Origin of the sequence: Exiguobacterium antarcticum DSM 14480, from assembly GCF_000685865.1 — a bacterium.
Taxonomy (GTDB): domain Bacteria; phylum Bacillota; class Bacilli; order Exiguobacteriales; family Exiguobacteriaceae; genus Exiguobacterium_A; species Exiguobacterium_A antarcticum.
In genome coordinates this window covers 1-115,343 of the sequence record NZ_JMKS01000003.1, presented here as the reverse complement: position 1 = coordinate 115,343, position 115,343 = coordinate 1, and the positions used below count along the sequence as shown (strand labels likewise).

At 45.7% G+C, this 115,343-nt stretch carries 134 protein-coding genes and 1 pseudogene (1 of these 135 running past the window's edge); 109 read left to right on the top strand and 26 right to left on the bottom strand.

Annotated elements, in window-relative coordinates:
• Nucleotides 1–580 carry the 3' portion of a YpdA family putative bacillithiol disulfide reductase gene (locus tag P404_RS0101685; protein ID WP_026829847.1) on the top strand. 410 nt of this gene lie to the left of the window's left edge, so the window shows 580 of its 990 coding nt (coding positions 411–990); its start codon lies beyond the left edge, outside the window; the stop codon is at nt 578–580.
• Between the two features lie 74 nt (nt 581–654).
• Here P404_RS0101685 and P404_RS0101680 read toward each other — a convergent pair whose 3' ends face one another.
• Nucleotides 655–1,620: an asparaginase gene (locus tag P404_RS0101680; protein WP_014970622.1), complete on the bottom strand. Its 966-nt coding sequence runs from the start codon at nt 1,618–1,620 to the stop codon at nt 655–657.
• Nucleotides 1,621–1,772: 152 nt separating this feature from the next.
• On the opposite strand from P404_RS0101680, the gene prsW reads away from it, so the two are divergent.
• The 26 genes from prsW (at nt 1,773) to P404_RS0101550 (ending at nt 22,786) form a co-directional block, all read left to right on the top strand.
• Nucleotides 1,773–2,432 (top strand): glutamic-type intramembrane protease PrsW, encoded by a 660-nt coding sequence (gene prsW, locus P404_RS0101675; RefSeq protein ID WP_026829846.1) that lies wholly within the window; start codon nt 1,773–1,775, stop codon nt 2,430–2,432.
• Between the two features lie 49 nt (nt 2,433–2,481).
• Nucleotides 2,482–3,114: a flagellar brake protein gene (locus P404_RS0101670; RefSeq protein ID WP_026829845.1), complete on the top strand. Its 633-nt coding sequence runs from the start codon at nt 2,482–2,484 to the stop codon at nt 3,112–3,114.
• Nucleotides 3,115–3,191: 77 nt separating this feature from the next.
• The gene (cmk, locus tag P404_RS0101665) at nt 3,192–3,863 is read left to right on the top strand and encodes a (d)CMP kinase (protein WP_014970619.1); all 672 of its coding nucleotides are present in this window, start codon (nt 3,192–3,194) and stop codon (nt 3,861–3,863) included.
• Nucleotides 3,860–4,459, top strand: coding sequence for a lysophospholipid acyltransferase family protein (locus P404_RS0101660; protein WP_014970618.1), 600 nt, complete (start codon nt 3,860–3,862; stop codon nt 4,457–4,459). Before cmk ends, P404_RS0101660 begins: the two co-directional genes overlap by 4 nt.
• 95 nt (nt 4,460–4,554) lie before the next feature.
• A complete protein-coding gene (rpsA, locus tag P404_RS0101655; protein WP_014970617.1) occupies nt 4,555–5,688 on the top strand; it encodes a 30S ribosomal protein S1 in 1,134 nt (377 codons plus the stop codon).
• A gap of 124 nt (nt 5,689–5,812) precedes the next feature.
• Nucleotides 5,813–7,123, top strand: a complete 1,311-nt coding sequence (der, locus tag P404_RS0101650; RefSeq protein ID WP_014970616.1) for a ribosome biogenesis GTPase Der — start codon at nt 5,813–5,815, stop codon at nt 7,121–7,123.
• Between the two features lie 17 nt (nt 7,124–7,140).
• Nucleotides 7,141–8,166, top strand: a complete 1,026-nt coding sequence (locus tag P404_RS0101645) for an NAD(P)H-dependent glycerol-3-phosphate dehydrogenase (RefSeq protein ID WP_026829844.1) — start codon at nt 7,141–7,143, stop codon at nt 8,164–8,166.
• Between the two features lie 18 nt (nt 8,167–8,184).
• Nucleotides 8,185–8,382 carry a DUF2768 domain-containing protein gene (locus P404_RS0101640; RefSeq protein WP_026829843.1) on the top strand — a complete coding sequence of 66 codons (198 nt, stop codon included), beginning with the start codon at nt 8,185–8,187 and terminating at the stop codon, nt 8,380–8,382.
• The gene (locus P404_RS0101635; RefSeq protein ID WP_026829842.1) at nt 8,379–9,113 is read left to right on the top strand and encodes a hypothetical protein; all 735 of its coding nucleotides are present in this window, start codon (nt 8,379–8,381) and stop codon (nt 9,111–9,113) included. Before P404_RS0101640 ends, P404_RS0101635 begins: the two co-directional genes overlap by 4 nt.
• Nucleotides 9,114–9,198: 85 nt before the next feature.
• Nucleotides 9,199–9,471 (top strand): HU family DNA-binding protein, encoded by a 273-nt coding sequence (locus P404_RS0101630; protein ID WP_012370671.1) that lies wholly within the window; start codon nt 9,199–9,201, stop codon nt 9,469–9,471.
• 142 nt (nt 9,472–9,613) lie between these two features.
• Complete coding sequence (locus P404_RS0101625) at nt 9,614–10,192, top strand: heptaprenyl diphosphate synthase component 1 (RefSeq protein ID WP_014970612.1); 579 nt, start codon at nt 9,614–9,616, stop codon at nt 10,190–10,192.
• A gap of 22 nt (nt 10,193–10,214) precedes the next feature.
• Nucleotides 10,215–10,922 (top strand): demethylmenaquinone methyltransferase, encoded by a 708-nt coding sequence (locus tag P404_RS0101620; protein ID WP_014970611.1) that lies wholly within the window; start codon nt 10,215–10,217, stop codon nt 10,920–10,922.
• Between the two features lies 1 nt (nt 10,923).
• Nucleotides 10,924–11,886: a polyprenyl synthetase family protein gene (locus tag P404_RS0101615; protein ID WP_034773934.1), complete on the top strand. Its 963-nt coding sequence runs from the start codon at nt 10,924–10,926 to the stop codon at nt 11,884–11,886.
• A gap of 93 nt (nt 11,887–11,979) precedes the next feature.
• Entirely contained in the window at nt 11,980–12,396 is a 417-nt protein-coding gene (ndk, locus tag P404_RS0101610; protein ID WP_026829840.1) for a nucleoside-diphosphate kinase, read from the top strand.
• 140 nt (nt 12,397–12,536) lie between these two features.
• The gene (locus P404_RS0101605; protein ID WP_014970608.1) at nt 12,537–13,310 is read left to right on the top strand and encodes a CheR family methyltransferase; all 774 of its coding nucleotides are present in this window, start codon (nt 12,537–12,539) and stop codon (nt 13,308–13,310) included.
• Between the two features lie 21 nt (nt 13,311–13,331).
• Nucleotides 13,332–14,486 (top strand): chorismate synthase, encoded by a 1,155-nt coding sequence (aroC, locus tag P404_RS0101600; RefSeq protein ID WP_026829839.1) that lies wholly within the window; start codon nt 13,332–13,334, stop codon nt 14,484–14,486.
• Nucleotides 14,483–15,538 carry a 3-dehydroquinate synthase gene (locus P404_RS0101595; RefSeq protein WP_026829838.1) on the top strand — a complete coding sequence of 352 codons (1,056 nt, stop codon included), beginning with the start codon at nt 14,483–14,485 and terminating at the stop codon, nt 15,536–15,538. Before aroC ends, P404_RS0101595 begins: the two co-directional genes overlap by 4 nt.
• Nucleotides 15,529–16,782, top strand: coding sequence for a 3-phosphoshikimate 1-carboxyvinyltransferase (gene aroA, locus P404_RS0101590; RefSeq protein WP_026829837.1), 1,254 nt, complete (start codon nt 15,529–15,531; stop codon nt 16,780–16,782). The genes P404_RS0101595 and aroA overlap by 10 nt, the downstream gene beginning before the upstream one ends.
• Before the next feature lie 43 nt (nt 16,783–16,825).
• Nucleotides 16,826–18,088: a tetratricopeptide repeat protein gene (locus P404_RS0101585; RefSeq protein WP_014970604.1), complete on the top strand. Its 1,263-nt coding sequence runs from the start codon at nt 16,826–16,828 to the stop codon at nt 18,086–18,088.
• A gap of 28 nt (nt 18,089–18,116) precedes the next feature.
• Nucleotides 18,117–18,644, top strand: a complete 528-nt coding sequence (locus P404_RS0101580) for a ReoY family proteolytic degradation factor (protein ID WP_014970603.1) — start codon at nt 18,117–18,119, stop codon at nt 18,642–18,644.
• A 202-nt stretch (nt 18,645–18,846) separates the two neighbouring features.
• On the top strand, nt 18,847–19,287 hold the full coding sequence (locus P404_RS0101575) for a DUF2487 family protein (RefSeq protein ID WP_026829836.1): 441 nt from the start codon (nt 18,847–18,849) through the stop codon (nt 19,285–19,287).
• Between the two features lie 104 nt (nt 19,288–19,391).
• On the top strand, nt 19,392–19,898 hold the full coding sequence (locus P404_RS0101570) for a ubiquinol-cytochrome c reductase iron-sulfur subunit (protein ID WP_012370659.1): 507 nt from the start codon (nt 19,392–19,394) through the stop codon (nt 19,896–19,898).
• 3 nt (nt 19,899–19,901) lie between these two features.
• Nucleotides 19,902–20,573: a menaquinol-cytochrome c reductase cytochrome b subunit gene (gene qcrB / locus P404_RS0101565; RefSeq protein WP_012370658.1), complete on the top strand. Its 672-nt coding sequence runs from the start codon at nt 19,902–19,904 to the stop codon at nt 20,571–20,573.
• A 40-nt stretch (nt 20,574–20,613) separates the two neighbouring features.
• Nucleotides 20,614–21,405 (top strand): menaquinol-cytochrome c reductase cytochrome b/c subunit, encoded by a 792-nt coding sequence (locus P404_RS0101560; RefSeq protein ID WP_014970601.1) that lies wholly within the window; start codon nt 20,614–20,616, stop codon nt 21,403–21,405.
• 55 nt (nt 21,406–21,460) lie between these two features.
• On the top strand, nt 21,461–22,060 hold the full coding sequence (locus P404_RS0101555) for a DUF1405 domain-containing protein (protein WP_014970600.1): 600 nt from the start codon (nt 21,461–21,463) through the stop codon (nt 22,058–22,060).
• A gap of 45 nt (nt 22,061–22,105) precedes the next feature.
• A complete protein-coding gene (locus P404_RS0101550) occupies nt 22,106–22,786 on the top strand; it encodes a zinc metallopeptidase (RefSeq protein WP_026829835.1) in 681 nt (226 codons plus the stop codon).
• 62 nt (nt 22,787–22,848) lie between these two features.
• On the opposite strand, the gene P404_RS0101545 is transcribed toward P404_RS0101550, so the two are convergent.
• Entirely contained in the window at nt 22,849–23,736 is an 888-nt protein-coding gene (locus tag P404_RS0101545; RefSeq protein ID WP_026829834.1) for a YitT family protein, read from the bottom strand.
• 172 nt (nt 23,737–23,908) lie between these two features.
• Between P404_RS0101545 and bshA the strand changes: the two genes are divergently transcribed.
• The 13 genes from bshA (at nt 23,909) to nth (ending at nt 36,859) form a co-directional block, all read left to right on the top strand.
• Complete coding sequence (bshA, locus tag P404_RS0101540; RefSeq protein ID WP_026829833.1) at nt 23,909–25,051, top strand: N-acetyl-alpha-D-glucosaminyl L-malate synthase BshA; 1,143 nt, start codon at nt 23,909–23,911, stop codon at nt 25,049–25,051.
• Nucleotides 25,038–26,183: a CCA tRNA nucleotidyltransferase gene (locus tag P404_RS0101535; RefSeq protein WP_034773929.1), complete on the top strand. Its 1,146-nt coding sequence runs from the start codon at nt 25,038–25,040 to the stop codon at nt 26,181–26,183. Before bshA ends, P404_RS0101535 begins: the two co-directional genes overlap by 14 nt.
• Nucleotides 26,144–27,115, top strand: a complete 972-nt coding sequence (locus P404_RS0101530; protein ID WP_026829831.1) for a biotin--[acetyl-CoA-carboxylase] ligase — start codon at nt 26,144–26,146, stop codon at nt 27,113–27,115. The genes P404_RS0101535 and P404_RS0101530 overlap by 40 nt, the downstream gene beginning before the upstream one ends.
• Nucleotides 27,116–27,354: 239 nt before the next feature.
• Nucleotides 27,355–28,194, top strand: coding sequence for a 3-methyl-2-oxobutanoate hydroxymethyltransferase (gene panB / locus P404_RS0101525; RefSeq protein ID WP_014970594.1), 840 nt, complete (start codon nt 27,355–27,357; stop codon nt 28,192–28,194).
• Nucleotides 28,191–29,021: a pantoate--beta-alanine ligase gene (gene panC, locus P404_RS0101520; RefSeq protein ID WP_026829830.1), complete on the top strand. Its 831-nt coding sequence runs from the start codon at nt 28,191–28,193 to the stop codon at nt 29,019–29,021. Before panB ends, panC begins: the two co-directional genes overlap by 4 nt.
• A 2-nt stretch (nt 29,022–29,023) precedes the next feature.
• Nucleotides 29,024–29,407, top strand: coding sequence for an aspartate 1-decarboxylase (gene panD, locus P404_RS0101515; RefSeq protein WP_026829829.1), 384 nt, complete (start codon nt 29,024–29,026; stop codon nt 29,405–29,407).
• A 100-nt stretch (nt 29,408–29,507) separates the two neighbouring features.
• Nucleotides 29,508–32,321, top strand: a complete 2,814-nt coding sequence (gene dinG, locus P404_RS0101510; protein WP_014970591.1) for an ATP-dependent DNA helicase DinG — start codon at nt 29,508–29,510, stop codon at nt 32,319–32,321.
• Between the two features lie 61 nt (nt 32,322–32,382).
• Nucleotides 32,383–32,553 carry a YpmA family protein gene (locus P404_RS18150; protein WP_014970590.1) on the top strand — a complete coding sequence of 57 codons (171 nt, stop codon included), beginning with the start codon at nt 32,383–32,385 and terminating at the stop codon, nt 32,551–32,553.
• Nucleotides 32,550–33,017: a hypothetical protein gene (locus P404_RS0101500; protein ID WP_014970589.1), complete on the top strand. Its 468-nt coding sequence runs from the start codon at nt 32,550–32,552 to the stop codon at nt 33,015–33,017. The genes P404_RS18150 and P404_RS0101500 overlap by 4 nt, the downstream gene beginning before the upstream one ends.
• A 17-nt stretch (nt 33,018–33,034) precedes the next feature.
• Entirely contained in the window at nt 33,035–34,216 is a 1,182-nt protein-coding gene (locus tag P404_RS0101495) for a pyridoxal phosphate-dependent aminotransferase (RefSeq protein WP_014970588.1), read from the top strand.
• 29 nt (nt 34,217–34,245) lie between these two features.
• A complete protein-coding gene (asnS, locus tag P404_RS0101490) occupies nt 34,246–35,535 on the top strand; it encodes an asparagine--tRNA ligase (RefSeq protein ID WP_110418135.1) in 1,290 nt (429 codons plus the stop codon).
• A 71-nt stretch (nt 35,536–35,606) separates the two neighbouring features.
• Entirely contained in the window at nt 35,607–36,185 is a 579-nt protein-coding gene (locus tag P404_RS0101485) for a DnaD domain-containing protein (protein WP_014970586.1), read from the top strand.
• Nucleotides 36,186–36,190: 5 nt separating this feature from the next.
• Nucleotides 36,191–36,859, top strand: a complete 669-nt coding sequence (gene nth / locus P404_RS0101480) for an endonuclease III (RefSeq protein WP_014970585.1) — start codon at nt 36,191–36,193, stop codon at nt 36,857–36,859.
• A 134-nt stretch (nt 36,860–36,993) separates the two neighbouring features.
• Here nth and P404_RS17270 read toward each other — a convergent pair.
• The 7 genes and pseudogenes from P404_RS17270 to P404_RS0101440 all read right to left on the bottom strand — a co-directional run.
• Nucleotides 36,994–38,334, bottom strand: a pseudogene (locus P404_RS17270) (IS1182 family transposase); the annotation flags it as partial.
• 300 nt (nt 38,335–38,634) lie between these two features.
• Nucleotides 38,635–39,525 carry a DUF3800 domain-containing protein gene (locus P404_RS0101470; protein WP_236624235.1) on the bottom strand — a complete coding sequence of 297 codons (891 nt, stop codon included), beginning with the start codon at nt 39,523–39,525 and terminating at the stop codon, nt 38,635–38,637.
• Nucleotides 39,526–39,572: 47 nt separating this feature from the next.
• The gene (locus tag P404_RS0101465) at nt 39,573–40,694 is read right to left on the bottom strand and encodes a site-specific integrase (protein ID WP_026829827.1); all 1,122 of its coding nucleotides are present in this window, start codon (nt 40,692–40,694) and stop codon (nt 39,573–39,575) included.
• A gap of 96 nt (nt 40,695–40,790) precedes the next feature.
• On the bottom strand, nt 40,791–41,504 hold the full coding sequence (locus P404_RS0101460) for a Panacea domain-containing protein (RefSeq protein WP_026829826.1): 714 nt from the start codon (nt 41,502–41,504) through the stop codon (nt 40,791–40,793).
• Nucleotides 41,505–41,567: 63 nt separating this feature from the next.
• Nucleotides 41,568–42,275, bottom strand: coding sequence for a hypothetical protein (locus tag P404_RS18000; RefSeq protein WP_150111966.1), 708 nt, complete (start codon nt 42,273–42,275; stop codon nt 41,568–41,570).
• Nucleotides 42,276–42,459: 184 nt separating this feature from the next.
• Nucleotides 42,460–43,359 carry an excalibur calcium-binding domain-containing protein gene (locus P404_RS17995; RefSeq protein ID WP_051590451.1) on the bottom strand — a complete coding sequence of 300 codons (900 nt, stop codon included), beginning with the start codon at nt 43,357–43,359 and terminating at the stop codon, nt 42,460–42,462.
• A gap of 510 nt (nt 43,360–43,869) precedes the next feature.
• Nucleotides 43,870–44,268 (bottom strand): helix-turn-helix domain-containing protein, encoded by a 399-nt coding sequence (locus tag P404_RS0101440; protein ID WP_026829825.1) that lies wholly within the window; start codon nt 44,266–44,268, stop codon nt 43,870–43,872.
• Between the two features lie 188 nt (nt 44,269–44,456).
• Between P404_RS0101440 and P404_RS17255 the strand changes: the two genes are divergently transcribed.
• From P404_RS17255 to P404_RS0101360, 16 genes are all read left to right on the top strand, one after another.
• Nucleotides 44,457–44,693, top strand: a complete 237-nt coding sequence (locus P404_RS17255; RefSeq protein ID WP_051590450.1) for a helix-turn-helix transcriptional regulator — start codon at nt 44,457–44,459, stop codon at nt 44,691–44,693.
• A gap of 48 nt (nt 44,694–44,741) precedes the next feature.
• Nucleotides 44,742–45,413, top strand: coding sequence for a BRO family protein (locus P404_RS17990; protein ID WP_051590449.1), 672 nt, complete (start codon nt 44,742–44,744; stop codon nt 45,411–45,413).
• 18 nt (nt 45,414–45,431) lie between these two features.
• Complete coding sequence (locus P404_RS17245) at nt 45,432–45,725, top strand: helix-turn-helix domain-containing protein (protein ID WP_034773926.1); 294 nt, start codon at nt 45,432–45,434, stop codon at nt 45,723–45,725.
• Nucleotides 45,712–46,011, top strand: a complete 300-nt coding sequence (locus P404_RS0101420; RefSeq protein WP_026829824.1) for a hypothetical protein — start codon at nt 45,712–45,714, stop codon at nt 46,009–46,011. Before P404_RS17245 ends, P404_RS0101420 begins: the two co-directional genes overlap by 14 nt.
• Before the next feature lie 100 nt (nt 46,012–46,111).
• Complete coding sequence (locus P404_RS18475) at nt 46,112–46,264, top strand: hypothetical protein (protein WP_160166511.1); 153 nt, start codon at nt 46,112–46,114, stop codon at nt 46,262–46,264.
• A gap of 52 nt (nt 46,265–46,316) precedes the next feature.
• A complete protein-coding gene (locus P404_RS0101410; RefSeq protein WP_026829823.1) occupies nt 46,317–46,565 on the top strand; it encodes a hypothetical protein in 249 nt (82 codons plus the stop codon).
• Entirely contained in the window at nt 46,562–46,771 is a 210-nt protein-coding gene (locus tag P404_RS0101405) for a hypothetical protein (RefSeq protein ID WP_026829822.1), read from the top strand. Before P404_RS0101410 ends, P404_RS0101405 begins: the two co-directional genes overlap by 4 nt.
• 12 nt (nt 46,772–46,783) lie before the next feature.
• Nucleotides 46,784–47,728 (top strand): YqaJ viral recombinase family nuclease, encoded by a 945-nt coding sequence (locus tag P404_RS0101400; protein WP_034773923.1) that lies wholly within the window; start codon nt 46,784–46,786, stop codon nt 47,726–47,728.
• Between the two features lie 15 nt (nt 47,729–47,743).
• A complete protein-coding gene (locus P404_RS0101395; RefSeq protein ID WP_026829820.1) occupies nt 47,744–48,655 on the top strand; it encodes a recombinase RecT in 912 nt (303 codons plus the stop codon).
• An 11-nt stretch (nt 48,656–48,666) separates the two neighbouring features.
• Complete coding sequence (locus P404_RS18975; RefSeq protein ID WP_026829819.1) at nt 48,667–49,569, top strand: DnaD domain protein; 903 nt, start codon at nt 48,667–48,669, stop codon at nt 49,567–49,569.
• A gap of 12 nt (nt 49,570–49,581) precedes the next feature.
• Entirely contained in the window at nt 49,582–49,812 is a 231-nt protein-coding gene (locus P404_RS0101385) for a hypothetical protein (protein ID WP_026829818.1), read from the top strand.
• The gene (locus P404_RS0101380; RefSeq protein ID WP_026829817.1) at nt 49,812–50,036 is read left to right on the top strand and encodes a hypothetical protein; all 225 of its coding nucleotides are present in this window, start codon (nt 49,812–49,814) and stop codon (nt 50,034–50,036) included. The genes P404_RS0101385 and P404_RS0101380 overlap by 1 nt, the downstream gene beginning before the upstream one ends.
• A complete protein-coding gene (locus P404_RS0101375; RefSeq protein WP_026829816.1) occupies nt 50,036–50,272 on the top strand; it encodes a hypothetical protein in 237 nt (78 codons plus the stop codon). Before P404_RS0101380 ends, P404_RS0101375 begins: the two co-directional genes overlap by 1 nt.
• A gap of 157 nt (nt 50,273–50,429) precedes the next feature.
• On the top strand, nt 50,430–50,894 hold the full coding sequence (locus P404_RS0101370; protein WP_026829815.1) for a hypothetical protein: 465 nt from the start codon (nt 50,430–50,432) through the stop codon (nt 50,892–50,894).
• A gap of 56 nt (nt 50,895–50,950) precedes the next feature.
• Nucleotides 50,951–51,376, top strand: coding sequence for a hypothetical protein (locus tag P404_RS0101365; RefSeq protein WP_026829814.1), 426 nt, complete (start codon nt 50,951–50,953; stop codon nt 51,374–51,376).
• A 41-nt stretch (nt 51,377–51,417) separates the two neighbouring features.
• Nucleotides 51,418–52,131 carry a hypothetical protein gene (locus P404_RS0101360; protein ID WP_026829813.1) on the top strand — a complete coding sequence of 238 codons (714 nt, stop codon included), beginning with the start codon at nt 51,418–51,420 and terminating at the stop codon, nt 52,129–52,131.
• Between the two features lie 95 nt (nt 52,132–52,226).
• Here P404_RS0101360 and P404_RS0101355 read toward each other — a convergent pair whose 3' ends face one another.
• Nucleotides 52,227–52,979, bottom strand: coding sequence for a hypothetical protein (locus tag P404_RS0101355; RefSeq protein WP_026829812.1), 753 nt, complete (start codon nt 52,977–52,979; stop codon nt 52,227–52,229).
• A 98-nt stretch (nt 52,980–53,077) separates the two neighbouring features.
• Here P404_RS0101355 and P404_RS0101350 point away from each other — a divergent pair, with 98 nt between their 5' ends.
• From P404_RS0101350 to P404_RS17980, 29 genes are all read left to right on the top strand, one after another.
• On the top strand, nt 53,078–53,326 hold the full coding sequence (locus tag P404_RS0101350) for a hypothetical protein (RefSeq protein ID WP_026829811.1): 249 nt from the start codon (nt 53,078–53,080) through the stop codon (nt 53,324–53,326).
• Nucleotides 53,327–53,449: 123 nt separating this feature from the next.
• A complete protein-coding gene (locus P404_RS0101345) occupies nt 53,450–53,959 on the top strand; it encodes a hypothetical protein (protein WP_026829810.1) in 510 nt (169 codons plus the stop codon).
• 452 nt (nt 53,960–54,411) lie between these two features.
• A complete protein-coding gene (locus tag P404_RS0101335) occupies nt 54,412–55,011 on the top strand; it encodes a hypothetical protein (protein ID WP_236624224.1) in 600 nt (199 codons plus the stop codon).
• Nucleotides 55,012–55,115: 104 nt separating this feature from the next.
• Complete coding sequence (locus P404_RS0101330; protein WP_026829808.1) at nt 55,116–55,376, top strand: hypothetical protein; 261 nt, start codon at nt 55,116–55,118, stop codon at nt 55,374–55,376.
• 49 nt (nt 55,377–55,425) lie between these two features.
• Nucleotides 55,426–56,205, top strand: a complete 780-nt coding sequence (gene terS, locus P404_RS0101325) for a phage terminase small subunit (protein ID WP_081809557.1) — start codon at nt 55,426–55,428, stop codon at nt 56,203–56,205.
• Nucleotides 56,192–57,493 carry a PBSX family phage terminase large subunit gene (locus P404_RS0101320; protein ID WP_026829806.1) on the top strand — a complete coding sequence of 434 codons (1,302 nt, stop codon included), beginning with the start codon at nt 56,192–56,194 and terminating at the stop codon, nt 57,491–57,493. The genes terS and P404_RS0101320 overlap by 14 nt, the downstream gene beginning before the upstream one ends.
• Before the next feature lie 12 nt (nt 57,494–57,505).
• Nucleotides 57,506–58,948, top strand: a complete 1,443-nt coding sequence (locus tag P404_RS17240; RefSeq protein WP_051590448.1) for a phage portal protein — start codon at nt 57,506–57,508, stop codon at nt 58,946–58,948.
• Nucleotides 58,929–59,843 carry a phage minor head protein gene (locus tag P404_RS17235; protein ID WP_051590447.1) on the top strand — a complete coding sequence of 305 codons (915 nt, stop codon included), beginning with the start codon at nt 58,929–58,931 and terminating at the stop codon, nt 59,841–59,843. The genes P404_RS17240 and P404_RS17235 overlap by 20 nt, the downstream gene beginning before the upstream one ends.
• A gap of 94 nt (nt 59,844–59,937) precedes the next feature.
• A complete protein-coding gene (locus P404_RS0101305; RefSeq protein WP_026829805.1) occupies nt 59,938–60,579 on the top strand; it encodes a capsid assembly scaffolding protein Gp46 family protein in 642 nt (213 codons plus the stop codon).
• A gap of 20 nt (nt 60,580–60,599) precedes the next feature.
• The gene (locus tag P404_RS0101300; protein WP_338083324.1) at nt 60,600–61,568 is read left to right on the top strand and encodes a phage major capsid protein; all 969 of its coding nucleotides are present in this window, start codon (nt 60,600–60,602) and stop codon (nt 61,566–61,568) included.
• Between the two features lie 25 nt (nt 61,569–61,593).
• Complete coding sequence (locus P404_RS17230; RefSeq protein ID WP_034773918.1) at nt 61,594–61,842, top strand: Rho termination factor N-terminal domain-containing protein; 249 nt, start codon at nt 61,594–61,596, stop codon at nt 61,840–61,842.
• Nucleotides 61,811–62,206 (top strand): head-tail connector protein, encoded by a 396-nt coding sequence (locus tag P404_RS0101290; RefSeq protein ID WP_150111965.1) that lies wholly within the window; start codon nt 61,811–61,813, stop codon nt 62,204–62,206. Before P404_RS17230 ends, P404_RS0101290 begins: the two co-directional genes overlap by 32 nt.
• The gene (locus tag P404_RS0101285; protein WP_026829802.1) at nt 62,206–62,715 is read left to right on the top strand and encodes a hypothetical protein; all 510 of its coding nucleotides are present in this window, start codon (nt 62,206–62,208) and stop codon (nt 62,713–62,715) included. Before P404_RS0101290 ends, P404_RS0101285 begins: the two co-directional genes overlap by 1 nt.
• 11 nt (nt 62,716–62,726) lie before the next feature.
• Nucleotides 62,727–63,080 (top strand): hypothetical protein, encoded by a 354-nt coding sequence (locus tag P404_RS0101280; protein ID WP_026829801.1) that lies wholly within the window; start codon nt 62,727–62,729, stop codon nt 63,078–63,080.
• The gene (locus tag P404_RS0101275; RefSeq protein WP_026829800.1) at nt 63,077–63,583 is read left to right on the top strand and encodes a phage neck terminator protein; all 507 of its coding nucleotides are present in this window, start codon (nt 63,077–63,079) and stop codon (nt 63,581–63,583) included. The genes P404_RS0101280 and P404_RS0101275 overlap by 4 nt, the downstream gene beginning before the upstream one ends.
• Before the next feature lie 14 nt (nt 63,584–63,597).
• Complete coding sequence (locus tag P404_RS0101270) at nt 63,598–64,602, top strand: DUF3383 family protein (RefSeq protein ID WP_026829799.1); 1,005 nt, start codon at nt 63,598–63,600, stop codon at nt 64,600–64,602.
• 12 nt (nt 64,603–64,614) lie between these two features.
• Nucleotides 64,615–65,022 carry a phage structural protein gene (locus P404_RS0101265; protein WP_026829798.1) on the top strand — a complete coding sequence of 136 codons (408 nt, stop codon included), beginning with the start codon at nt 64,615–64,617 and terminating at the stop codon, nt 65,020–65,022.
• Between the two features lie 80 nt (nt 65,023–65,102).
• Complete coding sequence (locus P404_RS0101260) at nt 65,103–65,369, top strand: hypothetical protein (protein WP_026829797.1); 267 nt, start codon at nt 65,103–65,105, stop codon at nt 65,367–65,369.
• Nucleotides 65,370–65,554: 185 nt separating this feature from the next.
• Entirely contained in the window at nt 65,555–68,242 is a 2,688-nt protein-coding gene (locus P404_RS0101255; RefSeq protein WP_026829796.1) for a phage tail protein, read from the top strand.
• Nucleotide 68,243: 1 nt separating this feature from the next.
• A complete protein-coding gene (locus tag P404_RS17225; protein WP_051590446.1) occupies nt 68,244–68,819 on the top strand; it encodes a LysM peptidoglycan-binding domain-containing protein in 576 nt (191 codons plus the stop codon).
• 12 nt (nt 68,820–68,831) lie between these two features.
• Nucleotides 68,832–69,191 carry a phage baseplate plug family protein gene (locus P404_RS0101240; protein ID WP_236624222.1) on the top strand — a complete coding sequence of 120 codons (360 nt, stop codon included), beginning with the start codon at nt 68,832–68,834 and terminating at the stop codon, nt 69,189–69,191.
• Complete coding sequence (locus P404_RS0101235) at nt 69,188–70,042, top strand: phage protein (RefSeq protein WP_026829794.1); 855 nt, start codon at nt 69,188–69,190, stop codon at nt 70,040–70,042. The genes P404_RS0101240 and P404_RS0101235 overlap by 4 nt, the downstream gene beginning before the upstream one ends.
• The gene (locus P404_RS17220) at nt 70,039–70,965 is read left to right on the top strand and encodes a hypothetical protein (protein WP_051590445.1); all 927 of its coding nucleotides are present in this window, start codon (nt 70,039–70,041) and stop codon (nt 70,963–70,965) included. Before P404_RS0101235 ends, P404_RS17220 begins: the two co-directional genes overlap by 4 nt.
• Nucleotides 70,962–71,564 (top strand): hypothetical protein, encoded by a 603-nt coding sequence (locus P404_RS17985; RefSeq protein WP_026829793.1) that lies wholly within the window; start codon nt 70,962–70,964, stop codon nt 71,562–71,564. Before P404_RS17220 ends, P404_RS17985 begins: the two co-directional genes overlap by 4 nt.
• Complete coding sequence (locus P404_RS0101220) at nt 71,561–71,869, top strand: hypothetical protein (RefSeq protein ID WP_026829792.1); 309 nt, start codon at nt 71,561–71,563, stop codon at nt 71,867–71,869. Before P404_RS17985 ends, P404_RS0101220 begins: the two co-directional genes overlap by 4 nt.
• Nucleotides 71,866–74,328, top strand: a complete 2,463-nt coding sequence (locus P404_RS0101215; RefSeq protein ID WP_026829791.1) for a hypothetical protein — start codon at nt 71,866–71,868, stop codon at nt 74,326–74,328. The genes P404_RS0101220 and P404_RS0101215 overlap by 4 nt, the downstream gene beginning before the upstream one ends.
• A 72-nt stretch (nt 74,329–74,400) precedes the next feature.
• Nucleotides 74,401–75,306, top strand: a complete 906-nt coding sequence (locus tag P404_RS0101210) for a pyocin knob domain-containing protein (RefSeq protein ID WP_236624220.1) — start codon at nt 74,401–74,403, stop codon at nt 75,304–75,306.
• Between the two features lie 20 nt (nt 75,307–75,326).
• Nucleotides 75,327–75,845 carry a phage holin family protein gene (locus P404_RS17210; protein WP_081809554.1) on the top strand — a complete coding sequence of 173 codons (519 nt, stop codon included), beginning with the start codon at nt 75,327–75,329 and terminating at the stop codon, nt 75,843–75,845.
• The gene (locus tag P404_RS17980; RefSeq protein ID WP_051590444.1) at nt 75,845–76,528 is read left to right on the top strand and encodes a peptidoglycan-binding protein; all 684 of its coding nucleotides are present in this window, start codon (nt 75,845–75,847) and stop codon (nt 76,526–76,528) included. Before P404_RS17210 ends, P404_RS17980 begins: the two co-directional genes overlap by 1 nt.
• Before the next feature lie 17 nt (nt 76,529–76,545).
• Here the strand turns inward: P404_RS17980 and P404_RS0101195 are convergent, their stop codons facing one another.
• The 4 genes from P404_RS0101195 to P404_RS0101180 form a co-directional block, all read right to left on the bottom strand.
• Nucleotides 76,546–77,346 (bottom strand): hypothetical protein, encoded by an 801-nt coding sequence (locus tag P404_RS0101195; RefSeq protein ID WP_026829789.1) that lies wholly within the window; start codon nt 77,344–77,346, stop codon nt 76,546–76,548.
• Between the two features lie 212 nt (nt 77,347–77,558).
• Nucleotides 77,559–77,765 (bottom strand): hypothetical protein, encoded by a 207-nt coding sequence (locus tag P404_RS0101190; protein ID WP_026829788.1) that lies wholly within the window; start codon nt 77,763–77,765, stop codon nt 77,559–77,561.
• A 231-nt stretch (nt 77,766–77,996) separates the two neighbouring features.
• Complete coding sequence (locus P404_RS18970) at nt 77,997–78,122, bottom strand: hypothetical protein (RefSeq protein WP_269077467.1); 126 nt, start codon at nt 78,120–78,122, stop codon at nt 77,997–77,999.
• A gap of 113 nt (nt 78,123–78,235) precedes the next feature.
• On the bottom strand, nt 78,236–78,529 hold the full coding sequence (locus tag P404_RS0101180; protein WP_014970582.1) for a DUF1798 family protein: 294 nt from the start codon (nt 78,527–78,529) through the stop codon (nt 78,236–78,238).
• A gap of 74 nt (nt 78,530–78,603) precedes the next feature.
• On the opposite strand from P404_RS0101180, the gene recU reads away from it, so the two are divergent.
• The 6 genes from recU to gpsB all read left to right on the top strand — a co-directional run bounded on the left by recU (nt 78,604) and on the right by gpsB (nt 86,377).
• Entirely contained in the window at nt 78,604–79,218 is a 615-nt protein-coding gene (gene recU, locus P404_RS0101175; protein WP_026829787.1) for a Holliday junction resolvase RecU, read from the top strand.
• 33 nt (nt 79,219–79,251) lie between these two features.
• Nucleotides 79,252–81,945, top strand: a complete 2,694-nt coding sequence (locus P404_RS17200) for a transglycosylase domain-containing protein (RefSeq protein WP_051590443.1) — start codon at nt 79,252–79,254, stop codon at nt 81,943–81,945.
• 106 nt (nt 81,946–82,051) lie between these two features.
• Entirely contained in the window at nt 82,052–84,313 is a 2,262-nt protein-coding gene (locus tag P404_RS0101165) for a DEAD/DEAH box helicase (RefSeq protein WP_026829786.1), read from the top strand.
• Complete coding sequence (locus tag P404_RS0101160; RefSeq protein WP_014970579.1) at nt 84,310–85,494, top strand: ribonuclease H-like domain-containing protein; 1,185 nt, start codon at nt 84,310–84,312, stop codon at nt 85,492–85,494. The genes P404_RS0101165 and P404_RS0101160 overlap by 4 nt, the downstream gene beginning before the upstream one ends.
• Nucleotides 85,491–86,051, top strand: a complete 561-nt coding sequence (locus P404_RS0101155; protein ID WP_014970578.1) for an SLOG family protein — start codon at nt 85,491–85,493, stop codon at nt 86,049–86,051. The genes P404_RS0101160 and P404_RS0101155 overlap by 4 nt, the downstream gene beginning before the upstream one ends.
• 5 nt (nt 86,052–86,056) lie before the next feature.
• Nucleotides 86,057–86,377: a cell division regulator GpsB gene (gene gpsB / locus P404_RS0101150; RefSeq protein WP_014970577.1), complete on the top strand. Its 321-nt coding sequence runs from the start codon at nt 86,057–86,059 to the stop codon at nt 86,375–86,377.
• 90 nt (nt 86,378–86,467) lie between these two features.
• Here gpsB and P404_RS0101145 read toward each other — a convergent pair whose 3' ends face one another.
• A complete protein-coding gene (locus P404_RS0101145; RefSeq protein WP_236624209.1) occupies nt 86,468–86,689 on the bottom strand; it encodes a hypothetical protein in 222 nt (73 codons plus the stop codon).
• Nucleotides 86,690–86,809: 120 nt separating this feature from the next.
• The gene (locus tag P404_RS0101140) at nt 86,810–88,384 is read right to left on the bottom strand and encodes an FAD-dependent monooxygenase (RefSeq protein ID WP_026829784.1); all 1,575 of its coding nucleotides are present in this window, start codon (nt 88,382–88,384) and stop codon (nt 86,810–86,812) included.
• Between the two features lie 80 nt (nt 88,385–88,464).
• Between P404_RS0101140 and yvfG the strand changes: the two genes are divergently transcribed.
• From yvfG to P404_RS0101105, 7 genes are all read left to right on the top strand, one after another.
• Nucleotides 88,465–88,695 (top strand): protein YvfG, encoded by a 231-nt coding sequence (gene yvfG, locus P404_RS0101135; RefSeq protein WP_236629935.1) that lies wholly within the window; start codon nt 88,465–88,467, stop codon nt 88,693–88,695.
• On the top strand, nt 88,692–89,303 hold the full coding sequence (locus P404_RS0101130; RefSeq protein ID WP_026829783.1) for an NUDIX hydrolase: 612 nt from the start codon (nt 88,692–88,694) through the stop codon (nt 89,301–89,303). The genes yvfG and P404_RS0101130 overlap by 4 nt, the downstream gene beginning before the upstream one ends.
• Before the next feature lie 60 nt (nt 89,304–89,363).
• Entirely contained in the window at nt 89,364–89,570 is a 207-nt protein-coding gene (locus P404_RS0101125; protein ID WP_014970572.1) for a hypothetical protein, read from the top strand.
• Nucleotides 89,571–89,711: 141 nt separating this feature from the next.
• Entirely contained in the window at nt 89,712–90,443 is a 732-nt protein-coding gene (locus tag P404_RS0101120) for an ABC transporter ATP-binding protein (protein ID WP_014970571.1), read from the top strand.
• On the top strand, nt 90,440–91,957 hold the full coding sequence (locus tag P404_RS0101115) for an ABC transporter permease/substrate-binding protein (RefSeq protein WP_014970570.1): 1,518 nt from the start codon (nt 90,440–90,442) through the stop codon (nt 91,955–91,957). The genes P404_RS0101120 and P404_RS0101115 overlap by 4 nt, the downstream gene beginning before the upstream one ends.
• Nucleotides 91,954–92,838: a diacylglycerol/lipid kinase family protein gene (locus P404_RS0101110; RefSeq protein WP_026829782.1), complete on the top strand. Its 885-nt coding sequence runs from the start codon at nt 91,954–91,956 to the stop codon at nt 92,836–92,838. The genes P404_RS0101115 and P404_RS0101110 overlap by 4 nt, the downstream gene beginning before the upstream one ends.
• Before the next feature lie 209 nt (nt 92,839–93,047).
• Nucleotides 93,048–94,394 (top strand): sodium-dependent transporter, encoded by a 1,347-nt coding sequence (locus tag P404_RS0101105; protein ID WP_026829781.1) that lies wholly within the window; start codon nt 93,048–93,050, stop codon nt 94,392–94,394.
• 193 nt (nt 94,395–94,587) lie between these two features.
• Here P404_RS0101105 and tnpB read toward each other — a convergent pair whose 3' ends face one another.
• On the bottom strand, nt 94,588–95,760 hold the full coding sequence (gene tnpB, locus P404_RS0101100) for an IS200/IS605 family element RNA-guided endonuclease TnpB (RefSeq protein WP_026829780.1): 1,173 nt from the start codon (nt 95,758–95,760) through the stop codon (nt 94,588–94,590).
• A gap of 230 nt (nt 95,761–95,990) precedes the next feature.
• Here tnpB and P404_RS0101095 point away from each other — a divergent pair, with 230 nt between their 5' ends.
• From P404_RS0101095 to P404_RS0101085, 3 genes are read left to right on the top strand one after another with little or no spacing between them, the layout of a single operon-like run.
• Nucleotides 95,991–96,737, top strand: a complete 747-nt coding sequence (locus P404_RS0101095; RefSeq protein WP_014970567.1) for a 5-bromo-4-chloroindolyl phosphate hydrolysis family protein — start codon at nt 95,991–95,993, stop codon at nt 96,735–96,737.
• The gene (locus tag P404_RS0101090; RefSeq protein WP_026829779.1) at nt 96,724–97,944 is read left to right on the top strand and encodes a toxic anion resistance protein; all 1,221 of its coding nucleotides are present in this window, start codon (nt 96,724–96,726) and stop codon (nt 97,942–97,944) included. The genes P404_RS0101095 and P404_RS0101090 overlap by 14 nt, the downstream gene beginning before the upstream one ends.
• Before the next feature lie 51 nt (nt 97,945–97,995).
• Entirely contained in the window at nt 97,996–98,568 is a 573-nt protein-coding gene (locus tag P404_RS0101085; RefSeq protein WP_014970565.1) for a deoxycytidylate deaminase, read from the top strand.
• A 257-nt stretch (nt 98,569–98,825) separates the two neighbouring features.
• On the opposite strand, the gene P404_RS0101080 is transcribed toward P404_RS0101085, so the two are convergent.
• Nucleotides 98,826–99,311 carry a hypothetical protein gene (locus tag P404_RS0101080; RefSeq protein ID WP_026829778.1) on the bottom strand — a complete coding sequence of 162 codons (486 nt, stop codon included), beginning with the start codon at nt 99,309–99,311 and terminating at the stop codon, nt 98,826–98,828.
• 147 nt (nt 99,312–99,458) lie between these two features.
• On the opposite strand from P404_RS0101080, the gene P404_RS17195 reads away from it, so the two are divergent.
• The 3 genes from P404_RS17195 to P404_RS0101065 are packed head-to-tail and all read left to right on the top strand — an operon-like array spanning nt 99,459 to nt 102,008.
• On the top strand, nt 99,459–100,649 hold the full coding sequence (locus P404_RS17195) for an HD domain-containing protein (protein ID WP_051590442.1): 1,191 nt from the start codon (nt 99,459–99,461) through the stop codon (nt 100,647–100,649).
• Nucleotides 100,650–100,660: 11 nt separating this feature from the next.
• A complete protein-coding gene (locus P404_RS0101070; RefSeq protein ID WP_026829777.1) occupies nt 100,661–101,620 on the top strand; it encodes a CobW family GTP-binding protein in 960 nt (319 codons plus the stop codon).
• Nucleotides 101,613–102,008, top strand: coding sequence for a ribonuclease HI family protein (locus P404_RS0101065; protein WP_026829776.1), 396 nt, complete (start codon nt 101,613–101,615; stop codon nt 102,006–102,008). Before P404_RS0101070 ends, P404_RS0101065 begins: the two co-directional genes overlap by 8 nt.
• A 116-nt stretch (nt 102,009–102,124) precedes the next feature.
• Here the strand turns inward: P404_RS0101065 and P404_RS0101060 are convergent, their stop codons facing one another.
• Complete coding sequence (locus P404_RS0101060) at nt 102,125–103,444, bottom strand: hemolysin family protein (protein ID WP_034773913.1); 1,320 nt, start codon at nt 103,442–103,444, stop codon at nt 102,125–102,127.
• A gap of 116 nt (nt 103,445–103,560) precedes the next feature.
• Here P404_RS0101060 and fumC point away from each other — a divergent pair, with 116 nt between their 5' ends.
• A complete protein-coding gene (gene fumC, locus P404_RS0101055; RefSeq protein WP_014970561.1) occupies nt 103,561–104,955 on the top strand; it encodes a class II fumarate hydratase in 1,395 nt (464 codons plus the stop codon).
• A 77-nt stretch (nt 104,956–105,032) separates the two neighbouring features.
• A complete protein-coding gene (locus tag P404_RS0101050) occupies nt 105,033–106,553 on the top strand; it encodes a GGDEF domain-containing protein (RefSeq protein ID WP_026829775.1) in 1,521 nt (506 codons plus the stop codon).
• A 99-nt stretch (nt 106,554–106,652) separates the two neighbouring features.
• On the opposite strand, the gene P404_RS0101045 is transcribed toward P404_RS0101050, so the two are convergent.
• The 4 genes from P404_RS0101045 to P404_RS0101030 all read right to left on the bottom strand — a co-directional run bounded on the left by P404_RS0101045 (nt 106,653) and on the right by P404_RS0101030 (nt 110,372).
• Entirely contained in the window at nt 106,653–108,236 is a 1,584-nt protein-coding gene (locus P404_RS0101045) for an IS1182 family transposase (protein WP_026829774.1), read from the bottom strand.
• Between the two features lie 177 nt (nt 108,237–108,413).
• Nucleotides 108,414–108,905 carry a dihydrofolate reductase gene (locus tag P404_RS0101040; RefSeq protein ID WP_026829773.1) on the bottom strand — a complete coding sequence of 164 codons (492 nt, stop codon included), beginning with the start codon at nt 108,903–108,905 and terminating at the stop codon, nt 108,414–108,416.
• Nucleotides 108,902–109,696: a thymidylate synthase gene (locus P404_RS0101035; protein ID WP_026829772.1), complete on the bottom strand. Its 795-nt coding sequence runs from the start codon at nt 109,694–109,696 to the stop codon at nt 108,902–108,904. Before P404_RS0101035 ends, P404_RS0101040 begins: the two co-directional genes overlap by 4 nt.
• Before the next feature lie 58 nt (nt 109,697–109,754).
• Entirely contained in the window at nt 109,755–110,372 is a 618-nt protein-coding gene (locus P404_RS0101030; protein ID WP_026829771.1) for a hypothetical protein, read from the bottom strand.
• Nucleotides 110,373–110,591: 219 nt separating this feature from the next.
• On the opposite strand from P404_RS0101030, the gene P404_RS0101025 reads away from it, so the two are divergent.
• Complete coding sequence (locus P404_RS0101025; protein ID WP_026829770.1) at nt 110,592–112,286, top strand: glycoside hydrolase family 13 protein; 1,695 nt, start codon at nt 110,592–110,594, stop codon at nt 112,284–112,286.
• Between the two features lie 116 nt (nt 112,287–112,402).
• Here P404_RS0101025 and P404_RS0101020 read toward each other — a convergent pair whose 3' ends face one another.
• The 3 genes from P404_RS0101020 to P404_RS0101010 all read right to left on the bottom strand — a co-directional run bounded on the left by P404_RS0101020 (nt 112,403) and on the right by P404_RS0101010 (nt 114,118).
• A complete protein-coding gene (locus P404_RS0101020) occupies nt 112,403–112,768 on the bottom strand; it encodes a PilZ domain-containing protein (RefSeq protein ID WP_371818615.1) in 366 nt (121 codons plus the stop codon).
• Nucleotides 112,769–112,842: 74 nt separating this feature from the next.
• Nucleotides 112,843–113,541 (bottom strand): queuosine precursor transporter, encoded by a 699-nt coding sequence (locus P404_RS0101015; RefSeq protein WP_014970556.1) that lies wholly within the window; start codon nt 113,539–113,541, stop codon nt 112,843–112,845.
• A 97-nt stretch (nt 113,542–113,638) separates the two neighbouring features.
• A complete protein-coding gene (locus P404_RS0101010; protein ID WP_026829769.1) occupies nt 113,639–114,118 on the bottom strand; it encodes a GNAT family N-acetyltransferase in 480 nt (159 codons plus the stop codon).
• A gap of 207 nt (nt 114,119–114,325) precedes the next feature.
• Here P404_RS0101010 and P404_RS0101005 point away from each other — a divergent pair, with 207 nt between their 5' ends.
• Nucleotides 114,326–114,640 carry a hypothetical protein gene (locus P404_RS0101005; protein ID WP_026829768.1) on the top strand — a complete coding sequence of 105 codons (315 nt, stop codon included), beginning with the start codon at nt 114,326–114,328 and terminating at the stop codon, nt 114,638–114,640.
• 109 nt (nt 114,641–114,749) lie between these two features.
• A partial coding sequence (locus tag P404_RS0101000; protein WP_236624205.1) for a class I SAM-dependent methyltransferase occupies nt 114,750–115,343 on the top strand: 594 nt, incomplete at its 3' end.

Below are 115,343 nucleotides of genomic sequence, written 5' to 3'. Positions count from 1 at the left end.
TGTCCCAGGGGAAGACTTGCCACACGTCTTCCATTACTTCAAAGAAGGACATCCATTTTATGGACAGGACGTCGTTGTGATCGGTGGGAAAAATTCCAGCGTCGATGCAGCGATCGAGCTAGAAAAAGCCGGTGCCCGTGTGACGATGCTTTATCGAGGCGCGAATTATAGTCCTTCGATTAAGCCATGGGTGCTTCCGAACTTCGAATCACTCGTGCGGGCAGAAAAAGTAAAGATGATTTTTGATGCGACGATCAAAGAGATTACACCGACAGATGTCGTTTATTCGGTCGATGGAAAATCTGTAGCTGTACCCGCAGATTTCGTATTTGCGATGACAGGCTATACACCAGATATCGGATTGTTTGCCGATGCAGGGGTCGCCCTTGATCCGGAGACCGGGATTCCGACCTATGACGAAGAGACGATGGAGTCGAATGTTACAGGTATCTATATTGCGGGAGTCGTTGCAGCAGGATACGATGCCAACAAAATCTTTATCGAAAATGGTCGGTTCCACGGAGAGCTGATCGCGACGAATTTAGTCGGTCGCCTTGAACGCATGACGGCACGTCCGTAACTACAAAAAAGGAGCAACATCCAGTCGATCCGGATGTTGCTCCTTTTTCATGTGGATAGGATAACGAACGAGATTTATTCTACTTGAAAAGAGTGTTCGAGATCTTGATGGGTGGCTTCGATTTCTAACTCGATCATTAACTTGAGGCGTGCTTTTTGTGAGTTTAGTCCGTTTGAGAAAATTAATCCAAGTTCTTTAAGTTGTTGTCCGCCCCCTACATAACCATAGACATCTTGGACGATTCCATTAAAGCAGCGGCTGACAATGACAATTGGCATTTGTTCGGTCAGTGTCCGAATCGCTTCGACTAACCCAGGTGGGACATTTCCTTGACCCAGTACTTCTAAGACAAGACCATCGTACCCGAGTTCACCAACAGCGAGCAGTAAATCAGGCTCCATTCCCGCATATACCTTTAAGACAGCGACTCGTTTGCTTAATTCTCTGACCATATGCGTTGGTTTTAGAAGTGGTGTATTAAATAAGTACACGTGGTCTTTTGTGACCATGCCTAAGTTTCCGAAGTGGACGGATTTAAAGGTGTCGACAGAAGACGTATGGGTTTTCGTGACGTTGAAAGCAGAGTGGATTTCTCCGTTGAAGACAACGAGTACACCTTTGCCCTTGGCGGCATCACTGACAGCAACGCGCAAAGCCGTAATCAAGTTGAATTCACCATCTGAGCCGACTTCGTTCGACGACCGCATCGCTCCGGTCAGAACAATCGGAATCGGTGCACCGATCGTCAGCTGAAGAAAATACGCCGTTTCCTCCAAGGTATCCGTTCCGTGTGTAATGACGACACCGTCATACCCGGACTGGAGTTCTTCCTTGATGAAGTGAGCAAGTCGTAACATGATATCCGGTGTGATGTGCGGAGACGGTAGATTGGCAAAGTGGCGTGTCGTGATGTCGGCGATATCCGTCGCACGTGGTAATGAGGCATCAAGTGGATTAATATCGTTTGGTAAAACATGGCCGGAGTGATTTTGAGCCATCGCAATGGTTCCTCCGGTATGAATCAAAAGTAGTTTTTTCATATACGTGTTGTCGTTGAGTAACAGACAACGTTCACCTTCTTTCCTGTCTTTTTCATTAACATTGTATCCTTTTTTTGAAGAGATACAACGGGTGCGGTTTTCTTTTTCTGCAGAAACCTTTATTCTAAAAGAATAGGAAGGGGGGAGGAGACGTGTTGCCAATCGTTTTCTCAGGAATTGCCCCAGGAATTGCGTTATTGACATACTTTTACTTACGACATGAACATGAATCAGAACCCGTTGGTTACATCCTACGTAGTTTTATTTTCGGGATACTGCTTGTATTTCCTTTAATGTTCGTCGATTACATCATTCAAAGTGAATTCGGAGGACCGGAGTCTATCCAATTGATTCGTTCGGCCGTGACTGAAGAGTTCGCGAAATGGTTTGTTGTTTTTTATACGGTTTATATCCATCAACGCTTTAATGATTATTATGATGGGATTATTTATGCGGTAGCCTGTTCGTTAGGATTTGCGACACTCGAAAATATTTTATATTTGATGGTCAATGGAACGGTGGAACATATGATTTTCCGTGCGTTATTGCCGGTCTCAGGACACGCTTTATTTGCTGTCATCATGGGTTTTTTTATGGGGAAGGCTAAATTTTCAACGCATCCATATCGCTGGTTGAGTTTATCGATCATCGTCCCGATAATTGCGCACACGATCTTTAATTTGTTAATATTGGAAAATGGTGGTATTTCGTTCGTGCCGATTTTGTTTATGATCATCTTGTGGATTGTCGGCCTGTATCAAATTCGAAGTGCTAACCGTTTGAATCAACGTTATAACAGAAAAAGTAATTGAATAGAACGGACTGGGAGAGAGTGACATGATACAAACTGGGGACTTAGTAATGTTAACGAATCAAGAAGATCGTCAAGGGCGGACGAAAGTGACGGCAGTGACAAATCGACTGATCTGGATCGAAGCACCAAGTGAAGTGGCGACGTTAAAAACGTTCATTCTATCAGATCACGAACAAGTTGGCTTTTACTTTTTTAAAGAAAAAGGAAAGCTCTATGGATTTGAGACGGAAGTCGTCGAACGTCAAAATGATCCTTTACGTGGTCAACGGTATGCGTTGAGGCGTCCAAAAGAAGAATTGGTTCAACGTGTTCAGCGGCGGCAGTTCGTCCGCGTACCACAATTGCTGGATGTAGCCGTACATCCACATAAAAACAACTTTGAACCGTTCACTTCTGTGACACTCGATTTATCAGCAGGGGGAATCTTAGTACTCGCGAGTCAGATTCCGATTAAGGTTAAAGAGGAACTGGAACTAACATTTTTATTGCCGACGGGTGATGGAACGACGCATACGGTGGATGTCTTAGCCGAGTTAGTGCGAGTCGACCCGAGAGAAACGCGTTATGAACTCGCGTTTCAATTCACACGGATTAATGATCGGAGTCGTGAACTTGTCTTACGGCATTGTTATCAAACCCAGATGAAAAATTCTCGACGGGGAACGAATCCATTCACGTGAGTACAAATTTTTGCTATGATAACGGTCGATACTATACACCATATGAGATGGTGAACACGGAAGGAACGAAATCATTCATGAATAACATTCAAATTGCCTTAGACGGACCTGCGGGTGCCGGGAAAAGCACGATCGCAAAACAATTGGCGGCACATCTTGATTATGTCTATATCGATACAGGGGCGATGTATCGTGCAGTCACGCTCGCTGCATTAGAACAAGGTCTTAATTTAGAAGATGGACAGGTGCTTGGGGAATTGATGCAATCACTTGATATCCGTCTGACGCCTGGCGATCAGGGACAACGTGTATTCATCGGCGACCGTGAAGTCACAGAAGCGATTCGAACAAATGAAGTGACGAATAATGTGTCGTTCGTTGCGCGTCAAGCAGAAGTGCGTTCTGCACTCGTCATTGCGCAACGTAAACTCGCAGAACATGGTGGTATCGTCATGGACGGTCGTGACATCGGAACAGTTGTCTTGCCGGATGCAGAATTAAAAGTCTTTTTGACAGCATCGGTTGAAGAACGGGCGAGTCGACGACATCGAGAAAACATGTCTCGCGGAATCGACAGCGATTTGAGTTCGCTTCAGGCGGAAATCGCCTTACGCGATAAACGGGATAGTGAACGAACGGTTTCTCCCCTTAAGCAAGCGGATGACGCGATTTATCTTGATACGACAGAATTGAACATCGATCAAGTCGTAGCGCGCCTGACGGAACTCGCAGAAGGTGTCCTCAAATGAAACGGAACGAGTTTGTTTATCGTTTAGCACGGTTTATCGTCTTGATCATCGCCAAAACTGTTTTTCGTTTAAAGGTTACGGGAAAAGAAAACATTCCGACAGAAGGATCGTTACTTGTCTGTGCCAATCACAGTTCGAACTGGGACCCGGTTTTTTTAGTCAGTGCGATTCCGACAAGTCGGTCGGTTCGTTACATGGCGAAAGAGGAGTTATTTCGTGTGCCCGTCCTTAAACAAATCATGATTTCCGCCGGGACGTATCCAGTCGGACGTGGACAAGGCGACCGACAAGCGTTAAAACGGACGATTGAATTGTTGAATACGGATGAGACGGTCGGAATCTTCCCGGAAGGAACACGTTCTGCGCCTGGTGAATTTACATCTGCACAACCAGGTGTTGGCTTTTTTGCTTTACGTTCACCGGCACAGATTTTACCGATTGCGATCATCGGAGATTATCGCCTGTTTCGGCAGATGCGAGTTGTTGTCGGAAAACCTGTCGATATTTCGGATTTAAGAGATCAGCGTGGCGCGGCGAAGGCGATTTCGGAGCGGATTTTGGACGAAATCAAAACCGTCTACTTCAATCATGCGTAATGCCTTGACAAATAGTCAGAATTGTAAGAAGTTAGAAGAAGGATAAACGTATATTAATACGTTTCTTGTACTCATCGTGAGGAGGTTGTGTTGGAATGGTCGAAGAAATGAAAGATATGCCTGATTTTGAAATTCATCGGGACCAGGTAGTAACCGGAATGGTCGTGAAGATTGAAGACAAGCAAGCACTCATTGATATCGGATATAAGACAGAAGCAATCCTGCCGATTAGCGAAGTTTCGAGTCTCCATTTGGATGACATTCGAGGGGTTTTAAAAGTCGGTGATGAACTACAAGTAAAAGTGAAGAAAATTACAGATGAGGAAGTCGTAGTCTCAAAACGTGAAGTCGATGCCTTACAGGCATGGGGGAAAGTCGAAGCGAAGTACGAATCGGGTGAAATCTTTGAAGTTGTCGTCAAAGACATCGTCAAAGGTGGACTCGTCGTCGATATCGGCGTTCGTGGATTCATTCCTGCATCACTGGTTGAACGGCATTACGTCGAAGATTTCTCTGATTATATCGGTCGTTCGATTGAGGTGAAAGTCGTCGAGTTGGACCAAGAAAAAAACCGTGTGATCCTTTCGCATAAAGCCGTAGTTGAAGGTGAACTGAATGCGAAGAAAAAAGAAACACTCGAACAGCTTGAAGTGGGTCAAATCTTAGAGGGAACAGTCCAGCGTTTAACTGATTTTGGTGCTTTCGTTGACATCGGCGGTGTCGATGGACTGGTTCATATTTCGGAAATGGCGCATCATCGGGTCGAACGTCCGTCTGACATCGTGACAGAAGGGCAAAAGATCGACGTGAAAGTATTAGGTGTCGATCGAGATACAGAAAAAGTCAAGTTATCGATCAAGGAAACACAACCCGGTCCGTGGAAACAAATGGAAGGGAAGATCGAAGCCGGTGATATCGTCAAAGGACGCGTCCGGCGAATCGTACAATTCGGAGCTTTTGTCGAATTAGCACCACAAGTTGAAGGGTTATTGCACATTTCTCAAATCGCGAATCGGCATATCGGCTCGCCGTCAGAAGTACTCGAAGAAGGTCAAGAAATTGAGGCGAAGGTTCTCGAAGTGCACTTAGCAGAACATAAGATTTCTCTTTCGACACGTGTTTTGGAGCAAGAAGAATCGGAAGAGGATGATTATTCGCAGTACACGGATCAAAATGAAGGATTTTCGGTAGCGGATCTGTCGGACAAAGAGTCGGATTCAAAAGAATAAGTGAATGGAAGTGGACACAAATTGTGTCCACTTTTTTTATGTTACGGATTGATATGGTATAAAACCGCTTGATTTGATACAATAGAACGGCTATGAAGCGAGAGAAGAGAAAGAAGGTGTTGGGATGGCAATTCCAGTAGTGGCGATCGTAGGTCGCCCAAATATCGGAAAGTCGACGATTTTTAACCGGGTGATTGGAGATCGGGTTTCGATCGTAGAAGACAAGCCAGGCGTTACCCGCGACCGTATATACGGAACTGGAGAATGGCTGAATCGTCATTTTCATTTGATTGATACAGGTGGAATCGAAGTCGGGGATGAGCCCCTACTTCAAATGATGCGTCATCAGGCGGAGCTCGCCATTGATGAAGCAGATGTGATTATTTTTATGGTGAATGGACGCGAAGGGATTACATCAGCTGATGAAGAAGTCGCTAACATGTTATTCCGTTCGAATAAACCAGTCGTCATCGCGGTCAACAAAGTCGATAACTTTGAGATGCGTGATTTAATGTATGAGTTCTACTCATTAGGATTCGGCGATTTATATCCGATTTCCGGGACACATGGTCTAGGACTCGGCGATATGCTCGATCGTGTACTTGAGCTTGCACCGGATAAAGAAGAAATCGAATACGATGAAAATACGATCAAGTTCGCGTTGGTCGGACGCCCGAACGTCGGGAAATCGAGTATGACGAATTCCATCCTCGGTGAAGAGCGCGTCATCGTCTCAAGTGTCGCAGGTACGACACGTGATGCGATTGATACACCGTTCTCACGTGATGAGCAAGAATACGTCATCATTGATACGGCAGGTATGCGTAAACGCGGAAAAGTCTATGAATCAACAGAACGATTCAGCGTGATGCGTGCGCAAAAAGCCATCGAACGGGCAGACGTCGTTTGTGTCGTCTTAGATGGTGAAGAAGGAATCATCGAGCAAGATAAGAAAGTTGCCGGTTATGCCCATGAAGCGGGTCGTGCCATCGTGATCGTCGTTAATAAATGGGATGCCGTCGAAAAAGATGACAAGACGATGAAAAAAATGGAAGAGGAAATTCGCGAAGAGTTTCGTTTCCTTGATTATGCACCAATCGTTTTTGTTTCAGCGAAAACAAAACGTCGCTTGCAAACATTACTTCCCGTCATCAAACAAGCAGCCAAAAGTCATGCGCAGCGCATTCAGACAAGCGTCTTAAACGATGTCATCGTCGATGCTGTCGCGATGAACCCAGCACCAACCGATAAAGGGGTTCGTCTTCGCATCAACTATGTGACGCAAGTAGCTTCACGTCCGCCGACGTTCGTCTTGTTCGTCAATGATCCTGAATTGTTACACTTCTCGTATAAACGGTATCTAGATAACCGAATTCGCGAAGCCTTTGATTTTACAGGAACACCGATTCGGATTCTGGCACGTCAAAAACAATAAGGACAAGGTGAATCATGATGAAAAAAATCGCAGTCATTGGAGCCGGGAGTTGGGGAACTGCTCTTTCGCTCGTTTTAGCAGATAACGGTCATGAGGTCGTCCTGTATGGCCGGGATCAAAAAAATGTTGATGCCATTAATCAAAATCATGAAAATACGCAGTTCTTACCGGGTGTGACATTGCCACAATCACTTCGGGCAACAACGGTTTTAAAAGAAGCAGTGACAGGTGTCTCGCATATTTTAGTTGTGACACCGTCTTCTGCGATCCGTTCTGTATCACGTCAGTTAAACGCCTTATTGACGGATCCCGTCGTACTGATCCATGCCTCAAAAGGAATTGAACCGAAAACCCATTTACGGTTGTCTGAGTTGATGGAACAAGAAATTGATCCATCAAAACGTTCGGCAATCTGTGTGTTGACCGGTCCTTCGCATGCGGAGGAAGTGGCATTACGAAAACCGACGACTGTCACTGTTGCTTCGACGGACATGGAAGAAGCCGGACGTGTACAGGAATTGTTCATGAATGAAAATTTCCGTGTGTATTTGAATGCGGATATCATCGGAGCAGAACTCGGTGGTGCCTTTAAAAACATCATTGCCTTAGCGGCAGGAATGGCAGATGGTCTTGGATACGGTGATAATGCGAAAGCCGCGTTGATTACACGTGGTATGGTGGAAATCGCCCGACTGGGCACATTATTTGGTGCCAATCCGATGACGTTCACCGGTCTGACTGGAATGGGTGACTTGATTGTCACGTGTACCTCTGTCCATAGTCGAAACTGGCGGGCGGGAAATGCGATTGGTCGTGGGGAAAAACTCGAAACCGTCCTTGAAAACATGGGGATGGTCGTTGAAGGTGTCCGTGCGACACAGGCAGCCTATGACTTAGCAGAAACGAAACAGTGTGAGCTACCGATTACGACAGCACTTTATCATGTCTTGTTTGACGGACATACTCCGGCAGAAGAAGTACAGAAATTGATGCGTCGTCCACAAAAAAATGAGATTGAACATCTGTTTACGATGAAAGATTAACGGAGTGGGGTGGAAACCTTGAGTCCAGGTTTATTAAAAATGTGGATTTCATTTGCCGGTATCGGTCTATTTGCGATCAGTGTCTTACTGGTCACGATCAGCCGGACGAAGTTGACTGGTTTTTGGCAGTTTCTGATGTCGACGGTCGCGGTCCTATGTTTTATCATCGCATCAATCATCATGGTCTTTATCGTTATGGCAGGACCAAGCGCATGAAAAAAATAGCGATTGTCTTGATGCTCATCCCGGTGATGTTACTGTCTGGTTGTTTATTTCCAGATAGCCAAAAACCGTCCAATCGTGTCCCGTATCCGGAACAAATCCGGACGGTCCAAGAAGTGGTGGAAGCGTACCAAAAAGATACAGGTGTGTTGCCGATCAAAACACGAGAGGCAAATACCCCTTTGATGGAACGATATCAGATCGAACTCGGTCGACTCATTCCTCGCTATATGAGTGATCCGCCACCAAACAGTTTTGAAGGAGGCGGAACGTTCATTTATTTATTAGTGGATGTCGATACAAAACCGACTGTCAAACTCATGGATTTGCTTGTAGCTGAAGAACTTCAAAAACTGCAGGTCCGGATTGACACGTACCGTAAGAAAAACGAAAAATATCCATTTAAAGGATCAATTGGAAAAAATCAGTTTACACTTGATTATAAAAAATTGTTCATCAAAGAAGAACCCAAAATACCAAGCCCGTATTCTGATGAGCAACTATCGATTTACGTCGATGGGCAAGGCCAACTGTTCATCAACTATTTGCCTGAATTAGAAAAAGCGGTTGAAACTGCGAAGAAAAAGCCGAAAGTAGGTCAAGATATTCGTCATTTACTTTATGATGAGCAACCTTTTGTTCCTGCATACTCTCAAAGTTATACCATTAACGAAAAAGGCGAACCTGTGTTTTCTGAAGAATCGATCGAAGAATCAGAAAATTGATGGGGATTCTTATGAAAATGTTGTAATATCAACGTTTATAAGGTATGATTAGCCTCGAAGAAGTGATTGGGAGGGGGTGAACGTAATGAACAAAACTGAACTCATTCAAGCAGTCGTCGAAAAATCAGGTCTAACTAAAAAAGACGTGACGAAAGTTGTCGAATCAACATTCGAATCGATTACTGAGACACTTCAGTCTGGAGAAAAAGTCCAATTGATTGGCTTTGGTAACTTCGAAGTCCGTGAACGCGCAGCTCGTAAAGGTCGCAACCCACGTACAAAAGAAGATATCGAAATTCCAGCAAGCAAAGTACCTGCTTTCAAACCAGGTAAAGCATTGAAAGATGCGGTGAAGTAATTCGGTTACATAGTCGTTCGGGGAATTCCTCGGACGGCTTTTTTTGTGGACATTGAGAGACGAGAAAACGCATTGATTATGGTATATTAAAAAAGAAGAACATCCATCAACGAGATGGCACTGGAGATCGGGGGGTAAAAGCATGAATCATCAAGAGCTGCTCGTGGAAGAAATGATCACTGCACTCACTACGAAACAAACAACACAACTGGCTCAACATGTGGATTTCCCTTCCATCAATCGTGAACAGATCAGTTGGTTGATCGATGTAGCCCAGAATGAGACGTTGGCCTGGCAAGCGCTTGTCAAAGGCGTCCACCATGCGCAAGTCGCCTTGTTGTTACATGAACGTGTAGGGGAAACGAAAAGAGGCTCCAAAGAACGACAATTGCTTGTCCTAGCAGGTGATCTGTTCTCGAGTTACTTTTTTGAGGAGTTAGCATCCCTTCCTCAAACTGCACTGGTTTCACTCGGACGGACGGTCCAGCGTGTCAATGAAGCGAAATGTGCCCTTCATGAGGAAAACTATGCCTCGACCGAAGAATATGTCTTGCTTTGGTTGACGGCAGAATTTGGACTTGTTCAAGGTTTGGCGACGATCAGCGGGAGAGACTGGTTAACGGAACACGGCCAACGATTGATTCGCCAGCGGGCATTAGCATTAAAACCAAGGGCTCAACAACTACTATTATCACATTTAGAACAGATGGCAGTAGCGTAATATCTTTGAAAGGGTGAACTGCGTGCAGACACAAGAAAAAGAGAAAAAAGTATACGAAGTATTTCAGTCGATTTCAACGAATTATGATCAAATGAACTCGATCATCAGTTTTCGCCTGCATAAAGTATGGAGAAAAGAGACGATGCGCCGGATGAATGTGTTCCCAGGTGCGAAGTGTCTTGATCTATGTTGCGGAACTGCCGATTGGACAATCCAACTCGCTAAAGCAGCAGGACCGACTGGTGTCATCAAAGGACTTGATTTCTCCGAGAATATGTTAAAGGTAGGCGTCGAAAAAGTAGAAGCGTTAGGCATGAAAAACGTCGAATTGTTACATGGGAATGCGATGGAGCTTCCTTTTGGAGATCATTCCTTTGATTACGTGACAATCGGGTTTGGTTTACGGAACGTGCCTGATTATCTTCAAGTCATTCAAGAAATGCACCGGGTGTTAAAACCAGGTGGAACCGTTGTTTGCTTGGAGACAAGTCAGCCGACGGCACCGTTGTTCAAAGAAGCCTATTCGCTTTATTTCGGTAAAATCATGCCGCAAGTCGGTCGTCTGTTTGCGAAGTCTTACGATCAATACAACTGGCTTCAAGAGTCGACGGAAGTTTTCTTAGACCGTGTCGAATTAAAACAGCTGTTTGAACAGGCCGGTTTTATGCAGGTTGAAGTCAAAGCATTTGCAGGTGGGGCGGCTGCGATGCACCTCGGAAAGAAGTGGTGACATGTCACTGCACTCAATTTACCGAGATGTAACAAAAGAAGTGAATCTAGTCGATCAATTTTTAGTCAGTCATATTGCGTCGGATGATCCGACGATCGATGCGGCAGGCCAGCAATTACTTCAAGCCGGTGGGAAACGGATTCGACCAGCATTCGTCTTATTGGCTTCGAAGTTCGGGCAGGCGGATCGAGATGAACTCGTTCGAGTCGCAGCAAGCCTAGAGTTGATTCATATGGCATCGCTCGTGCATGATGATGTGATCGATGATGCAGAACTTAGACGCGGCAAACCAACCGTCATGCAACACTTTGATGAAGAAGTAGCCCTTTATTCTGGAAACTTTTTGTTTGGTGAGGCTGTCAAATTGATTGGAGAAGTCGGGAAACCGGAACTCGTTCAAGTAATGGTCCATGCGATGCGTGAAATCTGTGAAGGCGAAATCGAACAGATTTATGATCAGTATGATTGGGAACAATCCATCAAACGATACATCAAACGAATTGAGCGGAAAACGGCGATTCTGATTGAAGCAAGCTGTCATCTTGGGGCGATTGTAGCCAACTGTTCTGCGGAAGATACAAAGGCGTTGCGGCAATTCGGGCGAGACATCGGTCTAGCTTTTCAAATTGCAGATGACTTACTGGATTTTACAGCCAAGCGGACCGAACTAGGAAAGCCGGTTGCAGAAGATTTACGGCACGGTCACAAAACGTTACCTGTTTTTTATGCATCAGAAGATCCGGCGTTTTTTCAAGAACTACAAAAAATTCGTTCGATGCCAACCCATCAAGAAGTTGCTCCATTACTGGAGCGGCTGCAACATTCAGATGCGCTGGAACGGACGCAACAAACCGTTGACTTGTATATCCGACGCGCGATTCAACGGTTGAATCACCTTCCGAAATCTTCAGCCAAACGGTCGCTAGAAGAGGTTGCCCGTTATGTCGGGAAACGAAAAGGCTGAAAATTGTAAAAAATTTCTTGCCGCCACTTCAATTACACAGTAAACTCATTATGTAAGCGCTTTTTTATTCGTATTTCATAGGGGGAACTAGTAATGGAGCAAACGTTTTTAATGGTAAAACCAGATGGCGTCGAACGGGGATTAATCGGGGAAATCATCGCTCGGATCGAACGAAAGGGATTTGTGATTCGTGAGATGAAAATGATGCAGGCGACAGAAGAATTAGCACAAGCGCATTATGCGGAACATGCAGAAAAACCATTTTTCGGAGAGTTGGTCACTTTCTTGACATCTGGTCCAGTCGTCGCCCTTCGTGTCGAAGGAACGGATGTTGTGACGGTTTCACGGATGATGATTGGCAAAACGAAACCAACGGAAGCGTTACCTGGAACCATTCGGGGTGATTTTGCAAACACGATGAGTGAAAACGTCATTCATGGTTCAGATAGCGTCGAAAGTGCGGAGCGCGAACTGAGCCTCTGGTTTCAAGGACAACCTTTAAACGTATGATACCGGCAAGACGATTGAGCAGTTGCTCAATCGTTTTTTTTGTTTTTTGGAAAGGAAATGGCTTTATGCTAAAATAGAAAATAAGATTGGGGTCTACTGTGAAGTCGCCCTAAACAGAGAGAGGATTTGTGAGGTGGATTATGCAGGACTATGAGCTTTTTATCCAACGTTTCTTAAAAAAATCGGGAATTGATTTAGGACAATATAAAGAAGCACAGATGAAACGACGATTAACAGCATTACGCGATAAAAAAGGACATAGTACATTTGCTTCTTACATGCAAGCGATGGAGAAAGATACGAACTTGTACGAAGAGTTTTTGGATCGGATGACCATCAACGTCAGTGAGTTTTTCCGGAATCCGATTCGTTGGCAACAGTTAGAGCAAGATATCTTACCTGTCCTGCAAGCACGCGCACACGGTCGGATTCGAACGTGGAGTGCCGCCTGCTCGACAGGTGAAGAACCGTATTCGCTCGCGATGATTTTAAATGAAAAGATGGATCCGGCGCAGTTTACGATCCAGGCGACGGACTTGGACGATCTTGTACTGGAAAAAGCGAAACAAGGACGGTACGGGGCATCTGCTTTAAACGAAGTCGAAGAAGCCAGAAAAAAACGCTACTTCATCGAACAAGAACAACAATTCGAAGTTGTTCCTGAGATCAAACGACTCGTGCGTTTTAGTAAACATAACTTGTTAGGTGATCGTTATGATAGTGGCTTTGATTTGATCATTTGCCGGAATGTCTTGATTTATTTTACGGAAGAAGCGAAAGCCCATGTATACCGCTCCTTTGTCCAAGCGTTGAAGCCGGGCGGGATTTTGTTTGTTGGTGGAACAGAACAAATCTTTCAACCGGAACGATTTGGTCTTAAAATGAAACAAAGCTTTTTCTACGAAAAAATTTAACAGGACGAAGGGATGGAACATATGCGTTATATGACTGCAGGAGAATCACATGGTAAAGGCTTATCCGTCATCATCGAAGGTGTCCCTTCTGGTTTAACAATCGATTTCGAACAAATACAACAAGAGATGAAACGGCGCCAAGGTGGATACGGGCGCGGACGACGGATGCAGATCGAACAAGATGCGGTCGATGTCCGCGGTGGAATTCGTCATGGCTATACGACAGGCGCACCGATCAGCCTGTTCATCGAAAACAAGGATCATACGCACTGGACGCAAGTCATGCAGGCTGAACCGTTGGAAGAAGAACTAGAACGCCCTCGTACACTGACCCGTCCACGACCGGGGCATGCCGATTTAGTTGGGGGGTTGAAGTATGGTCACCGGGACTTGCGTGACGTCCTGGAACGGTCGTCTGCTCGAGAGACGGCGGCCCGCGTTGCCGTGGGTGCGATCGCGAAACAATTGCTCGCGCAACTCGGTGTGGATATCTTCTCACATGTCCGCTCAATCGGTGGTGTAGATGCCGCTCGTGTGAATCCGATGGAACACCGCGAGACGATCGAAACCTCTCTTGTGCGTTGTGCAGATGAAGTGGCGTCAGAAAAAATGATGCGGGCCATCGATCAAGCGAAACAAGATGGGGATACACTGGGGGGGGAAATCGAAGCCGTCGTGACGGGGCTTGTTCCCGGGATTGGTTCCTTTACACAAAATGAGACGAAGTTAGATAGCCGGATTGCGCGTGCGGTCATCAGTGTCAACGCGATGAAGGCAGTTGGCTTTGGAGATGGATTTGATCTTGCGCGCCGGAAAGGCAGTACGGTACAAGACGAAATCTTACATGATGAGACCGGTTACTACCGTAAAACGAATCACCTCGGTGGGATCGAAGGGGGCATGTCGACCGGAATGCCGATCCGCGTTCAAGTGGCGATGAAACCGATTCCGACCTTGTATCGTCCGTTACAGTCCGTCGACATTGAAACAAAAGAACCGTTCGTCGCACAGATTGAACGAAGCGATGCCTGTGCGGTTCCAGCCGCTTCCGTCGTCATCGAGGCGGTCGTCGCCTTTGAAGTGGCGGCGTCGATTCTAGAGATGTTCGGGAGTTCGACGCTCGATCGTCTGAAAGATAGTGTTGCTGCGTACAAGGAGGAGGTGCGTCTCTTTTGACGCAACTCCAGATTCAGGCGAGTCGTCCCTATACCGTCTACATTGAACCGGACGCAGTGAAACGGCTTGTAGAAGTACCGGAAGCACAACAAGCGGACCAGTTTTGGATCATTACTGATCAGACGGTCGCTGCGCTCCATTTAGCGACGGTATGTGCACAACTCGATCACTGTTTCAACAAGAAGCAGCTGATCAGTCGAGTAGAACCAGGAGAAGCGAGTAAGTCACTCGCCGTCTATCAAAGGGTATTAGAAGACGGCATTGAGAAAGGCGCGACGCGGAAAACGGTGGTGCTTGCTGTCGGAGGAGGGATGATTGGTGATTTAGCCGGTTTTGTCGCCGCGACGTTTTTGCGAGGGGTACCGTTCATCCAAATCCCGACGACGTTGCTTGCCCACGATTCAAGTGTCGGCGGAAAGGTTGGATTAAACTTACGTTGGGGTAAGAACCTAGTAGGAGCGTTTTATCAACCATCTGCCGTCTTATATGATATAACTTTTTTACGTACCTTATCTGACCGCGAATGGAGAAGCGGTTTTTTTGAATTGCTAAAACACGGTCTACTCGCACGGCCGACGTTTGCTCACGATTTATTGGAACTTGATTTGGCAGGTGTAAAACAATTGCCGTTAGCTGACTCGATTGCAGCGGGGATTGCGGTTAAACAACGGATCGTCGAACAGGACGAATGGGAAAGTGGTGTCCGGGCTTTTTTGAATTATGGACATACGTTTGGTCACGCCGTCGAGTACGTGAGTCCTGGTTTATCACATGGGGAAGCCGTCGGGATCGGTTTGGTGTTCGTTTCTTTTGTAGAAGGAAATCTGGACCAAGCGAAGCGGGTTGTTAGCTTGATTAAACGATTAGGCGTGACATTGCCAGAACGCCAGGCCTTTCAGGTCTACTTGGATTTGATGAGACGGGATAAAAAAAACAATGCGTCGATCCGTTTTGTAGTACAACGACAAGGTGAATTCAAATTAGAAGAGGTTGATGAAGACCGTCTACGTAAGGCATATGATCAAACGGTGAGGTGTTTACAGTGGGATTAAGAGGAACAGTACGAGTACCCGGAGATAAATCGATGACCCATCGCGCTTTTTTGATGGGAGGAATTGCGGACGGCACGACAGTGATTTCCAATGCACTGCTTGGCGCCGATTGCCTAGCATCACTTGCTGCGGTCGAGGCGCTAGGTGCTCAGGTCGAGCGGACGAGTGATGGAATTCACATCACTGGAACGGACCATTTACATGCCGCGGCGATTGATTGCGGAAATTCAGGAACGACGATACGGTTATTAAGCGGCATCTTAGCTGGTGGACAGGAAAGTTATATCTTGACGGGGGATGACTCCCTGCAAAAACGACCGATGGACCGCGTCACCGTCCCGCTCACGACACTTGGAGCAAAGATTGACGGAACGTACGCCCCGTTAACGATAGAGGGACGTCGCCTTGTTGGGACGACGTACACTTTACCGGTCGCTAGTGCACAAGTGAAAAGTGCGGTGCTGCTCGCCGGTTTGTTTGCGACGGGCGAGACGACGGTCATTGAACCGGTTCTCTCGCGTGATCATACGGAGCGGATGTTGCCGAAGTTTGGTGCTGAGGTGACGATTCAAGAGCAGGAACGAGGACGACGGATTCGCTTGCAGGGACCGATTCGTCTGCAGGCAACGACGATTGACATTCCAGGCGACCCATCATCGGCAGCGTTCTGGTGGACAGCGGCAGTCCTTGGACAAGACAGTGCCATCACGACTGAACACGTGTTAATGAATCCGACCCGAATCGGTTTTTTACAAGTCTTACGTCAAATGGGGGCAAGTGTTGAAATCACGAATCGTCAAGAGTCGACGGGAGAAGAGACGGCAGACGTGACACTGACGACAACATCGCTACAAGCCATTTCAATTGAAGGGGAACAGATTCCGTCATTGATCGACGAAATTCCGTTGCTCGCCTTACTCGCGACACAAGCGGATGGAAAAACGATCATCCGGGATGCGGCGGAATTACGAGTCAAGGAAACGGATCGGATCGAGACGGTCGTGTCGGCCTTAAAAAAAATCGGGGCCCGAATCGAAGCGACGGCAGACGGGATGATCATTGATGGACCGACGCCTCTGATCGGTGCGACGGTCGACAGCGCCGGTGACCACCGGTTGGCGATGATGTTGACGATTGCCTCGACGTTACAACCGGAAATTCAAGTGCTCGGAAATGAAGTAGTTGAAGTCAGTTACCCAACGTTCTATGATGATTTAAAGACACTACAGCAGGCGAACCGATAAGTTCGACAGGAACAGTGAAATAGAAGAAAGTGAGGTGTTTGCCTTGAACGAAGACCTATTAAAACAGATAGTCGAAAGCCTTGAACATGGTCACACGTCAGAAGCGTTAGCGGCGCTCGAACAACTTGAAAAAACGGGTACGGATGAAGACCGTTTGGCAGTAGCCGATCTCTATATCGAGCTTGGTCTATCAGATCGTGCAGTTGATTTATTAGCACCACTCTATGTCGATTATTCGGGAAATGCAGGGGTTGCGTTACTGCTCGCTGAATGTTACATCGATCTCGACCGTGAGGAAGAGGCCATCACGGTCCTTGAGCAAGTGGATACGAGCGACATCGAAAACGGACCACGGACATTGGTCTTGTTAGCTGATTTGTACCAGTCGCAAGGGTTAGACGAAGTGGCACTTGCTAAACTTAAGGAAGCCCGGACGCTTGCGCCGGACGAACCATTGCTTGCCTATGGTTTAGCCGAATTGTATATGACACTCGGTGCGTTTGATCAGGCCGTGCCCTTATTTGCTGAGATTGCGGCAGATCCCGTCCTACGTGAAGAATTACCATTAGATGCATTATATGCGGAGTCACTGGCGATGATTGGTGAATTTGAAGAAGCGATCCCGTTATATGAACGGGCCGTCGCGGAGCGCTCGGACTTGCATACGTTATTTGGTCTTGCGATGACGGCCCACCGAGTCGGTCAACATCAAAAAGCAGTCGAAACGTTCCAACAGCTGATTGCCCAAGATCCGGATTATACATCTGCGTATGTCCCTTATGCAGAAAGCCAGTCGGAACTTGGTTTGACGAAAGAAGCCTTGAATGTCATCAAACAAGGCATCGAACGGGATGACTACAATGATGAATTACGGACGATGGAAGCACTATTCCTACTGAAACTCGGTGACCGGGAAGGGAGTGTCAAAGCCTTACGTGAAGCACTTGCCCTCAATCCAGAGTCGCTTGTGGCAGCAGAACGGCTACTTGCCCTGCTTGCTGAAGATGAAGATCACGAGGCGACGCTCGAGACGATCTCGGCGATCGAAGAACATGTCACAGCCCCGATCCTGACATGGTACCGTGCCCGTTCCTTGTATGCGTTAGAAGAGTATACACGAGCGATGGAAAAATATGCACAAGTCGAGTCTGCTTTTGCGGATGATGCTTTATTCTTAAAGGAGTATGGTTATGCATTAGTCGAGGAAGGCCGTCGTGAAGAGGGGAACTCCTTATTACGACGTGCGGCAAGTCTAACGCCGGAAGACGCAGACTTAGTCGACTATGTCGAACGAATGGATGGATGACTTCACTGGAGAAGGGAGTAGGATTAAGATGACAGAGAGAAAGCAGCGTTTCTTGCGCCGCATCTTGACCTATTATACGTTGAAACGTCGGGAATCAAAATGGATCATTGATTATTGGCTTCGTAATGAAGAGAAGCTTGATCAAGTTCATTTTGTTCAAAATGCCATGTTTGCCCCGAAGGCGATGATCATTACGACATATGGATTTGACGCGGACCCTTTTCTGTTTAAAAAAGGGGAAGTCAAAACAACGGACCCCGAAAAAGCGTATCATGATATCCGGTTAACGAATGAACCGCTTTATATCGAATTGAACTTTCAAGGCATGATGATGGATGATGAGTATCTTTCGTTGTTAGAAGAAAATCCATTTCGACCAGAAGTGGCCGTTGAACCCAAATTGGCAGACGCGGCGATGAATTTTATTGCTGCGACCGTCAATCGCCAAGAGGAAGAACGTCTTGTCCGACTGATTGATGAAGCACTGGATGCGCGGGATAAAAATCGTTTCCAATCTCTTTCGGACGAGTTGCGAGTGATTCGTAGCCAGTTGTAAGTCTAAAAGTGGAACCATGATGGCAGTGCCCCTCCTGTTCAACAGGAGGGGGCTTTTTTTCGGAAAGTGAAAGTAAGGGCAAAATATGAAGAAAAATCGTAGGTAATTTCATAAAACGTTCACATTAAGGAAGCAGTAACAAAAGCGGATATGATACATTAAATGTGACGAATTGTAAGTGAACAGGAAAGGGGGAAATGACTTGCGTTTCAAACCATCCGATGTTCAAAGGACGAGAAACGAACAAGCGTATATCGATACGTTGATTGTCCCATTGATACCTGTCGGATTTGACGAAGCGATGCATGCTTTTGCAGAATGTGCAGATATGACGATGACGGTGGCGACGGAAGTTGAACGACAATTGTCCGGTCGGGCGATGCTCGTACCACCGATGACCTATATCGGTGATCCATCCATTGAACAGCTCAGCAGTTGGGAGCAAGCAGCGTCTTCTGAACAATTTCGATTTGTGACGTTCATTACCGCCGATTTACGGTGGAAAGAGACATCGGTCGAGGACATGATTTATGTCCCGCGTTTATCGCTTGAGACGATGAGTCGCGATCAACAAGGTCAGATGGTCGGGAATTTTGTCAGGCAAGTCCTCGAGCAGCTAGGAAACCGTTGGACCGCGCTATGAAGCGGTTGACGCAATGATTTTATTAAGATACTATTACCATGTGAGAAATTTGTGTGAAGTACCGTGGTCTTGGGGCACAGTGTACATCACGAGGGGGGATCGAGATGGCTCAAAACGGGTCTAACGTAACACGTCGTCAGTTCTTGACGTATACATTGACGGGAGTCGGCGGCTTTATGGCGGCGACGATGGTCATGCCGATGGTCAACTTCGCAGTTGATCCAGTCCTGAAAAAATCAGGAGCAGGCGATAAAGTAAAAGTAATGAAGTTGTCGGACATCACGACAGAACCAAAACGGGTCGACTTTAAGAAACAAACACAGGATGCGTGGTATGAGTTTGAAGAAACGTTGTCTGCTTGGGTGTTTAAAAACGATAAAGGTGAGATTTTAGCATTATCACCGATTTGTAAACACTTGGGTTGTCAAGTAAGTTTTGGATCTGATCCAACGCACCCAGAACAATTCTATTGCCCATGTCACTTCGGTCGGTATACGAAAGATGGCGTTAACGTTCCAGGAACGCCTCCGACGAAACCGCTTGACGGATATGAAATGCAAGAGAAAGATGGTTTCCTCTATCTAGGTAAACCAGTCGAAAGAGGTGCGTAAGCGATGATGCAAAAAATCTATGATTGGATCGATGAGCGGGTAGATATTACTCCGCTGTGGCGAGATATCGCCGATCATGAAGTACCAGAACACGTTAACCCGGCGCATAACTTTTCAGCATTCGTTTATTGTTTTGGCGGGCTGACATTCTTTACGATTGTCATTCAGATTCTTTCGGGAATGTTTTTGACGATGTATTATGTACCAGATATCATCAACGCACACGCGTCTGTTTATTATCTTCAAAATGAAGTCGCCCACGGTCAAATCGTTCGTGGTATGCACCACTGGGGCGCATCCGTTGTTATCGTAATGTTGTTCTTACATACATTACGCGTCTTCTTCACAGGTTCTTACAAAAAACCACGTGAATTGAACTGGGTCGTCGGCGTTCTGTTGTTCTTCGTTGTCTTAGCGCTTGGTCTGACAGGATATCTGTTGCCATGGGACATGAAAGCCTTATTCGCGACGAAAGTTACCATTCAGATTGCTGAGAGTATTCCAGTCATCGGTGGTATCGCGAAAACACTCCTTGCGGGTGGAGAAATCGTCGGAGCGAGTACAATTGCTCGATTCTTTGCGATTCACGTCTTCTTCCTTCCTGCAGCATTGTTCGTCTTGCTCGGGGCCCACTTCATGATGATCCGCAAACAAGGGATCTCTGGACCACTTTAAACCGACAATTACTTTAGACAACTAAAAGGGGGAGAACACGATGCATCGTGGTAAAGGAATGAAATTCGTCACCGATTCACGGGTGTCGATCAACAACCGGATGCCGAATAAGTCAAAAGATTATTCAGAGTATCCAGGTCGGACGGAAGCGTTCTGGCCAAACTTCTTACTTCGCGAATGGATGGTTGGAGCGGTCTTCTTGATTGGCTTCATGACATTGACAATCGTTGAAGCGGCACCACTTCAAAACATTGCTGACCCGACGAATACGTCGTACATTCCACTTCCGGACTGGTACTTCCTATTCCTCTATCAGCTCTTGAAATATCAATTTGCTGCCGGTCCATACATCTTGATGGGGACTGTCATCCTTCCGGGTCTTGCCTTTACGGCATTACTCGTAGCACCATGGTTAGATCAAGGCATTGAGCGTCGCCCAGCGAAACGTCCGGTTGCAGTCAGCATGATGTTACTCGGAATTGTCTCAATCATTTTCTTGACTTGGGAATCTGTTCAAACAACGCACTGGGATACAATCCATAAACAAGGTGAGTTGACGATGAACGAAGGGCCTGAAATCGATACAGCAGCAAAAGGGTTTGAGATTTACTCGAACCAATCATGTGTCAACTGTCACGGGAAAAACCTTGAAGGTGGAGCAGCAGCTCCGGCCCTCGTCGGTACGAAAAAGACAGAAGAAGAAATTTATGAGATTGCAGACAAAGGGGTCGGATCGATGCCTGCTGGACAGTACAAAGGTTCAGATGCAGACCGTAAAGAACTCGCCAAATTCATCGCTTCATACGGTGAAGGCGGAGAAAACAATAAATAAGATGACAACCGGGGGAATTTTCCTCCGGTTTTTGTCTATCATGAGGTGAAGTCAGATGCCCTTTTTACACATTTTGACGCATAAAGCTGTTTTGTGGCCACTCGCGTTAATCAATCTCGCGGGTACCCTGTATGGTTATTATTGGTATCAACCGCAACTGGCGCAGTCGAAATGGTATTACTATCCGTTTATTCCCGACAGCCCGACAGCATCATTCTTTTTTACAATCATCGTTTTCCTTTGGATTTTCAATCGACGTTCGCGGTTATTTGAAGCCCTCGCTTTTGTGACGCTCATCAAATATGGTGTCTGGGCGGTCATCATGAACGCCTTGATGTTACGCGAACTGGGAACGGGTGATTCCTACTTAACGGCGATGGCCTTGATGTTGATGGTTTCACATGGGGCGATGGCGTTCCAAGCTATTTTATATGCCCCCGTGATGACGTTTCGGACAAGAGAACTTGTGTTAGTCGCCATTTGGGTCCTTCATAACGATGTCGTCGATTATGTACTAGGACAATGGCCACGTTATCCGGCACTTGCTGAGCACATCCAGTGGATTGGGTACGGATCGTTTTGGCTGACTGGATTATGTCTTTTGATGGGATATTGGTTTGTCGTACGCGATTCGATTGACAATAAGTTCGCTTGAACATAAAATAAGGATATAATCTTTTTATGAAGGAGCAGATGCCACATGGCGAACTATCTGATTTATTTGGCCATCATCATCATCGTGCCGATCTGGGCTCAGATGCGTGTCAGAAAAACGTATAAAAAATATCAACAAGTGCCGATTCATAGTGGGGTGACAGGGGCGCAAGTCGCTGATTTCATCATGAAACAAAATGGAATTACAAATGTCCGCCTTGAGCCGATTGGCGGAACGATGTCCGATCACTACGATCCGACGAATAAAGTCGTTCGTCTTTCGGAAGATGTCTATTACGGTTCAACGGTATCAGCTGTTTCGATTGCCGCACACGAAATCGGTCACGTCATTCAAGATGCAACGGATTATGGGATGATGCGTGTCCGTCACCGGATTGCACCAGTCGCTTCGATCACGTCGAACCTATCGTTTCCGTTATTGCTGATTGGTTTGTTTGCCGGTATCACCGGTTTTGCGATTCTTGGTGTCATCTTGATGCTTGGAGCGGTCATCTTCCAACTCGTGACGTTACCCGTCGAGTTTGATGCCTCGAACCGGGCGATGGCCCAGTTGACGGAACACGGGATCATTGATGCGGAAGAAGAACGGGGTTCACGTCGCGTATTGAACGCAGCTGCTTGGACTTATGTTGCAGCGACACTCGTTGCCGTAGCTGAATTCGTCCGACTCGCATTGCTCGTCTTTGCACCGTCTAGTGATGACTAAATAGAAAAAAACGAGGAGTCCTTTTGGATTCCTCGTTTTTTTGTTGTGGACACAACAACGTGTCACGTTTCTTTGATTGGGATTCGGTTTTCGTCAAACGTAAATCCTTCTCCCGTGACCTCATAAACGTCATGTAAGGTGATGAAGGCGTGTTGATCGACGGACTTGACGAGTGTTTTCAGTCGCGTGATTTCATTACGGGCAACGACGACGTAGAGCACTTCCAAGTCTCGTCCCGAGTAACCACCTTTTGCGACCAGGCGGGTCGTTCCCCGGTTCATCGTTGCGTGAATCCCGTCCGCAATCTCCGTTCGTTGATCGCTGATGATCATCGCCGCTTTTCCGGCATACGTACCTTCTTGCATCCAATCGATGACACGCGCCCCAACGTAAACGGCGAGTAACGTGTACATCGCCTGTTTGTAGTCGAGATACGTTAAAGAGGCAATGATGACAAAAAAGTCGAAGACCATAAACGTTCTTCCGATCGACCAACCAAAATAGCGTTTCGTCAGGCGGGCGATGATATCGACGCCACCGGTCGTGCCACCGTTGTTGAAGATGATACCGAGACCAACACCGATGAAAACGCCGGCAAATAAGGCAGCAAGTACCATGTCATCCTTCAATAAAATCTCAAGCGGTGAATACTTCGCGATCAAGCCATACCAAATCGAAAAGCTGAACGTGCCGATCAACGTGTAGATGAACGTCGTCCGACCAAGCAGCTTATAGCTGACGAAGAAAAGCGGAATGTTCAAGACCAGATTGGTGATGGAAGGAGAAAATCCGAACAACCCTTTTAAAATCAAGGTGATTCCGGTAAAGCCTCCTTCAGCTAACTCGTTTTGAACGTTAAAATGATAAATACCAAAGGCAAAAATAAATGATCCGATTAAAATCCAAATGATATTTTGAATTCGAATCGGAAACTGGAATGGGGGTGCCATCTGTTTGCTCCTCTCTGACATGACTCTTTCTCTAGGGTAACGGCAGAATTCAAAAAAGACTAGTCTTTCTCACGAAAATCGTTCGAAAAGTGGTCGATGTAGTTTTTAGTCGCTAATTTGATTACAATGAGCAGGATAGAGGACATTATCAGTGGAGAGTGAGTGAGTGAATATGAAAAAAGCGATTGGGATTCTTTGTTACCCATCAGTCGGCGGCAGTGGCGTCGTTGCGACGGAACTCGGTATGAAATTAGCGGATCGGGGACATGATGTTCATTTCATTACATCAAGCATTCCCTTCCGCCTGACGGAGTATCGACCGAACATCACTGTCCATCTCGTCGAAGTGAATCAATATTCGGTCTTTAAGTATCCACCGTACGATATTACATTGGCTTCGAAAGTGGCGGAAGTGATCGACCTGTTTGATCTCGACATCATCCATGCCCATTACGCAGTCCCCCATGCGGTGTGTGCCGAACTGGGCCGAAACATGGCGAAGAAAAAAGGGGTGGGTGTCGTAACGACCTTACACGGTACGGACATCACGGTCATCGGTCAAGACTTAGAGATGCAGCCTGCCATCCGTTACGGGATTGAAAGTTCGGATGCCGTCACAGCCGTCTCGGAAAGTCTTGCCCTGGAGACGAATATGACGTTAAACGGGCAGTATTCGATCGATGTGATTCCGAACTCGATTGATGAAAGTGTTTATTATCCGATGCGAGATGATCGTTTGAAACGTCATTACGGGATTGAGCCGGATGAGACCGTCGTCATTCATATTTCGAACTTCCGTCCGGTCAAGCGGATTGATGACACGTTAGCCGCTTTTGCGATTGCGTCAAATGGTCGGGCGATGCGCCTGCTGCTTGTTGGTGACGGTCCAGAGATGGGGCAGACAAGACGACGAGCGAAAGAACTGGGGATCTACGACAAGATTATTTTTGCTGGGAAACAAGAACATGTCGCTCAATTATTAGCGATCAGTGACATCCATTTATTATTATCGGAAAAGGAAGCATTTGGTCTTGTTGTTCTGGAGGCGATGGCGGTGGGGGTTCCAAGCGTCGTCTCGAGTGCCGGTGGATTACCGGAAGTGATTCAAGACGGGAAAACCGGATTTATCGTTCCGACCTATGATGTCAAAGCGGCAGCCGACCGGATTGGTCGTTTGGCAGACGACCCGTCACTACGAGAAGAGTTGGCAGAGGAAGGGATTCGGGATACGCGGCGACGGTTTGACTCCAATCAAGTCGTTCGGGCATATGAACTTCTTTATGAACGGGTGTGTGCACGATATGAAAATGCTTGAGCGGGCGAATCAAATCATTCAGACGATTGAACAGGCGGGCGGGGAAGCGTATATCGTCGGTGGAGCCGTCCGTGATATGTTACTGAAACGGCAACCGGGTGACTATGATTTGGCGACATCCTTGTTCCCTCACGAAGTGATCCCCTTGTTTCCTGTCGTCATTCCGACAGGTCTCGATCATGGGACCGTCACGGTTGTCCTAGACCATGACCCGTTCGAAGTGACGACATTTCGTTCAGAAAGTACGTACAGTGACCGTCGTCGACCGGACGAAGTGACACTCGGGGTCAGCTTAGAGGAAGATTTGACTCGACGCGATTTTACAATCAATGCGATGGCACTCAAGCCGACAGGGCTTGTGGACTTGTTCGGGGGTCAAGATGACTTGGCAGCAAAAATCGTTCGTACGGTCGGACGAGCAGAAGACCGGTTCGATGAAGATGCGCTCCGCATGATTCGAGCATTTCGATTCATGAGTCAGTTGGAGTTTTCACTTGATCCTCAGACGGAACAAGCGATCAAAGACAAACAAGAACATCTTCAGGCGGTTGCGGTTGAGCGGATTGCAAATGAGGTTGAAAAATTATTGTTAGGACCAGGTCGGACGGCAGCGTTAGAAGCGATGCTTCGGACAGGAGTCTATGCGTATCTCCCTCACCTCGACCGGTCGATCATCGAACAGTTGATCAGACTTCCCTTCAACGGTGTGTCGACAGAGGACGTCTGGACACTCGTATTGGTGGCAGGTCTACGTCCGGAAGCGTTGCGGGCCTGGAAACGCTCGAAGAAACAAGAAACGCGTGCGAAGACATTAGCGGTGCTCGTTAACGAGGAAACGTTATCGGACTGGCAACGTTATCGTTTATCAGATGAAGAATTGTTGCACTTAAATGAAATGACGGGTCGTCATCATGACGAACGGACCACGTTACCGATTCGCCAGTTAAAAGACTTGACCGTCAATGGACGTGACATGATCGCACTCGGCTTACACAAAAAAGAGATTAAAGAGGCGCTTCATCACTTGGAAAAACAAGTGGTCTACCGTCATCTTGAGAATCAACGTGACAGTTTATTAAGGGAAGTGATGACTTGGAAAAAACAACACGGGACCGGATCCTCCAAACCTTGATGCAGACCGACTGGATATCCGGTCAGGAGTTGGCTGATCAGCTGAATATTTCACGTACCGCTATTTGGAAACAAATTGTATCATTAAAAGAAGCGGGCTATCAAATCGAATCAAACAAAAAAACAGGCTATCATCTCATTGATCAAGGAGACCGGCTGACAGCACTCGCCATTGAACAGCATCTCCAAACAAAACAGTTAGGACAACAGATTGTTCATTTAGAAGAGACGGAAACGACACAGCGGATCGCTCATGAACAAGCGCAACAAGAAGCAACCGAAGGAACGCTCATCGTCTGTGATTTTCAAACGAGTGGCCGTGGTCAACTCGGGCGGGTCTGGCATGAGACGCGAGGAGCCGGTATTGCGATGAGTCTGATTTTGCGTCCGGAGGCACCGCTGCATCAAGCGGGTCAGTTGACGTTGCTTGCGGGAATCGCCTTGTCAAAAGTATTACGGACGCTTGAGGTACCGGTCACGATCAAATGGCCAAACGATTTATTGATTGCCGATCGAAAAGTGGCTGGAATCCTAACGGAAATGCAGACAGAAGCCGATCGGATCAATTCCGTGATCATTGGGATTGGGATAAACGTCCGGCACGAAAACTTTCCGGACGTGTTGACGAACCGGGCGACGTCATTAAAACTCGCGACGGGAAAATCATTTTCCCGCGCAAAAATCGTCGCGTTGTTTTTAAATGAATTTGAACAGATGTATCAGCGCTGGTTAGTCGATGGCTTTGCGTCATTTGTGTCAGAATGGGAAACGTATGCTGATCGACTAAACGAATTGGTGACACTACGTACGCGGCAAATGACGGTAACAGGTTATCTGCGCGGCATCCAGTCTGATGGGACACTTCAAATCGAAACGGAAGAAGGAATCAAAACGTTTCATTCCGCTGAATTGATTTACTGGACAGAAATGTAAGTTCGGACGTTTGCAGTCTGCTTTTTGAATCATGTATACTAAGTGCAAGGATGATAGCCATTTGGAGTCATACCGGTTAAAGGCTTTGATTGATAGGTTTTATTTTACTGCCTTGATCCTACTCGGACAGGGACAGAAGGACGATATTGCACTTATCCACGCCTTCTTTCCTAATGATTTATTTAGGAAGGAAAGGCGTTTCCTTTTGTCCTCTCTAAACTACGAAGGAGAGAACACACATGCATACGATGACACCTTTATTAAAAAAACAACAAACCGGAGAGAAGCTCGTCATGCTGACAGCTTATGATTATCCTTCGGCGAAACTAGCAGAAGCCGGGCAAGTTGATTTATTGTTAGTCGGCGATTCATTGGGGAATGTGATTCTTGGATATGATTCAACGATTGCCGTGACTGTTGATGACATGGTCCATCATGCCCGTGCTGTACGTCGAGGAGCTCCCAACACGTTTATGGTCGTTGATATGCCGTTTGCCAGTTACCACGGTTCGTTCGACCGGACGCTTGACGCAGCGGCGCGTATCTTCCAGGAAAGTAACGCGGACGCTTTGAAGCTTGAAGGAGCAGGCGACATCTTAACGACGATTCGTCGTTTGACAGATGCCGGTATGCCTTGTGTCGCCCATTTAGGACTGACGCCACAATCTGTTGGGGTTTTAGAAGGATTTAAGGTCCAGGGGAAATCACTTGAGGCAGCTGAACAGTTGATTGCCGACAGCTTAGCGGCCGAGCAAGCCGGAGCGAAGATGCTTGTGTTAGAATGTGTCCCTCATCCGTTAGCCAAACGGGTCCAAGAGTTGTTGACGATTCCGGTGATCGGGATTGGGGCTGGTTCGGATGTTGCCGGACAAGTGCTGGTCTATCATGATATTCTGACTTACGGAGTTGGACGTCTTCCGAAATTCGTCAAGGCGTATGCCGACTGGAATACGTCGGGGACAGAAGCAATCGCTAATTATGTCAAAGAAGTAAAAAATGGTACGTTTCCAGAACTCGCGCACTCGTTCATGATGGATGAAGAATTGATTGGTGCCTTATACGGAGGAACAACAGAATGAAGATCATGCGGAGCGTCGAACAATTGCGGGAAGAATTAAGCGGACAACAATCAATCGGATTTGTTCCGACGATGGGATTCCTGCATGAAGGGCATGCCTCGTTACTCGAGCAGGCCCGTGCAGAAAATGACATCGTAGTCTTAAGTATTTTTGTGAATCCGACACAATTCGGACCGAATGAAGATTTGGACCGGTACCCGCGTGACGAAATACGTGATCAGCAACTGGCGCAATCTGCCGGAGTGGACTATCTGTTTTATCCGACAAACGAGGTGATGTATCCGCTCGATATGGCCCGAGTGACCGTTCGTTCTGGGGATGACGTCTTATGTGGCGCTTCACGTCCGGGACATTTTGATGGTGTCCTGACCGTCGTCAGTAAATTGTTTAATATCGTCCAGCCGACGCGTGCCTATTTCGGATTAAAAGATGCGCAACAACTCGCTTTGATTGAAGGATATGTCGCGGATTATTTTGTCCCGGTCGAAATCAAACGGTGTCCAATCATTCGAGAAGCAGATGGGCTGGCGAAATCGTCGCGGAATGTCTATCTGTCTGATCGAGAACGGGAACAGGCACCGGGGATTCAACAAGCATTAGTCGAAGCAAAACAGGCGCTCGATCAAGGGCAGCCGCTTGACACGGTTCTCGAAAAAACACGTACACTTTTGCAATTTGAAGGAACGACGATCGATTATGTCGAAGCCGTCGCTTATCCGACACTTGGACCGATCGATGCAACGACAGAAACGATTTTATTAGCGGTTGCGGTTCAATTCGAATCAGCCCGCTTGATCGATAACTTATTATATACGAGAGGAGCATGACCATGTTACGAACATTCATGCACGCAAAATTACACAAAGCCCGCGTCACGGAGGCCAACCTCCATTATGTCGGGTCGATTACGATTGATGAGGACTTACTGGATGCTGTCGGAATTCTTGAAAACGAGAAAGTTCAAGTGACGAATAATCAGAACGGTGCCCGGATTGAGACGTATGCCATCAAAGGGGCACGTGGTTCAGGGGTCATCTGTTTAAACGGAGCAGCGGCACGTCATTTCCAAATTGGTGATGAGGTCATCATCATGGCGTATGCACAACTCACGAACGAAGAAATCGCTGAGCATGTTCCTAAAGTAGCGGTACTCGATCAAGAGAACAGCATTAAACAAATGTTGTCACAAGAAATCGCACATACGATCTTATGAATTTGAGAGACCCGGGATACATGCCGGGTCTTTTTTTGTTAAGATGGAACTTGAGATGCCATGTGGTGAACATGTGGATGGTTAAAGGTGGAGAGAAGCCGTGGAAAAAAAGTTTGTTGTAGTGGACCTAGAAACGACCGGACATTCGATTAAATCCGGCGATGAAATGATTGAAATCGGTATGGCAGTGATCGAAGACGGTCAGATGACGGAACGTCTATCGGCATTTGTCCGTCCGCAAAAACCGATTCCGCCGTTTATTTCGCAGCTGACGGGAATTACGGACAAGGATGTTGCCGATGCGGAAACGTTTGATCAGATTGCACCACGTGTTTTGCAATTGTTAGACGGTGGTGTATTCGTAGCACACAACGTCCAGTTTGATCTGACGTTCTTAAATGAAGCGTTAGAAGAAGAAGGTTATTTACCGTATACAGGGCCTGTCATTGATACCGTCGAATTGGCGCGGATTTTATTGCCGACAGCAGAAAGTCATTCGTTATCACATCTGACCGACGCCTTACACTTGACGCATCACGAAGCACATCGAGCAGGCAGTGACGCGGAAGCGACGGCAGAGCTGTTACTCTATCTACTTAGTGAGTTGCGGAATTTACCGCTTGATACATTACGCCATTTACGTCGCTTAGCCGGGAAATTGTTTAGTGCGATTGAGGAAGAGATCGATCAGGCGATTCGACTGGTGGGTCTCGAGCCGGATGAACGGTTCGACAGTTTCCGAAAGATTGCCCTGAAAAAGCGGGTCGACTCGGAAGAACTGACGATACGGACGGACCTTGAACCGTTTAGTCCGTTTGTTGATCGCCTGAATGAAACGGTCTTTCCTCAATTGTTCCCAGGATACGAACCACGAATGGGCCAACTCGAGATGATGCGTCATGTCTATCAATCGCTTGATCAAGAAACACCTTTGTTGGTCGAGGCGGGGACAGGGACAGGGAAGTCGCTCGGATATCTTGTACCTGCCGCGCATTATGCGATTGAACATGAGACCCCGATCATCGTCAGCACGCATACGATTCAATTGCAGGAACAACTGTTTGCACGTGATTTACCACTCTTGCGCCAGCTGTTCAACGAACCCGTCGACATCACCCTGCTGAAGGGTCGGAATAATTACATGGATTTACGAAAATTCGAATTTTTCCTCAGTGAGACGGAAGAGCCGTATAATTTTACGCTCGCAAAAGCGATTTTGCTTGTCTGGTTGACGCAGACAGATACGGGGGATTTAGAGGAAGTCAGCTTACCGGGCGGGGCAGCCCAAGGCAATATTGCGATCAAACAATTGATTCAGTCCGATAGCCAATCACAACTAGGACGATTTGACCCTTGGTATAGCCGTGATTTCTTTCATCATGCGGTTCGTCGAGCAAAACAGGCAACAATCATCGTCACGAACCATGCGCTGTTGTTTAGTGACATTCAATATGAAGCAGGTGTCTTGCCGAAAGGCTGTCCGTTGATTTTAGATGAGGCGCATCAAATCGAAGAAGTAGCCAGTCATCATTTTGGTTTAGTATTTGATGGGCATTCGTTTGATCGGATTTTCAGACAGCTTGGTTTTTCATCGGATAAAAAATTATTAACAAAATTGATTAGTCTGTCCGATCAATTTGATTTGACGGAATTGGTTGAGGCACATAGTGAAACGATTGATGAGACATTAACGGAACTACTCGAAGAGGCAGATGGTCTGTTGACGATCATCCAGGCCTACGGACTAGAGCTTGCCTCACGTAAAGAACGACGGGAAGGACGGGTCACGGTCCGCTTTAAACGACTCGATCACTCGATGCGTGCCGTCCAAGAAAGTGCAAAACGGGTCGAACTGGTCTTAAGACGGTTACGTCAGGCGATTCGGGCGATTCATAAATTGTTCCATGATCAACGTGAACATATGAGTTATCGGGAACGGTCGGTCGTCGCAGATTTGAAGACGGTCATCGGTCAACTCGAAGAGGCCGAACAAGCCATTTTCGAAACGATGCTTGCTCCACACGATGAGACCGTATCCTGGATTGAAACGACTGCTAAAAATCGGAAGCTGACACGGATTTATACGCAACCCATTGATATTTCTGGACGCCTGCATCGGGATGTCTTTTCGAAACGGACGTGTGTGTTGACTTCTGCAACCTTAACCGTGTCGAACAAATTTCAATTCATCGAACAGCGCCTGGGATTATCAGAACTTGAGACACGACGGTTCATCGTCCCCTCGCCGTTTGGATATGCGGAAAAAGTCCGATTGATGGTCCCGACGGATTTGCCGTTATTACAAGATGTACCACAAGCGACCTATTCCGAAGTCATCGCGGATGCGATCATTCGGATTGCGGAAGTGACAGAAGGACGGATGCTTGTCTTGTTCACCTCAAACGAGATGTTGCGACAAACGCATGATGCAACGAAGGTGGCATTACCTGAACGCTTTACGTTACTTTCTCAAGGGATTACCCAAGGTTCACGTCAACGTCTGATGAAACAGTTTAAACAACTTGACGCCTGTATCCTGTTCGGGACGGCAAGCTTTTGGGAAGGGGTCGATGTACCAGGGGACGATTTAAGTTGTCTTGTGATCGTCCGCTTGCCTTTTGCGCCACCGGATCAACCGATTGTCCAAGCCCGCTCGGAACAGATTGAACAGCAAGGGAAATCCTCGTTCTTCGAATACAGTTTACCGCAAGCGATCATTCGTTTTAAACAAGGATTTGGTCGATTGATCCGGACGACAAATGACCGTGGCGTCGTCTTTGTCTTTGACCGGCGAATTGAGACGACACGTTACGGAAAACGGTTTGTTTCGAGTCTACCGCAAGTGCCGGTTCTGGCAAAGCCACTTGACGAACTGACGGCAGAACTGGAATTGTTCTTAAATGATATCGATTGAGTCTGTTAAAATAAGCATTATCGCATTATAATAGATGTAGAAAAATGAGGGAGGATATAAGATGGATTCGAAAATCGAGACGCTCGCAACCGTCAAGGTCAATCGGCATGACGATACGTACAAGATTGTAGACTTATTGAATCGCACGTTGAAAACAGAGGATTTGATGTTTGGTCTGGCATTAGACGAAAAAGATAAGGAGAAGATGGTCTTTACCATCTACCGCACATGAAGTGGAAGGTCGTCATCGGTCTTGTCTGCTTCATCCTTCTGATTACGCTCATCGGTACGGGAATTTATCAATTCACCGTGGCGGAAGCTAAAGGGCGCGAAGAAAAAGTAGTGCTTCAGGCAGAAGCACGCCTGAAAAAAGAATTGGCACCGGAACAGATTCGGTTTGATCATGTCTTTAATGGCAAAACCCAGTATAGTGTGTTTACGATTCAACAAGATGGAGAAGCGGTCCGGACGTTTGTGCCAAAGACGGGTCGCATCGAGACGAGACGGGTCTCCGACGGGATGGAGATTGCCGAAGTCATTCGACAAGCCGGTAGTCCTGCTGAAATCGTTTCCGCCAAATATGGTTTTGAGGATCGGGCGTTGATTGAGATCGTCTCCAAAACCAAAACCGGCTATGATTATTCGTATTACACCTATCAAGAAGGAACGTTCATCAAACGTCTACGGATCAATTAAAAAAAGGAGTGTGCAAGATGTTATCTAAACGTGTACAACAGTTGGCACCGTCAACGACATTAGCGATTACCGCAAAAGCAAAAGCATTACGTGAAGAAGGACAAGATATCATCGGACTCGGTGCGGGCGAGCCGGACTTCAACACTCCAGAATTTATTATCCAGGCTGCATTTGCGGCGGCAGAAGCAGGCGATACGAAATACACGCCATCCGGTGGGACAGTGGCCTTAAAAGATGCCATCATCGAAAAAACGCGTCGCGATTTATGGCTTTCGTATGAACGGTCGGAAGTCATGGTCGCTTCAGGTGCAAAACATGCCTTGTCGACATTGTTTCAAGCGATTTTAGATCCGGGCGATGAAGTCATCGTTCCTGCTCCATATTGGGTCAGCTATCCGGAACAAATCAAGTTAAGTGACGGCGTTCCCGTCATCTTAGAAACGACGGAACAATCACGATTCAAGGTGACACGTGACTTACTCGAACAACATATCACTCCGAAAACGAAGGCGCTTGTCTTGAACTCGCCGTCGAATCCGACGGGAATGGTCTATACGAAGGAAGAGCTCGAGATGGTAGCGGATGTAGCGATTCGTCATAATCTTTTGGTCATCAGTGACGAGATTTATGAAAAGTTGTTATACAATGGTGTCACGCATTTATCGATCGCGACGTTACCAGATATGCGAGAACGGACTGTCATCATCAATGGCGTCTCAAAATCCCACGCGATGACAGGATGGCGGATTGGTTATGCAATCGGGCCAAAAGAAATCATCGCTGCGATGACGAACCTTGCGAGCCATTCGACGTCTAACCCGACATCGATTGCGCAAGCAGCATCTGTCGCCGCTTATGCAGAAGGCGATGCACCGGTTGAAGCGATGCGGGTCGTATTTGAAGAACGTTTGGAACAAATTTATGACCGGTTGATTCAGATTCCAGGCTTCACGTGCCTGAAACCGGAAGGCGCCTTTTATCTGTTCCCTCATGCGTTACGGGCAGCAGAGATGTGTGGGTTCTCAAACGTCGATGACTGGTGTACGGCCGTCTTATCAGAAGCAAAAGTCGCCTTGATTCCAGGATCTGGCTTTGGCGCACCGGAGTACGTCCGTTTATCGTACGCAACGGATCCAAAACGTGTCCTTGAGGCACTGGACCGAATCGAAGGATTTATCACGGCGCATACAGCCGTTTAATAGAGAGAGGATGTTGACTTTTGAAAGCAATGATTCGTGATGTAGAAAAACACGTAGGCGAAGAAATCACGATCGGATGTTGGTTGGCCAATAAACGATCAAGTGGAAAAATTGCGTTTCTTCAATTACGTGATGGTTCAGGCTTCATGCAAGGTGTCGTCGTCAAAGAAACTGTTGGTGAAGAATTATTTAAGACGGCAAAAGGCTTAACACAAGAATCATCGATGTGGGTGACGGGCGTCATCAAATCGGATGGGGGACGGACCGCGATTGGTCACGAAATGGAAATCACAGCGATTGATGTGATTCATGAAGCCGTGGATTATCCAATCACTCCAAAAGCCCATGGAACCGACTTCCTGATGGATAACCGCCATCTGTGGTTACGCTCAAAACGTCAACATGCCGTTATGGTCGTTCGAAACGAATTAATTCGCGCCACTTACGAATTCTTTAACCAAGAAGGGTTCATCAAGGTCGATCCGCCAATCCTGACGGGCAGTGCCCCAGAAGGGACGACAGAATTGTTCCATACGAAATATTTTGATGAAGATGCTTACTTGTCGCAATCCGGACAACTTTATATGGAAGCGGCAGCGATGGCACTTGGAAAAGTCTTTTCGTTTGGTCCGACATTCCGGGCTGAAAAATCGAAAACACGCCGTCACTTGATCGAGTTTTGGATGATGGAGCCGGAGATGGCGTTTTATGATCACGAGATGAACTTAGAAGTGCAAGAAAACTACGTGACGCATCTTGTACAATCGGCACTGAACAACTGCCGTGCCGAACTCGATTTATTAGGTCGCGATTTGACGGTGCTCGAGAGCATTCAAGCACCATTCCCACGCGTCACATATACAGAAGCAATCGAGATGTTGAAGGAACAGGGATTCGATGATATCGAATTCGGAGACGATTTTGGAGCGCCACACGAGACGGCGATTGCCAATACGTTTGCGCGTCCCGTCTTCATCACACATTGGCCAAAAGACATCAAACCATTCTACATGAAGGAAGATCCAGAAAATCCTGGTTTTGTTCTATGCGATGATTTGATTGCTCCGGAAGGGTACGGGGAGATCGTTGGTGGTTCACAGCGGGAAGAAGATTATGAAAAGTTACGTGCCGGCATGAAAGAACATGATCTAGATGAAACTGGTGCCTACAAGTGGTATCTGGAAACCCGTCAATATGGATCAGTCCCGCACAGTGGTTTTGGTCTTGGACTCGAGCGAACAGTCGCCTGGATCACAGGTGTTGAACACGTCCGTGAGACGATTCCGTTCCCACGTTTGTTGAACCGATTGTATCCGTAATATCGACCGAAATCGACCCATCCCTCGGACGGGTCGATTTCTTGCTTATCTTACAGAATCGAGGAAGTGTCATGGATCATAATTTAATTCAACTTTTTGAGGAAGGAACGGTTGTGCTCCCCAAACGATTGTTTACGGAAGCAAAACGTCTTGGCATCAGTTTTGTCGAGTTTACGTTGATTGGACAACTGTTTGCTTGTCGCGCAGAAGGGATGGAGATGCCTTCACCGGAAGAACTGAGTAATCGACTGGGATTATCGGAAACAGAGACAATCGAGACGACACTAGGTCTACTACAAAAAGGGCTACTGGCGATGGAGAACGTTAGTGGGGCGGAACGGTATTCGTTAGTTCCACTCTATGAAAAACTAATGGCTCCACCCGAACAAGAAGCGCCGAATTTCGAGACAATCAATCCGTCCGTCTTCCAACATTTTGAGCGGGAACTTGGCATGATGTCACCCTTCCAGATGGAACAGATCATCCAGTGGCTGACGATTGAGAACATTGCGGAAGAACTCGTCTTAGCGGCCTTGCGTGAAGCCGTCTATCATAACGTCCGGAAGATGACGTACATCAACCAAATATTACGGACGTGGGAACGAGAAGGGATCAAGACGCTTGAAGATCTGGCGACGAGAGGAGGCTGACGTCAATGTTACGAAATGCTGAAATGGACCGGATCGAGCGAACGCTCGAAGAGATGTTTCCGGACGCTTTTTGTGAATTGATTCATCAAAATCCGTTCGAACTGGTGGTTGCCGTCGCACTGAGTGCTCAAGCAACCGACGTGTTAGTCAATAAGGTGACGCCCGATTTATTTGCCGCATATCCAACACCGGAACGATTGGCGGCGGCACCCGTCGAACAAATCGAGGAGAAAATCAAACGCCTTGGTTTGTACCGCAATAAAGCAAAAAACATCAAGGCGCTAGCGGAACGACTCGTAACGTTACATGATGGGGAAGTGCCGACTGATCGTGCGGGGTTAGAAGCCTTACCGGGCGTCGGACGAAAAACAGCGAATGTCGTTCTGTCTGTTGCGTTTGACGTACCCGCATTTGCCGTTGATACACACGTCGAGCGGGTATCGAAACGTCTTGGAATTTGTCGCTGGAAAGATAATGTCACGCAAGTAGAAGTGACGTTAATGAGACGGTTTAAACGGGAACGGTGGTCGAAATTACACCACCAGTTCATCTTTTTTGGACGGTATCACTGTAAAGCTCAACGTCCCAACTGTCTCGAATGCCCGTTACTCGACATGTGTCGGGAAGGAAAAAAACGGACAAAAGGATTAACAAATCCAATCGACAGCGAGTGAATCAAAAGAAGCAGTGGACGCGGTGTCCACTGCTTCTCAGATCGTAGACAAACCCTCATTTCAACGTTGAAATGAGGGTTTGTCTTATGTAGTCGTAAAAAGTGATGTTGAAAACAAGGATTCCCACCGGAATCCCATGACCAGTTCGCCAATTTTTTGAGGTTCAGGGCACTAAAAGTAAGCATCGCTTGTAGCGTTGTTTTTTTCAGACCACGATATCGGGCCCAACGCATGCCATGCTTTTCTTTTGCATCTGCGAAGACACGTTCGATGGTCTCCTGTCGTTTTCGATACAATGCCCGGTTCACAGAAGTATGCCGCAAATGCTCCACCTCATCCATTGCTTCCTGCCAGATATGGCGTAGGATCATTTTTTTATTCTCTTGGCTCTTCGTGCACTGTGAAAGAAAAGAGCACGACGCACAGATCGTTGGGTCAGAGACGTATTCCCGATGCCCCTCTCGATTGGTCGTCCGATAACGAAGAACTTGATTGTCGGGACACAAATAACAGTCATAGTATTCGTCGTAATAGAAGTCTTTCGTTTTGAACATTCCCTTCACCCCTCTGGGGCGTGTATAAGGAAAAACCGGTAAGATGTTTCGTTGAAGGAGATGATGTGCGAGCTGGACTGTCTTGTAAGCAGAATCGGCTACGACGGCGAAGGGCTGATTGAAATGATGAGTGACGGATTCAAGAAGAGGTTCAAGCATTTTACTATCATGTACATTTCCAGGTGTGAGGATCAATCCAAGTACGAATCCGTTTCGATCACAAGCTGTATGACAAGAATAAGCGAATAGTCGTTCACGTTCCCCCTTCACGTAGTAACCACTCTCGGGATCTGTTGTACTTTCCTTGATTTCGCGTGTTTCAAGACGGCTCTCCTTGGGGGCGAAGGGCTTTTTTCCATGCAGTACCCGATCCTCGTTGACTTCCAGGTCGAGTTCTTCTTTATACTGTTGGATAGCGCGACGGACAATCTTTTTCTTCTTGAACTTCCGTTTATTTGCGTTCGCCTTGATGTGTGTGGAATCCATGAATAGGACCGAAGGGTCCACGAACCCAGCTTCGACACTTTGTGAGAGGATACGATAAAAGATGGTTTCGAACACATCCGTGTCCTGAAACCGCCGGACGTAATTTTTTCCGAAAGTAGAGAAATGAGGCACTTTCTCATCCAGTCCGATTCCGAGAAACCACCGATATGCGACGTTCGTCTCAATCTCCTTGATGGTCCGACGCATCGATGGAATACCAAACAAGTATTGGAGAAGCGCCATCTTAATCAATAAAACAGGATCGATACTGGGTCTTCCGTTATTTTCACAATACAGTTTCTCTACTAAAGGATAGATGAATTCAAAGTCCATGACCTGATCTACTTTTCGAACGAGATGGTCCTGCGGGACCAATTGTTCCAATGTGATGGTGATGTTCTCAGAACGATGATGTTGGCCTCTTTTTCCCATCATAAGAATTCCTCCTCTTTCGAATATCTATGCTAGTTGTATACCCGGAAGCGTGAAAGAAAAAGCGTTTGTTCGCTCGAAATCGCTTCCTAGGGAAAAACAAGCAGGAGCGACCCAGCAGCGAAGTGATGCGGCGCGATGCTTGTCCCAGGAAAACGATTCGAAGCGAACAAAAAAAGCGGTTCTTCCCGATTAAGAGAAAAACCACTACTTTGTCTTCAGTCTGAGAAGCAGTGGACGCGGTGTCCACTGCTTCTTTTTGTATAAAAACGAACTATTGAGTCAGCTTCTTTTCTGATGGCCTTAACCGTTCCATGGCGTGTCAGACCATTCACGACGTTTTTTAGTAATCGGAACCTTTTTGAAGCCCCAGTTTCGAAAATCTTGATCGGGGCTATCCCGGCGAATGTAAATTTTGTTTTTAATGGCCTTAAAAATTCGGTTTTCGTCCCCGTAATGGACAAACCGCGGCTTCACCTCGATCACCCCACGACGGACACGGGAGAGGGGGAGGCAGACAAGATCGGCAATCTCAAGACCGGATTGGTAGAGATCACTGTCTTTTTCAGCAAAAATGAACCCTTTGATTTTTTGACGGCTTTTCTCGACATCGAGGTGGACCGTTCCTGAATTGAAGATATCGAAAAAGGCTTTTTGAATCAACAAGTTTTGATAATCATCCCGACTTTCCAGGACAACCCGTGCACTCGTCGCCTCTGTTTCCTCAAGAAACGCATAAAACGATTTCATCAAGTGGGCAAACGCCACGACATATGGATCTTTTGGTGTAGAATAGAATTCCTGCAGTTTTTGTTTATCGACTTCGACACTGACGATCGTACAGTCGATGTCAACGAGAAAATCTGGTAAAGCGACCCAAAAGTGACGTAACATATCGATTGTGATCCCGTCTTCTTTCCCATACGGGTGCTCAGCTTTTAAGATTTCTTTCAGGTGGAGTGGAATATGTGGATCTTCGAAAACCGCTGATTTGAATTGCATCAAGCGTTTTCGTAACGGACTTGGTTCGCCGGTTTCATCTGAGTCGATGGCATATTTGTATTCCATTAAGACTCCGGTCAAGTTAAATTGTGTATTTCCTTTGGGTGTACCGGTTTCGTCGACGAACATGACGTACTTTTTTGCTGTTGGATTTGTGGTCTTAGGAAATCCTTTGACATCAACGTTTTTCACGTTTTTTAGTTCTCTTTTGTTCAACAGAATCTCCTCCAATTGCACATTTATTGCACACTTTTATTGAAAACGAGGACATCAGTAGCCTCTTTATGCAACTTTACACTGACATGGCTATATAAATCCATGGTTATCGCATAACTTGCATGACCTAATCTTTCCTGGACGACTTTCGGATGCACGCCTTGTTCGAGCAATAGGGTGGCGTGCGTATGACGTAGATCGTGAATCCGAATCCGTGGTACGCCGGCGAGCTCCGACAGCCAATTGAATGCCCGATGCGTGATGCTGGTTCCTAACGGTCTTCCCATCGTATTCAAGCAGACGTAGTCACTGTCATTCCGGTACCCATGGCTTAGCTGATGAGCGGATTGTAGCCGTTTCATGCTCTTGAGGTAATCGATGGCGGTCTCGTTCAACACGATGAGGCGAGAACGGCCGTTTTTAGGGGCTTTCTCATTTTCGAAGGCTGAGCGGTTATGGTCCGCAATGGAGCGCTTGACGAGGATCGTCTGTTGCTCAAAATCGATGTCAGACCAACGCAAGGTGATGACTTCACCGATGCGCATCCCGGTATGCAGGATCAAGATGATGGGGAGGGCACGCAGTTCTTTCTCATGCGTCTGGATGAACAGTTCACATTCTTGTTTCGACCAGACCGTGTGGTTCTTGACGGCGCGCCGGCGGTCCTGAGCGAGTCCGTTACTTGGATCTTCCCGAAGATACTCCATCTCGACTGCATAACGGAAGAAGGCGCGGACTTGTTGCATCATCGTATTATAGCTATTCGCATTCCATTCCCGTAGCTCGGCATATTTCGTCAAGACATCGGATAGATGATGCGTCCGGACGTTCTCAAGTTTCATCTTCCCCAGTTCGATTTCTAACAGGGATGACACCTTTCGGCGGTTGTAGAGTGTCGCTTTTGCAAGTTGCGGAGCACGACGTTCGTAATAGACCGCAATCAGATCTGTTACTGTCATCTGAGACTTTTGCCGTTTGATGGACCCGTCCTCACGTTCCTTGAGTAAGTTGGCCATCCAATACTCCAGTTCCCGTTTCGTATCCGCTCGTTTATACTTCTGGATCCTTTTGCCTCGTTCATCGAATCCAAGACTGATCCTGGCTTCCCATTTACCGGTAGTGGGGTTCTTTTTTATGTTCGCCATTGTTTAAGAAGCCTCCTTTGAAAAAAGCAAATTTAACCAGAAAAAAATCTTTGTTCTCTTAACTAATGATAGCAAAAGAACAAAGATAGAACCTACTTATACATTTAAATTAAAATCTAACGATTCTTTTATACACTCTACACTCATAACGTTTGACTTTAGTGGTATAAATACAGAAACCCATGCACGTCCTGGCTCATGTGTAAAAGTTACTAGATTGTTAGCAGAATAATCACCGTACTGTTCGATAGTTTCATCAACTACTTTTAATATTTTGCGTCCGATGGAAGTGGATAAATACCTTTTTTCGTTTGCAGTAGGTACATCGATAATTATTTGTTCTGATCTGAGTGATTTAAATTGATGATAAACTGAAGGAATCACTGGACCGTAGTCCCACGCTTGAAATTCTTCACCGAATAAAGGAGAATCGGTTTCTTTTAGGAATTTGCAGTATGCAATATAAAGTAATTTTTGAAGTTTTAATGGTGTACAACGGACTTTCATCGCGATGAGCTGCGCAATATCAAGGGGTGTAATTTCTTCTGAAGCACGGATTACTTCTAAAAATTCTTGCTCGCATTCAATTAACTCAACATCTTTAAAATAAGAATCCATTTGTGCTACTTCTTCCCACTTACTGGTCATAGTTTGACCGAAATGAGTGCTTAATCCAATATCGTCAAATTCTGACTCGATTTTGGAATGTAATGAACTTACTTGTTCTGAGTAGTTTGTTGATGTCGGCCTAAAAGCATAACGCTTCCCATCCTTGAAAGAAGTGTATAACAAAATGATAAATTGAAACATAAAATCCCTCCTCTGACTTGATAAAGATATCATGTTTATAGGTGTATGTATACTTGGTATACCTTAATTCCAGTCACTGTCAAACCTTTGATTGGTTGCTAAATCAAGTAGATAACCTTGTTTATACTGCGCATGAGAAAGATCATTACTTGAAGCATGTATTGGATCCCAAATTTGTAATTCCCAAGGGAAGTGAAAATTTTGAGTACCTTTGATATAAATATGTGTGGCTTTATAATCTCCTTTTGATGAATCTACACATTTAGTACGTGGATTTTGAGAGCATAATTCGATCAACTGATCATGGGAACTTGCTCTATTTGAAAGAAACATTCTGAATCCTAAAAGATCGTTAAGACATTTATTAATAGCGATTTTACCCTTATGATGATCGTTTAGAGCATACTTTCTAATCTTATCGGCTAAAGACACAGAATACTTAACGCGACTTTTTAATCGTTGAGTTATGCTAAACCCTTCAAAATTCCCATGAAAAGAAGGATTTGATAAAACGTGAGACAGGTGAAAGTGTGTTAATGACTGTCTGTATTTGTAGCAATATTCGTTTAGATCGTCATGAATCACACGTGATTCGATGGGACAAAAAATCTGATCAATCCGCTTTTTATTCAAGTTGTAAGTGCTAGCCTGTGGGTTAGTAAAATAGAGTTCATTAAAATCATCTTGAAGAGAGATGATTAACCTAATAATCTCTTCTACACCCGATAAAGGCATAGGAACCAACGAAATATTATCGTTAATTAAAATCATCTCCAGTCTTAACGTAATAAAGTAAAACCAAATCTATTTTAAATATGAGTTAATTGAAAGTTCTTTTGCAACAAAATTCAAGTTTTTATCTACGTAAATAAAAACTATATTGATAAGTTTAGTTATTTCGTCGGAATCTCAACCGTGTACCGGTCAGCATAAAGTTTATGTTGTCCGCAACAATTTAGTTCTGTTCGCACGCAAAAGCATCGTTGTCCCGATCCATCTTATCTTGATAAGCGGGGTGAGTACTCGGAACACCATCGGGATAAACGGTTCTGAGATCTGTACAGTTCGCAAAATCTGTCTCGACAGCTTCGGCAGCAGCGGCTTCTTCCTCTTGTGCAATACGTTCTTCTTCCGCTTTCTTCTCCGCCTCTTTTTGTGCAGCAAGTTCAGCGGCTTTTTTCTCTTCTGCTTTTTTGGCAGCCTCTTCTTCCTCTGCTTTCTTCTGTGCAGCTAATTCCGCTTTGCGTTCACGTTCTTTTTCGGCTTTTGCTTTTTCAGCAGCTTCTTTTTTAGCCTTGTCGTCATCGTCTGTGTCGTCATCTTTAGTATCATCGGACTGATCTTCAGCCTTTAATGTATTGATTTGTTCCGTTTTTACGGGCTCAGCTTTATCCTTTTCATCATCACCATTGACCAGTCCAGTTAATAATGAGAAGTAGACGAGGGAGGCAATAAGCATTTTCCAGCCGGTGCCACTTCGATAGCCAAGAATCTTTCTATACCACGGACGAGCAAGTAATGAGATCTTCTTTCGTTGTTCAATCAATTTTGCGACTTCTTTTCCTTCTTCATCGCCAACAAAGATAGTCAGGACAACGTTTTTTTTATGCCGGTAGGTACGATCATTTTTACGATCACTTTTAAATAACTCATCGGGAATCTGATTCCAATGATAGTAAACTAAAAGTTCAACGGATTGTTGATGACGAACGTAAAAATAAAGCCCTTCTTTTTCAGTGGCAACAACGTAGAAGGGTTCACTGTATGTAGTAGATTTTGCTTTACCTAACGTTACGAATCCATTTGGATGAAGTCGATCAAGTTCATTTAGTGGGAACGGACGACTCGTAGACATAATTTTTCCTCCCTTAATGTTCATTTCCCTTCATTTTACCAATTTTAAGATGTGTAAAAGTCTTTCCTTTTAAGAAAAAGGGAAGGTTTGGCAACAACCGTCCGACAGGTTTCGACAATTCTAATCTAAGTAAATAAAAAAGTGTTCGACAAATATCTGTATCAGTCACGTTTCACTATTTTGAAAAACAGTTTTGTAAATAAATAGAGAATGTCATAAATTGTCGAATCGTTGGGATTGTAAAGAACAGGATGATACTTGAAAATAAGGTTTGCATAAGGCATACTAAAAAAACATCATATAGAACGTTAGTTCGCATTTGGAGGGGTTCATTTTGTATGTGAAGTCAACGCTCAGTTTAAAATCCAAAGAATCAATGTTATTAAAAGAGCGACAAGTGACTGTAAGGAAAGATGGACTAACTATTCGAATGACCTTCACGCTGGATGAAGTATTCGATCGAAATAAATGGGAGACAATAAAAATTGAGTATCAAAAAGGCGACTGAGATCATTCAGCCGCCTTTTTGCTTCTTTCAACTTGAAATTCGATAAACGCATAAATTTCTTCGATCTGTTTTCGAGAAAGACTTTCCAGCTCTTCATCGGTCAGCTTTAGAAGTTTTCTGATACTTTCATCCGCTTCGTAATGAACATCTGATTCTTTCATGATAGGATCAGCGGAAGAATTACGCTTTGACGTCAAACCTAGTAAATAGTCTGCGCTACAACCAAATAGCAAGGAAAGTTTAGCTATCGAGGATGCATTAGGTCCCATTGACCCATCTGCATATCTTGTGATCGTAGATTTACTAACTCCAATTTTATCGGCAATCGTAGCTTTGGATAGGCCGCTTCTCTTCATCTCTTCTTCAAATCTATCTGTAAATGTTGTCGAAGAATTTTTCATTTATACATCACCACCATTTAGTAAATTAAATAATACGACTTTACAAGTAGTATAACCGACATGGCAACACTCGTTGCATATATGCAATGAAAAGAAGAAAGTTTTTAAAAATAACCGTTGCGTTTAAGCAACTAAGGGTGTATATTTGGTTTAAGGGTAGCAAATACGCAACAGAAAGGAGGGATAGTATGAACGATGCCTTTCTTGCTCTTATTGAGTTTAGAAGAAAGAAAAGCAAACTTACTCGTAGAGAAGTAGCGAAAGAATTAGAAGTCAATACCTCGACTTACTATAGAAAAGAGTCAGGTAAAACAGAATTTACAGCTACAGAAATTTTTAGAGTAATTAGTCTTTTGGGAATGGAAAAGGATGTTGAGCAACAAATTTTTTTGAATAAAGGTTGCGTAAAAGCAACTAACGAATAATATTTTTTTCTTTATTCTTTTTTATACCCGAAATTAGGAGGAAGAATTATGAATCAACTTACAAAAGTTTTTAAAGGCAGCGAAATTCGAATGATCGGCAACAACACTGCACCGTTATTCGTTGCTTCAGATGTTGCGAAAGCGCTTGGATACAAAGAACCGCATAAGGCAGTCAGTCGTCACTGCAAGGGTGGGACGAAACATCCCGTCCTTACAAATGGTGGTACACAGGACATGATCGTTATCCGCGAACCGGATGTCTACCGTCTTGTCACCAACTCGAAGTTGCCGGCAGCACAAGCATTCGAAAATTGGGTCATGGAAGAAGTACTCCCATCAATCCGCAACACCGGATCCTATGAAGTACCCAAGGGCATCCCGTTCGCTGAATTGTTCACCGCAACAGCCCAACTGCTTGAGAAACAAGGTGAGACGGAAGCAGCCATCACGACACTCACGGAAAAGATTGATTTACGGATGACCCTCGATTATGGGCAACAGCTAGCAATCGAACGAGCAAAGAAACGTCGTGCTGAGGATCTATGGAAAGAACTAAGTGAACGGCCATCTGATTTATATGATTCGAAAGCGAAACTGTACGGACGTTTCGGGAGCGACATCAAACGTGCTTTCGCAGTCGCATCTTATCGTGATATCCGACAGAACCAATTCGACGAAGCACTCTCATACGTCACACATTGGCGTCCAGCGCTCGTCTAAATCGTGAGGAGGTAAACCATGTTGTTCAATGAGCAGGAATTCAAACGCATGATTGCAGACGGAATTGCAGAATCACTCGCAACGATTGCACGGAAGCGTGAGTATCTCACGGTACCGGAAGTATGTGAGGAGCTACGGTGCAGCCGTAGCACGATTGACAAACAGATCCGCGAGAACGGATTACCGATTACACGTGTCGATGGGAAAATCATTGTCCGCCGCGAGCATTTATATGAATGGCTCGACAAACGAGTTGAAAGCAACGACTGGAATCAAACAATCGAAGGAGTGAAACAACATGCCACTTTATAAAAATCTTGATGTCTTAGCCAATGCTCTGGTAGATCGGTTTCACGAAAACCCAACGCTTCAACCCTTGATCAACGTTGAGGACGTCGTGTCAAGCATCCTCGCTGATGTGACGCGAGAGATGGTGGAAGAATCGGAGCCGGATGCCTTGGTCCACTTCAAACAGATGGTCAAAAATGATCCGATTATCGTGATTGACGCCATCAACAAAAAACACGTTCTGCATCTTATGGAAGACACGTTCGATATGCATCTAGTCCGAATGGATCCTCCAATCAAGCTGAAATGAACGCATATGTCATCTACGGTTTCGCATTGATTGCTTTCGCCATAGCATTCGGCGGCTGGTGGTGGGATGAACGAGGTTGACCTGGAAAGGAGGTGAGTACATGTCAGCGGAAGCATTCGTCATGATGGCGACCGTCTGGGTCGTGTCACTGATTGCTGTCGTTCCCGTCTTCATCATCGAAGGACGTGAAGAGCGGAAGTTGGAGCAAGAACAGGCGGACAAGAAAAAAAGCCACCACTCAAGAGAGCGATGACCACTTTTGCCTAGGAACTTAAGTGTATCACGCTCCGGACAGGAGGAAAACCATGAACACGATTAATCGAGCGCAACGAATCGGGCGCCTGCTGTTCATTAAAAAGCAGAAAGCAGCCATCGAAGTCGATCGCGCTACCGAATCTGTGGATCACACCATCGCAGAGTTAGAAAAGACGCTGTCACGTTTAGGATTCGTACTCGGCACATACGCACCGGCTTATTCATTCGTCCAGGTGCTTCAAAGCCAAATCGAGACGTTAAAAATTGCTTTAGCCAAGGTGAAGGAGGAGTCGAAATGACTATCTACCGCTGTAATGGATGCAAATACGAAACAGAAGACGTCACGGAGCTTCCATATATCCCCGAAGCGGACGCCTATCTCTGTATCGATTGCGCTGACGATTATGAGTCAAATGAAATCACCACTGAATCGGACTTCGATACGTTCGAGCTGGATCCAGAACTTAAGGAACAGCTCACCGACTATCGAAATGCCGTTCTATAAGGAGGAACGAAGATGAACATTTTAGTCAACACGAAGGACATGGATAAGAATGAATGGCTCGAGTGGCGTAAAAAAGGGCTCGGCGGAAGTGATATCGCAGCCATCGCCGGTCTGAACAAATACAAGTCAGCAATGAGCGTTTATCTCGAAAAAACAGGAGAGGTAGACATCGAGGATACAGCAGGTGAGGCTGCCTACTGGGGTACCGTGATGGAGGATGTTGTAGCGAAGGAATTCGAAGCACGCAGCCGACACAAAGTTCGTCGTAAGAATCACATGATTCATCACCCAGAGCATCCATACTTGCTCGGAAATCTTGATCGCGTCCTGATTGGCAAGAAGGAACTACTCGAATGTAAGACGGCATCCGCTTATCTCAAAGAAGAGTGGAAAGACGACGAGATTCCGGCAGCCTATCTGATTCAGGTCATGCATTATTTGAATATCACTGGATACGAGGCTGCATGGATTGCTGTACTGATTGGTGGCAATCACTTCATCTATAAACGGATCGAGCGTGACGATGAACTGATTCAGTACATCACGGATATCGCCTCAGATTTTTGGAATAATCACATCCTCAAGCGTATTCCACCTGCATACGACGGTACTGGCGCATCGAGTGACCTGCTGAAGCAGTTATTCCCAATGGCAGAAAGTGATTCAGAAATTGAATTGCCAGATGATGCGGATGATCTGATCGATGCATATCGCTTTGCCAAAGAGCGTGAAGCAGAGGTGAAAAAATCAGTGCTCGATGCGGAAAATCGTCTCAAAGGAATGATTGGTGAGGCAGAAGTTGGTATCGCACGTAACCATCTTGTTCAGTGGAAGAATACGAAGCCTCGCGAAACATTCGATACAAAGTCGTTCGCGAAAGACCAACCGGATCTATATGAAAAGTACGTCAAAATCGGAAAACCGACACGCCGCTTTACGATAAAAGAAACGAAATAAGGGAGGGCATTCATCATGGCCAAAACAGCAGATATCAAAAATCAACTCGCAAACCGGGCTTCTCAAGCTCCGGCACAACAAGGTACGACACCTGAGCAAGGACTTCAAAACATGCTTGCCTCAAACTTCAAGGCGATTCAATCTCTCGTACCAAAGCATGTCACGCCAGAGCGTTTGGCGCGCCTCGGTTTGAATGCAGCGACACGTAACCCAAAGTTGTTCGATTGTGATCCAGCGACGCTCGTCGGCGCCATTGTCAATTGCGCTGCACTCGGCGTCGAGCCGAATCTAATCGGTCATGCCTACATCCTCCCATTTTGGAATGGTAAGACGAAGCAAATGGAAGCCCAATTTCAACTAGGGTTTAAGGGGACGATCGATCTTGCACGCCGCTCCGGAGAGCTCAAGCAACTGTACACACATGAGGTCTATGAAGGAGACAATTTCCACTATTCTTACGGTCTGAACAAGGACTTGCACCACGTCCCTTGTGGTGAAGATGATCCGAGTAAGGTCACACACTTTTATGCTGTGTATCACCTTAAGGACGGCGGATCAGACTTCGTCGTTATGACACGGAACCAGGTTGAGAAGCACCGTGATCGTTTTACGAAATCGAAAGATAAAAGTGGGAACGTCTTCGGACCATGGAAAGATCACTTCGTCGAGATGGCGAAAAAGACGGTCATCATTAAATTACTGAAGACCGCACCACTTTCGATTGAGCGAGAGGACGGACAGGTTCGCCAAATCGGTGAGCTCATCAGTGCCGACAATTCAATCAGTGTGGTCAAAGAATCGACTGTTGCGCAGACGGGATTCATCGAAAATCAATATGTCGACACGGTGGCAGAACAGACAGAACCCGAAACACTGAACAAAGAAGAGGATCCATTCGATGGGCAGCAGTTCCCATTCGACGTGTGAGGTGACGGAATATGAGCCAAGATCGAATTCACGACAGTAACACGATTCCCTTCACCATGATTCCCCACGAGGTCGTACGCGATAATGCGACCTTCGGGGACATCTACGAAAAGATGGTCTACTTCGTTCTCAAAAGTCATGCGGTCAACGGGACTGGAGCCTTCCCTTCGTACGCGACGATTGCAAAAGAAGCGCAATGTTCAAGGTACAAAGCAATCAATTGCGTGAAATCTCTTGTTTGTAAAGGACTCGTCCGAAAAAACGCTAGAAAGAACGATGATGGGAATCAAACAAGCAATATTTACACCATAGAAAATTTCGTTACTGGTAATTCACAACGACTAGGGGTGGTCACTGACATTGACCAGGGTAGTCAACCACAGAGACTAGGGGTAGTCACTGACGTTGACCCTAAGAATAACCCTATTAAGAATAACCCTTTAAGTAATTCATCATCATCAGAGCGCGTAATCAATAATAACGATGATCTTTCAAAATTAGTCAGCTTCTTTCAAAAAGAAATTGGCATGGCATCCGGTTACGTCATTGATGATATTCAGCATACGCTCGCTGAAAGTTCCTATGAATTGATTCAGTACGCGCTCGAACAATCGGTACTCAATGATGTGCGGAACTGGAAGTACGCAAAAGCAATTATCCGGAAGCTCGCGGATAAGAAACTGTTCACGCTCGAAGCCATCCAGCTGCATGAATCCAAGCGGTCAACGTCTCGATCTACGAAAGGATTTGGTCGTAATCGTCGAAATGTTCCGGACATGGAAGAACCGGCATGGGTCGCAAAAGAGAAAGAGGAACAGCAAGCCTTCGAACAACGGAAAAAGCAGGAGCTTGAAAGTAATGTTCCGGATGACTCGGAAGTCCAGGAACTACTTCGCTCGCTCCATCAGGACTAGGGGGAATGATGGATGCAGTTCAGATTGACGGATATCAGTGAGACAGGACTTGACCGGCGTATCGCGGACCATGTGAACCGTGGCGCCCGGCTCGTCCGGCGTGATCAGTTCGTAAAAGGCAGCAAACAGTTCTCGAAAGAAGAATTCTCCGGTCGTGTCAGGTTCGTTTCTCGAAATGAATATGTGCGGTATATCGCATTGATGGAGCTTCCAGAGCGGAAGCCAAGGAAGGAGACGGGATGATGAATATTTTCGATGCTATGAAAGGAATCGCAACGGGCACGATTCGTTTTGCAGAGTTTGAGCTTCAACACGGCATCATTCGGATGCAACTTGATGCGAATGGATATATGACGAAGATGGTTCGGAACCATACGGATGAAGCGTTCCATCGTGCAGCCTTTCAACGATTATCACCGTCCGAATATCAAGCAGATTGGACAGTAGTAGAAGGGAGCGATGACTGATGAAAACACTCGTTTTTCGCAAGAAGCACGATCACCGTGAAGAAATCCTGTTCATTTCGAACCAGATCCGTCGTCATACATTGATTGCGGGTCGCTTGGTCCAGGTGGAGGACGGACTTCGACCAATCAGCATCGCGGTCATGCTGTCGAGAGAACGAAAGGATTGGACGCTCGAAGGTCGCTCACTTGATGAACACGAGGTGTCACGGCGATGGCCCGACCGAATCAGCGAATAAAGTACAGCGGAACGAAACCGCAATTGTTCGAGCGTTACGAAAAGAAACAGTACATAGTGCTGTACATCCCAGATGCCACACAACATGAAACGCAAAAAATGATCAAGAGCGGCTGGCGACCGCTCCGATTCTAAAACGAAAGGAAAGACGGCACTGCATGGAATATATCGCACATAAGCTGACGAAAGCACAACGCGTTCTCGTTGAGAACAAACTGAAAAGCCTGTATACGTTACCTGCACGGATTGAATCGTTAAAGGCACGCTCATCTCCCTCAATCACGGCCGGCTATCAAGCCAGTGAGGTGCAGCGGAATAGTCGACCGTCGAGCAGTGTCGAGAAAGCAGTCATGCTGCTTGAGCAACTTCGGCAAGCAGAAGCCGAGCAACGTCTCTTGCTCCGAATTCGTGAAGAACTTGACGAGACCGACCCGGACCTGAACGAGATCTGGAATCTCCGGTACCGACCGAAATTCAAGTACACGGATAACGTCGTCATCGAAATGATGCGCTACGGCAACCGGAACACTTATTACGAGGCAAAGGACAAACTACTCGGCATCGTCGCCGATCGCTTCGGTGTTTGGGAAGACTACGAACAACATAAGGAAGGGGGACCGTAACATTTCGACTACCGTATGAAAAAACTAAAACTAATCAACCAATCGGAGGGAATCCCATGCCACAACCTAAAATCAATCTAAACGAATTTGCGAACGGTGCATTTGCTGAACGCGTCAATATCGCTTTAAACGAAGTTTATGCTAATATCGCTGATAAAAATACGGACCCAACGAAGAAACGTAAAGTGACGATTACGATGTCATTGTCTGCAGACGAAGAACGCGACCTGGCACTGGTCGATATCGGTGTCAAAACAGTTCTGACACCAGCGCGGACGATTGGTTCAAAAATCATCATCGATGTTGATTCAGACGGAAAAGCGGTCGGTCAGGAATTGAAGTCAGGTTCTCCTGGACAGATGATGATTTCTGATGGCGGCGAGATCGTCAATGACGTCGGAATGCCAATTGAAGAAGAAAGTGCGGTACCGAACGAAGATAACGTCATCGATTTACGCAGCAACCGTTCCGCAAAAGCCTAAAACTCGGTAATCCAACCTCAAAAATCAAAGGAGATGTTCATATGTCATTACTCAAAGATGCGTTCAACTGGATCAAAGATCACGGTCAATTCCAAACAACAGAGGTTCATGGTCGCACGGTTTCAGACCGTGACCTCCATGCGATTACAGCACCGACCGCAAGTGCCTTGAAAGTACACACGCTGACGGCACTCGTCGAGTACATCAAGAGCGAGTTCGACACAAATGAATCGTTGCTCGTTCATGTGAAGGACCCCGAGACGGTCACGGTCATGAGCAAACTCAACGGGGATCAGAATCGCAACCACTACATCCAAGCTCACGCGTATATCCCGTCTTTCCGTTTCGATTCGTACTACGATCCGGAAGACATCAACATCAAACTCCAGTCCGTCTTCGTCCCGAATGAGGATCAACAACTAATCTTGAAAATCGTCGGCACGATGAAGGAAGACAATGTCCGGACGGTCGGGGATGACGGTATCTCGCAAGCGGTCACGGTCAAGACGGGTGTCGCAACAGTCGGTGACGTCAAAGTCATCAATCCGGTCACACTTGCTCCTTATCGGACATTCATTGAAGTCGATCAACCAGAAAGCAAGTTCGTCCTTCGGATGCAGAGCGGACCACGAGTTGCCTTGTTCGAAGCAGATGGTGGTGCTTGGAAGAATGAAGCTATCAAGAATATCAAAAATTATCTAATTGAAGAGCTATTGGGTGCCATCGATGCGGACAAACTGACGATCATCGCATAATTGCAACAATCCGAATATATAAAAATACATACTTGTAGTTACAAGTAAAAGTAACTTCAAGTATGTATTTTTATATATTCGGTTTAGTAGTTTTATTAATATTTTTTCGAGCAAAATTTATTTCTCTCAGCAGAAGACATTTTTCTGTCTTGAGAAACATGTACTCCGTCTAGTTCTCCTCGTAACATCTTAGGAGATAATAATTTCAAATATTGGGAAGACATAACCATACCATCCATACGGTTGTAAAATGTTCCTGTTGTTTTATATTTTAGTGGTCTAAAATCTATCCATCCTATAGAGCCAGGAGCAACGTTAATACCCACAGTGCTCGAAATCGTTGAAGATTTGGTAAGTGTGAAGCCGATAGTAGTCTTTACTTTCTTTATATCAGGCAAACCTAAATTAAAGTTTGCACTCCAAGTTTCTGTTCTACTGAAGCCAATGCCTTGATTGGCGTCTCTTGTACCACAGTTAGCTAAAAGTTTACTTGCTCGTTTGCGCTTTCCCCAGTATTTATCCTCTGATTTTTCAGACCAAGTTCTAGAATAACCAAACCCTTGAGCAGAGTAATCATTACCAGAATCATTTAGTTCGAATGGTTTATCGAATGGAAAATCTGGTGTTTCAATTGTTACTGAATTATCAGCGGTAGAGTTGTTTACAGTATAAACTTCTGATAGATCTACTTCAGAAAAATCAATCTCGTCAGTAGTTTCATCAACGCTTTCTTCACTTGCTGACATAACATTTACAGAATCTTCAGCAAAAACTGAAAGTCCATTAGAAAAAGGACTGAGAATGACTAAACTGGAAAGGACGGCAAACGGGTACTTATTTAATTTCATTGTTTCGAACTCCTCTATAGTGTATTATTAACATAGTTACCAATACATCTTATCACATTAATGGTAAATTAAATACTTTTTTTGGAAGGGGTAGGAATTTGTCTAAAAGAAAAACAGGGGTTTCATTTTTAGGTATTGCTGCATTTATTTATGTATTTAGATATGTAAACGTTGCTTTATTTGCTATTGCTTTTAATTCTAGAGGGGCTATGAATGATTCGGCTCAAGAATATATGCCTAACTCAGGTATGCTTGTTATCATTTCTTTAATTATAGGAATAGCCTATATTCTTTGGGGTGAGTGGGATTCTTGGAAAGAAAAAAGACTTGATAAAACACAAAAGTAAATTAGGATTAAATGTAAATTTACATATTTAGACTATTGGAAGTAGGAGGCAGATGGAACAAAACTTATGTTTTGTTACTCTGTCTCTTTTTATTAGATTAGATTTATGAAAGGAATTTTTAATATGAATAATAGAAAAGAAAGAATTAAATCAATACTATTGGGTTCTTCTCAAAAGGAATTGGCTACTAAAGATATCGTTCTTGAATATAAAATCGAAGGAAAAGGTCTATCAAATAGTATATATGAAAAAGTATTTACTGAGATTCGAGAGGTAGAATTCTCCCCTAAAAAATACTTTTCTTTTCATCAAAAAACGCAAACAATCAAAAAAATGTATTTCAGATTAGGAATCCTAATTTTCTTAGTATCTATGCTTTTCTTTTTAAAAGATGATTTTAATTTTGGATTTGTGTTTTTTGGTACAATGTTATCATTTTTCGCCATTGTAATTTCATATGAAGTCGGACTTACAGATTATCAAAAAAACGAATATGATTTTTACTACGACCACATGAAAACAAGAATTTCAGAATTGGAATCTGAAGAAGAGCAGGGAAGGATCAAAAAACAAGAAGAAATAAAAGAAATAGAATCAATCGTTAATGAGAAAAAAAACGTAATACAATTTTGATACAATCTTGATACAAAAACTTGCTTTATACGTGATATTCTTTCCATGTAGACGAAGCGGGTGCGGCGAAAGTCGTGCTGTTCTACTGAATAACGATTACTCACATAGCGGGGCGCCTTGTAACGGACAGGGCGTCCTTTTTGTATGCAGAAGTATCCGGATGGGCTGATGACATCCCCGATCATTGTGATGATGGCTTCATGTCATTCCCCAGATGCATTGCAGCTGTCGTTCTCATCCGGATATTTGTTCATATAAAGGAGAGTGATTCTATGGAAAGCAAGCCATTCGTGATCTGCTGGAAAGTAGACAAGAATCGTAAGGACAAACGAACGGGAGCCGTCAGGAAGATTCCGCAAAGTGATTGGTTGAAGTATCTCTGGAAGAAAGAACTCGAGCGAATGAGATGATTCGCTTCTTGCCAACAACGTATGACGCAGCCAAGAGAGAACGTGAATCAAACACGAGGGCGGAGTGGTCGTGCGTTGTTGGAAGGAATAAGTAATTTTTCATCGAATAAGTGTAAAGTAATACCAAATTTATTTGATGGGAGTTTTATTTGTATGGAAAAATTGATTCATGGTTTGAAGCAACATTTTGATTTAAAGTTAGAAGAACGAGAATATGCTTCAGTTAATGGAATAACGGATACTGTAAAATCTGTTTTTAACAATCTTGAAGCAGCATTTGAAGGTTATTCAATTGGTGGAGAGCCGCTCGTTTGGTCGACTAATTATCCCGATGATTCAAATTTATCTTTATATGTAAGAACATTAAAAGAAGGTGATGTGATAAGAGAAGTTCATTGTTCTCAAACTTCATCTACATCTCGAGGACTTTTTACACTCGAATGTGTTTTACCTGATAGTTCCCTCGGTGGTAACAAAACAAAAATAGGAAGCATTGAGATTTTAGATGGTTATTCAGTTTTAAAGGAATTTGGAAGTGAACCTAATCTTGTGCAATCGTTTGGACTAGATGGTGGTGAGTCAAGATTTACGCGAACCAAATTTGAAGAATTTCTTGAAAGAGTATTAATGTATGAAATTTAAGAGTGTATAGCATCCTTCGGGGTGCTTTTTTTGTGCCTTGCAACGAGCTGATGGGGATCGACCTAGTCGGTTCGTTGGAAAGCATAAGAGAGAGGAGAATAGTGATGACCTCAGAACAATCAATGTTTCAGGCAGCATTAGCAACAGCGATAAAAAAACTATGGGAAGCGGTCAAAGCCTTCTTCCGAAATGTGAAAGAGAGAATGAGTAAAGTCGTTGCGGTATCGAAGCAAAAAGGCATCGTTAGAATCCCATATGAAGCACGCTACGAGCGGGACACATCTTGGTATGTAAATCGAGTCATTGCATCAGGGACGAAGCGTCAGGCACATCGAACGTTAACCGTACGCCGCAGGACCAGTTGATTGCGGAACAACACATAATTAAATCGAGGACAGACAGTACTCATGAAGGGTGGTGGTAAGAGTGGCTAGACCTCGAGACCCCCGGCGGGACGAGGCGAAGCGGATATGGATTTTGAGTGTGAAAGAGGGAAGAAACTTAAAACTCGTCGATCTCGCAAAACAACTCGAAGTCACTTCGAATACCGTTCGAAAGTGGAAAGCCACCGACCGCTGGGATGAAGAAATCAATCAAGATACGAATGAGAGCGCTCCTAATTCGAATGGGAGCGCTCTTAAACGTGTCCGCGGTGCGAGAAAAGGAAATACTCATGCGCAAGGCAATGCCGGCGGTGCTCCTGCCGGTAATCAGAATGCTCGTCTGCATGGGTTGTATGCGGAGTATCTACCTCAGAAGATTCGGGACATCATGGACGTCGTACACGACCGGAATCCCGCTGACATGCTGTGGGATCAGATTCAATTGATGTATGCGAATATCCTTCATTCGCTTGAAGTGATGTATGTAGAGGACAAAGATGATCTGTCGAAAGAACAGACTGAAGAAGGTGATAAGAAGGATGGCTGGAAAGTCATGTTTGCTTATGAGAAACAAGCTTCTTTCATGGCAGCACTGGCCCGCTCGCAAGGACGTCTCGACAGTATGATCCGCTCGTATGAACATCTGACGAATGGCGATGAAGAAAAACAGCTGCGGCTCGAGAAGCTGAAAGTGGAGCTCGAACGCCTCAGAAAAGAAGATGAACCGGACGAGATTGACGATGACGGCTTCATTCAGGCGTTGGAAGGAAAAGTGGATGAAGTGTGGAGTGAAGACCATGAAGACATCTAAGAAAGCAAAAGGGAATGTGTTCAAGTTCACACCGTTCTCGAACAAACAGATGAAGGTACTGACCTGGTGGAAGAATCGAACCGCTAAAAAACACGATGCCATCATCTGTGACGGATCGGTACGAGCGGGGAAGACACTCATCATGTCCTTGTCGTATGTCATGTGGGCGATGAGCTCTTTCAATGACGAACAGTTCGGCATGGCAGGGAAAACCATTGGCTCCTTTAGACGAAACGTCCTCAACCCGCTCAAGAAGATGCTCAGAGGTCGCGGCTACAAGGTCAAGGAACATCGTGCTGACAATTACATCGAAATCAGTAAGAACGGTGTCACCAACCGGTTCTATATTTTCGGCGGTAAGGATGAAGGTTCGCAGGATCTCATTCAAGGAATCACGCTTGCCGGTTTCTTCTTTGATGAAGCGGCACTCATGCCACGTTCGTTCGTCAACCAAGCGACCGCTCGTTGTTCGGTGACGGGATCTAAGCTCTGGTTCAACATGAACCCTGCTGGTCCATATCACTGGTTCAAGATGGAATGGCTTAATCAAACGAAAGAGAAAAATGCGCTGCATATCCACTTCACGATGGATGATAACCCGTCGCTCTCAGATGAAGTGAGGGCACGATATAAGCGGTTATACAGCGGCGTCTTCTATCAACGTTACATTCTCGGTCTGTGGGTCATGTCAGAAGGACTCATCTTCGACAATTTTGATGAAGAAACAGAAATCAAACGATTTGGTAGCAAGGAAGAAGAAACCAACTTCGTGGCCAGTATGACGAACCACTACATTAGCATTGACTACGGGACCCAGAATCCGACGGTCTTCATTCTATGGGGATTGCTCGGAAAGACATGGTACGCCATCAAAGAGTACTACCATTCCGGAAGAACAGCGGGCAGACAGAAGACGGACAAACAGTATTGTGATGACTTGGTGGAGTTCATTGGTGAGACAAAGGTTCAAGCAATCATTGTGGATCCATCTGCTGCATCCTTCATCACACAACTACGTCAAGCAGGATTACTGGTCCGCCCTGCACACAACGAGGTACTTGATGGCATCCGGAATACGAAGACGGCCATGATGAATGGCACGATCAAGTTCTTTGCAGGATTGACTAATCTGTTCCGTGAGTTCCATTCCTATGTGTGGGATGAGAAAGCAGGGCAACGAGGCGAAGACGCTCCCATCAAAGAACACGATCACTGCACAGATGCATGCCGCTATTTTGTACAGACAGTCGCCATGAGACCAATGGCTAAAGCTCTATCAGTTAGATAAGGAGGTGTTACCGTGAGTGGATTTGAAACAGGTGGAGGCATTACCACAGGCGCAACTTTACGAGTCTTTGATGTACCGGATTATACGAATGAAATCATCCGGCTCAAAACAGAAGGACCGACGCAGGAAACAATCCTCAAAATCATCGAAAAGCATTCCGGGCACCGAGCAAGGATGCTTAAGAACTATGACCGCTACAAAACGAACAGCCGAGGTATTCCTATCTTTTCTCGTCAACTTGAGCGGGATGTCACGACGGATCGTAAGTTGAATTTTGATTACGTGTCTGAAATCGTCGACATGAAGACCGGTTACTTTGCCGGAAGTGCTGCTTCATACAGCTATGACAAGGAAACACCGGAATTCAAAACGGCCAAGCAACAACTGGCTGACTTCTTCGAACGTAATCGTATCGCGGACATCAACATGGAGACGACGAAGTATTGTGCTATTGCCGGATACTCAGCGCGGCTCATCTACACCGATAAAATGGGTGATGATCGGCTGATGTACATCCCTGGCCATCAAGCTATTTTGCTGAATGAAGATGGAAACATCATCGAAACCGAGTTCGCTATCCGCTATTATGGCGACGAGAGCGGATATATCATCCATTTCTATGACGACACGACCCGGTATAAGTACCAACAGGACGGAACGGAACTCCGATTAATTGAACAAGCGTCACATAACTTCGCGAAGTGTCCGCTATTTGGATACCCGAACAATGATGAACTGATGGGAGATCCCGACAAGGTACTCGAAATCATCGATGCCGTTGACCGGACGCTCTCCGACGTGAACAGCGAGATTGAATCTTTTCGCCTGGCATACATGATTTTCTATGGAATCGACATCAACCAAGAAATCCTCGACCAGATGATGAAGACCGGAGCGCTCGGTATTCCAGCCATGCCAGGAGAACGACCGCTTGTTGATTATTTGACCAAGAACTTGAATGACAACGTGATTGAGAATCATCTTAATCGTTTGCATAGTGCCATTTATCGGTTTAGCGGAACACCTGACTTGTCGGATGAAGCGTTCAGCGGAAACAGCAGCGGCGTGGCTCTCAAATTCAAATTGTTCGGACTGGAAACGAAATGTGCCCGCTTCGAGCAAAAGTTTCGTGCTGCCGATACGCGGATGTGCGAGATTCTCGCCACCAAGTGGAAGGTTGCCGGCATTACGTTTAATCCGTTCAAGGTGATCAGTGAATTCAAACGCAATTTCCCACTCGATCTACTGTATGAGATTGACGTACTCAGTAAGTCGATGGGTGTCTTGTCTGAACAAACTCGCCTAGGACTTGCTTCCTTCATCGATGATGTTGATTACGAGATGAAACAGATGGAAGCGGAGCGGGATGCCATCGAACCGCTGGACTTGAATCAAAACAAAACCATTCCGAGTGTAGGTTCGGGGGCGACGACAGATGGAATCGTTTCAAGATAAGCAAGCAGCGTTAGCAAAAACAAACGCCAACCGACTCAGTCGGCAACAAACCGCTATCAAAAAGCAATACGAGGAAATGTTACAAGGTATCTTGCAAGATGTTTCCGGCTATTACACCAAGCTTGAACAGGGCGGCAAACTCACCTTAGAAGAAATGGCAAAATACAAGCGGATGGATGCACTGGTTAAACAGATTGAGTCGCAGTCTCGTCAGCTCACCAAACAGCGGCAGAACGCACTGGTCGCCTATTTGAAAGAATCCATGAAATATTCTTATGAATACATGGCGTATGGCATCGAGACCGAGACACTCGCTCGTTTAGGATTTTCTCAAATTAAGGGTGAGCAGATTTTAGCGTCGATCAATAATCCGATTCGTGGATTGACGCTCAACGAAACCTTAGAAAAGAATCGGAAGGAAGTTGTGTATCAATTACGGACACGATTGACGCAACAGCTGGTCAAAGGATCATCCTACCGTACGATGGCCACCGCTCTGAAAGATGTCGTCGAGAATGACTACCGGAAGGCAATCACGATTGCGCGGACAGAAACACATCGTGTCACGGAAGCAGGGAAACAAGAAGCCGTCACACGGGCCACTAATCAAGGCATTGTCATGAAAAAGAAATGGAACACGTCCCGCGACTCAAGAGTCCGCAAAACGACCAAATCAAATCATGTAGCGCTTGATGGTCAGACAGTCTCGAGTGATCAACCTTTCAATCTGGGCAAGGGCATTACTGCCATGACACCAGGACAATCCGGAAAAGCGGAACATGATATTAACTGCAGGTGCTTCGTAACCTATTCAGTCGAACGTGTCGAAAAGAAAACACATCAAGAGCTTGCAGATATGACGTTCGAACAATGGAAGAAAGATCGACTCAAATAAATTCATATGCGGCTCGATGCATGCGATACGGGAAAGATACGACATTCGGCTCGGAACCGGCTCGGTAATCGATACGCAAAAAGGAGAATGACACATGTATTTTAAGAAAATTTTACCGCTTCAACTCAATCTACAATTCTTTGCTGCTGATACAGGCGGGGATGGAGGCGGGGACGCTGGTTCTCAAGGCAGTGGAACTGACGGGTCCGATGATCAAACAGGTGACGATAAAGGCGACCAAGGCGCAGTCTTCACACCGGAGCAACAGGCTCAAATCGATGCCCTCATCAAAGCAGGTCAGGATCAAGTTCGCAATGACCTCGGCAAAAAGAACAAATCGCTTCAGGCGACAATCAATCAGCTCAGTAAACAAGGCAAGTCAGCTGAAGAGATTGCCGCTGACGCTCAACGTGAACTCGATGAGGGGAAGCAGGCTCTTGTAGCGGAAAAGAATCGTTTCCATGCTGTCCGACAGCTCTCAAAGGCAGGACTCGATGATTCGCTACTCGATTTTGTCGTCACGGCCGATGGAGAAGACGAAACGGTCCGGAATCAAACGACAGACAACCGCATCAAAACGCTTCAAGGCCTCATTGATAAGCAAGTCAAAGCACAAGTGGACGCTAAGTTCAAAGAGAACGGATACAATCCGGGCAAAGGCGCTGACAAAGGCGCGGGTTCATTCGAAGACTTTACGGCGATCATTGCCAAGAACCAAATTAAAAAACCACAATAATCGAAAGAAGGTACACATATATGAATAAAGTAGTACGAGCAAAATATCCGATGAAGTTGAACATCCAGTACTTCGCATCTGCAGCAGACACAGTACTCATGTCTGATTCTAAAACTGGATCAGTCCCAACTGAGCAAGCGAACTTGATCATGGCCGACATGGTCCAAGGCTCCGCTGTCATGGCGCTTGCGAAGAACGAACCGATGACGAAACCTAAGAAAGAATTCACGTACCTGGCTGAAGGCGTGGGCGCTTACTGGGTGGATGAGGGGAACAAGATTCCAGTCTCAAAACCAACATGGTTGAAAGCGACAATGGAAGCGAAGAAGCTCGGTGTCATCGTCGTTGCTACGAAAGAAGCACTCAAGTGGTCAGTTCCGACGTTCTTCAGCGAAATGCGTTCAGAAATTGCTAAGGCATTCTTGACGACATTTGATTTGGCTGCTCTTTTTGGTGTCAATTCACCATACGCAACAGGCCAAAACGTTTTGGCAGCGGCTACTGCAGCAGGAAACAATGTCCAATTCGATTCTGCCGGGGATGTATACCAACAAGTCAACGCCGTTATCGAAATGGTAGAAGATAATGACATCGATCCAGATGGAATCGCAACACGTCGGAAGTTCAAAGCGAAATTGCGTGGATTCGTCGATGGAAACGGTCGTCCGCTCTTTAACGAGCCACGTGACGGCGCAACGAACGACATCCTCGGTCTCCCGATTGCTTACATCAACAAAGCCGCTTTCCCAACGAATGCCGCTGCTGAATTGTTCGTTGGAAACTGGGATTATGCTCGTTACGGTGTTCTTCAAGGTATCGAATACAGCATCTCAGAAGAAGCGACACTTGAAGGTGTACTTGGGGAAGATGGTAAGCCAATCAACCTCTGGGAGCGGGACATGTTCGCAATGCGTGCTACGATGCACGTCGGATTCATGGTTCTGAAAGATGAGGCATTCGCTGTTCTCACACCGGACGTGACTCCTTAACCGAAAATTGAAAGGGTGAATTTCCATGAGTAATGAACTCATTAAGATTGAACGTAATGGAGTTGAGCGGGAGACGGACACGCGCCGTTTCCTTGCGTTCTTCCAAAAACTCGGTTGGTCAAAAGTCGTTGAAAAAGAGGAAGATGATTCACTCGATAAGCTTAAGGTCGATGAACTGAAAGAGTTGGCCAAAGAGAAAGGCGTTGAAGGTTACGAGTCGATGAAGAAAGCAGAACTGCTTGATGCATTGGCTGGTGATCAACATGACGCTTGATGAGCTGAAAGTATTGCTCGGTATTCCGCTCGATGATGACTCGCAAGATGTGAAGTTGGCACTTTTCCTTGAATCCGGATTACTAGCGGCACAGAAGTATTGTGACAAACTCGACTTCATGCAGCTGATTGATCCTATTAGCGGAAAACTCGAACTACCAGGACCGGTCAAACTAGGTATCTCGGAATGGGTTAAGTCTCAGCAAGAAATTGCGGAGCGCGGAACCGGAGTGACGTCTGAATCGGTTCCTGGCATGTCGCAGTCATTTGGTTCAGCAAGTGATCAGTTCACTGTATTCGCGACCGCTCATGCACATTGGGCACCATTTCACAGTCAGATTAAGTTTTATAAGGCAGGACGTTAATGGGCGTCAAGGTTAAGCGGGGAGATGGTCACGAACGTCTCAAAGAGATGGCGAGTGTCTCACGGCAACTGCAAGGACGGAATATCCGAGTCGGTGTCTTGGAAGAGGGAGAAATCGGGATGATCGCGTATGTCCATGAGTACGGCTGGGAGATCACCGTGACCGATAAGATGCGTGCCTATCTCCATTTCATCGGCATCCACTTGAAGAAAGAAACGACTGTCATCCGAATTCCGGAGCGGTCTTTCATTCGTGCCGGTTTCGACGCAAGAGAAGCGGACTGGCGAAGTAAGGTTGATGATATTATCCAAGGTTGTTACGACGGAGGAATTCCGGTCGATACGGCGCTAGATATGCTCGGACTGGATCTTGCCGGTCAGATTCAAGAGTTTGCCCGTGATCTTTCTTCTCCACCTAACAGTGCAGCCACGGTCAAACTGAAAGGCAGCAGTAATCCTTTGGTAGACACGGGCCGCATGATTGGTGCCATTAAGCACGAAGTCGATTAAGGAGTGACGCGATGCTCACGCAACAATATTACGCATTCAAGCGTCTGATCAACAAATACAGTAAGGACGTGCCGTACACACGAACATCGGAAGGGCAGCGGGATCCGGAGACGGGCGAGTGGTTGGAAGGTACCGCTCAAACGAAAACAATTTCCGCTGCCGTTTTTCCGGTCGACAAGAACACGATCTATGAATCAGGTGGACGTATTACATCCGCTGATTTGTTGTTATACAGTTTGAAGCCACTTGACGTACGCGGGACAATCCTGCACAAAGGAGCGAACTGGCGTATCGAACAGATGGGCGACCATACAGACTTTGCTGATTTTCACCGGTACCGCTTGACCAGGGAGGCGAAAGCATGAAGACATACGCTGATATGGTCAAAGGATTTTACGCGCCGCTACGTGCCGCTCTCGGTGTAGAAATCACGGAAACAGACACGGTCGGAGATCGTCCTGCTTTACCGTTTGCCTCATACAAGGTGCTTGCTCCTCGAATCGTTCAAAACGGAGCGATGAGCGGGTATCTGGAGCAGTTTGAAGAGGATGGACAAGCAAAGGAGCGAAAGGTCACGGATGTTGAAGCGACCTTCTCGCTCCATTTTTATGCCAAGTCGTCAACAGCGGCGTGGGCATTAGCCGGCAACGCGTTTGAATATCTTGATTTCACCGGACAGACGGAGTTATTACGCAAAGGATTGATCGTCGTCGAGTGTACCAATCCGCAAGACCGGACGCTGTACCTCGGGGACGCTTACGAATATCGTGTCGGGTTCGACGTTCGGTTCCGGGTGAAGGAAGAAATGGTTCGCATCATTGAGACGATTGAAGAAGTGGAAACGGAACAACTTGAATTTAGAGAATGAAGGAGGCTTTACACATGGCTAATGACGTGAATGTAACGATTGACGTACTGAAACCAAGCGGATTTACAACAGAAACATTCCCGCTGATCATCGGTGCGAAGACAGGCGGTTTCGCCTACAAGGTTTATGAGGGCGATGATGCACTCGATCTCATCAAAGTAGATTTTGCAGAGACGACAGAAACGTATAAACTTGCACGGTCCATCCTACAACAAAACAATCGTCCGGAAAAAGTGGCGATTGCTGGGTATGACGACACAGCGGGCACACCAGACGTCGTGTTCGAGGAAGTAAAAGGAGAGGCGTTCTATTACGTCCTCACCACTTCAGCGGACGTGGCAGAGCAAGAAGCGCTCGTCGAAGCGATTGATTTACAAGGAGCAAAAGTCGCCATCCTACGCGTCAATGACATCTCGGACCTCGAAACACTTGAGGCATCCGGTGTCAAACGGGCATACGTCCTCTATACGGATGACATCACACGTTATATCGATGGTGAATTTATCGGCGAATACGCTGCGGATCCGGCCGGTAGTGCGACGGCGAAGTTTAAACAATTCTTCGATGTTCGTCCGGTCAATGTCACACCGCCGGAAGTCGCTCGGATTCATGCTGCCAATGGTTCGACGTACATCGAAAAGTTTGGAGAAGCTCAGACGTCGGAAAGTAAGACAATTGGTGGCGAACATCTTGATGTTATCGTCGGGAATGACTGGGTCATCGCAAATATCGAACAACGTGTACAAGGTTTGTTCCTAAAAAACCGTAAAATTCCATATGAGCAGAGCGGTGCGAACCTCGTCGGGACGGCCGTCGAAACGGTTTTGCTCCAAGGTGCGAAGCAAGACATCGTTGCGGAAGACGTTGTTGGTAAGCCAATTTATACCGTCACAATCCCGAACGTCGATGAACTAACGGAAGCACAACGCGCATCACGCAAATTGACAGGTGTTAAGTTCACCTTCCGACTTGCCGGTGCAATTCAATCGGCAGACATCAAAGGACAAGTCAACTATTAAGGGGGTTAGAGCATGGGTAAAGTAGCATCTTTTAACGCAAAGAACTCAACGATTACCGCGGACGAAATATTCTTGACGGGATTCGGAGAAGACATGATCGAATTCGAACCAAACGAGGATGACTTCGAATATGAATCCGGGGCACAAGGTGACGTCATTATCTCTGAGACAAACGACGACACAGCGACATGTACTGTAACGTTGCAAGCAACGTCACCATCAAACAAACACATGATGAAGCTTGCAAATAGCAAAAAGATTTTTTCGTTTTGGGCGGTCTCTAAGCGGAACGGCATGACGGAAAAAGCAGGCGGCACACAGGCTCGTATTCTCAAGAAACCAACTGGAACGCTCGGCAAGACAGCGGAAGATCGTGAGTACGAGATCATCGTTTTCGACTACGTCAACGACATCGATTGATCAGAGGGTGGCTTCGGCTACCCTTTTTATTTTTCATCTATCCATAACACATATCCCACCATTCACAGGAGGAATTCAACATGTCATTTGAACAACGCAAAGAAGAAATCAACGGTACCGAGTATACATTCCAGTTCCCGGGCGTCCGTGCCGCAAATGAGATTGCAGACCGCGCGAAGAACGCAGACGGCGTCCTCATGCAGACGAAACTTCAAGAAGAACTATGGAAACACGTCGTCGTGGATCCGAAGGTCGATTTCGACTACTTCGATGAAAAACCAAAGGATTACCCGAAAGTGTTAGAGGTCGCACAGGAAGTGTTCAACGGACCCTTCGCGGGAAAGTGATGGCCATTATAAGAGGAAAGCGGAACGGGACTGGCTCATCTACCGCCCGCTCCTCGCGGAAAACTGCTCGGCGACGTACAAAGAACTCACGGAAATGAGCGTCGACGAGTTGTGGACTCTTAATGCCGCACTGGACATCTACAACGAGAGCATGAAGAAATCCACCGAAGGAAAGGGGTGATGGGATGGCTCGCGATACGGAGATTAATGTTGACGTCACGGTACAAGGCGAAGAGGGTCTGATACGAGCGGATCGTGCGTTGAACGATGTCGAACAATCGGCACAGGATGCCGGCAAAGCGATTGACACTACACAACGTGGCTTTGCGACAATCGGACAGGAAGCGCAACAAGCCGGTCGGTCGTTCACAAACTTTGGAAGTGATGCAGTTGACTCGACGATGACCGTAACACGTGGTTTTGATTCGATGGGACGTCGTATCCGTGAGGTCTATCGTGGTACATCCCCCGAAGCACAGCGCATGAGTTCAGAAATTCGTTCAGCGTTTGCCCAGCAACGGACAGCGATGAGCGGATTTAGGGACGATGCAATCAAGTCACAATATGCCTATTTCAAACTGGCTCAATCCAGTAAAGCCTATACGGGCACGACCGACGACTTCATCAGTCAAATTGAGAAGATGGGGAAAGCGGATAAGAAAGTAAAGGACAACATGATGGCATCGAACGAAATGGCAAAGATGTCCTTCTATCAATCGGTCGGTGCGATGATGGCACGATCTTCACAGGCATCTAAGATTGGCGATAACTTCACACGGATGGCAAACCCGATGTACAGCGTCAACAAGCCGCTACTTGGGATTGCCGATGGTTTGAATAAGATTGCCATGCGAGGTCAACCAGCAGCGTTAGCGCTAAAAATGCTAGGACCAACCGCCAACATGAAACAGCTGCAGGACATGACGATGATGATCAGCCAAGGAATGATGCGCTTTACGGCTGTTGCCTTGATTGCTGCTGTTGCGGCGGGTGTCTTTTATGGTGCTCTGCATAAAGGGGCAATGGAGACGAGCGCAACGTACGCAGCGGCATTTAAAACCATGACCTCCACGATCAGGCAAACATTCCAACCGCTCGTCGAAGTGTTCGCCGCTGTTATGACTCCTGTTTACAATTTCATCACCATGATTGGACAGATGATATTGAAGTTTCAAGAAGCACATCCGACCATCACGAAACTGATTTCTGCTTTCATGCTCCTGGTACCAGCGTTGACATTGATTCTTTCGCCATTAGCGGTCGGGATTGGTTTGTTTGGAGGGTTAGGCGCCGCATTGGCTGCCGCCGCTCCGCTCATGATGCCGGTCGTGACCGGATTTGCCGCCATACTCGGTACCGTGGCTTTAGTTGCCGTCGGAATCGTCGCACTCGGAGCCGCATTCTATTTACTGTGGACAAGATCCGAAACGTTTAAGACAGGCGTGATTACTGCCTGGAATGCCATCAAGGCCGCGGCACTCGCGGTATGGGGTTTCATTGCCCCGTACATTCAGCAAGCCATTACAGCTGTGACAACCTTTGTTCAAGCGAAACTTGTGCAATTACAAGCCTTCTGGACGGCAAATGGTGCGTCGATCATGGCAGCTGTCTCAAATGTTTGGAATGTCGTCCTCACAGTGATTCGTGCGGCAATGGTTGTCATTGTACCAATTATCCAAGTTGCCTTTATGTTGGTTAAATCCATCATCGTTAGTACGTGGAATGCAATCAAGAACGTCATCAACGGAACGATACAGGTCATCATGGGCATCATTCAAGTATTCTCCGGGTTATTGACCGGTAACTTCACACAAGTATGGACTGGCTTAAAAGCAATCGTGACTGGTGCACTCCAAACGTTATGGGGCGTCATCAATCTGTACTTCATCGGTAAGTTCCTTGGACCACTGCGGTCGTTCGGAACAATGGCGATGGGGATTGTCAGAAGCGCCTGGGCATTTATCAAAGGTGTCTTTACGAGCGGCGCATCGGGTATTGCTAACGTGATCCGGATGTACTTCAATATGTACCGCTCCATTATTACGGGTGTGATGAATGCGATTCGTTCCATCGTGACTGCTGTCTGGAATGCATTACGAAGCTCAGTTTCTGCCGCGGTTGGTTCCATTCGGGCATCGATACAAAGTGCATTCTCAAGTGCCCGAAGTATTGTCACGAATGCCATGCAAGCAATCAAGAGTGTCGTGACGTCGGTATGGAATGCAGTCAGGTCATCTGTTACATCCGTTCTATCCGGAATACTCAGTTCGGTACGTTCGACGTTCTCGAATATCATTTCAGCAATCACCAGTGCCATGAGTAAAGTCGGCAGTACCATCAAATCTGGATTCAATTCGGCTTTAAGTGCCGTAAAAGCAATCGGTAGTTCGTTCTACAATGCCGGTCGCGGATTAATCGAACAGATGATCGGCGGGATTTCGTCAATGGCCGGTGAAATTTCTAAGACGGTTTCTGACGTCGTTGGTAAGGTACGGGATTTCCTTCCGTTCTCGCCTGCGAAGGTTGGTCCGCTATCGGATCTCGACAAACTTGATTTCGGTGGTCCAATCAGTGACTCGATTGATAGAGCCTTCCCGAAAGTTAGCGCTCAAATGAACATGCTGATGGGGAGCAAGTCACCACAGCCGGTTTCACCGGTCAACGTGCGGCCGAGCACCTACCGTCCATCGATGGAAGCGTCACCCGCTGCCATTGCACGCAGTTCTTCAGCCAGCACGACGAACAAGAATAACATCACGATTCAAATCATAGAGTCAAGCAATCCGCAGGAGACAGCAAACTCCGTTCGCGATGCTCTCGATGAGTATTTCGCATCGATGGGACGCGTCAGTCCGCGGACGACGGAGGTGTAACATGGGTAAACTCGGAAGCTACACGATTGGCGTGATTGAAGAAGGCGCGAACTTCTCGGTTAAGGCGACACAATACCCGGTCGAGAAAGGTGTCAGTATTACCGATCACGTTGAGCGAGAACTGGAGACCTTCGCTCTCACCGGGAAGGTCACAGGGAAGAATGCTGCCAAAGCAGAGGAATACTTTAAGAAAATGCAATATGCCGGCAAGCCCGTCACTTATGTCGGACGGATGCGGCTCAAAAGCGTGTTGATCACGAACTTCACGAAAAAGCAGAACAATAAAATTGCAAATGGTTTCATCTTTTCGATGGATTTACAAGAAGTCCGGGTGGCAAAATCGAGCGTCGTCCGGAAGAAGAAAAAAGGGACGGGAACGAATCAGAAGAAGCCAAAGGGCAAGCCGTCCTCGAAAAGCCGCTATTACGTCGTCAAAAAAGGCGACACGTTGTGGGATATTGCGACAAAGTATTATGGCAAGCCGGATTACCGGACCATCTACAACTCAAACAAAGACAAGGTGCGTGATCCGGACCTCATCTATCCTGGACAAAAGTTTTTGATACCGTACAAGTAAGGGGTGGAACCATTGATCGTAGAAGATAACCTGTATTACATCGATATCGACAAGGACGCCATCCCGTATCGGTTTGACATCACGCTCGGGAATAGCGTTTATCTGATGGATGTTCGCTACAACCGTATGGCCGATCTGTTCACGATTGATCTCTATACGCAGGACGAGGACGTCATCACCTACGGAGAGCCGGTCATCTACGGCAAACCGCTTTTTTCAGACATGGCCGACAGTCGATTGCCGATTTCGGAGTTGATTGCGTTGGACGTGTCAGGTGTCGAGACGCAGGTATCCTGGGACAATCTCGGTAAGACCGTGTTTCTGTATGATTTCGCAGAGACGGACACGCCACCGGAGGAGGATGACGCATGAGTACAACCTTCGGACGCATTGCCAAGTTGAACGTCGCGGACGACATCTTGATTTCGATGAGCGATCTGCACATGGAGTATGAGATTACGTTTGATGACGACGTCAATCCGAACGAGTCTCTCATCAACGTATGGAATCTATCCGCCTCAACAATCAGTCGCATCCAATATAATGACAAACTGACGCTCACCGCCGGCTACAAGACCGATGGATCGGGCGTCATTTTAAGTTCTCGTGTTTCGACGGTCAATACGCGTCGGGAAAGCGTCGACAAGATTACGGCCATTAAGGTCATCGATGGACCGAACCTTGGTGGTATCCTGCTGCCGGAACGAAAAACGACGACTGGCGTCGGAAAAAAAGCAAAGGTCAAACTGACGCGAAAGAAAACCTACGGCAAGAACGTCACTGCTTCCCAAATCATTCGGGACTTGGTGCCACTGCTTGGCGTTGCCATAGGTAAGATTAAATTGCCAAAGGACATCACGTACTCCAAAGGCTACACCGTCAGCGGGAAAGTCGTCGTCGAGATCGAGAAGCTCGCTCGTGCATGTGGTGCAGCCTTTTTCATCAATAAACAGCGTTTGTATATTTGTCGACTTGCAGAAGCAGCATCCAGTACGACGTTCGAGCTATCGAGTGCAACTGGATTGATCGGTAGTCCGGAGCCTTATGAGAACGATAAAGAACGCGGGTACAAGGTTAAGATGTTGCTGCAGTATCGCATCACGACCGCATCGCTCATCACGATTAAAAGTCGAACGGCAAATGGGAAGTTCCGGGTCCGGCGAGGGAAACATGTGTTAAGCGGATCTGATCACTATTCGGAAGTCGAGGTGGTACGAGTATGAGTAGAGGTCTGAACCTCGTCGAAAACTACATTGAAGAAAAATTACTACATTTGCACACGCAAACTGTCGGTATGATCAAAAAAGTGAATGGTGACGATACGTGGGATGTACAGCCACTTATCCAAACAAAAGAGCTGGATGACGACGGTGGGGAAGACTTGCCGCTCTTACTCGACGTACCTGGCTTATTTCAACGTGTGAAGATTGATGGAGCGAAAGTCATTATTAAACCGGACCTCGATATTTACTCGGTAACGAATCCAGAAGCCATCATCAACGGTGAGAATGTCGAAACAGACGCGGAACTCCGGGAACGTTATGCAGCATCTCTTTCGACGGGTGGTGCCTCGACACTTGAAGCGTTACGGGCCTCGATTTTACGCGTCGCACAGGTCAAGACAGTATTGATTGAAGAAAACGATACGCTTAGTGAATTGAACGGCGTTCCTGGCAAGTCATTTTCGGCACTCGTCTATGGCGGGAATGATATAGACATTGCCCAGGCGATCTATAAAACGAAGCCGGCCGGTATCCAGTCCTATGGATCCGTGCAGGTGACGATTGCGGACAGTCTTGGTAACGATCATCTAATTGGCTTTGAACGGGCGGAAGAAGTGCCAGTCTATGCGAATATTACCTTGACGACGAACGAGTTTTTCCCGATTGAGGGGCTCGATAAGGTGCGGACGAACATCATCAAGTATATTGGTGGTCTCGACGAGGATGAGACGGTCTACAATGGACTGGCTCTCGGAGAAGATGTCATCTATACGAAATTAATTTCAGCGGTCCATGCGGTCGGTGGGATTGAAGATGTGACGGTCCAACTCGGAACGGTAGCGGATCCAACCGGTACGACGAACATTGCCGTATCGAATCGTCAAGTCGCTGTCACCGATTTTGGGAAGGTGATCGTGCAATGACATTAAAAGAAAAAATGGTTGCAATCCTTGCCGACTACTTCGATAAGTCGGAGAACTCGAACATTAGTAAATTATTCGGCATCGTCGCTGAGCAAATCGAGAAGCTTAATGAGGCATTCAAAGAGATTCAAGACTCGCGGGACATTGACTTGGCATTCGGGCAGACGCTCGACAACATCGGGACGAACTTAGGTGAACCACGAAACGGTATGGATGATCCAACCTACCGGGATTTCTTGAAGACATCAATTACGGCTGCCTTATCGCGTGGTGACATGGAAACAGTCCTCAGTATGGGCCGCGTCCTCTACGGGCAAGACGTACTCGGCATCATCGAGACGTGGGCGCTGGAGCGATATGATCATGAACCTGCAGGGCTCGTTATGAAAATCGAGAACACGCGGAATGATGGCATTGATCTAGACTACCAACTGCTGAAACGTGTCATGGCAGCGGGTGTCCGGCTTTACATTGAAGTCTACCAGCCACGTTCGGTCATCGCGATTCATTCGAGAGATGTCCTGAACGTTACACGCAGTGTCATGCTCGGGCAATACATGTCGGGCAACATGAACACGACAGGAGTGATTAACGGATGATCCTGATTACACCGAGTACAATGGAAGACTTGCGTGATTATTTCGCCGAACTTCCGGACTTCGGGCGGCTGTTCATCGAGGGTGAAGGCACGATGGATGTGTCAGTCTATAAGATAGAAAAGGAAGAGAATCGAGTCTCAATTTGGGTACGAATTCCATCAGGCGTGCGGACGGTCACGAAGATTCAAATTATTAAAAAAGACGGTGAAGTGATGCTTGAACGTAACGCGCCAATCACGAAACCAGAACCACGAAACGTTTATACACGCTTCGAGTTCGAGCTTGAGGAGGTACCTGCTACATGAGTGTAGATAATAACATTGATTTTAAGGACCATATCGTCGAGTATCCTAACCGATTTAAACAAACAGCGGTCGCACCTGGAATCGTCGAACTTGTTCCAACATGGATTGAGACACCTGAACAAATCATTCAACCCGGAACACCTGTCGACTCAGAATTATTCAAAAAACTGAAAGATAACGTTACCTGTTACTCGCAAACTTACACGGCAACGGAAGGACAAACGGTTTTTCCGGTGACGCATCCGTATAATGTAGGTCAATCACGAATCTCGGTATACATTGGCGGAGTAAAACAACGGGCAATTTTAGATTTCACAGAAGCGAGTTCGACTTCGTTTATTTTAAACGTCGGTCTTCCTGCTAGAACGAAGGTTGAAGCCGTGACAATCAGTTTTGTTCAGCCGCTCGCAAATGATGTCCAACAACAAATTGATTCGATTTTAGAACAATACGGGTTCAATGCAGAACGTATTGATTGGTTATCTAACACATTATCTGATAAAGCGGATAAGGAGTATGTTGATAACGTCACTCAGATTTTAGTCAGCGGATCTCCAAAGGGTGTGTATTCTTCACTTTCCGCTTTGGCAGCGGCATTTCCGAGTGGTAATAGCAACACTTATGTAACTTCCAATAACGGAAAATGGAACTTTTGGAATGGTGTCTCTTGGATTGCAGGTGGGGATTATCAAACTTCAGTAGTGCAAAACGCGACAAATGCAACGAACATCATTCAAAATGGAAATTTTGCAAATGTAAGTGGATGGGACGCAGTTTCTTCTTCAAATGGAACATTAGCAGTGTCGAACAATGAATTGATTTATACTGTCGTCGGACTTGTATCATCCTCAAGAATACAACAATCAGGAATTTACACACCTATTATTGGTCATAAATATTATGTTCGTGGTGATATTTATCCTAAAGTAGCAAATACCTCTTATATTTCCTTTGGAGGGGTAGATAGTAGCATCGCACCTCTTCCGAATGCTTGGAACAAAATTTCTAGGGTGGTAACTCCTATTAATACAACTGACTTCCGCTATTATCACCCAACGAATAGCGGGTATTCTGCTGGAGACACAGTTAAATTTCGTCGAATGTTAGTAGTAGACTTAACAGCAGCATACGGAGCGGGAAATGAGCCAGATATAAGTGAATTTGAAAATGTTTTAGGCAATCTAGCTAACAGTTGGTTTGAGGGTACGACCCAGATCAAGCCTGCTGTTTATCTGACACAGGCGCTACTAAATTCGAAGGTTGATAAAGTTTTCGGAAAAGGATTATCGACCAACGATTTTACTGATGCTGATAAAGAAATCTTACGGACGATAGCGAACAAAAAAATTATTAATGTTTCGGAGTTTGCAAACCTCCGTTTGGCAATGGCGGCAGCAGTTTATCCATCAGCCGATAATCGATACGAATTACGGATTGATGAAGGAATGTATGACTTGATGACTATGTATTCACAAGCAGAAATTGAAAGTACTTCATTTGTTGGGTTTACAATCCCCAATTACGTTAGCTTAGTAGGAACGGGGCGTAAAGAGGCAACCATCATCAAGATGGAGATTCCCGAAACATGGAAATTATCGACTATCCAACGTGTAGCTCCAGTCGCTTATCAAGGTAATGGTGGGATGCAGAATGTTACGGTCATTGGACGAAACTGTCGGTATACTGTCCATGATGATTACGGTTATCCTGATGCAGAGAAATCTATTAAAAACTGCACTTTTAAAAAACTAGCTGGATTAGGGAACAGCCAAGCATGGGGAGAAGGGTCGTTCAGCGGCATGAAGTTCTATTTTGAAGATGTCGAGTTCATCACTGAATACGGTCAAGCCCCTTATAGTACCCACAACAACCTGAATTTCGAAAGACCTTCTTATCATCGTTTCAAAAATTGCAAGTTCATCAACAGCGGTGGTTACTTTGGTATTCGCTTTATCACGCTTGCGAGTGGAGTGGTAGACAAAGTCGATATGGAAGGTTGCTATATTGATGGAATTATCAAGTGTGAAGAATATCAACCGGGAGACGGGTGTCTATTTGACATCAATATGCACAGTTGTTCGGAAGTTCCAATTTTGATTGATGCGACAAACGGCAGTCAACCTGTATATATGATTAATGAAGAAACCAAGATTGTAAAAAACTTTGAGTCAACAACTATTACTAAAGGAACACCTGTTATGTTCAATAATGATGGTAGCGTTGTGTTGCGACTCGGAACCAACGATCCTTCATTGATGATCGGAATTGCCTTGCAAGATATCCCTTCACAGGGAAAAGGTACTATTAAGACTAAAGGATATTTTTCTGTTATTGATACCGGTTTAACACTCGTCAAAGGGGATAAAGTTGGCATCGTTGGTGGATCTTTGTCAAAGGTGACAAACGGAGAATATATTGGGGTTGTTACCCGAAACGGTTTTATCAAATTAAAACTATAAAAGGAGACTAACATGCAAAAAGTACCCTATCACATGGTCGAAGGATTGCCTGAAAATCCCGACCTGTTCCAAATGTACAAACTCACGCAAGATGGTGGGAAGCGCTGGCAGTCTACTGACCTAAACAATTCGACCAACGAAGGCTTCTACTATGCGTCCGGTTCTGCGCTCAACATCCCAATCTCAGGACGCAGTTACATGGTCGACGTCAAGAATAACGTAGGTGAATTTATTACTGACATCCTACAAGTCGCTTACGAAAGTTCGACCTCAGTCACCAATATGTACTTCCGACGCTATTCGACTGCTGGTGGAACGTGGAACTCATGGGTTAAAATCCCGCTCCCATCAGAAGTCCAACTCGGTAAAGTCTTCACCGACTCCGGAAAAACCTTATCACTCACAAGCCCAGACCTCGATGCCTTGACGCAGTCGGGGTTTTTCTATGTCACGCAATCCACCAACGGCCCATCAGTCGAATTCGGAGTGACGACGAATGGTTTCCTCGATGTCTTGGTACGCGATCATTCAAACGTACAGGTCAAACAAATCTTTACGACGTTCGACAGTTCGCGGATCTTCACGCGGATCAACAACACTGGTGTCTGGACGCGCTGGAAGGAACTCAGTGCCTTGACCGCGACTACGGAATACACGGACATCACTTTGATCAATGGAACTACAGCATACTCTGGATCGGGTTATAATCCACAATTTGCGAAAGTTGGAAACCAGGTATATATCCGCGGCGAAGTAAAGTCAGATTTTTCCCTGGGACGAATTATAGGGTATTTACCAGCTGGATATCGCCCTTCGCAAAAACATCGATTTGTCCAAAGTACTTTCGTTACAACACCTCAACAAGAAATAGATCGTTGGTCCATCGACACAAATGGTGCGATTCGGTTGGATGGAACATGGGGGCAGGATGGTGCGATAACGGATGCATACGCTCTCCACACATCATTCCTAATTTAAAAAAGAAAGCGAGTGAATTTATGAAAACACATTACTTGTTCGAAGGATCGATTGCCGTAATCGGGACAGTCATCACAGCATTGATGGGAGGGTGGGACACTGCGCTGAAAATTTTAGTGGTTCTGATGGTTGTTGATTACATGAGCGGCTTCTTAGCTGCCTATAAGTTAAAGAAGGTTAATTCCGATGTGATGTTTTGGGGCGGCGTCCGAAAGGGCGTCGTCTTTATTGTGGTCATCATTGCTGTACTAGTGGACGAGTTAGTCAATAACGGATTGCCGATCATGCGGACGCTTGTCCTTTATTACTACATCGCACGAGAAGCCTTGTCCGTCACGGAAAACTTTGCCTTGCTCGGTGTGCCGTTGCCGCAACAGCTAGTCGATGTATTGACTCAGCTCCAGGAAGAGAAACAACCGCGCACGATTGATTCGATCATTGAGAATGCAGCAGCGGAAGAAGAACAAGTGACGCCGATCTCGAGTGAAGTAAGCATTGCAGAAGTAAAATCTGATGAAAAACAAAAGGAGGCAAAATAATGTATTACGATAAACGAAACCGCGCAACTTTAAACGAACTGGCTCCAAACACAAAACGACTCGCACTCAAATGGTACGAGTATCTCGTTAAGAACGGAATCGAAGTACTGGTGTACGATGCACGTCGCACGGTAGCGGAACAAAAAGCAAACGTAGCGTCCGGTGCATCACAGACGATGTATTCATATCATATCGTCGGCCAGGCACTCGATTTTGTACCGGTCAAAGACGGCAAAGTATTGTGGGGTGGTTACAATGCCGCGAATATCCAAAAAGCCATCAAGGAAGCACAGCGTCTCGGATTCACATGGGGCGGGGACTGGGACTCAGACGGCAACCAACGTGATGAAACATTCATCGACTCGCCGCACCTGCAGTATGAGTACAAAGGATACGGGACAGATAAAGTACTCGGATCCGCACCATCTTCAAAACCTGCAGCTAAACCGAAGCCGGCGCAAGGTGATGGGAAAGCAATCGTACCGTATCCGGGCAATCCGCTCTATAAAGGAGCGAAAGGAATGCTCAAGAAAGATATCGAGCGTATCCAGCGTGCTGTCGGAGCATCTGTTACAGGTAAGTACGACATGGCTACTGAAAAAGCTGTTGAAGCTTACCAAAAGCGTAAGAAGCTCGATGCAGATGGCGTTGTCGGACAAGCTACGTGGAATATGTTGTTTTAAATAAAAAAGAAGTCTCCTTAAAAGTAACGAGGAGACTCTTTCTTTGGGGTTTCACTATGAATTAGCTGGAAATCAATCCACCCTTCATATTTTGAATCTATCATTTGAATGTGCTTTTTACTTGAAACCATTTCATAAATATCAACATACTCATTTTGATGTTGATCACTATATTTTAATCTAAGAGAGAGTCTAGGTAATTTTACTATGTTCTCGTTTAACATCGAGTATTGGAGTACAAAGTGGTTTGTAAGAACAACAAAGTAGTTTGGAACTAAAAGAAATGTTGACTCTTCACTTTTCAATAGAGAATGATATCGAGTGTAGGGAATCGTATTCATGTCTTTATTAACTCCTCTGTTTTCTATCACATCTTTTCCGTTTTCCCGATAAAAAATATGTTCAAAAGTATCATTGGCATGGATTGTAAAAATACCAGCATCTGATTTTATGAACTTTAGAGTGTAATCTTCATCGAAATCTTCGAAGTCGCTAATATCATCAAGCAAGCGAAAACTATACTCAATGTTCACAGCAAAGGATTTGCCAGTGTTAATCATCTCAATAGGGGCCTTAACGAATTTATCTTTAATTGGGGTTAGATTTGGTTTATTCAAATCCCAATCTGTAAAAATCGATTCTACTTCTACCGTAATATTTTTATTTACAGGTAATAATCTAGGTCTGTCAGATTCTTCTTTCTCTTTTGTTTGGGCTTTAAACTGATTTAAACTTATTGTTGCAGACCAACCTGCAAAAACTGCTGCAATTGCGGCGGCAATTGCAGCACCTGAATCAATCCAATCGCTAACTTGCATCAAATTCCCTCCTATTCATCATAAATAAGACAATAGTAAAATAAGGAGGGAATTACAATGTTTTTTAAATGGGTAAATAAGGGATTTAAATGATATAATTTAGACTTCCCATAAGGGATCCGGGGAAGATCTAGCGGGGCACGGTCAAACGGTTAAAGTAGAGCCGGGGCGAACGCGAAAGGGGATCTTCCCCTTTCCCGTTGTATGGATGGTTAATCCAGACTTAGCACAACTTGCTCACTTACTGAAACGGATGCTTGTTGAGTACGGGACAATACGACATTTATTTTGGTCATGCATTCTGTTCGTAACAAAAGGTCGACTTGATTTCCAGTCGTCAATTGTTCCATCACCCGTCTGATCTCGAACATGTCCCCAGTGATTGCTAATTGATTATCTCCCAGTAATAATATTTTCATCGCTTGCTAACCTCCCGTTCCCACGACGAGTAGCTGCACATTAACTAATTTATGAGTATTTACCACGTATAATTCACTTAGAAACGCAATGAGGTGTGCAATTTTAAATTGCACACCTCATTTCACACTATGATGAATTTCCTCGATTACACACTCAATTTCACATTAAAGATATATCAGAAAACGATAGGAAAACACCATCAAAAACCAAAGGCATCATGTATCTTCCTATTATATAGTAGGAGTCTGGAGAATCACCGTCTCGTCGACGAACATGACGTACTTTTTTGCTGTTGGATTTGTCGCTCGAGGAATCAATTTTGATTCGTGACGCGCATTCGATTTTGATATGGCCAATCCTACTCCTCCTCGCACGGTTCGGCAGGAACAGTCCAAGCTGTCTGCTACCCTAACTACTTATTTACGACAAGTGTACCAAAATTTCCTGCTCAGAAACATCATTCAACGGATTATTGCATCAATTGATCGATGTAGCGGACGGATTTAATCGTCTCGTTAAACCGCTTTAAACTTGTTTTGGGTTGAAACGCCTGGACGGATAATTGTTTCAATTGATCGACGGCACTTTCGACCATCGCCGGGCGTAGGTAAGGGCTGTTCTGAGCGTTTTGTTGCCATTCTGCAATCAGAAGGTCCGCTTGTTCGACGAACGGAATCACCTCTTTTTGGAAGTCATATTCTGTCCCATCGCGTCCTGCTTGATAAATACGTTCAATGTCTTGAAGTAACGGTTCTATTGTCATTTGTTTTTAACTACTCCTCTCGGCCGATACGATACAATCACATATCATGGTACAATAAACGCGATAGGAGGGGAATCGTTTTGAATTACCCGAATGGTAAAAAGTTTCAAAAACCACTTGAGTCGCATGGTGTGACAATCCAAAACGCCCGTTCCAAAGGATCGACCTTCTCGAATCGTGGAATGAAACTGGAAAAACTTATTAATGAAAGTAATACGTTTTATTTGACCCATAATCGGGCAATCATACACAAGAAACCGACTCCTCTTCAAATCGTTCAAGTTGATTACCCGAAACGGTCTGCTGCCGTTGTCAAAGAAGCCTATTTCAAACAACCGTCGACAACGGATTATAACGGTGTGTACCGTGGGCGATATATCGATTTTGAAGCGAAGGAAACCAATCATAAAACGTCCTTCCCACTAAAAAACTTTCATTCCCATCAAATTGAACATATGCGTCAATGTGTAGCACATGGAGGAATTTGTTTTGTCATCATTCGATTCAGTATGTATAATGTGCAATATGTGTTGTCTGTCGAGCATTTGTTCCCCTGGTGGGAGCAGTTGGAAACAGGCAGAAAGTCGATTCCGTTAGCAGAAATCGAACGTCATGGAAAAAAACTCGAGACAGGTGCGTTTCCTGCAATTGATTATTTACCAGCAGTGGACGAGTTATATTTCACTTGAGAAACTTTACAGATTGAAGGAGAAGGATAGCATATGGAAAGAAGTCGTGTCGCACGTCGTGAAGAAACGAAGACGTTAGTCAAACAAACGAACCGGACAAAACGTCCGAAAAAGAAAAAGACAGGCGGATCCGGTGGCAAGGGTGCCCTTTGGAAAAAGTTGCTGTTAGTGGCAACAGGATTGTTCATCATTTTGATGCTTGCTGGTGGAGGGTTTGCCGTTTACGCAGTAGCCACAGCACCGGAGCTGGATGAATCCAAACTACGTGATGCGCTTCCGCTGAAAATTTATGCGAGCAATAAGGAAGAAATCAAAAAGGGTGGGACGAGTCGTGAGTACGTCTCGATTAAAGAGGTACCGGATGTGGTGAAAGATGCGTTCATCTCGATTGAAGATCGACGTTTCTATCAGCATAACGGAATTGACTTCCGCCGCTTAGGTGGCGCGATCATCGCCAACATCACAGATGGTTTTGGATCAGAGGGTGCTTCAACGATTACGCAACAGGTCATCAAACAATCGTTTTTGAGCTCAGATAAGACCATTACCCGGAAAGTCCAGGAACAGTGGTTAGCGATTCGTTTAGAACGGGATTATACAAAAGAACAAATTCTTGAAATGTATTTGAATAAAAACTATTACGGTCAAGAATCGTACGGGATTCAGACGGCGTCAAAAGCATACTTCAATAAGACGGTCGATAAGTTGAACTATGCCGAAGCAGCGATGCTTGCGGGTCTGCCGCAACGTCCTTCCGCATATGATCCGATTCAAGGAGATCCAAAGCTGACGAAATGGCGTCAAACACAAGTGCTCGATGCGATGTTGACGACGGGTGTCATCACACAAAAACAGCGGGATCAAGGGGTCGACCAACCGATTTCGAAATTGATTGATCCGGCACCTAAATCAAAGGACGATGCAGCTTACGATAGCGTGATTTTTGATATGGTCTCACAAGAGCTAGAAGACGTCTTTGGTCTTGAAGGTAAAGACATCTACGGCCAAGGGTTAAAGATTTATACATCCATCGACAAACCGATGCATGATTATATGAATGAAGCGATTAAAAAAGACCAAGTCGTTCAATTACCGGAGTATGCGGAAGCCGCAGCGACCGCTGTCAACACGCAAACGGGTGAAATTCTCGGAATCGTGGATGGAAAAAATCCAGGGACAGGGACGTCGCGCCGAAACTTTGCAAAAGAACCGCACCAACCGGGTTCTTCAGCAAAACCGTTTTTCGCTTACGGACCGGCGATTGAAAATGAAAAATGGTCAACGGCTAAAATGATGACGGACCAAGAAACAAAAGTGAATGGAAAAAACATCGGAAACTATTACGATGGATACCGAGGGACAAATACGATTCGGAACTGGCTTAAGATTTCTGCCAATACGCCAGCGATTCAAACATTCCAACAAATCGGTGGGGATTCCGTCGAGGCGTTTGCCGCTAAATCAGGTTTACGACTTCAAGACGACGAGTCGATTTCACCCGCTTATGCGATTGGGGGAATGAAACACGGCTTCAACACGACACAAATGGCGTCTGCTTACGCTACACTCGGGAATGGTGGGGATTACATCAAACCACACATCATCAAGACGATTGAATACAGTGACGGTTCAAAAATCAAATCACCTGTCAAACCGAAAAAGGCAATGGAAGATTATACAGCCTACATGTTGACAGATATGTTGCGAGACGTCTTGAAGCCAGGCGGGACGTTCCCGAGTGCCGCCCTTGCCTTTGATGCAGCAGGTAAAACCGGAACGACGAATGCTTACAAAGATGTCTGGTTCGCCGGCTACACGTCGGATGTCTCAATCAGTGTCTGGACGGGAACAACAAAATCCGGAAATAACAATGAGTTAGGTTTAAGTGGACCAACGAACAGTACGATGGCTCAAAACCTTTGGAAAGATTTTGTCACGAAAACACGTGACCGGACACCTGCACCTTTTGAACAACCAAGTTCTGTCCTCAGTATTGGGGATGAGCTTTACGTGAAAGGGACAAAAGAACCGGTTGTCGAAAAAAAGGCCGTACCAGCTCCGACTGGCTTACAAGCATCCTACAATGAAGACTCGGAGTCTGGTGAACTGACGTGGAGCTATAATGATTCAGCGCTTCGGACAAATGGATATGACAGTGTATCGTTTGAAATCTCGATGACTGATCCAGACGGCAAACAATCGGTTCTCGGTACAAGTTCAACGAATCGAATCGCAATTAATGGATTAGATCCAGGACGGACGACGTTGACCGTTGTCGCGAAAGCGTCTGGAGAACAGTCAGGACCCGTCTCGACGACGGTGACGGTTGCCGAAGTCGAGACGGATGAACCGACGACGGACGAACCGACGACGGATGAACCGACGACGGACGAATCGACGACGGATGAACCGACGACGGATGAACCGACGACGGATGAACCGACGACGGACGAACCGACGACGGATGAACCGACGACGGATGAACCGACGACGGACGAACCAGCAACGGACGAACCGACGACGGATGAACCGACAACGGACGAACCGACGACGGATGAACCGACAACGGACGAACCGACGACGGATGAACCGACAACGGACGAACCAGCATCAAACGATGGAGCGTCCACTCAGTCGAATAGAGGGAATTCGTCGAACGGCAATCAAGGTCGAGGACAGGATAATGCGCCTGCAGATCAACAATCAGAACCGGAAACTCAACAATAAAGAGTAGAATGGTCATTAGAAGAAGACAAGACCGAAGAAACGGGTGTGTTTCTTCGGTCTTGCTTCTCTTTTTTTGTATAATGGAGGTCAGGAAGGAAGTGGGGCAATGGAAGCTAGACAATCACTTGTCACCTATTTAGAAGAACTCAAAGCCGATCGTTCCTTCATGGAGCGTGTTACCTATATGAAAACGATGGAAGCGACTGTCGGACGTTACGCACGGTTTCCTAAAGAGATGCCGGAACGTTTGCGACAAGCCCTGGAAAGACGAGGTATCACTTCGTTGTATCGGCATCAGGAGCTCGCTTTTCGAACCGTCCAAAGCGGTGCATCGACCGTTATCGTTACCCCGACCGCATCTGGGAAAACCTACTGCTTCAATTTGCCGATTTTGTCTCATCTCTTAGCCCATCCGAATGCACGGGCCTTGTACCTCTATCCAACAAAGGCGTTGGCGCAAGACCAGAATAGTGAACTGTTAGAACTGATCGACGAGATGGAAGCACCAATTCGTTGTTTTACGTATGATGGTGATACGTCACCGACGATTCGAACAAAAGTCCGTAAAGCCGGTAATATCGTCATTACGAATCCAGATATGTTACATTCCGGTATCTTACCGCATCATACGAAATGGATCGAACTGTTCGAAAATTTATCGCATATCGTCATCGATGAATTGCATACGTATCGCGGAGTATTCGGAAGCCATGTCGCAAACGTCATCCGACGGTTGCGACGGATTTGCCGGTATTATGGGAGTGACCCGATTTTCATCATGACAAGTGCGACGATTGCCAATCCACAAGAACTAGCAGAACGTTTGACGGAAAAAAAGGTTCAGTTGATTGATGATAATGGAGCACCAACCGGTCGAAAACATTTTATCGTCTATCAGCCGCCAATTGTTAATGCGCAACTTGGAATTCGTCGTTCAGCGACACTAGAAACCAAACAATTGGCCTCACGCTTCATCAAAAAGAAGTTCCAGACGATTGTTTTTGCCCGGTCACGTGTCCGTGTCGAGGTGTTGTTGACATATCTTCGCAGTCTGATCCGGCATGAACTTGGACCCAAATCGATTGAAGGCTACCGGGGCGGCTATTTACCAACTGAACGGCGAGATATTGAAAGACGGTTGCGTAAAGGTGAAATTACCGGCATCGTCTCGACCAATGCTCTAGAACTTGGCGTCGACATCGGACAACTTCAAGTCTGTATCATGAACGGTTATCCGGGAACGATTGCGTCATTATGGCAACAGGCGGGACGAGCCGGACGGCGTCAAGATGATGCCTTGATCATTTTAGTCGCTTCTTCCGGAATGCTCGATCAATATGTGGCCGAACGACCAGAATTGTTTTTAAATCAATCACCGGAAGCAGCTCGACTCGACCCCGATAATCTCATCATCGCCGTCGATCATATCAAATGTGCCGCGTTTGAATTACCGTTTCGTCAGGGCGAAACGTTTGGGACACTTGAGACGGAAGATATCTTAGAGTATCTGGTCGAAGAACGTGTATTGCATCAGCGGGGGGAACGGTATTACTGGATGAACGATGCGTTCCCGGCACATGGTATTTCGCTACGATCCAGCGATCAAGAAAATGTCATCATCGTTGATCAAACAGAAGTCCCGAACCGAGTCATCGGTGAGATGGATACCTTCAGTGCGATGACATTATTACACGATGAAGCGATCTATTTACACGGGGCAGATCAATACCAAGTCGAAGCTTTGGATTTCGAAGAAAAAAAAGCCTTTGTCCGAGCCGTAGATGTTGATTATTATACGGATGCTAATTTTTCAGTCGAATTATCCGTTCTGGATGAAGATGAATGTTATACGAACGGTGATTTTAGTGTCGCACGCGGAGATGTCAGTGTCCGTGGAATGGCGACGATGTTCAAGAAGATCAAGTTCGGGACACATGAAAACATCGGATCAGGTCCCATTCATCTGCCGGAACGGGAAATTCACACGACGGGTGTCTGGTTTTCCTTACCGGAAACGTCTACATCGAGTACAGAGCTCGAACAAGTCTTAGAAGGAGTCGCAAACAGTCTGCGTCGTGTTGCTCCCTTGTATTTGATGTGTGATGCCAGTGATGTGTTTGTTGTTCCTCAAGTCAAAGCCACGCATACACAAAAACCGACGATTTATCTGTATGACCGTTATCCGGGTGGTGTTGGGCTCGCGGCATCCATCTACAAACAACGGACCATCATGCTCCGGGCTGCCCGGGACTCGATTGAGACATGTCCTTGTCTCGACGGTTGTCCAGCCTGCATCGGGATGATTGGGATATCTGATGAAAAAGAGCGGACGATCAGAATGCTTGCTGAAATGGAGACGGAATTATGAAAAATAAACTGAGACGGATGTTGAAGACGACCGAGACCGAACCGAAAAAAAGTCCCTCATCCACGGATCAGGAACGAGCCACGACAGCTGAACAAGCAGCCTGGTTAGCAAAAGGTGCCGACATCCTCACGTTCGAAGAGGAATGGATTGTCCGACTGGATCACCGGTATCCCCTGACGGCTCAGCACGGTCATCGGTCATTTGAGGCGGTTTTTGAATCGTTACAGTTACCGCATCCGCCACTGGCGCTAGATGTCCCACTCGAACAAATCATTTTTTTTGATACAGAAACAACGGGTCTAAAAGGTACAGGGACCACGATTTTTTTACTTGGATTTGCACGATTTGAAAAAGGCGAACTGCTGATGCGGCAATATTTCCTGCCGCATCCACACTATGAAGCGGCTTTGTATCACCATTTTTTACTGGATATCGGGGAAGACGTTCGATTCGTCACCTACAATGGAAAAAGTTTTGACTGGCCGCAAATCAAGACCCGCCACGTGTTTGTCCGTGAACGTGTACCACGTCTGCCGAAAGTGGGTCATCTCGATTTACTCCATGTCTGTCGTCGTCTGTTCAAAGGAATGTATGACTCGTACCGGTTGACACGAATGGAAGAACGGATTGGATTTGAGCGGACGGATGATTTGCCGGGTTTTTTAGCACCGATGCACTATTTTCAATACGTCGAACATCAAAATCCGGACATCATGTCTGGGGTTCTGGAGCATCATTTGCATGATTGTCTCACGTTGGTCAGTCTTTATGATGAATGTAATCGGCTTGTGACACATCGCCAAGACGCTTCGTCACAGATTCGTGAAAATATTGCCATCTGGTTAGCGGATCTAGGTATTCACGATCAGTCGGTCAAACATTTTGGACAGGCGGATGAGTTGACTGCGCAAGGTTGGTTACGCCAAGGAATGTTATACAAAAAACTGCGACAGTACGAGGACGCCAAAATCTGTTTCGAAAAGAGTGGTACGTACGAAGGGTTCATCGAACTTGCGAAATGGGCCGAGCACATTGCCAAACAACCAGCCGTTGCTTACGATTATACTGAAAGAGCCAAAAACATGTTAGCAGACCATCAGTTGTTAGCTTCGCGTCGGGAACGATTGGTAGCCGAACTAGATCATCGAAGTTTACGCCTACAAAGGAAGTGTCGTCGATGAAGGTCGTAGCAGTAACAGGGTATAAACCAACGGAACTTGGGATCTTTGACCAAAAACATCCCGGGATCAAGATTTTAAAAGCAGCCTACCGTGAACGTCTTATCCGATTGATTGAAGATATGGGGACGACTTGGTTCATTACGAGTGCAGCTCCTGGATGTGAGTTGTGGGCATGTGAAGTCATTTTAGAACTCAAACAGGAGTATCCAGATATCCGGTTAGGAATTTTGCTTCCTTTTCTTGAACAAGAAGCAAAATGGAAAGAACCGGTACAAGCACAATATCTAGCGGTTTTGAATCAAGCAGACTTTGTAGACGCAATCAGTCAAAAACCATACGAAAATCCATCTCAATTTCGAAATAAAACGGAATTCATGATTCAAAAGAGTCAAGGGTTATTGTCCGTATTTGACGAGGAACATGGAGGATCTGCCAAGTATCTGGTGGAACGTGCTAAACTAGAAATGGAACGATCGGATTATCAGTTGTTCTTGATTACACAAGATGATTTGGCGATGATGGAACAGGAGCAGACCTACAATGAACAATGGGAGTGAAGCGTATGTACAAGCCGTTATTGACAGCAGACGATATTTACAAAAAGGAATTCAAAACAGGTCTACGGGGTTATGTCATCGAAGATGTTGACGGATATTTGGATCAAGTCATTAAAGATTACGAAGGTTTTGAACGGGAAATCGAGCGGTTAAAGCGGGAACTAGAAGAAGCAAAAGCGACGCCTTCCGTTGGCATCAAACGAGAAGAACGGCGACCGGAACCAGACGTGCCGACCGTCCCTTCGAACCCTTCTAATTATGATATGTTGCGTCGCATCTCAAATCTTGAAAAAGCCGTTTTTGGACGACCACATCAAGAAGAGTAACGGATACGCGGACGTAATGGAAAAAAGGTTAACCAAAACCGTAGACGTAAAAAATCGGCTCCTCCATCAAATGAGGATGCCGATTTTTTGTCATTTATGGCGCAAAACCTCTTCTGCTTGAGCTAAATCTTCTTTTAAGACATAAAGGGCTACCCGGTCGTCCAGATCTTTACTGAAGCGTCGGAAGACAAAAGATGTTTTAACACCGCGTTCCATCCGGACACGAAGACCTGCTTGATCTAACCGATCATGATCACGGGCCAACTGTTCTCCTTTTTCTCCAAACGCTTCACCAAGTACGACCCAACGCATTGATTCTTTAGTTCGTCGTGTCACAATGACGATAAAATATAAAACAAGAACAACGATCAATATCATACGTATCGTATTAAAATCCATGGATAACATCACCTCATCTTTTATCATACGTCCTCAACGCGCATAAAGTAAACGTTCAAGATAACGTGAAAAAGGTTGAAGTTTTAATCCTTGTTGACGGTAGGCGATGTACCCATCTGGACGAATGAGATAGAGCCCAGCTTGTTTGATCCCAAATTTTCGAGCAAGCTCGCCACCTTGGTCAACGACACCATCATCTTTCAACTCTTGATGGATTGGTACGGTCTCGAATAAATCGGGATAGGAATATGCCAATTCTTTAAAAGGTGAGAGGATGGCTTCATCCGCTTGACGAGGTAAAAAAAGTAACAACAAAAAGTTCCGGTCCGCGCGTCGTAATAATAATTCATTTTTCTTGGTGCGTGGATTCACGACTTCACTATACGGCATCGGTTCCCCCGGACGTGGCGTCAAAAGCGGAAAACGTCCCTGTGTGACAAATAAATGGGAGGTTTGATAGTTACTGTTCAGTTGGGCAATTCGATTGGTGACGTAATGGTGTAGGGGTGTGATCTTTAAACTGTTACGAATGACTTTTTCTTGGAGTGGCAATAAAAAAGGCACATTGATCTGCAACAATTCAGTGGCTAGATTCGTGGAACGTAAAATTCCACGGGCTGCCTCACGTCGCTCGACACTATACGAATCAAGTAACGGAAAACTGGCTTTGAAGCGATGGACACACCATAATTTCCAAGCTAGATTCATTGCGTCGGCAATCCCGGTATTCATTCCTTGACCGCCGACAGGTGAATTAATATGGGCAGCATCCCCGATGAGATAAATCCGGTGATGACCAAATTTTTCGATGATTCGGTTATGGACCCGGAACATGGAATACCAGTGTACTTTTTTTAACTTAAACGGAACTTTGGCCCGGTTTTGTAAAAAATCTTCGATTGCAGCATGGTCTGTCGGAACGGTACCGTTCGTCAAGTTGCCCGTAATTCGAAATAAGTTGGACTGTAATGGAAAGGACTCGATGACACCATGATCGGAAAAGAAGATGTGGACTTCTTCAGAAGATAGCGGCCAATCCACTTCGATATCAGCTAGTGCCCACGATTCTTTAAAGGATTTCCCGCTGAATGGAAGTCCCAGTTCACGTCGGACAAAACTATTGGCACCATCTGCTCCGATGATAAAGGAAGCATCGACGGTCTCCGTCACATCATGTTTACGAATCGAGGCGCTGACGAACGTCGGAAACTGAGCGAAACCAGTCAGTTCCGTTTCACGTTCCACCATGTGCCCATCTTCCCGCAACCGGGTTTCGAGAATTCGTTCGGTCTCACTTTGAGGTAATAACGTGACGAACGGAAACGGTGTATTTAAATCAGTAAAGTCAAGTTTTGCTTGCCAAGCTCCATTGACATACAGATTGCCTTGATTGATTTTGATCGCATGCTCCATCAATGCATCGGCTACGCCAAGGCGCGCAAATAATTCGAGTGATCGAGCCTGAATTCCAATCGCTTTTGAGACGACGGATGGACCACTTGCACGTTCAATGATTCGAAAAGTCAAACCATAACGTGATAATGCGAGCGCTAACGTCAAACCGGTTGGTCCAGCACCAATGATCAGTACATCTACTTTTTTCTTCACGGATAGCCCCCCTTATTTTACTTCTTAGCCAAAACTCGCTACCATTAAACTATCGACTTGGCGGGTAACCGTCTGAAAGGATGAGGGCAGTGAATGAACAACTATTTACAACGGAACGCTTGATGAGCAACTTCAGAGAATACATGCGACAAAATGAAGCATATATGACGAAGATTCAGGCACTCAATGCGTACTATAAAGTCGTAGCAGGCTCGATTTTAGCCGATCGAATTGCTAAAAATGCGGATTTGATCGTACGTATGCGCCATCTGGAAGAAGCGTATCAGAAAGTCGCGCAGGAAACACGATGAGTGACTTCCGGATGGATGATGTGAAACGAGCGTTTGCCTCGTCAGAAGAGCAACTTCCTAAAAATGCCGCTGCCGTCTTGGTCCCCCTCCTCGAACGTCACGGAGCGATTTACCTCCTATTTCAAGTACGAGCGAAAACGCTCCGGTCGCAACCGGGAGAAATTTCATTTCCAGGTGGGCGGATTGATCCCGGGGAGGAGCCGAAAGAGGCGGCAATTCGTGAAACAAAAGAAGAGTTGAACTTGGGTGATGCCAACATTGAAGTCATCGGCACATTGGAACCCCTCGTGACACCCAATCGGTCAATCATCTATCCCTATGTGGGTATCTTGACGGCGGAAGAAATTCATCCGTCTCCGATGGAAGTGGATCATATTTTTTTGGTTGCCTTATCGGACCTTGTGGCAGCCGAGCCGATTCAAGGCGAGATGGAATGGCGCATTCGTCCGGGAAAAACAGTTCCGACAGAACGGTTGGCCAATCGCGATGCCTACTTGGATCGAACGTATAAAACCGTTGAACATTTTTATGAGCATGAAGAGTATTTGATTTGGGGATTGACGGCAAAAATCTTACGGCAGATGTTACGGACCTTGACGCAATACTAGCTTTTTCATGAGTTCTTTTATATGATTAAGAATATCTGAACGTGTCAGGAGATGATTGAGATGGAAGAAGAAGAGTTATTTGATTATATCGTCGGTGATATGGTAAAGACAAAAGAGGGCTGGGTCGCTGAAGTCACAGCCGTATTAACCAATACCGTAGTGGGAGATCTCTCACATACAAAAAACTTCGAAACTCTTGGTTTTGAGTTCGAGAAACAAGTATTGATCAAATCGGAGATTGAATTGCTGGAACGAAAATCAAAATGAACGATGGACCGGCAGAATTTCTGCCGGTTTTTTTGTATGTCAAGGTAGGCGAAAGCAGGTTTCAGAACAGACAAATCAGGGAAATTTTACAAAGATAATAAAGAATAGACTTGACTACTACAGATGGTGGAGGGATCGTGTGTGATTGAATTTAAAGCAGTCGGAAAAACATATCCAGATGGAACAAAAGCGGTCCGTGATTTAAATTTCACGGTCGAACAAGGAGAAATTTTCTGTTTGATTGGTCCTTCGGGTTGCGGGAAAACAACGACGATGAAAATGGTCAATCGGCTAATCGACCATACGGAAGGACAGATTTGGATCAATGGACAACCGATCATGTCAATCGATGAACACCAATTACGTCGTCAAATCGGTTATGTCCTTCAACAGATTGCCTTATTCCCGCATATGACGGTAGAAGAAAATGTAAGTGTCGTACCGCAGTTGTTGAAATGGGATAAAAAGAAGATTGAAGAGCGTGTCGAGACATTGTTTCAGCTGACAGGATTAAATGAGAACTTGCGAAAGAAATATCCAACTGAACTTTCCGGTGGTCAGCAACAACGTGTGGGCGTCATGCGAGCCTTGGCAGCCGAGCAAGATGTCATCTTGATGGATGAACCTTTTTCAGCGCTGGATCCGATTTCAAGAGAGCAACTCCAGAATGATTTACTGCGTCTGAACGACGAACTTGGAAAAACGATTCTGTTCGTGACGCATGATATGAATGAAGCATTGAAATTGGGCAGTCGGATTTGTTTGATGGACGAAGGAAAAATCGTTCTGATCGGAACAAAAGAGGAAATCTTGGCGAGTGACGATGCCTTCGTCAAAGAATTCATGGGTCAAGTCAGGGGGACGATCCAATGACAGGACTGTTCGAGACGTATCAAGACCGGAAAACAGAATTGCTCCAAGCACTGATTGAACATATTCAATTGTCTGTCCTATCACTTGTGATTGCTTGCCTGATTGCGATTCCACTCGGGATTTATCTTTCTCGTAATCAAAAACTAAGTGAATGGTCGATTGGGGTCACCTCCGTCATCCAAACGATTCCTTCCTTGGCATTGCTTGGATTGATGATTCCGCTTGTCGGGATCGGGACGCTTCCCTCCGTCATCGCACTTGTCTTATATGCGTTACTTCCAATCGTTCGAAATACCTATACAGGATTAGCGGAAGTAGATCCTTCGCTCAAGGAAGCGGCACGTGCTTGCGGTATGACACCAATGCAAAGTTTAATGAAGGTCGAATTGCCGCTTGCCCTGCCTGTCATGATGGCAGGTGTCCGGACAGCGATGGTCTTGATTATCGGGACAGCGACGATTGCTGCCTTGATTGGTGCAGGTGGTCTTGGATCAATCATCTTATTAGGAATTGATCGAAACGATAATTATCTGCTTTTATTAGGTGCCATTCCGGCAGCGTTGTTAGCTCTTTTATTTGATCTCCTATTAAGACAAACGGAAGTAGCGACCAAAAAACGTCAAAAGGGTCGACTTGTCATAGCACTTGCCTTAATCGCGACATTGATCGTTACACCATTCGCGCTTGGACGAACGGAACGACCAGATTTGGTTGTAGCGGGGAAACTAGGCGTCGAACCTGAAATTTTGATGAACATGTATAAGTTAGTCATTGAAGATCAGACTGATTTAAATGTGCAAGTCAAACCGAACTTCGGGAAAACGACGTTCGTCTATAAAGCATTACAATCGGGAGATATCGATTTGTATCCGGAATTCACAGGAACGGTACTTGCGAGTCTGACGAATGAAAAACCCGTCTCGAATGAAAAACAAGCCGTATTCGAGCAAGCGCGAGATGGTTTAGTGAAGCAGGAGCTGGCATTGCTTCCGCCGATGAACTACAACAATACGTATGCAGTGGCCGTCCCGAAAAAAGTAGCGGAACAATATGACTTAAAAACGATTTCTGACCTACAGCAAGTGGCCGATCAATTAAAGGCAGGATTCACGCTGGAATTTAAAGATCGCCAAGATGGGTATAAGGGGATCCAAGAAAAATACGGTGTGAATTTTAAAGACGTCGTGACGATGGAACCGAAGTTACGTTATAAGGCTGTTCAATCCGGTGACATTCAAGTCATCGACGCGTACTCGACAGACCCGGAAATCGCGAAATACGACATGGTCGTCCTAGAAGACGATCAGCAACTATTTCCACCCTATGAAGGGGCGCCACTCTTACGTCAAGAAACACTGGATGAGTATCCGGAAGTCGGTCAAGCACTTGAGCAATTAGATGGAAAAATCTCCGATGTCGAAATGTCGCGAATGAATGAAGCCGTTGCCTACGGTGGAAAAACAGCGAATCAAGTGGCACGTGAGTATTTAGAGGAAGAAGGAATCATTAAATGAGATTACTATTGATCAGTAACCCGACAGCAGGATCAAATCGTGCCGGTCTTTTACAAGAGGTCATTGATCCCTTGGCCGGGATGTTTGACGAAATTGTCATCCGTCAAACGACTCAGTCCCTCGATGCGTTACACTTTGCGGAAGAAGCAACGGATTTCGACGCATTGGTCGTCATTGGGGGTGACGGAACGGTGTTTGAGGTCATCAATGGTGTCGCTAAACTCGACAAACGTCCGATTCTTGGTATCATTCCAGGAGGGACCTGTAATGATTTTGCGAGAACGCTAGGATTACCGATGGTCCCCCGCCTGGCTGCTGAAATGATTGCGACCCAGCAAATCGTCGAAGTGGATCTTGGACAAGTCAACGATACGTATTTCCTGAATTTCCTTGGACTTGGATTAGTAGCGGAGGCATCGATTGGCCTTGATACGGAAGAAAAAGCTCGTCTCGGTAAGATGGGGTATTACCTTTCGACGATTCGCTCAAGTATGGAAGCGGAACCTTTTTCCTATGAACTAGAATTAGCAGAGGGACAAAAAATGACGGGAGAAGCCGTCTTGATCCTGGCTGCGAATGGAGAATCGTTAGGTGGGATTGGCACCAATTTATCAGAAGGAGCTTACAATGACGGGAAATTGGATCTCGTAATCGTCGATGAGGTCAACCTCACGACGATCCGAGATGTCATCCTTCAAAAAATCGGGTTAGCCACAGAACCTTCCTTTACACATATTTTAACAAGTGGATTTACGCTGAAGACGGATTCTCCGAAAGTAATTGATACAGATGGAGAAAAGGCGATGCATTCACCAATTGAAGTCAGCGTCTTACCCGAGTATTTAAAAATGTATAGCGGGCGATTGGATACGTTGGTGTAACAACCATTCTCCTAATGAAAGTCGACCTTCGAATCGAAGCCCACTGCTGTGGCTTCGATTTTTTGTTATCGATCAACTAAAACCCGTATGTTTTATCACGAATATGCGGTTATGCTTTGATGCTTTAAAGAAAATGTTTGGTAAAGGATGACTTCCAGAGTGATTTTTTGTACAATGGAAAAGTATTTTTGAAAAGGAGGTCGAGCACCATGAAAGGAAATGCATGGGCTTCGAAGGTCGGTTTTATTTTAGCAGCAGCAGGGTCAGCGATTGGTCTTGGGGCGATATGGAAGTTTCCATACACGACGGGAACAAATGGAGGAGGGGCTTTTTTATTACTGTTTTTAGCCTTTACCTTGTTACTTGGACTCCCGGTCTTGATTGCCGAATTTTTAATCGGTCGGACAAGCGGGAAAACAGCGTTACGAGCCTTCTCGGAATTGGGCCATAAAAAATATACGTTCATAGGCATACTGGGTGTCATCGCCTGTTTTCTTCTCCTGTCCTTTTATAGTGTGATTGGGGGCTGGGTACTGATTTATACGGTACTAGGTTTCTCGGGCAGTCTGACAACGATGAACGGTCAGGCGTTGGGCGAATTGTTTGGTACGATTTCAGCTTCCCCAGTATATGCGGTATCGGGACAACTGATTTTCTTGGTCATCACCTGTGTCATCGTCTTACGTGGCGTCCAAGCTGGAATCGAAAAAATGAGTAAAATCATGATGCCGTTACTCTTTGTTTGTTTCATCATTCTTGTTGTTCGTTCGTTGACGTTAGAGGGAGCAAGTGAAGGCGTTCGTTTCTTCATTGAACCGGATTTTTCAGCATTGAGTCGAACTTCGGTCCTGAGTGCACTTGGTCAAGCGTTCTTCTCCTTGTCGCTTGGTGTATCTGCGATGTTGACCTATGCTTCTTACATGAAGGAGCGGGGACAAATCAACCGCTCAGCGGTCTGGATCGTCTCGTTGAACATCGTCGTGTCTTTACTTGCTGGGTTCGCAATTTTTCCGGCGGTCTTCGCCTCAGGGCTTGATCCAGCGGAAGGACCAGCACTTTTATTCATCGTCTTGCCGACTGTTTTCAGTCAAATACAGTTTGGTTCCGTTTTCTTGACCCTCTTCTTTTTATTATTTGCCTTCGCATCGATTACCTCGTCGATTGCGATGCTTGAAGTGGTCGTCTCATCGATCACGGATCGAAAAGAAGGGGCTACATTCCAGGACAAAAAACGGAATACGATTATCGCAACCGGTTTGATTGCGTTAATCGGCATTCCGTCCGCTCTTTCCTTTGGTCTTGCAAGTGACATCATGTGGATGAATAAGACGATATTTGATTGGATGGACTTTACGGTTTCGAACATCCTGATGCCAATCGGTGCCTTGTTGATTTCGTTTTTTGCCGGATTTAAACTTGACCGGACCCTAGTGGAGCAAGAACTCGTCACGAGTCCGTTCATGAAACGTATGCTTCCGTTTTGGCGTTTTAGCATTTGTTACATGAGTCCCGTTGCGATTTTGATCATCCTGATCTGGCCGTTGTTCAGTTCTTGAAGATGGATGTCCCATTCCAAAAAAGCTAGTCTGCCTCATGGCAGACTAGCTTTTTTGAGAATCTATAAATCAAACTTGAGACGGATGTGAAGCCGGATAGATTATGGTGAAATAAGAATTGAACTACCTCCACCTACGCTTTGCTTAGAGGTGGAGGATTCCTGAGTTATCCGACCTAACGGTCGAAACCTGATCAGGCTAACCCCGTCGTCCCGACGGTTGAAGAAGCTAAGATGCGTTCTGCTTCTTGTTTGAGATTCAGTCCTGCATTCACATCACGATCGTGGTGGATGCTGCAAATCGGGCATGTCCATTCACGCAAACCAAGATATTTCACGTCTTTGTGTTGATGTCCGCAACTGGAGCATAGTTGGCTTGAAGCAAAGGTCTTCCCGACCTTCCCGACGGTCTTCCCATACCATTCTGCCTTGTACTCGAGCATGCGGAAGAACTCTGACCAACTGACCTCGGAGATGGACTTGCTCAACTTGCGGTTCTTCTTCATGTCCTTCACCTGCAAGGTTTCAATGCCGATGACGTCGTGGTTTTTGACGATCTCGGTTGACACCTTGTGCAGGAAGTCAGTGCGCTTGTTGGCGATCTTCTCGTGGATGCGGGCGACCTTCCGCTTTTGCTTCTGATAGTTCTTTGCCTCGGAAAGTTTTACTTTCTTGTTCAAGGCGATGCGTTGACGACGGGACAACGTTCGTTGTTCACGTGCGAGCTTCTTCTCAAGCGTTCGGAAGTAACGGTCATTCTTGTACACCGTGCCGTCCGACAAGATGGCAAAGTTCTTCAACCCGACATCGACGCCGACGGATGAGCCCTTCTTTGGCATTTCGTTGATCTCCTGCTCGACGAGCAGGGAGACGAAGTATTTTCCTGAAGCGTTACGCCGGATGGTCGCGTTCAAGATGCGTCCTACTACCTGCCTCGAGTTGGCGAAACGGATCCACTTCAACTTCGGGAGTTTTAACTTGTTGCGGACAATCGAGACTTCGGGAAGTTGGTTCTTCTTCTCGATATTGGTCTTGTAGGATTGGACGGGATTGCGCTTCGATTTGAAGCGAGGCCGTTCGTTCTGCTTCTTGAAGAAGCGGTCATACGCATCGGTCAGGTGTTTGACGCTCGATTGAAGCGAATGGCTATCGACTTCTTTCAGCCAGTCGAACTCTTGCTTCAGCATCGGGATTTCTTTCGAACAAGAACCGTAAGAGAGTCCTTTACCTGTCGCTTTATACGTCTCATCCCACTTCGCCAAGAAGTGGTTGAAGACGAAGCGCGAACAACCAATCGTCTTCGCGATGAGGATTTTCTGCTCTTTTGTCGGGTAGATTCTGAATTTGTAGGCCTTATGCTTCAACATGATTTTCACCTCCTTGAAAGGAATTATACCCGAAAGGGAGGGGGGGCGATTCACCGCCCACTTTCACTTCGTTTAGAAGTGGGAGTACTCTCGCCTAACTTAGATAGAGAGGACTAACATTTCGCTAAAACGGGAAACTTTTTGTTATATGATCCGTAATGGTAAGATAGAAGTAACTATACAGTCAACTTGTAAAACAGATAGAGGAATCAACTGAAAGAGGTGATGAGATGAAGTCTTCTACATGGTGGGTACTAGGTTCGATTGGTCTGATGTTCGTATTTCTTCAAATAGCAGACGTCTTAAATTTCTCCGGCATTTTCATCGCGTTAGGGTTATGGTTTATCTGGAGTGGATACCGTGCCAAACCAGGAAAACGATACCGGACGGAACGAAAATCAACTGAGTTGAAACGAAAAAACGTCAAAAAGAAATTACTTCTTGATGACGAAGAAGAATTTGTTGGCAGTGTCATCTTGAAACCTGAACAGGCGACACGACGGTTTGATGAAACGGATGATCTCGAATTACAAGTTTTACAACGGACGGTCGAAGAAGGTTTTGTCAAACTACAGGCGTTTGACAAGATCATGCCATCAATTCGTGACAGTGAAATCCGTTCTGAGATGAGAATCGTGTCTCGTGAGGCCCATGTCTTATTTGAGGAACTGTTTACAGCGCCACGTGAAGTGAAAAAAGTCCGTGACTTCTTTACATTTTATCTGGATTCCTTATTGTCGATTTCGGAAAAATTCGCCGACTTAGAGCGTCGCGGTGCGCAAGTTCAAGTCGATACACGGGAACAGTTACAATCGAACCTAAAGATGATTGCTGAAAAACTAAAACAACAGCAATCGCTTTTATTAGAAGGAGATACCGTCGACTTGGAACGTGAGTTGTTGACGATTGAAAAAGTTTTGGCCCAAGAATCCGAACAACGAAAACAGGAGGAGAGTTATAAACATGACCCATTCTGACAACAATAGCTGGCAACAATGGCCGGAGGACGAACAAGCGACACAACCAACGATTTCAGATCCTTCCGTCGATGTCAATCTTGCCGAAACTTCACCTAGTCAAGCGGTACCGGCCCGACCGGTCGAAGAAATGATTCCAAGTGATGTGCCGGTTGAACAACGTCAAAAAATTGAACGGTTGCTTCAAGTAATCGATTTAAAAAAATCCGACGCTGTCATGCAATTTGGTGCGCCGGTCCAACGGGAACTCTCACAGTTTTCCGATCAGGTATTGAGTGAAGTGAAGATGAAAGACGGTGGCGACGCCGGGAAATTATTATCTGATTTGATGCAGCGTGTTCGTCAAATGGATCCGGATACCCTACAAGAAAAGAAAAGTTTTTGGTCAAACGTACCGGTCATCGGTCGGGCGAAGAAAAAAGCAGAGACGTATTTCTTGCAGTATGAAAAGATGAGTGCCTACTTGGAAGAAGTCGTCCACAATCTCGATCGTTCGAAGTTTGGATTGATGAAGGATATTACATTACTTGATCAGATGTATCAAAAAAATAAACGTTACTTCGAAGAATTAAATCTCTACATCGCGGCGGGTGAAACGAAGATTGCACACGTGCGTGAACATGAGATCGAACCGTTACGACTAGAAGTCGAACGTTCACGCGATCAGACACGATTACAAGAGTTAAATGATTTGATTCAACTCGCTGATCGATTTGAAAAGAAAATTCACGATTTAAAGTTATCTCGGACAATTAGTTTACAGATGGCGCCGCAAATTCGTGTCATCCAACAAAACAATCAAATTTTGGCGGAAAAGATTGAATCAGCCGTCGTCAATACGATTCCCCTATGGAAAAACCAAGTGGTGCTTTCCTTGAGTCTATCCCGTCAAAAAACAGCATTGCAAATGCAAAAAGATGTGACGAATACGACAAACCAGTTACTTGAGCAAAATTCGCGTCTGTTAAAAGATTCATCGATTGAAATCGCAGAAGAAAATGAAAAAGGAATCGTTTCGGTCGAATCCTTGAAAGTAGCACATCAAAACTTAATTGAGACGCTGGATGAGACACTTCGGATTCAGCAAGACGGGAAACAAAAACGTCGGGATGCGGAGCATGAACTGGAGCGGATGGAACATGAACTCAAACAAAAAGTCATCGAAGTCGCCTCAAAAAGTCGTGAATTACCAAATCGTCCATACTAAGGAACACGTTTACGTGTTCCTTAGTAGTTTAATGTAAAGGAGCGAATCAGCTTGCAAAAACAACAACAATGGGATACGACGTGGCTTTTGTTTGCCCGCATGATGGCTGATCGTCACTCAAAATGTGCTTCGAAGTCCGTTGCCTGTGTCATCGTCAAAGATGAAAAGCCGATTTCGATCGGAATAAACGGAACACCAAGTCAACACGTGAACTGCAACGAAATTTATTTGAAGCAAGAAGGCATTTTATATAAGGCAGCTGCAGAAGAAAAAAAGGATGGCGGGTCGATCTTACATAATGGGCGCCTGTTCTATCAGTGTTCGAATCAAGAAGAACACCATGAATGGTCAAAACTCCATGAAATTCATGCTGAAATCAATGCGTTAGGAAAGCTGGCGGCAGATTCGACGAGTTCGCGTCATGCGACCGCTTATGTGACACACAGTCCGTGCCACGCCTGTAGTTTAGCATTGATCGCTTCGAAAATTGATCGAGTCGTCTATTCCACCGGCTATGAATATGGTGATGGATTAACGCTCATGCGTCAAAGTGGAATTGAAGTCGTTCATCGTCCTTTGACCGAAGAATATTTTCTTGAAAGAATTTTCGATAAAGACTTGTAAACGCTTCCATTGCATTGTATGATGAAATCAAGCATTGCCATGGTAATTATTCACTCTTCCATTCGGGACGATCTCAAGCGAGATGGTCCCCCTTTTTTTGAAAAATGAATTGACAATTTTCGAAAAATCTGTCATTCTGTAAATATGATATGACGAAGCGGAATGCCGCATTTTCATAGGAAATGCCAATCAAGGAGCTGGAATGCCAGGTCGTTGAAAAAAGTCCTGACTCACTGGAGTCGGGACTTTTTGTATTATTAGCGTAAAACGGTCCAAGATGCCTGAAGACGCTCGGCACGGACAAAAGATTTTTTAGCGGATGCTCCAGCTAATATGGTCATCAAGCGTTGGCAAATGATGTCACGTTGTGTCTGATGAAGAAATAAGTGTTGAATGAAACGGGCAAATACGACATCATTTGTCGTTAACTGCCGTTTAATCGTTTCTGGGGACATCTGATTGATTTCATCAGCATTAAAACCTGCGCCTACATTAAACGAGGAGACGATCAACAATTTGACCGGGGCGGATTCGAGAGGCAAACCAAGTGATTGGACACGTCGACAGGTCAGTATCATTTCCTGACGAATGAGTTGTTGTAACAAACAAGGTTCCTTTAAGACAAACGGATCATAAACCGAGACGGCTTGACGAAGTTGCTCACGTGTCATTTCGACGGGTTGCTGTAACTCGGCCGCGGAAGTTCGTGCTTCTTCATAACACGTAGATAATGAAATAATCATCCGATAGTCCTCCTTATAGTGGATAATTTGTCTGCTACTGTCATCTTAAAACATAAATGAAGCGCTTACAATGATTGTTTTGACATATACACGACAAGAGAAGATTTGATATCATGAAAGACGGAGCAAACGAGAGGAGTGTGGACAATGGTTCGATTATTTAAAGCGATTCCTGAAGTGGAAATGCCAGTCTATAACGGAAATGACTATCCACTCGAAATGTCAGAATCAGCGACAGGATTTTCGATCACCAATCATGTTCCAGGTGAACAGGTAGAAGAAACCTTACTGGTCGCTTCAGCGGAAATCAAAACGAGCCAAACGGGGCGTGAGTGGTTACAGTTCACCTTTAACTCTCCGAGCGGGGCGTGTAAGGGAAAACAATGGTTAAACCAAGGAACGGCTGAAGAGGCGATGCGTCCGTATCTGGAGACGGGAATCGTCCATGTCTTTGCCAAGGTCGAGGAGTACCCCGTCGATTCAGGAAATAAGTCGCTGACAGTCCAACGTGTCAAAGCGGTCCATGGTCAATCGGGCACCACGCTTTTACCGCAAATGCCGCATGGTGAATCGGCCAGTCAATACCGCGATCAGTTGATCGGCTTGATCGATCAGATGGAAGAACCACTCCGACAACTGGCGCATCGTGTGCTCGTAACGTATTGGTTCGATTTTTCGACACGACCAGCAGCCTTGTATCATCACCATGCCTATATCGGTGGATTATTAAAACATACGGCTTGTATGATGACCATTGGCGCCGGAATTTGTCGATCTGATCGTCCTTATTTAACCCTTTTACAATGTATTCAAGAAGCAGAGGCGGATCATAAAAATGATTTGTTTCAAGCGAGTGAGCGGGAGATGCGTCAGTTTGCTTGGGACGAGAGTTTTGATGCCTTGTATCAAGCAGCTCGATCGATTACGCTGTTGAATGAATCCCCTCGTCAAGATGAACTATTACTCGGTATTCTTTTACACGATATCGGAAAGATTTTTGAATATACCCATCTGGGTGCCTCGGACGACCGGTTTGCCCGTTTAGTCCAAGTAGAGCCAACGGAAGAAACGGTCTCGGGCATCGCCCTCGATCCGAATGGTGTATTGATGGGACACATGCCCTATGGATGTTTTGTTTTAGAACAGGCACTACAAAACGATGCGATCCGGCTACCGATCGATCAATACCACCGTTTGATGCATATGATCCTGTCCCATCATGGTAAAAAAGAATGGGGCTCAAGCGTAACACCGCAAACGACCGAAGCTTGGTATCTCCATGCAATCGATCTATTGGATGCGCGAAAAGAAAAGTGGCGGCAGAACCAATCGTCATAAGGAGTGAAACCATGTCAGAACGTATTCGAACGACACTCATCACCGGTTTTTTAGGAGCCGGGAAAACAACGTTGTTGAACCGGATCGTCACGAATCCAATTGAAAAAGTGGCCTTACTTGTAAATGAAGTCGGGGCAGTTCATATCGATGAAGCGTTGATTGAACGAAGTGACGAAGAAGTCATTGAATTGACGAATGGATGTATTTGCTGTTCGATTCGGGGTGATTTACGTGATGCCTTGTTACGGATTGCTAAAAAAAGACGACAAGGTGAGATGGAATTTGATCGGTTGATCATCGAAACGACAGGCATCGCAGATCCTGGACCGATTTTACAGACGTTTTATTTTGAACCGGCCATTGAACAACAGTATCAAATCTCTAGTGTCATTACCGTCGTGGATGCCTATCAGCTCGAACGGCAATTGACGTTCGAAGAAAACGTAAAGCAGATTGGTTTTGCGGACACACTCTTGTTAAACAAAATCGATTTGATTTCAGCAGATGAAGTCGTGAACGTGACACGTCGTTTATCCAATTTGAATCCAACCGCATTGATTCTTCCGACGATTGAATCGGAAACAGATATTCAACACTTATTTGAGACGTTCCATTTTCCAAAGCAGGAAGAGGATCGTCTGATGCGACAAACGGATGGTCTAGAAAAAGCAGCAGAGTCCTTTACGGCATTGACGATTACAGAAGCGACCCCGTTGCACCGTCAACGTTTTGGAGCAGTGCTACGAGAAATTCTTGAAGCCTATGCGGAAGATTTGTACCGGTATAAAGGAATCATCCATTTTGCAGATACGAACCAAAAAGTCATCCTGCAAGGAACAGGAATGATTTATGGGACGGCAGTACGTGGTGAATTTGAAGAACATAAACAAACGACGTTAGTGTTCATCGGAAAAAATTTAGATGAACAAGCGATTCGAAAAGGTGTAAAGGCGGCGAGAGAACATGGTTGAACTATATTTTGATGGGGCAGTCCGACCATCGAATGACGATGCAACAATCGGGATTTTTTGCAAAAATTCAGCAGGACAGGTCATTGAACGGACATTTAGAATCACGGCAGAAAATAATCATGAAGCAGAATTTCAAGCGTTTGAAAGAGCGGTGGATTTGGCAGAAGAGTTACTTGCACAAGGCGAAAGTGTATTTTCCTTCCGGACGGATTCGGAAGCGGTCTCGCTGGCAGTAGAACGAGAATTTGCTAAAAATAAGCGGATCCAAATTTATTTTGATCCGGCGTTCGAACGATTCAGTCGTTTGCCGTTAGCTTTTGTTAAATGGATTCCACGTTCGGAAAATAAAGCGGATCGTGTTGCAAAAGAAGCCTTAAACGACTTCTGACGAACAAGGAAACTGGAATGTGAGAATAAACGAAGAAATCCGAACGATCCCCTTCTTCAGAGAAGAGTTGGTATCGTTCGGATTTTTTTGTGTTATCCAGGTACTGGATGGAACAGTCATTCCGATTTCGGAAACGATGTTTCCACGGGCACGTCACGTACAGGCTCAATCAAAATCTGATCAATCCGGCGACCATCCAAATCAACGACTTCAAACCGGTACCCATTTGTGACGACATGACTTCCTCGGACAGGGAATTCTCCGAGCAGATACAATACGAGACCAGCGACCGTATGATAGATGTTCTTTTCTTCTCCAGGCAAGAGTGGTTTGACCTGCAACACACGCTTTAAATCATCGATATGCAACAATCCGTCCGCCAGATAAGAGCCGTCGCTTCGTTGCACGAGTTCAGGTTCTTCCTCAATCGTCGAGATTTCACCGACGAAGGCTTCTAAAATATCAAACAGGGTGATCATTCCTAAAAAACCACCATACTCATCCAGGACAAAGGCGATCGAGACGGTCTCTTTGCGCATCCGTTCCAGTAAGACTGTTGCCTGTAACTGTTTCGGGACAATCAGTGGCGTATGGATCAGGGATTCGATGACAGCAATCGGATGATCCGAAGCTAACACTTCTTTCGCATCGATGTAACCGACAAAATGATCCAAATCTCCATGACCAACCGGCAAGTTCCGGTGTTTCGCAGTGCGTAAATCCGCTAAAATCTGTTCCGGCGAATCCGTCAAATCAATCCACTCGGTGACCGTCCGCGGCTCCATCAATTCATATGCCAACTGATCATGAAAAGCAAATACACGCGATACTTGTTCTGCTTCAGACGAGGCAAACGTACCTTCTTTTAGTCCACGGATCAACAACTGTTTCACTTCATCTTCTGTTTCATCTTCCGTCTGTAAGCGATCAAGACCAATCAGACGAAAAATAGCACTTGTCGATTTACTTAAGATAAAGATAAAGGGTTTTAGAAGACTTGAAAAAAAACGCATCGGTTGGGCTAACATCATCGTTACCCGTTCCGGACTGACTAAAGCGATACGCTTTGGAACCAATTCACCGATGACAAGTGAGAGATACGTGATGATGGTGACGACGATCATATAACCAACAGTACTGGCATATGGCGCAAGCCAGGTGAAACCGCCTAACCACTCAATCAACGGCGCGGATAAGGCAGCACCACCAAACGCACCATTGATGATGCCAATCAGGGTAATCCCGACTTGGACCGTCGATAACAAATCGGTCGGACGTTCCAAAAAATCGAGGGCGATTTGAGCTGATTTTTTCCCGTCATCTGCATACTGTTGCAGTTTTTGTTTTTTCGAAGACAATAAAGCGAGTTCCGTCATGGCAAATAAACCATTTGCGAGAATCAATAAGACGACAATTGTTAAATTAATCAACCACATCAAGCATTCACTCCTTTTCGATAACAAACTATTCCCCAAACTCGCCTCTATCATTCCCATTCCTTCTCGTTTCCGTTAAACTATTAATGTATCAGTAGATAAAGGGGGAAATTATCATGGAATACCGGTTAGAACGCGACACGATGGGGGAAATTCGTGTCCCAGAAGCACAAGAATGGGGAGCACAAACACAACGGAGCTTGGAAAACTTTAAAATTGGAACGGAAAAGATGCCGATCGAAATCATTCGGGCATTTGCGGTTCTAAAAAAAGGGGCGGCTTTGGCCAATCGTGATTTAGGGGTTCTCGATCAAGAAAAAGCGGAAGTCATCGCCGAAGTCTGTGATGAAATCATTGCGGGTCAGTTTGATGCGGAATTTCCGCTTGTCGTTTGGCAAACAGGTTCGGGTACACAGTCGAACATGAACGTTAACGAGGTCATCGCCCGAGTCGCGACACGAAAATTAGCGGAGCGTGGAAGTGATCACGTCATTCATCCGAATGATGATGTTAATAAATCGCAAAGTTCAAATGATACATACCCAACTGCGATGCACATTGCAGCCAAGACGATTGTCATCGATCAGCTGTTGCCGGCAATCGATGCGATTCATGCGACGCTCGACGAAAAGGCAACCACGTTCGCAGACATCGTCAAGATTGGACGGACGCATTTACAAGATGCAACACCGATTACACTCGGTCAAGAAATCAGTGGATGGGTCCGGATGTTACAATTGTCGAAAAAAATGATCGAGTTGACATTAGAGCCGTTGACGGAACTTGCCATCGGTGGAACCGCTGTCGGAACGGGAATCAATGCTCACCCAGAGTTTGGAGATCGTGCGGCACAAAAAATGAGTGAAGAGACGGGTAAATCCTTTGTCAGTGCGGAAAATAAATTCCATGCCTTGACGAGCCATGATCAACTGGTCTTTTCGCATGGTGCCATCAAGGCGCTAGCGATGGATGCGATGAAAATCGCAAACGATGTTCGATGGTTAGCATCGGGTCCACGTGCTGGTATTGGAGAAATCACGATTCCAGAAAATGAGCCCGGTAGTTCGATCATGCCGGGGAAAGTCAACCCGACACAAAGTGAAGCATTGACGATGGTCGCCGCGCAAGTTCTTGGAAATGACGCGACGATCGGGTTTGCTGCGAGTCAAGGAAACTTTGAATTAAATGTCTTTAAGCCGGTCATCATGTATAACTATATCCAATCTGTTCGTCTTTTGACGGATGCACTTCATTCGTTTAATGACCATTGTGCAATCGGAATCGAGCCGGAACGTACGGTCATCGCGGAAAACGTCGAACGATCGTTGATGCTCGTGACGGCACTGAATCCACACATCGGTTATGAAAACGCAGCTCGGATTGCTAAAGCTGCCCATAAAGAGGGTACAACATTAAAAGAAGCGGCACTTGCGACTGGCTTATTGACAGAGGAACAATACGATCAGTGGATCGTTCCGGCTGACATGGTCAGTCCAAATTTAAAAGCATAATCGAAAGCGAGGGTTTCCCTCGCTTTCTCTTCAGTCGAAGCAGGGGTTTCGACTGTATAGAAAGAGGGGGAAGACATGTGGAGACAGAACAGAATCAGATAGAAAAACAAATCCACCAGACAATCCTTATGGTCGAGCGGTTACTTCGGATGGCGTCTGTTCCTAAATCAGAGTTACTTGTCTTTTCAGACTGGTTGAATCGATTCGGTCAACACGATGAACTCGATTTTTTTGAAAGACAGGCATCACGCTGGATTCAGGAGTTAGAAGGTATTGCCGAGACTGTCACACCGGATCAAATCCAGATGCTACTCGCACCGGTCATTGATCATCTTTCGGAACGAAGTCGAAAGAAAATGATTCGTAAGGAAATGATTCTTTCCGTCACAAAACGGTTTTTGGACAATATTCAATGGAAAAAGTCACTGGAGAACGAACGGTATCTGACACGTTTTTTTGGCTCTATCGAAGACACGCTAGAAGTCGGATATGATCTTCACGTCGATGCGATGCTGATTGATTACGAAATAATTCAGACAACAGATGAAACCTTGCTTTTCAAGCTGATAAAAAAAGTAGAGGCGACCTTCATTCCGCTGATCATCATCGGTCCAAACGATGCGTCGATCCGTCAAACCTGTTATCAGCTGGGAGCAGATGATTACTGGGATGAAACCGTTTTGATTGAAGAACGTCAAATTCGTCTGAAGCGGCTGTTGCGTAAACTTCGGACGGTTTCGGCGACGATTTTAGTGGATGAATTGACGGGCGCCTTTAATCGGAAGTATCTCCAGAATGCGTATCGCCGGCGGACATCACGTCTGGAACGGGATGGACAGTTGTTTGCCTTGGCAATTTTTGATTTGGATCATTTTAAACGGATCAACGATCTGCATGGTCATCCGGCAGGTGATCTTGTGTTGGCAGAGCTTGCCGTGTTGACGAAACAAGCCATCCGACAGGAAGATGAATTGATTCGATTTGGCGGTGAAGAATTCATGTTGCTGTTTAGTGCCGACGATTCGGAACACGCAGTTGATATGATGGAGAAGGTCCGAGCGCGGATTGAACGGCATACGTTTCCGAACGGATTAAAGGTCACGGTATCAATTGGATTAACGGTCATCAAGGATGCAGCCATGGATTTAGAAGAGATGACGTCTGAAGCCGATGAAGCACTGTACCAAGCAAAACGAAATGGTAGAAATCAAGTGACGATCTATTCGATGGCAACCGCAAAAGAAAAGATGGAGGCATTGATTAAAATCGAATCGAACTCGTTTGATCAACTGGTGCCATTCCCGCTTCCGCATCATCCCAAGTATCATTTTCGCATCATTCCTTATGATGAGAAGACGGTTGCTCCGCTTCAGCTGTGTGTGCTGCCACTTGATCAACTGGCGGCTTCAAACTTTAAATTGTTGGAGGACTGGAAACAGTTCCGCGACGGCATGATTGAAGTCATTGCGATCGCATCAGAAGAAAACCAATTACTGGGTCAAGTACTTGAACGGGGAGTGACGGATTATTGTTTGTCTCCACTTGACCGGGATCAGCTAGAAGAGCAAATTCGACAGTGGACAGTCCGTCTTCCTTAAACATGAAAAGAGGCTGGGACATAACTAGCTGACTTGTAAAGAAAATAAGGGATTGCCATCGTCACGATGCGCAATCCCTTATTTTTTCGTCACCTCTTATCAAATTGCCCCTCGGGCAATACTTTGGGTGAGCCACTTTCTCAAATTTAGTGCCATAAGGATGAAACCGAGCTCACGTTTCACCTTCGCTTTTCCTCTTACAGAAAAACGAGTGAAACCCAAATTAGCCTTCAGATTTCCAAAAACTGGTTCTACATCTGTCTTACGTCTCGCGTAGATTTTTCCGGTTTTTTGATCTGAAAGCAGGCCCTTTACCTGTTCTTTTTGTTCTTCCCACGAAACGTTTACTCGGACTTGGCGATGACGACCGTTCTCTGCTTTGGTACAGAGGGATCGAAGTGGGCAGTCATCACAACTCTCACTTTCGTACACCTTAAAATCACGGGTGAAGCCATAGCGATCCGTCCTCTTGGACATGTAACGGAACGTCACGTCCTGTCCGTTCGGACATATAAATTGATCGGTCGTTTCATCATAGGACCAGTTAGTGAGGTTAAAAGGATTATCACGCCATTTTCGCGTCTTCTCTTTTTGGAACATCGTATAGGGAATGAGTGGAGTGCGCCCTCGGCGCATCAGGATCTCCTGATAATTTTCTTGGCTGCCATAGCCGGCATCCGCAACGATATGTTCCGGTAAAGTAAGATACGAGGCCACTTCATCTAAAAATGGAATTAACGTGCGGGCATCTGTCGGATTAGGATAGATATCATAAGCGAGGGTATATTGACCTTCGGTCGCAATCTGCACGTTGTACCCAGGCTTGAGTTGTCCATTTTGCATATGATCTTCTTTCATCCGCATAAACGTCGCATCCGTATCCGTTTTGGAATAGCTGTTCCGTCCATCGAACGTTTCCTTATGGACGGCATACTTCCGTTTTCTTTCCACGAATTCAGCGACATTTTTTCGGAAAAGATGGGGCTGCTTTCGTTCGGAACGAAGACGTTTTCTCTCCTGCGTATCTGAACTTGTCTCGATTTCTTGATTAATAGAAGCGATTCGTTCCTCCAAAACATCACCGATGTGCTCGAGTTCAGGAATGGTCAGTTCGTCTGGACTTTCCCGTTCAATCTCCGGCAAAATTTCCTGCGCGACGAGTTCTTCATAGAGAAGATTAGACTTTTCAACGAGCGACGCACTATATCGCTCGACGGATTTCCGCCAGACGAACGTATATCGATTCGCATTCGCTTCTAGTTTCGTACCATCAATGAAGATCGCTTCTTCCTTAATTTCTCCCATCTCGACGAGATGGCAACGGAAGGTGACGAATGCCTGCTTCAGAATAGGTGTGACTGCCGGGTGCACTCGAAAACGATTGATCGTACGATAGCTCGGTTCATTCCCCTGAGCGAGCCACATCATCCGTAGACTGTCTTGAAGGAGTCCTTCGATCTTCCGACCAGAGAAGACCGATTGCGTATAGGCGCATAAAATGATCTTCATCATCATGCGAGGATGATAGGCAGGGCAGCCTGTCGTTCGAGTAAATGGTTCAAAGGCCTCGTCGGGAATGGACTCGACAAGATGATGGACGGCGAATGCGATATCATTTTCATGAAGACGAATTTCTAAATCTAAAGGTAGAACCAGCTGGTTCATGTTATAATTTTTAAACATAAGGACACCTCCGATGGTTATGGTTTGGTCACTTTAACTTTATCAGAGGAAGTCCTTATTTGTTTACTTAAAATCGGTTTTTCATCATAGAAGAAGGCCCTCGAAACGAAAAACGTTCCGAGGGCCTTCTCATTTATAAAGCTGAGTTATGTCCCAGCCTCTTTTTGAGGACATATGTTAGTTAGACTGGGCAGAACGGTCAAACCGTTTGATCGTAAAAGCAAAGGCATGGCTACAATCGATCGGGTGGAATGTTTCCGTCGTTTGGACAAAGTCGTCTGGTAACTCGGGATAAGACACGTCTCCCTCGATGACGGCGTCGATTTCGGTCGCATAGACCCGGTTGACATGAGACAATGTTTGTCGGAACAATTCACCGCCACCAATCAGAAAAACTTCGTCATCCGTATGCAGATAGGCATCGAGTGCGCTCAAGTCATGCCAAATGGTGACACCTTCTGGACGAAAGGAAAGATCCCGGGTGATTACGATGTTTTCACGTCCAGGCAGGGGACGACCAATCGAAATAAAGGTTTTCCGACCCATGATGACCGGTTTCCCATAAGTCGTTTGTTTGAAGTGAGCCAAGTCAGCGGGCAGATGCCAAGGCATCGCATTTTCCCGACCGATGACACGATTGTTTGAATAAGCGACGATATGTGAAATCATATGGCGACCACTCCCTTAATATGGGGGTCCGGATCGTATCCTTCGATCGTGATATCCTCAAACGTAAAGTCCTCGATCCGTTCGATTTCCCGCGCAAAACGAATGGTCGGCAATGGTTTGGGTGTCCTGCTCAATTGAAGCTCCACTTGCTCCATATGATTCGCATAGATATGCGCGTCCCCTAATGTATGCACGAAGTCCCCGACTTCGAGCTTACAGACGTGGGCAATCATATGGGTCAGCAAGGCATAGGAAGCGATATTAAACGGCACCCCTAGGAAGACATCCGCGGACCGTTGATAAAGCTGGCAGGACAGCTTTCCGTTTGCGACATAAAATTGAAACAGCAGGTGACAAGGTGGTAATGCCATCTCTTCTAACTGGCCGGGGTTCCAGGCGCTGACAATCAAACGACGTGAATCCGGATTGGTTTTAATTTGTTCGATGACATCTGCCAATTGATCGACCGTCGAGCCGTCGGGTTTAGGGAACGAACGCCATTGGGCACCATAGACAGGCCCGAGGTTGCCGTCTTCGTCCGCCCACTCATTCCAGATCCGTACACCATGATCTTGTAAATAGGAGATGTTCGTGTCCCCAGAAATGAACCAGATCAACTCGTGGATGATGGATTTCATATGTAGTTTTTTAGTCGTCACCATCGGAAACCCGTCTTGTAGAGGGAACCGCATTTGATGACCAAAAATGCTGGTCGTTCCGGTTCCCGTCCGGTCTTCTTTTTGGATGCCGTTCGTTAAGATTTCGTGACAAAGTTGATGATACTGTCTCATGAATTAAATCCCCCTCTAAAAGCTATCTCCCTATTGTAGCCGAATCCGTTCGGTCGAATCAACTGTTGGTTGAGGCAGGGAGATGACGGCGGAATAAATAACTGAACAACCCGAATAGTGGGATCAGATCTCGCCAACCAAGTCGTTGGTCTTGGCGAATTCGAATTCGGTGTAACATGAATAACTGTAAGATGTAGAACATCACAAGGTCGACCGTCATCGTGCGTACGAATTGATTCGTCATGAAGTAAATCTGGAAAATGGACCAATCGGATCGTGCGAGTGCGAGCCAGATGACGATTGCGGAAAGAACAGCCAGCACAGCGACGAGGTACGGAACGAATTTACGGCGCCGAAACGGTAAAAAAGTTTGACGTGGAATCGCAAGTGCCAAATAGGGCATTAAAATAAAGGACCCTAACACAAAGGCTCCAAAACTAGCCAACATCGGGGAAGGTTTTAGAAAACGTTTTTCATCCAAAAACAGCATAAAAAAGGCAGCTGGATAAATGCCGAGTAAGGTAAACAAACTCAATGCGGACGTATCGAATTGACTTTGGTCAAAACGGAAGAAGGAGAACAGGAAACCAGCGGGGAATACACGGTTGTTTCCGAACACTAAAATAAATACGATAGCGATTGCCCAAATCAAAAATAATAAGTAGCGGCGGTACATGGTGTCATTCCTCCTTTCCTAAATCATTTTCCTCTATCTGCCGGTTTCAAACGTCAAACCGAAAGTAGAGCCAACTTCAGTATACCTTAGGAAAATAACGGAATCGCCTTGTTCTTGCTGCTTTGTTCGTGATACGATGTCGATGAAATAAATGGAAGCGCTTTTAAAGATAAATGCAATCGCTTGCATTAATTAGTCATAAGGGAGTCGATCAATCTGATGGAACGTAAATGGTGGCATGACAGTGTAGTCTATCAAATCTATCCGCGGAGTTTCAAAGATTCAAATGGTGACGGGGTTGGTGATCTTGTCGGAGTCATCGAAAAACTGGATTACTTAAAAGAACTTGGGATCGATGTCATCTGGTTGAGTCCGGTTTATGACTCACCAAACGATGACAATGGATACGATATTCGTGATTACGAAGCCATCATGGAGGAATTCGGAACGATGGCGGATTTTGATCGATTGCTGGACCAAGCACATGAGCGGGGCATCAAAATCGTGATGGATCTTGTCGTCAATCATTCTTCGGATGAACATGCCTGGTTCGCGGAATCTCGTAAAAGTAAGGAGAATCCTTACCGTGATTATTATATTTGGCGAAGTGGACAGGAAGACGGGACGTTACCGAATAACTGGGGATCGATTTTTTCAGGTCCAGCCTGGGAACTCGATGAAACAACTAACGAATATTACTTGCACCTCTTCTCAAAAAAACAACCCGATCTGAATTGGGAAAATGAACAGTTACGTCAAGAAGTCTATCAGATGATTACCCGGTGGTTGGACCGAGGAATCGATGGGTTCCGGATGGACGTCATCAATTTGATTTCGAAGACACCAGGTCTTCCAGATGCGACGGTCTCTCCAGGGGCACTTTACGGCGAGGGAGGACAACATTATATTAACGGTCCACGGATTCATGAATTTTTGAAAGAAATGAATGACGCCTCGTTCGGCAATTATGATGTGTTGACAGTCGGCGAAATGCCGGGTGCGACGACGGACGATGCGATTCTCTATACCGATCCAGAACGAAAAGAAGTCAACATGGTCTTTACGTTCGAACATATGGACCTGGATTCCGGACCAAACGGGAAGTGGGATGTTCAACCGTTTGATCTTCAAAAACTAAAAACGAACTTCACGAAATGGCAAGTCGCTCTCCATGAAAAAGGGTGGAACTCACTTTATTGGAACAATCATGATCAACCCCGCGTCGTCAGTCGATTTGGAAATGACACGACCTACCGCGTCGCGTCAGCGAAAATGTTGGCAACGTTGTTACATTTATTAAAAGGAACCCCCTACATCTATCAAGGGGAAGAGATCGGGATGACAAACGTCGCTTTTGAATCGATCGATGATTATGAAGACATCGAAATTCGAAATATGTGGAAAGAGCGAATCGGACAAGGGGCATCACCCGAAGACTTATTGCACTCGATTCATCTAAAGGGACGGGATAATGCCCGAACTCCGATCCAATGGGATGCGACAGACCATGGTGGCTTCACGACAGGGACACCCTGGTTGAAGGTTAACCCGAATTATCCATCCATCAATGTCGAACAAGCTTTACAAGATCCGAACTCGATTTTCTATTACTATAAACAATTGATTGCTTTACGCCATCAACATGATTTGATGGTCTATGGAGAGTATGCGTTAATCTTGGAAGAAGAGCCTGAAGTCTATGCCTATACGAGAACGTATGAAAAGGAAACATGGTATATCTACTGTTCCTTTGCTCAATCAGACGTAACGGTTCCGATCGCACACGATACGACAGATCCCGTCATCGGAAACTATGACGCCTCACCTATCGTGACAGACCAAAAGTTGACACTTCGTCCTTATGAGGCAATCGTGTATCGTACAGTACAAGAAAAAGGAACGACTCAAAAATAAGTTTCTGACAAAAACGGGGTGACGGATTTGAAATCCGCCACCCCGTTTTTAGTATTTGGTAGAACGCACACGATTTGAGTCCGCCCCCTTCTCGGTCCAGCTGAAGTGGGCGGAGTTCAAGGTGTCTCCTTGACGATTTGTTTGATCGCCTCAATGATTCGTTGCTGATCCTCTTTCGTCGTTTCTAATCGAACACCATATAAACGCTGTGCCTCCGTCCATTTTTCATGTAAAATCTGACCGGATACTTTCAGCGGTTCTGCACCGAGTAAAAGTGAAAATTCGACGACGATAGAAGTCGAACGATCGATTGGCAACTTCAATGGCGTGGCAATGGCAATACCACTGGGAGAAATATTGTAAATTTCCATTGATCCAGCCGGTGTCCGACGTCCTTCTTTGACGAGATAGAACTCGCCCGTGATCGGTTCATCGAAGTGATACCGAAACGACTCATTTCGTTTGATTTTCAAGAAGACCACCTCCTAATTTCCATTATCCGTTAAAAGAAGACAATCTTCTAGCCGAATGTCTGAAAAGAAGGGAAATCAACAAATCAAGCAGCGAGATCCTTAGAAGAAGTCGTCGGATGGATTCGTTTTGCAAGATACATGAATGGAGTAGCGACCCAAGCGATCACAAACTTCGCTAAGTACGTCGTCACAAAAATCTGCCACCAAATATCAAACGGTAAATCATGAAATGCAATCGCACAAAACGTTAACGTATCAATCAGTTGGCTTAAGACGGTCGAACCAGTCGTCCGCAACCACAGCTTTTTTTCGCCTGTTTTTTGGCGGATCTTAGAATAGATGAAGACATCAAACAGTTGCGAGACGAGATAAGCGGATAAACTACCAAGAGCAATCCATGGAAGTAAGCCGAATAGTAAGTTTAAGGAACTCGACATGTCTTTAGCAAGCGTATCGTTAAGGGGGGTATACAAAAGGCTGTACTGCATGAGGAATGTTGTTGTGATCAAAGAGAAAAAGCCCATGTATACGCCTTGACGAGCAACTTTTTTTCCGTATTTTTCGTTTAAGATGTCTGTTGCCAAGTAACAGCTTCCATACACGACATTCCCCAATGTGAAGATGTAAGAATAGATTTCAACTTGTTGTGTCACCTGAATGTTTGCAATGATCGTTGCGATGGCAATCCACATCAACAGACCCGTTTTTCCAAACAAACGATAACTGAGTAATAATAATCCCATCGTAATGAGAATCGAAGGGAACCATAACCATTCATTCATCCACGTGTCCTCCTTTTAGAATCATCCAAAGTAAGATTTTACGCTTGAATTGAAGATCTGTCAAAAAAAACCGACGCAAGTTCGCGTCGGCGTACGATCAAGGTCGTTGCAACGAATAACGTTTGCGGCGACCTTTACTAAAATATTCATTCCCTTTTACGAATCCATTCGTCTTAAAAATCTGACAGGCAATCTCTTGATGAGGTGACGTCGGTAAGACACGAGCACGTACCTCATAGACCGCTAGCACGTCAGATTGTTGTAAAGCGAGCTGAACGGCTTTGGTTCCATAACCCCGTCGGCTATAGGCATCAAAAATCATTAAATCCAGTTGGAAGTAATGGCCCATTTTCAATAGAAGTAGGCGTCCCACCAGTTGATCGTCGACAAGAACATCAAAATAAAAATCTTCTGAATAACTGTGTTCGACGGAATCAAAAGCACGTTCCACCCCGAGTTCATGATCGTAGCCTTGAATTTCCTGACTGGATAATCCGTAAGCCTGTTCCCCGTACTTTAAAAAATGTTCGAATTCGGTCTGGTCGACGTGACGTAATGCTCGACGCTTTAAATCCATGACGTTGTCCTCCTCTGATCGCAATTCACTCTGCTTATTCATTATAGCGACTCGAAGAAAGAAATTGCAAAAGATAGCTGAAACGAATGCCGGAAACAGTCATCCAAAAAATAAGAGGATTGTAAACGGATTGTGATTGTTTCATTTAGTGATGAATATGGTAAAGTAATGATGTAGATATCTGTATGCTGGAAGGGGCTGGGAAATGTGTTCACAGAACGCGATGGAATCAAATTACGCTTGGAACAGATTGAACGTTTATACTCAGATTTAAATCGTGAAGCAAAACAATTAACGGAACGGTTACGTCAATTGGATGAACAAGGTGATGAAGTGCGTCACGACCTTGCATTAAATAAAGAAGATCGCGATCATCTGAAATCAAGTATCGATGAGACGTTACAAGCCTTGTTGCAACGGACGACCATTGACGCTAAAGTCGAACAAGAAAAACAAGAAGATTTGATTTCAAAAAAAGCACTCATCGAGGACATCGAAGGGTTATTGAAGAAAAAGAAATAAGCTGGCGTAGGCTAGCTTATTTTTTTCTGGGAGTGGAAAGATTTTGAATAAACAGAGGATTGTATTAACAACGTGTTTGAGACCTACGGCTGACGTAAAAGCTCGAGTCATGCAATTAGCTCAAACGGAACAGACCATTGACTTCCACATCACGGAACGGAAAAAACTCAGCATTCAGTCATTTCATGATCGCTATCAGCTTCCGGTCCTTGTCGTCGATAAAAAACAATTGGAGTATTATCCGGAAGGGACCGACCATTCGTTTTTCTTTCATCCATCAAGTGCAGTTTTCCGAATCAAACAATTTGATGTGAGTGGACACGATCCGTTGATTACAATCGCACGGCTGGAGGAAGGCATGACGGTTCTCGACTGTACGCTAGGGTTAGGTGCGGATGCAATCGTCATGAGCCATGCGGTCGGCTCTTCCGGCCAGGTGACTGGACTAGAAAGTAATGCAGCAACCGCTTTGATTGTCCGTCAAGGTTTACAACACTGGATTGAACGGTATCAGCCGATCGTCGATGCGATGCGACGAATCGTCGTTCGAGAAGCCGATCACCTGACATATCTCAAAAGCTGTTCGGATGACGCAGTCGATGTCATTTATTTTGATCCGATGTTTGAAAAAACGGTCTCTGAATCCACACACTTAAATGGGTTACGCCAGCTCGCGAATTATGAACCGTTGACGGAAGAAGTG

Bases quoted from the DNA above. Each gene is read 5' to 3' on its own strand.
- P404_RS0101680 (WP_014970622.1), bottom strand. From the start codon at position 1,620: ATGAAAAAACTACTTTTGATTCATACCGGAGGAACCATTGCGATGGCT.
- P404_RS0101670 (WP_026829845.1), top strand. From the start codon at position 2,482: ATGTTAACGAATCAAGAAGATCGTCAAGGGCGGACGAAAGTGACGGCA.
- cmk (WP_014970619.1), top strand. From the start codon at position 3,192: ATGAATAACATTCAAATTGCCTTAGACGGACCTGCGGGTGCCGGGAAA.
- P404_RS0101660 (WP_014970618.1), top strand. From the start codon at position 3,860: ATGAAACGGAACGAGTTTGTTTATCGTTTAGCACGGTTTATCGTCTTG.
- rpsA (WP_014970617.1), top strand. From the start codon at position 4,555: ATGGTCGAAGAAATGAAAGATATGCCTGATTTTGAAATTCATCGGGAC.
- der (WP_014970616.1), top strand. From the start codon at position 5,813: ATGGCAATTCCAGTAGTGGCGATCGTAGGTCGCCCAAATATCGGAAAG.
- P404_RS0101645 (WP_026829844.1), top strand. From the start codon at position 7,141: ATGAAAAAAATCGCAGTCATTGGAGCCGGGAGTTGGGGAACTGCTCTT.
- P404_RS0101635 (WP_026829842.1), top strand. From the start codon at position 8,379: ATGAAAAAAATAGCGATTGTCTTGATGCTCATCCCGGTGATGTTACTG.
- P404_RS0101630 (WP_012370671.1), top strand. From the start codon at position 9,199: ATGAACAAAACTGAACTCATTCAAGCAGTCGTCGAAAAATCAGGTCTA.
- P404_RS0101625 (WP_014970612.1), top strand. From the start codon at position 9,614: ATGAATCATCAAGAGCTGCTCGTGGAAGAAATGATCACTGCACTCACT.
- P404_RS0101615 (WP_034773934.1), top strand. From the start codon at position 10,924: ATGTCACTGCACTCAATTTACCGAGATGTAACAAAAGAAGTGAATCTA.
- ndk (WP_026829840.1), top strand. From the start codon at position 11,980: ATGGAGCAAACGTTTTTAATGGTAAAACCAGATGGCGTCGAACGGGGA.
- P404_RS0101605 (WP_014970608.1), top strand. From the start codon at position 12,537: ATGCAGGACTATGAGCTTTTTATCCAACGTTTCTTAAAAAAATCGGGA.
- aroC (WP_026829839.1), top strand. From the start codon at position 13,332: ATGCGTTATATGACTGCAGGAGAATCACATGGTAAAGGCTTATCCGTC.
- P404_RS0101580 (WP_014970603.1), top strand. From the start codon at position 18,117: ATGACAGAGAGAAAGCAGCGTTTCTTGCGCCGCATCTTGACCTATTAT.
- P404_RS0101570 (WP_012370659.1), top strand. From the start codon at position 19,392: ATGGCTCAAAACGGGTCTAACGTAACACGTCGTCAGTTCTTGACGTAT.
- qcrB (WP_012370658.1), top strand. From the start codon at position 19,902: ATGATGCAAAAAATCTATGATTGGATCGATGAGCGGGTAGATATTACT.
- P404_RS0101560 (WP_014970601.1), top strand. From the start codon at position 20,614: ATGCATCGTGGTAAAGGAATGAAATTCGTCACCGATTCACGGGTGTCG.
- P404_RS0101555 (WP_014970600.1), top strand. From the start codon at position 21,461: ATGCCCTTTTTACACATTTTGACGCATAAAGCTGTTTTGTGGCCACTC.
- P404_RS0101550 (WP_026829835.1), top strand. From the start codon at position 22,106: ATGGCGAACTATCTGATTTATTTGGCCATCATCATCATCGTGCCGATC.
- P404_RS0101545 (WP_026829834.1), bottom strand. From the start codon at position 23,736: ATGGCACCCCCATTCCAGTTTCCGATTCGAATTCAAAATATCATTTGG.
- bshA (WP_026829833.1), top strand. From the start codon at position 23,909: ATGAAAAAAGCGATTGGGATTCTTTGTTACCCATCAGTCGGCGGCAGT.
- P404_RS0101535 (WP_034773929.1), top strand. From the start codon at position 25,038: ATGAAAATGCTTGAGCGGGCGAATCAAATCATTCAGACGATTGAACAG.
- panB (WP_014970594.1), top strand. From the start codon at position 27,355: ATGCATACGATGACACCTTTATTAAAAAAACAACAAACCGGAGAGAAG.
- panC (WP_026829830.1), top strand. From the start codon at position 28,191: ATGAAGATCATGCGGAGCGTCGAACAATTGCGGGAAGAATTAAGCGGA.
- panD (WP_026829829.1), top strand. From the start codon at position 29,024: ATGTTACGAACATTCATGCACGCAAAATTACACAAAGCCCGCGTCACG.
- P404_RS18150 (WP_014970590.1), top strand. From the start codon at position 32,383: ATGGATTCGAAAATCGAGACGCTCGCAACCGTCAAGGTCAATCGGCAT.
- P404_RS0101500 (WP_014970589.1), top strand. From the start codon at position 32,550: ATGAAGTGGAAGGTCGTCATCGGTCTTGTCTGCTTCATCCTTCTGATT.
- P404_RS0101495 (WP_014970588.1), top strand. From the start codon at position 33,035: ATGTTATCTAAACGTGTACAACAGTTGGCACCGTCAACGACATTAGCG.
- asnS (WP_110418135.1), top strand. From the start codon at position 34,246: ATGATTCGTGATGTAGAAAAACACGTAGGCGAAGAAATCACGATCGGA.
- P404_RS0101485 (WP_014970586.1), top strand. From the start codon at position 35,607: ATGGATCATAATTTAATTCAACTTTTTGAGGAAGGAACGGTTGTGCTC.
- nth (WP_014970585.1), top strand. From the start codon at position 36,191: ATGTTACGAAATGCTGAAATGGACCGGATCGAGCGAACGCTCGAAGAG.
- P404_RS0101465 (WP_026829827.1), bottom strand. From the start codon at position 40,694: ATGGCGAACATAAAAAAGAACCCCACTACCGGTAAATGGGAAGCCAGG.
- P404_RS0101460 (WP_026829826.1), bottom strand. From the start codon at position 41,504: ATGTTTCAATTTATCATTTTGTTATACACTTCTTTCAAGGATGGGAAG.
- P404_RS18000 (WP_150111966.1), bottom strand. From the start codon at position 42,275: ATGATTTTAATTAACGATAATATTTCGTTGGTTCCTATGCCTTTATCG.
- P404_RS17995 (WP_051590451.1), bottom strand. From the start codon at position 43,359: ATGTCTACGAGTCGTCCGTTCCCACTAAATGAACTTGATCGACTTCAT.
- P404_RS0101440 (WP_026829825.1), bottom strand. From the start codon at position 44,268: ATGAAAAATTCTTCGACAACATTTACAGATAGATTTGAAGAAGAGATG.
- P404_RS17255 (WP_051590450.1), top strand. From the start codon at position 44,457: ATGAACGATGCCTTTCTTGCTCTTATTGAGTTTAGAAGAAAGAAAAGC.
- P404_RS17990 (WP_051590449.1), top strand. From the start codon at position 44,742: ATGAATCAACTTACAAAAGTTTTTAAAGGCAGCGAAATTCGAATGATC.
- P404_RS17245 (WP_034773926.1), top strand. From the start codon at position 45,432: ATGTTGTTCAATGAGCAGGAATTCAAACGCATGATTGCAGACGGAATT.
- P404_RS0101420 (WP_026829824.1), top strand. From the start codon at position 45,712: ATGCCACTTTATAAAAATCTTGATGTCTTAGCCAATGCTCTGGTAGAT.
- P404_RS18475 (WP_160166511.1), top strand. From the start codon at position 46,112: ATGTCAGCGGAAGCATTCGTCATGATGGCGACCGTCTGGGTCGTGTCA.
- P404_RS0101410 (WP_026829823.1), top strand. From the start codon at position 46,317: ATGAACACGATTAATCGAGCGCAACGAATCGGGCGCCTGCTGTTCATT.
- P404_RS0101405 (WP_026829822.1), top strand. From the start codon at position 46,562: ATGACTATCTACCGCTGTAATGGATGCAAATACGAAACAGAAGACGTC.
- P404_RS0101400 (WP_034773923.1), top strand. From the start codon at position 46,784: ATGAACATTTTAGTCAACACGAAGGACATGGATAAGAATGAATGGCTC.
- P404_RS0101395 (WP_026829820.1), top strand. From the start codon at position 47,744: ATGGCCAAAACAGCAGATATCAAAAATCAACTCGCAAACCGGGCTTCT.
- P404_RS18975 (WP_026829819.1), top strand. From the start codon at position 48,667: ATGAGCCAAGATCGAATTCACGACAGTAACACGATTCCCTTCACCATG.
- P404_RS0101385 (WP_026829818.1), top strand. From the start codon at position 49,582: ATGCAGTTCAGATTGACGGATATCAGTGAGACAGGACTTGACCGGCGT.
- P404_RS0101380 (WP_026829817.1), top strand. From the start codon at position 49,812: ATGAATATTTTCGATGCTATGAAAGGAATCGCAACGGGCACGATTCGT.
- P404_RS0101375 (WP_026829816.1), top strand. From the start codon at position 50,036: ATGAAAACACTCGTTTTTCGCAAGAAGCACGATCACCGTGAAGAAATC.
- P404_RS0101370 (WP_026829815.1), top strand. From the start codon at position 50,430: ATGGAATATATCGCACATAAGCTGACGAAAGCACAACGCGTTCTCGTT.
- P404_RS0101365 (WP_026829814.1), top strand. From the start codon at position 50,951: ATGCCACAACCTAAAATCAATCTAAACGAATTTGCGAACGGTGCATTT.
- P404_RS0101360 (WP_026829813.1), top strand. From the start codon at position 51,418: ATGTCATTACTCAAAGATGCGTTCAACTGGATCAAAGATCACGGTCAA.
- P404_RS0101355 (WP_026829812.1), bottom strand. From the start codon at position 52,979: ATGAAATTAAATAAGTACCCGTTTGCCGTCCTTTCCAGTTTAGTCATT.
- P404_RS0101345 (WP_026829810.1), top strand. From the start codon at position 53,450: ATGAATAATAGAAAAGAAAGAATTAAATCAATACTATTGGGTTCTTCT.
- P404_RS0101330 (WP_026829808.1), top strand. From the start codon at position 55,116: ATGACCTCAGAACAATCAATGTTTCAGGCAGCATTAGCAACAGCGATA.
- P404_RS0101320 (WP_026829806.1), top strand. From the start codon at position 56,192: ATGAAGACATCTAAGAAAGCAAAAGGGAATGTGTTCAAGTTCACACCG.
- P404_RS17235 (WP_051590447.1), top strand. From the start codon at position 58,929: ATGGAATCGTTTCAAGATAAGCAAGCAGCGTTAGCAAAAACAAACGCC.
- P404_RS0101305 (WP_026829805.1), top strand. From the start codon at position 59,938: ATGTATTTTAAGAAAATTTTACCGCTTCAACTCAATCTACAATTCTTT.
- P404_RS0101300 (WP_338083324.1), top strand. From the start codon at position 60,600: ATGAATAAAGTAGTACGAGCAAAATATCCGATGAAGTTGAACATCCAG.
- P404_RS17230 (WP_034773918.1), top strand. From the start codon at position 61,594: ATGAGTAATGAACTCATTAAGATTGAACGTAATGGAGTTGAGCGGGAG.
- P404_RS0101290 (WP_150111965.1), top strand. From the start codon at position 61,811: ATGCATTGGCTGGTGATCAACATGACGCTTGATGAGCTGAAAGTATTG.
- P404_RS0101285 (WP_026829802.1), top strand. From the start codon at position 62,206: ATGGGCGTCAAGGTTAAGCGGGGAGATGGTCACGAACGTCTCAAAGAG.
- P404_RS0101280 (WP_026829801.1), top strand. From the start codon at position 62,727: ATGCTCACGCAACAATATTACGCATTCAAGCGTCTGATCAACAAATAC.
- P404_RS0101275 (WP_026829800.1), top strand. From the start codon at position 63,077: ATGAAGACATACGCTGATATGGTCAAAGGATTTTACGCGCCGCTACGT.
- P404_RS0101270 (WP_026829799.1), top strand. From the start codon at position 63,598: ATGGCTAATGACGTGAATGTAACGATTGACGTACTGAAACCAAGCGGA.
- P404_RS0101265 (WP_026829798.1), top strand. From the start codon at position 64,615: ATGGGTAAAGTAGCATCTTTTAACGCAAAGAACTCAACGATTACCGCG.
- P404_RS0101260 (WP_026829797.1), top strand. From the start codon at position 65,103: ATGTCATTTGAACAACGCAAAGAAGAAATCAACGGTACCGAGTATACA.
- P404_RS0101255 (WP_026829796.1), top strand. From the start codon at position 65,555: ATGGCTCGCGATACGGAGATTAATGTTGACGTCACGGTACAAGGCGAA.
- P404_RS17225 (WP_051590446.1), top strand. From the start codon at position 68,244: ATGGGTAAACTCGGAAGCTACACGATTGGCGTGATTGAAGAAGGCGCG.
- P404_RS0101235 (WP_026829794.1), top strand. From the start codon at position 69,188: ATGAGTACAACCTTCGGACGCATTGCCAAGTTGAACGTCGCGGACGAC.
- P404_RS17220 (WP_051590445.1), top strand. From the start codon at position 70,039: ATGAGTAGAGGTCTGAACCTCGTCGAAAACTACATTGAAGAAAAATTA.
- P404_RS17985 (WP_026829793.1), top strand. From the start codon at position 70,962: ATGACATTAAAAGAAAAAATGGTTGCAATCCTTGCCGACTACTTCGAT.
- P404_RS0101220 (WP_026829792.1), top strand. From the start codon at position 71,561: ATGATCCTGATTACACCGAGTACAATGGAAGACTTGCGTGATTATTTC.
- P404_RS0101215 (WP_026829791.1), top strand. From the start codon at position 71,866: ATGAGTGTAGATAATAACATTGATTTTAAGGACCATATCGTCGAGTAT.
- P404_RS0101210 (WP_236624220.1), top strand. From the start codon at position 74,401: ATGTACAAACTCACGCAAGATGGTGGGAAGCGCTGGCAGTCTACTGAC.
- P404_RS17210 (WP_081809554.1), top strand. From the start codon at position 75,327: ATGAAAACACATTACTTGTTCGAAGGATCGATTGCCGTAATCGGGACA.
- P404_RS17980 (WP_051590444.1), top strand. From the start codon at position 75,845: ATGTATTACGATAAACGAAACCGCGCAACTTTAAACGAACTGGCTCCA.
- P404_RS0101195 (WP_026829789.1), bottom strand. From the start codon at position 77,346: ATGCAAGTTAGCGATTGGATTGATTCAGGTGCTGCAATTGCCGCCGCA.
- P404_RS0101190 (WP_026829788.1), bottom strand. From the start codon at position 77,765: ATGAAAATATTATTACTGGGAGATAATCAATTAGCAATCACTGGGGAC.
- P404_RS0101180 (WP_014970582.1), bottom strand. From the start codon at position 78,529: ATGACAATAGAACCGTTACTTCAAGACATTGAACGTATTTATCAAGCA.
- P404_RS17200 (WP_051590443.1), top strand. From the start codon at position 79,252: ATGGAAAGAAGTCGTGTCGCACGTCGTGAAGAAACGAAGACGTTAGTC.
- P404_RS0101165 (WP_026829786.1), top strand. From the start codon at position 82,052: ATGGAAGCTAGACAATCACTTGTCACCTATTTAGAAGAACTCAAAGCC.
- P404_RS0101160 (WP_014970579.1), top strand. From the start codon at position 84,310: ATGAAAAATAAACTGAGACGGATGTTGAAGACGACCGAGACCGAACCG.
- P404_RS0101155 (WP_014970578.1), top strand. From the start codon at position 85,491: ATGAAGGTCGTAGCAGTAACAGGGTATAAACCAACGGAACTTGGGATC.
- gpsB (WP_014970577.1), top strand. From the start codon at position 86,057: ATGTACAAGCCGTTATTGACAGCAGACGATATTTACAAAAAGGAATTC.
- P404_RS0101145 (WP_236624209.1), bottom strand. From the start codon at position 86,689: ATGCGTTGGGTCGTACTTGGTGAAGCGTTTGGAGAAAAAGGAGAACAG.
- yvfG (WP_236629935.1), top strand. From the start codon at position 88,465: ATGAGGGCAGTGAATGAACAACTATTTACAACGGAACGCTTGATGAGC.
- P404_RS0101130 (WP_026829783.1), top strand. From the start codon at position 88,692: ATGAGTGACTTCCGGATGGATGATGTGAAACGAGCGTTTGCCTCGTCA.
- P404_RS0101125 (WP_014970572.1), top strand. From the start codon at position 89,364: ATGGAAGAAGAAGAGTTATTTGATTATATCGTCGGTGATATGGTAAAG.
- P404_RS0101115 (WP_014970570.1), top strand. From the start codon at position 90,440: ATGACAGGACTGTTCGAGACGTATCAAGACCGGAAAACAGAATTGCTC.
- P404_RS0101110 (WP_026829782.1), top strand. From the start codon at position 91,954: ATGAGATTACTATTGATCAGTAACCCGACAGCAGGATCAAATCGTGCC.
- P404_RS0101105 (WP_026829781.1), top strand. From the start codon at position 93,048: ATGAAAGGAAATGCATGGGCTTCGAAGGTCGGTTTTATTTTAGCAGCA.
- tnpB (WP_026829780.1), bottom strand. From the start codon at position 95,760: ATGTTGAAGCATAAGGCCTACAAATTCAGAATCTACCCGACAAAAGAG.
- P404_RS0101095 (WP_014970567.1), top strand. From the start codon at position 95,991: ATGAAGTCTTCTACATGGTGGGTACTAGGTTCGATTGGTCTGATGTTC.
- P404_RS0101090 (WP_026829779.1), top strand. From the start codon at position 96,724: ATGACCCATTCTGACAACAATAGCTGGCAACAATGGCCGGAGGACGAA.
- P404_RS0101080 (WP_026829778.1), bottom strand. From the start codon at position 99,311: ATGATTATTTCATTATCTACGTGTTATGAAGAAGCACGAACTTCCGCG.
- P404_RS17195 (WP_051590442.1), top strand. From the start codon at position 99,459: ATGGTTCGATTATTTAAAGCGATTCCTGAAGTGGAAATGCCAGTCTAT.
- P404_RS0101070 (WP_026829777.1), top strand. From the start codon at position 100,661: ATGTCAGAACGTATTCGAACGACACTCATCACCGGTTTTTTAGGAGCC.
- P404_RS0101065 (WP_026829776.1), top strand. From the start codon at position 101,613: ATGGTTGAACTATATTTTGATGGGGCAGTCCGACCATCGAATGACGAT.
- P404_RS0101060 (WP_034773913.1), bottom strand. From the start codon at position 103,444: ATGTGGTTGATTAATTTAACAATTGTCGTCTTATTGATTCTCGCAAAT.
- fumC (WP_014970561.1), top strand. From the start codon at position 103,561: ATGGAATACCGGTTAGAACGCGACACGATGGGGGAAATTCGTGTCCCA.
- P404_RS0101045 (WP_026829774.1), bottom strand. From the start codon at position 108,236: ATGTTTAAAAATTATAACATGAACCAGCTGGTTCTACCTTTAGATTTA.
- P404_RS0101040 (WP_026829773.1), bottom strand. From the start codon at position 108,905: ATGATTTCACATATCGTCGCTTATTCAAACAATCGTGTCATCGGTCGG.
- P404_RS0101035 (WP_026829772.1), bottom strand. From the start codon at position 109,696: ATGAGACAGTATCATCAACTTTGTCACGAAATCTTAACGAACGGCATC.
- P404_RS0101030 (WP_026829771.1), bottom strand. From the start codon at position 110,372: ATGTACCGCCGCTACTTATTATTTTTGATTTGGGCAATCGCTATCGTA.
- P404_RS0101025 (WP_026829770.1), top strand. From the start codon at position 110,592: ATGGAACGTAAATGGTGGCATGACAGTGTAGTCTATCAAATCTATCCG.
- P404_RS0101015 (WP_014970556.1), bottom strand. From the start codon at position 113,541: ATGAATGAATGGTTATGGTTCCCTTCGATTCTCATTACGATGGGATTA.
- P404_RS0101010 (WP_026829769.1), bottom strand. From the start codon at position 114,118: ATGGATTTAAAGCGTCGAGCATTACGTCACGTCGACCAGACCGAATTC.